The 115,343-nt window shown below is 39.0% G+C and carries 114 protein-coding genes, 1 tRNA gene, 1 rRNA gene, 7 pseudogenes and 2 riboswitches (1 of these 125 running past the window's edge); of the genes and pseudogenes, 75 read left to right on the top strand and 48 right to left on the bottom strand.

Annotation, left to right across the window (positions count from 1 at the left end; all coding sequences use genetic code 11):
* Positions 1-313: the start of a hypothetical protein gene (locus CYJ36_RS20585; RefSeq protein WP_101569136.1), read on the bottom strand. It extends 467 nt beyond the left edge of the window; only the first 313 of its 780 coding nucleotides appear in the window; the start codon lies at positions 311-313; its stop codon lies off the left edge, out of view.
* Between the two features lie 145 nt (positions 314-458).
* On the opposite strand from CYJ36_RS20585, the gene CYJ36_RS20580 reads away from it, so the two are divergent.
* From CYJ36_RS20580 to CYJ36_RS20550, 7 genes are all read left to right on the top strand, one after another.
* Positions 459-2,222, top strand: coding sequence for an ABC transporter ATP-binding protein (locus CYJ36_RS20580; protein ID WP_101569135.1), 1,764 nt, complete (start codon positions 459-461; stop codon positions 2,220-2,222).
* 1,249 nt (positions 2,223-3,471) lie between these two features.
* Positions 3,472-4,224: a DeoR/GlpR family DNA-binding transcription regulator gene (locus CYJ36_RS20575; RefSeq protein ID WP_101569134.1), complete on the top strand. Its 753-nt coding sequence runs from the start codon at positions 3,472-3,474 to the stop codon at positions 4,222-4,224.
* Complete coding sequence (gene pfkB / locus CYJ36_RS20570; RefSeq protein ID WP_101569133.1) at positions 4,221-5,132, top strand: 1-phosphofructokinase; 912 nt, start codon at positions 4,221-4,223, stop codon at positions 5,130-5,132. Before CYJ36_RS20575 ends, pfkB begins: the two co-directional genes overlap by 4 nt.
* 23 nt (positions 5,133-5,155) lie before the next feature.
* Positions 5,156-7,024, top strand: coding sequence for a PTS fructose transporter subunit IIABC (locus tag CYJ36_RS20565; RefSeq protein ID WP_101569132.1), 1,869 nt, complete (start codon positions 5,156-5,158; stop codon positions 7,022-7,024).
* 103 nt (positions 7,025-7,127) lie between these two features.
* Positions 7,128-7,433, top strand: a complete 306-nt coding sequence (locus CYJ36_RS20560) for a hypothetical protein (RefSeq protein WP_101569131.1) — start codon at positions 7,128-7,130, stop codon at positions 7,431-7,433.
* A gap of 264 nt (positions 7,434-7,697) precedes the next feature.
* A complete protein-coding gene (locus CYJ36_RS20555; RefSeq protein ID WP_101569130.1) occupies positions 7,698-8,141 on the top strand; it encodes a DUF6376 family protein in 444 nt (147 codons plus the stop codon).
* Between the two features lie 34 nt (positions 8,142-8,175).
* A complete protein-coding gene (locus tag CYJ36_RS20550; RefSeq protein ID WP_101569129.1) occupies positions 8,176-8,790 on the top strand; it encodes a serine/threonine protein kinase in 615 nt (204 codons plus the stop codon).
* Positions 8,791-8,834: 44 nt separating this feature from the next.
* Here CYJ36_RS20550 and CYJ36_RS20545 read toward each other — a convergent pair whose 3' ends face one another.
* A complete protein-coding gene (locus CYJ36_RS20545; protein WP_101569128.1) occupies positions 8,835-9,686 on the bottom strand; it encodes a TetR/AcrR family transcriptional regulator in 852 nt (283 codons plus the stop codon).
* 274 nt (positions 9,687-9,960) lie between these two features.
* On the opposite strand from CYJ36_RS20545, the gene CYJ36_RS20540 reads away from it, so the two are divergent.
* The 4 genes from CYJ36_RS20540 to CYJ36_RS20525 all read left to right on the top strand — a co-directional run bounded on the left by CYJ36_RS20540 (position 9,961) and on the right by CYJ36_RS20525 (position 15,507).
* The gene (locus CYJ36_RS20540) at positions 9,961-13,164 is read left to right on the top strand and encodes an efflux RND transporter permease subunit (RefSeq protein ID WP_101569127.1); all 3,204 of its coding nucleotides are present in this window, start codon (positions 9,961-9,963) and stop codon (positions 13,162-13,164) included.
* 357 nt (positions 13,165-13,521) lie between these two features.
* On the top strand, positions 13,522-13,659 hold the full coding sequence (locus CYJ36_RS24175) for a hypothetical protein (protein ID WP_219621142.1): 138 nt from the start codon (positions 13,522-13,524) through the stop codon (positions 13,657-13,659).
* A 90-nt stretch (positions 13,660-13,749) separates the two neighbouring features.
* The gene (locus CYJ36_RS20530) at positions 13,750-14,445 is read left to right on the top strand and encodes an MgtC/SapB family protein (protein ID WP_224768192.1); all 696 of its coding nucleotides are present in this window, start codon (positions 13,750-13,752) and stop codon (positions 14,443-14,445) included.
* Between the two features lie 75 nt (positions 14,446-14,520).
* Complete coding sequence (locus CYJ36_RS20525) at positions 14,521-15,507, top strand: Gfo/Idh/MocA family protein (RefSeq protein ID WP_101569125.1); 987 nt, start codon at positions 14,521-14,523, stop codon at positions 15,505-15,507.
* Positions 15,508-15,818: 311 nt separating this feature from the next.
* On the opposite strand, the gene CYJ36_RS20520 is transcribed toward CYJ36_RS20525, so the two are convergent.
* Entirely contained in the window at positions 15,819-16,730 is a 912-nt protein-coding gene (locus CYJ36_RS20520; protein ID WP_180850511.1) for an exonuclease domain-containing protein, read from the bottom strand.
* Positions 16,731-16,855: 125 nt separating this feature from the next.
* On the opposite strand from CYJ36_RS20520, the gene CYJ36_RS20515 reads away from it, so the two are divergent.
* Genes CYJ36_RS20515 through CYJ36_RS20505 form a run of 3 tightly spaced genes read left to right on the top strand, consistent with a single transcriptional unit; the run spans position 16,856 to position 18,571 of the window.
* Positions 16,856-17,269, top strand: a complete 414-nt coding sequence (locus CYJ36_RS20515) for a BlaI/MecI/CopY family transcriptional regulator (RefSeq protein ID WP_101569123.1) — start codon at positions 16,856-16,858, stop codon at positions 17,267-17,269.
* Position 17,270: 1 nt separating this feature from the next.
* Entirely contained in the window at positions 17,271-18,122 is an 852-nt protein-coding gene (locus tag CYJ36_RS20510) for a M56 family metallopeptidase (protein WP_101569122.1), read from the top strand.
* Between the two features lie 59 nt (positions 18,123-18,181).
* The gene (locus CYJ36_RS20505; protein WP_101569121.1) at positions 18,182-18,571 is read left to right on the top strand and encodes a DoxX family protein; all 390 of its coding nucleotides are present in this window, start codon (positions 18,182-18,184) and stop codon (positions 18,569-18,571) included.
* Between the two features lie 27 nt (positions 18,572-18,598).
* Here CYJ36_RS20505 and CYJ36_RS20500 read toward each other — a convergent pair whose 3' ends face one another.
* Positions 18,599-19,435, bottom strand: coding sequence for an STAS domain-containing protein (locus CYJ36_RS20500; RefSeq protein ID WP_101569120.1), 837 nt, complete (start codon positions 19,433-19,435; stop codon positions 18,599-18,601).
* Positions 19,436-19,587: 152 nt separating this feature from the next.
* Here CYJ36_RS20500 and CYJ36_RS20495 point away from each other — a divergent pair, with 152 nt between their 5' ends.
* Both CYJ36_RS20495 and CYJ36_RS20490 read left to right on the top strand, forming a co-directional pair.
* Entirely contained in the window at positions 19,588-20,085 is a 498-nt protein-coding gene (locus tag CYJ36_RS20495) for a CBO0543 family protein (RefSeq protein WP_101569119.1), read from the top strand.
* Positions 20,078-20,542 (top strand): CBO0543 family protein, encoded by a 465-nt coding sequence (locus CYJ36_RS20490; RefSeq protein WP_101569118.1) that lies wholly within the window; start codon positions 20,078-20,080, stop codon positions 20,540-20,542. Before CYJ36_RS20495 ends, CYJ36_RS20490 begins: the two co-directional genes overlap by 8 nt.
* Positions 20,543-21,128: 586 nt before the next feature.
* On the opposite strand, the gene CYJ36_RS20485 is transcribed toward CYJ36_RS20490, so the two are convergent.
* The 4 genes from CYJ36_RS20485 to CYJ36_RS20470 are packed head-to-tail and all read right to left on the bottom strand — an operon-like array spanning position 21,129 to position 23,862.
* The gene (locus CYJ36_RS20485) at positions 21,129-21,425 is read right to left on the bottom strand and encodes an antibiotic biosynthesis monooxygenase family protein (RefSeq protein WP_101569117.1); all 297 of its coding nucleotides are present in this window, start codon (positions 21,423-21,425) and stop codon (positions 21,129-21,131) included.
* Between the two features lie 15 nt (positions 21,426-21,440).
* Positions 21,441-21,896: a heme-degrading domain-containing protein gene (locus CYJ36_RS20480; RefSeq protein WP_101569116.1), complete on the bottom strand. Its 456-nt coding sequence runs from the start codon at positions 21,894-21,896 to the stop codon at positions 21,441-21,443.
* Between the two features lie 14 nt (positions 21,897-21,910).
* Entirely contained in the window at positions 21,911-23,098 is a 1,188-nt protein-coding gene (locus CYJ36_RS20475) for an MFS transporter (RefSeq protein WP_101569115.1), read from the bottom strand.
* A 35-nt stretch (positions 23,099-23,133) separates the two neighbouring features.
* Positions 23,134-23,862 (bottom strand): IclR family transcriptional regulator, encoded by a 729-nt coding sequence (locus CYJ36_RS20470; protein WP_101569114.1) that lies wholly within the window; start codon positions 23,860-23,862, stop codon positions 23,134-23,136.
* Positions 23,863-24,316: 454 nt separating this feature from the next.
* Between CYJ36_RS20470 and CYJ36_RS20465 the strand changes: the two are divergent.
* The 4 genes and pseudogenes from CYJ36_RS20465 to ybaK all read left to right on the top strand — a co-directional run bounded on the left by CYJ36_RS20465 (position 24,317) and on the right by ybaK (position 27,376).
* Positions 24,317-25,014: pseudogene (locus CYJ36_RS20465) on the top strand (SAM-dependent methyltransferase).
* A 549-nt stretch (positions 25,015-25,563) separates the two neighbouring features.
* On the top strand, positions 25,564-26,169 hold the full coding sequence (locus tag CYJ36_RS20460) for a group-specific protein (protein ID WP_101569113.1): 606 nt from the start codon (positions 25,564-25,566) through the stop codon (positions 26,167-26,169).
* 154 nt (positions 26,170-26,323) lie between these two features.
* Complete coding sequence (locus CYJ36_RS20455; protein ID WP_101569112.1) at positions 26,324-26,560, top strand: hypothetical protein; 237 nt, start codon at positions 26,324-26,326, stop codon at positions 26,558-26,560.
* Positions 26,561-26,899: 339 nt separating this feature from the next.
* Complete coding sequence (gene ybaK / locus CYJ36_RS20445; protein ID WP_101569110.1) at positions 26,900-27,376, top strand: Cys-tRNA(Pro) deacylase; 477 nt, start codon at positions 26,900-26,902, stop codon at positions 27,374-27,376.
* A 628-nt stretch (positions 27,377-28,004) separates the two neighbouring features.
* Here the strand turns inward: ybaK and CYJ36_RS20435 are convergent.
* Positions 28,005-28,619 (bottom strand): annotated as a pseudogene (locus tag CYJ36_RS20435) (IS110 family transposase); the annotation flags it as partial.
* Positions 28,620-29,125: 506 nt separating this feature from the next.
* On the opposite strand from CYJ36_RS20435, the gene CYJ36_RS20430 reads away from it, so the two are divergent.
* From CYJ36_RS20430 to CYJ36_RS20400, 7 genes are all read left to right on the top strand, one after another.
* Complete coding sequence (locus tag CYJ36_RS20430) at positions 29,126-29,929, top strand: extracellular solute-binding protein (RefSeq protein ID WP_101569109.1); 804 nt, start codon at positions 29,126-29,128, stop codon at positions 29,927-29,929.
* A gap of 37 nt (positions 29,930-29,966) precedes the next feature.
* The gene (locus CYJ36_RS20425) at positions 29,967-30,455 is read left to right on the top strand and encodes a hypothetical protein (protein WP_101569108.1); all 489 of its coding nucleotides are present in this window, start codon (positions 29,967-29,969) and stop codon (positions 30,453-30,455) included.
* A gap of 96 nt (positions 30,456-30,551) precedes the next feature.
* Complete coding sequence (locus CYJ36_RS20420) at positions 30,552-31,097, top strand: RNA polymerase sigma factor (RefSeq protein ID WP_101569107.1); 546 nt, start codon at positions 30,552-30,554, stop codon at positions 31,095-31,097.
* Positions 31,098-31,156: 59 nt separating this feature from the next.
* Complete coding sequence (locus tag CYJ36_RS20415) at positions 31,157-31,816, top strand: anti-sigma factor (protein ID WP_374702842.1); 660 nt, start codon at positions 31,157-31,159, stop codon at positions 31,814-31,816.
* Between the two features lie 463 nt (positions 31,817-32,279).
* Positions 32,280-32,489 (top strand): heavy-metal-associated domain-containing protein, encoded by a 210-nt coding sequence (locus tag CYJ36_RS20410; RefSeq protein ID WP_101569105.1) that lies wholly within the window; start codon positions 32,280-32,282, stop codon positions 32,487-32,489.
* A 300-nt stretch (positions 32,490-32,789) separates the two neighbouring features.
* A complete protein-coding gene (locus CYJ36_RS20405; RefSeq protein WP_101569104.1) occupies positions 32,790-33,305 on the top strand; it encodes a hypothetical protein in 516 nt (171 codons plus the stop codon).
* A gap of 273 nt (positions 33,306-33,578) precedes the next feature.
* Entirely contained in the window at positions 33,579-34,073 is a 495-nt protein-coding gene (locus tag CYJ36_RS20400) for a DinB family protein (RefSeq protein WP_101569103.1), read from the top strand.
* 130 nt (positions 34,074-34,203) lie between these two features.
* Here the strand turns inward: CYJ36_RS20400 and CYJ36_RS24170 are convergent.
* From CYJ36_RS24170 to CYJ36_RS20360, 9 genes and pseudogenes are all read right to left on the bottom strand, one after another.
* Positions 34,204-34,362: pseudogene (locus tag CYJ36_RS24170) on the bottom strand (stage II sporulation protein D); the annotation flags it as partial.
* Positions 34,363-34,398: 36 nt separating this feature from the next.
* Positions 34,399-34,923, bottom strand: a complete 525-nt coding sequence (locus CYJ36_RS20395) for a VanZ family protein (RefSeq protein WP_101569102.1) — start codon at positions 34,921-34,923, stop codon at positions 34,399-34,401.
* Between the two features lie 86 nt (positions 34,924-35,009).
* A pseudogene (locus CYJ36_RS24935) lies at positions 35,010-35,096 on the bottom strand (carboxypeptidase); the annotation flags it as partial.
* Positions 35,097-35,694: 598 nt separating this feature from the next.
* On the bottom strand, positions 35,695-37,017 hold the full coding sequence (locus CYJ36_RS20385; protein ID WP_101569101.1) for a 6-phospho-beta-glucosidase: 1,323 nt from the start codon (positions 37,015-37,017) through the stop codon (positions 35,695-35,697).
* 2 nt (positions 37,018-37,019) lie between these two features.
* On the bottom strand, positions 37,020-37,340 hold the full coding sequence (locus CYJ36_RS20380) for a PTS lactose/cellobiose transporter subunit IIA (protein ID WP_101569100.1): 321 nt from the start codon (positions 37,338-37,340) through the stop codon (positions 37,020-37,022).
* 12 nt (positions 37,341-37,352) lie between these two features.
* The gene (gene celB, locus CYJ36_RS20375; protein ID WP_101569099.1) at positions 37,353-38,669 is read right to left on the bottom strand and encodes a PTS cellobiose transporter subunit IIC; all 1,317 of its coding nucleotides are present in this window, start codon (positions 38,667-38,669) and stop codon (positions 37,353-37,355) included.
* 5 nt (positions 38,670-38,674) lie between these two features.
* Complete coding sequence (locus CYJ36_RS20370; protein ID WP_101569098.1) at positions 38,675-38,989, bottom strand: PTS sugar transporter subunit IIB; 315 nt, start codon at positions 38,987-38,989, stop codon at positions 38,675-38,677.
* Positions 38,990-39,536: 547 nt separating this feature from the next.
* A complete protein-coding gene (locus CYJ36_RS20365) occupies positions 39,537-39,944 on the bottom strand; it encodes a hypothetical protein (protein WP_224773403.1) in 408 nt (135 codons plus the stop codon).
* A 66-nt stretch (positions 39,945-40,010) separates the two neighbouring features.
* Entirely contained in the window at positions 40,011-40,256 is a 246-nt protein-coding gene (locus CYJ36_RS20360) for a hypothetical protein (protein ID WP_142382730.1), read from the bottom strand.
* 193 nt (positions 40,257-40,449) lie between these two features.
* On the opposite strand from CYJ36_RS20360, the gene CYJ36_RS20355 reads away from it, so the two are divergent.
* On the top strand, positions 40,450-40,668 hold the full coding sequence (locus tag CYJ36_RS20355) for a Rok-like winged helix domain-containing protein (protein WP_101569095.1): 219 nt from the start codon (positions 40,450-40,452) through the stop codon (positions 40,666-40,668).
* Between the two features lie 135 nt (positions 40,669-40,803).
* Here the strand turns inward: CYJ36_RS20355 and CYJ36_RS24680 are convergent, their stop codons facing one another.
* Complete coding sequence (locus tag CYJ36_RS24680) at positions 40,804-42,219, bottom strand: TerD family protein (protein ID WP_101569094.1); 1,416 nt, start codon at positions 42,217-42,219, stop codon at positions 40,804-40,806.
* A 224-nt stretch (positions 42,220-42,443) separates the two neighbouring features.
* Between CYJ36_RS24680 and fabF the strand changes: the two genes are divergently transcribed.
* A complete protein-coding gene (fabF, locus tag CYJ36_RS20345) occupies positions 42,444-43,679 on the top strand; it encodes a beta-ketoacyl-ACP synthase II (protein ID WP_101569093.1) in 1,236 nt (411 codons plus the stop codon).
* A gap of 794 nt (positions 43,680-44,473) precedes the next feature.
* On the opposite strand, the gene CYJ36_RS20335 is transcribed toward fabF, so the two are convergent.
* Positions 44,474-45,373 (bottom strand): NAD(P)/FAD-dependent oxidoreductase, encoded by a 900-nt coding sequence (locus CYJ36_RS20335; RefSeq protein ID WP_101569091.1) that lies wholly within the window; start codon positions 45,371-45,373, stop codon positions 44,474-44,476.
* 438 nt (positions 45,374-45,811) lie between these two features.
* Between CYJ36_RS20335 and CYJ36_RS20330 the strand changes: the two genes are divergently transcribed.
* Positions 45,812-46,933 carry an acyltransferase gene (locus CYJ36_RS20330; RefSeq protein WP_101569090.1) on the top strand — a complete coding sequence of 374 codons (1,122 nt, stop codon included), beginning with the start codon at positions 45,812-45,814 and terminating at the stop codon, positions 46,931-46,933.
* 96 nt (positions 46,934-47,029) lie between these two features.
* Here CYJ36_RS20330 and CYJ36_RS20325 read toward each other — a convergent pair whose 3' ends face one another.
* Positions 47,030-48,496 (bottom strand): ATP-binding protein, encoded by a 1,467-nt coding sequence (locus CYJ36_RS20325; RefSeq protein ID WP_101569089.1) that lies wholly within the window; start codon positions 48,494-48,496, stop codon positions 47,030-47,032.
* A gap of 253 nt (positions 48,497-48,749) precedes the next feature.
* Positions 48,750-49,784, bottom strand: coding sequence for an FUSC family protein (locus CYJ36_RS20320; RefSeq protein ID WP_101569088.1), 1,035 nt, complete (start codon positions 49,782-49,784; stop codon positions 48,750-48,752).
* Positions 49,785-50,052: 268 nt separating this feature from the next.
* Here CYJ36_RS20320 and CYJ36_RS20315 point away from each other — a divergent pair, with 268 nt between their 5' ends.
* On the top strand, positions 50,053-50,934 hold the full coding sequence (locus tag CYJ36_RS20315) for a sulfite exporter TauE/SafE family protein (protein WP_101569087.1): 882 nt from the start codon (positions 50,053-50,055) through the stop codon (positions 50,932-50,934).
* Positions 50,935-51,000: 66 nt separating this feature from the next.
* On the opposite strand, the gene CYJ36_RS24560 is transcribed toward CYJ36_RS20315, so the two are convergent.
* Both CYJ36_RS24560 and CYJ36_RS24555 read right to left on the bottom strand, forming a co-directional pair.
* On the bottom strand, positions 51,001-51,576 hold the full coding sequence (locus tag CYJ36_RS24560; RefSeq protein ID WP_257962578.1) for a hypothetical protein: 576 nt from the start codon (positions 51,574-51,576) through the stop codon (positions 51,001-51,003).
* Positions 51,560-51,898, bottom strand: a complete 339-nt coding sequence (locus CYJ36_RS24555) for a hypothetical protein (protein ID WP_257962576.1) — start codon at positions 51,896-51,898, stop codon at positions 51,560-51,562. Before CYJ36_RS24555 ends, CYJ36_RS24560 begins: the two co-directional genes overlap by 17 nt.
* Positions 51,899-52,888: 990 nt before the next feature.
* Between CYJ36_RS24555 and CYJ36_RS20300 the strand changes: the two genes are divergently transcribed.
* Both CYJ36_RS20300 and CYJ36_RS20295 read left to right on the top strand, forming a co-directional pair.
* Complete coding sequence (locus tag CYJ36_RS20300) at positions 52,889-53,668, top strand: 3D domain-containing protein (protein ID WP_101569086.1); 780 nt, start codon at positions 52,889-52,891, stop codon at positions 53,666-53,668.
* Positions 53,669-54,169: 501 nt separating this feature from the next.
* Complete coding sequence (locus CYJ36_RS20295) at positions 54,170-55,615, top strand: DEAD/DEAH box helicase (RefSeq protein WP_101569085.1); 1,446 nt, start codon at positions 54,170-54,172, stop codon at positions 55,613-55,615.
* Positions 55,616-55,688: 73 nt separating this feature from the next.
* Here the strand turns inward: CYJ36_RS20295 and CYJ36_RS20290 are convergent, their stop codons facing one another.
* Positions 55,689-56,120, bottom strand: a complete 432-nt coding sequence (locus CYJ36_RS20290; RefSeq protein WP_101569084.1) for a hypothetical protein — start codon at positions 56,118-56,120, stop codon at positions 55,689-55,691.
* A 226-nt stretch (positions 56,121-56,346) separates the two neighbouring features.
* The gene (locus tag CYJ36_RS20285) at positions 56,347-56,556 is read right to left on the bottom strand and encodes a hypothetical protein (RefSeq protein WP_101569083.1); all 210 of its coding nucleotides are present in this window, start codon (positions 56,554-56,556) and stop codon (positions 56,347-56,349) included.
* A 165-nt stretch (positions 56,557-56,721) separates the two neighbouring features.
* Here CYJ36_RS20285 and CYJ36_RS20280 point away from each other — a divergent pair, with 165 nt between their 5' ends.
* Positions 56,722-57,657: a TRM11 family SAM-dependent methyltransferase gene (locus CYJ36_RS20280; protein WP_374702844.1), complete on the top strand. Its 936-nt coding sequence runs from the start codon at positions 56,722-56,724 to the stop codon at positions 57,655-57,657.
* A gap of 67 nt (positions 57,658-57,724) precedes the next feature.
* The gene (locus CYJ36_RS20275) at positions 57,725-58,564 is read left to right on the top strand and encodes an MBL fold metallo-hydrolase (protein WP_101569081.1); all 840 of its coding nucleotides are present in this window, start codon (positions 57,725-57,727) and stop codon (positions 58,562-58,564) included.
* A 113-nt stretch (positions 58,565-58,677) separates the two neighbouring features.
* Here the strand turns inward: CYJ36_RS20275 and CYJ36_RS20270 are convergent, their stop codons facing one another.
* Positions 58,678-58,995 carry a hypothetical protein gene (locus CYJ36_RS20270; protein WP_101569080.1) on the bottom strand — a complete coding sequence of 106 codons (318 nt, stop codon included), beginning with the start codon at positions 58,993-58,995 and terminating at the stop codon, positions 58,678-58,680.
* Between the two features lie 256 nt (positions 58,996-59,251).
* On the opposite strand from CYJ36_RS20270, the gene CYJ36_RS20265 reads away from it, so the two are divergent.
* Positions 59,252-61,636 carry an immune inhibitor A domain-containing protein gene (locus CYJ36_RS20265; protein ID WP_101569079.1) on the top strand — a complete coding sequence of 795 codons (2,385 nt, stop codon included), beginning with the start codon at positions 59,252-59,254 and terminating at the stop codon, positions 61,634-61,636.
* A 291-nt stretch (positions 61,637-61,927) separates the two neighbouring features.
* Here CYJ36_RS20265 and cstA read toward each other — a convergent pair whose 3' ends face one another.
* The 3 genes and pseudogenes from cstA to CYJ36_RS20250 all read right to left on the bottom strand — a co-directional run bounded on the left by cstA (position 61,928) and on the right by CYJ36_RS20250 (position 66,376).
* Entirely contained in the window at positions 61,928-63,718 is a 1,791-nt protein-coding gene (cstA, locus tag CYJ36_RS20260) for a carbon starvation protein CstA (protein WP_101569078.1), read from the bottom strand.
* Between the two features lie 154 nt (positions 63,719-63,872).
* A pseudogene (locus tag CYJ36_RS20255) lies at positions 63,873-64,621 on the bottom strand (LytR/AlgR family response regulator transcription factor).
* A 7-nt stretch (positions 64,622-64,628) separates the two neighbouring features.
* A pseudogene (locus tag CYJ36_RS20250) lies at positions 64,629-66,376 on the bottom strand (LytS/YhcK type 5TM receptor domain-containing protein).
* A gap of 351 nt (positions 66,377-66,727) precedes the next feature.
* On the opposite strand from CYJ36_RS20250, the gene CYJ36_RS20245 reads away from it, so the two are divergent.
* The 4 genes from CYJ36_RS20245 (at position 66,728) to CYJ36_RS20230 (ending at position 72,665) form a co-directional block, all read left to right on the top strand.
* Entirely contained in the window at positions 66,728-67,027 is a 300-nt protein-coding gene (locus CYJ36_RS20245; protein ID WP_101569191.1) for a heterocycloanthracin/sonorensin family bacteriocin, read from the top strand.
* Positions 67,028-67,195: 168 nt separating this feature from the next.
* On the top strand, positions 67,196-69,133 hold the full coding sequence (locus tag CYJ36_RS20240; RefSeq protein WP_101569077.1) for a putative thiazole-containing bacteriocin maturation protein: 1,938 nt from the start codon (positions 67,196-67,198) through the stop codon (positions 69,131-69,133).
* On the top strand, positions 69,130-71,067 hold the full coding sequence (locus tag CYJ36_RS20235) for a TOMM precursor leader peptide-binding protein (RefSeq protein ID WP_101569076.1): 1,938 nt from the start codon (positions 69,130-69,132) through the stop codon (positions 71,065-71,067). The genes CYJ36_RS20240 and CYJ36_RS20235 overlap by 4 nt, the downstream gene beginning before the upstream one ends.
* A gap of 23 nt (positions 71,068-71,090) precedes the next feature.
* The gene (locus CYJ36_RS20230) at positions 71,091-72,665 is read left to right on the top strand and encodes a SagB family peptide dehydrogenase (RefSeq protein WP_101569075.1); all 1,575 of its coding nucleotides are present in this window, start codon (positions 71,091-71,093) and stop codon (positions 72,663-72,665) included.
* 232 nt (positions 72,666-72,897) lie between these two features.
* On the opposite strand, the gene CYJ36_RS23910 is transcribed toward CYJ36_RS20230, so the two are convergent.
* Positions 72,898-73,083: a hypothetical protein gene (locus CYJ36_RS23910; protein WP_219621140.1), complete on the bottom strand. Its 186-nt coding sequence runs from the start codon at positions 73,081-73,083 to the stop codon at positions 72,898-72,900.
* A 917-nt stretch (positions 73,084-74,000) separates the two neighbouring features.
* Between CYJ36_RS23910 and CYJ36_RS20220 the strand changes: the two genes are divergently transcribed.
* Positions 74,001-74,783 (top strand): PAS domain S-box protein, encoded by a 783-nt coding sequence (locus CYJ36_RS20220; RefSeq protein ID WP_180850507.1) that lies wholly within the window; start codon positions 74,001-74,003, stop codon positions 74,781-74,783.
* Positions 74,784-75,366: 583 nt separating this feature from the next.
* Positions 75,367-75,807 carry a cell wall hydrolase gene (locus tag CYJ36_RS20215; RefSeq protein WP_101569074.1) on the top strand — a complete coding sequence of 147 codons (441 nt, stop codon included), beginning with the start codon at positions 75,367-75,369 and terminating at the stop codon, positions 75,805-75,807.
* Positions 75,808-76,312: 505 nt separating this feature from the next.
* Here the strand turns inward: CYJ36_RS20215 and CYJ36_RS20210 are convergent.
* Positions 76,313-77,842 (bottom strand): multicopper oxidase family protein, encoded by a 1,530-nt coding sequence (locus tag CYJ36_RS20210; protein WP_101569073.1) that lies wholly within the window; start codon positions 77,840-77,842, stop codon positions 76,313-76,315.
* A gap of 384 nt (positions 77,843-78,226) precedes the next feature.
* Between CYJ36_RS20210 and CYJ36_RS20205 the strand changes: the two genes are divergently transcribed.
* Positions 78,227-79,573: an FAD-binding oxidoreductase gene (locus tag CYJ36_RS20205; RefSeq protein ID WP_101569072.1), complete on the top strand. Its 1,347-nt coding sequence runs from the start codon at positions 78,227-78,229 to the stop codon at positions 79,571-79,573.
* A 393-nt stretch (positions 79,574-79,966) separates the two neighbouring features.
* On the opposite strand, the gene CYJ36_RS20200 is transcribed toward CYJ36_RS20205, so the two are convergent.
* The 3 genes from CYJ36_RS20200 to CYJ36_RS20190 form a co-directional block, all read right to left on the bottom strand.
* Positions 79,967-80,671, bottom strand: coding sequence for an ABC transporter permease (locus tag CYJ36_RS20200; RefSeq protein ID WP_101569071.1), 705 nt, complete (start codon positions 80,669-80,671; stop codon positions 79,967-79,969).
* Entirely contained in the window at positions 80,664-81,404 is a 741-nt protein-coding gene (locus CYJ36_RS20195) for an ABC transporter ATP-binding protein (RefSeq protein WP_101569070.1), read from the bottom strand. Before CYJ36_RS20195 ends, CYJ36_RS20200 begins: the two co-directional genes overlap by 8 nt.
* Positions 81,405-81,477: 73 nt before the next feature.
* Entirely contained in the window at positions 81,478-82,137 is a 660-nt protein-coding gene (locus CYJ36_RS20190) for a TetR/AcrR family transcriptional regulator (RefSeq protein ID WP_101569069.1), read from the bottom strand.
* A 1,052-nt stretch (positions 82,138-83,189) separates the two neighbouring features.
* On the opposite strand from CYJ36_RS20190, the gene ppsA reads away from it, so the two are divergent.
* The 6 genes from ppsA (at position 83,190) to CYJ36_RS20160 (ending at position 89,904) form a co-directional block, all read left to right on the top strand.
* Positions 83,190-85,805, top strand: a complete 2,616-nt coding sequence (ppsA, locus tag CYJ36_RS20185; protein ID WP_101569068.1) for a phosphoenolpyruvate synthase — start codon at positions 83,190-83,192, stop codon at positions 85,803-85,805.
* A gap of 333 nt (positions 85,806-86,138) precedes the next feature.
* Positions 86,139-86,708: a dihydrofolate reductase family protein gene (locus CYJ36_RS20180; protein ID WP_101569067.1), complete on the top strand. Its 570-nt coding sequence runs from the start codon at positions 86,139-86,141 to the stop codon at positions 86,706-86,708.
* A 552-nt stretch (positions 86,709-87,260) separates the two neighbouring features.
* Complete coding sequence (locus CYJ36_RS20175) at positions 87,261-87,572, top strand: phBC6A51 family helix-turn-helix protein (protein WP_101569066.1); 312 nt, start codon at positions 87,261-87,263, stop codon at positions 87,570-87,572.
* Between the two features lie 747 nt (positions 87,573-88,319).
* Positions 88,320-88,880: a recombinase family protein gene (locus tag CYJ36_RS20170; protein ID WP_101569065.1), complete on the top strand. Its 561-nt coding sequence runs from the start codon at positions 88,320-88,322 to the stop codon at positions 88,878-88,880.
* An 81-nt stretch (positions 88,881-88,961) separates the two neighbouring features.
* Positions 88,962-89,249 (top strand): hypothetical protein, encoded by a 288-nt coding sequence (locus CYJ36_RS20165; protein ID WP_101569064.1) that lies wholly within the window; start codon positions 88,962-88,964, stop codon positions 89,247-89,249.
* A 115-nt stretch (positions 89,250-89,364) separates the two neighbouring features.
* On the top strand, positions 89,365-89,904 hold the full coding sequence (locus CYJ36_RS20160; RefSeq protein ID WP_101569063.1) for a hypothetical protein: 540 nt from the start codon (positions 89,365-89,367) through the stop codon (positions 89,902-89,904).
* A gap of 53 nt (positions 89,905-89,957) precedes the next feature.
* On the opposite strand, the gene CYJ36_RS20155 is transcribed toward CYJ36_RS20160, so the two are convergent.
* Entirely contained in the window at positions 89,958-90,176 is a 219-nt protein-coding gene (locus tag CYJ36_RS20155; RefSeq protein WP_101569062.1) for a hypothetical protein, read from the bottom strand.
* Between the two features lie 255 nt (positions 90,177-90,431).
* On the bottom strand, positions 90,432-90,659 hold the full coding sequence (locus CYJ36_RS20150; protein WP_101569061.1) for a helix-turn-helix transcriptional regulator: 228 nt from the start codon (positions 90,657-90,659) through the stop codon (positions 90,432-90,434).
* Positions 90,660-90,826: 167 nt separating this feature from the next.
* Between CYJ36_RS20150 and CYJ36_RS24550 the strand changes: the two genes are divergently transcribed.
* The 3 genes from CYJ36_RS24550 to CYJ36_RS20140 all read left to right on the top strand — a co-directional run bounded on the left by CYJ36_RS24550 (position 90,827) and on the right by CYJ36_RS20140 (position 92,321).
* A complete protein-coding gene (locus CYJ36_RS24550) occupies positions 90,827-90,955 on the top strand; it encodes a hypothetical protein (protein WP_257962570.1) in 129 nt (42 codons plus the stop codon).
* Between the two features lie 230 nt (positions 90,956-91,185).
* Positions 91,186-91,407 carry a hypothetical protein gene (locus CYJ36_RS20145; protein ID WP_101569060.1) on the top strand — a complete coding sequence of 74 codons (222 nt, stop codon included), beginning with the start codon at positions 91,186-91,188 and terminating at the stop codon, positions 91,405-91,407.
* A gap of 140 nt (positions 91,408-91,547) precedes the next feature.
* Entirely contained in the window at positions 91,548-92,321 is a 774-nt protein-coding gene (locus tag CYJ36_RS20140; protein WP_101569059.1) for a hypothetical protein, read from the top strand.
* 320 nt (positions 92,322-92,641) lie between these two features.
* Here the strand turns inward: CYJ36_RS20140 and CYJ36_RS20135 are convergent, their stop codons facing one another.
* Positions 92,642-93,151 (bottom strand): hypothetical protein, encoded by a 510-nt coding sequence (locus tag CYJ36_RS20135; protein ID WP_101569058.1) that lies wholly within the window; start codon positions 93,149-93,151, stop codon positions 92,642-92,644.
* Between the two features lie 219 nt (positions 93,152-93,370).
* Positions 93,371-93,607, bottom strand: a complete 237-nt coding sequence (locus tag CYJ36_RS24545) for a helix-turn-helix domain-containing protein (protein ID WP_257962583.1) — start codon at positions 93,605-93,607, stop codon at positions 93,371-93,373.
* Positions 93,608-95,140: 1,533 nt separating this feature from the next.
* Here CYJ36_RS24545 and CYJ36_RS20125 point away from each other — a divergent pair.
* The 13 genes from CYJ36_RS20125 (at position 95,141) to CYJ36_RS20080 (ending at position 101,670) form a co-directional block, all read left to right on the top strand.
* Entirely contained in the window at positions 95,141-95,638 is a 498-nt protein-coding gene (locus tag CYJ36_RS20125; RefSeq protein WP_101569057.1) for a hypothetical protein, read from the top strand.
* Between the two features lie 127 nt (positions 95,639-95,765).
* On the top strand, positions 95,766-96,014 hold the full coding sequence (locus CYJ36_RS20120) for a helix-turn-helix domain-containing protein (protein WP_101569056.1): 249 nt from the start codon (positions 95,766-95,768) through the stop codon (positions 96,012-96,014).
* A gap of 90 nt (positions 96,015-96,104) precedes the next feature.
* A complete protein-coding gene (locus CYJ36_RS23905; RefSeq protein WP_180850505.1) occupies positions 96,105-96,248 on the top strand; it encodes a hypothetical protein in 144 nt (47 codons plus the stop codon).
* A 122-nt stretch (positions 96,249-96,370) separates the two neighbouring features.
* On the top strand, positions 96,371-96,916 hold the full coding sequence (locus CYJ36_RS20115; protein ID WP_101569055.1) for an HNH endonuclease: 546 nt from the start codon (positions 96,371-96,373) through the stop codon (positions 96,914-96,916).
* A gap of 114 nt (positions 96,917-97,030) precedes the next feature.
* Complete coding sequence (locus CYJ36_RS20110; RefSeq protein ID WP_142382729.1) at positions 97,031-97,252, top strand: hypothetical protein; 222 nt, start codon at positions 97,031-97,033, stop codon at positions 97,250-97,252.
* Positions 97,249-97,605, top strand: coding sequence for a hypothetical protein (locus CYJ36_RS20105; RefSeq protein WP_101569053.1), 357 nt, complete (start codon positions 97,249-97,251; stop codon positions 97,603-97,605). Before CYJ36_RS20110 ends, CYJ36_RS20105 begins: the two co-directional genes overlap by 4 nt.
* An 18-nt stretch (positions 97,606-97,623) precedes the next feature.
* Positions 97,624-98,346 carry a hypothetical protein gene (locus CYJ36_RS20100; protein ID WP_101569052.1) on the top strand — a complete coding sequence of 241 codons (723 nt, stop codon included), beginning with the start codon at positions 97,624-97,626 and terminating at the stop codon, positions 98,344-98,346.
* 55 nt (positions 98,347-98,401) lie between these two features.
* Entirely contained in the window at positions 98,402-99,055 is a 654-nt protein-coding gene (locus CYJ36_RS20095) for a hypothetical protein (RefSeq protein ID WP_101569051.1), read from the top strand.
* Between the two features lie 152 nt (positions 99,056-99,207).
* A complete protein-coding gene (locus CYJ36_RS24165) occupies positions 99,208-99,369 on the top strand; it encodes a hypothetical protein (protein ID WP_219621139.1) in 162 nt (53 codons plus the stop codon).
* A gap of 16 nt (positions 99,370-99,385) precedes the next feature.
* Entirely contained in the window at positions 99,386-99,841 is a 456-nt protein-coding gene (locus tag CYJ36_RS20090; RefSeq protein WP_219621138.1) for a hypothetical protein, read from the top strand.
* Positions 99,842-99,984: 143 nt separating this feature from the next.
* Positions 99,985-101,154, top strand: coding sequence for an SDH family Clp fold serine proteinase (locus CYJ36_RS20085; RefSeq protein WP_101569049.1), 1,170 nt, complete (start codon positions 99,985-99,987; stop codon positions 101,152-101,154).
* A gap of 26 nt (positions 101,155-101,180) precedes the next feature.
* The gene (locus CYJ36_RS23900; protein ID WP_180850503.1) at positions 101,181-101,354 is read left to right on the top strand and encodes a hypothetical protein; all 174 of its coding nucleotides are present in this window, start codon (positions 101,181-101,183) and stop codon (positions 101,352-101,354) included.
* A 97-nt stretch (positions 101,355-101,451) separates the two neighbouring features.
* Positions 101,452-101,670, top strand: a complete 219-nt coding sequence (locus CYJ36_RS20080) for a hypothetical protein (RefSeq protein WP_101569048.1) — start codon at positions 101,452-101,454, stop codon at positions 101,668-101,670.
* 23 nt (positions 101,671-101,693) lie between these two features.
* On the opposite strand, the gene CYJ36_RS20075 is transcribed toward CYJ36_RS20080, so the two are convergent.
* The 3 genes from CYJ36_RS20075 to CYJ36_RS20065 form a co-directional block, all read right to left on the bottom strand.
* Complete coding sequence (locus tag CYJ36_RS20075) at positions 101,694-102,743, bottom strand: tyrosine-type recombinase/integrase (RefSeq protein WP_101569047.1); 1,050 nt, start codon at positions 102,741-102,743, stop codon at positions 101,694-101,696.
* A 118-nt stretch (positions 102,744-102,861) separates the two neighbouring features.
* Positions 102,862-102,934 (bottom strand) — tRNA-Ala (locus CYJ36_RS20070).
* A 270-nt stretch (positions 102,935-103,204) separates the two neighbouring features.
* Positions 103,205-103,744, bottom strand: coding sequence for a hypothetical protein (locus CYJ36_RS20065; protein ID WP_101569046.1), 540 nt, complete (start codon positions 103,742-103,744; stop codon positions 103,205-103,207).
* Between the two features lie 234 nt (positions 103,745-103,978).
* On the opposite strand from CYJ36_RS20065, the gene CYJ36_RS20060 reads away from it, so the two are divergent.
* Positions 103,979-104,341: a hypothetical protein gene (locus CYJ36_RS20060; protein ID WP_101569045.1), complete on the top strand. Its 363-nt coding sequence runs from the start codon at positions 103,979-103,981 to the stop codon at positions 104,339-104,341.
* Between the two features lie 82 nt (positions 104,342-104,423).
* Here CYJ36_RS20060 and CYJ36_RS23435 read toward each other — a convergent pair whose 3' ends face one another.
* The 3 genes and pseudogenes from CYJ36_RS23435 to CYJ36_RS20050 form a co-directional block, all read right to left on the bottom strand.
* Entirely contained in the window at positions 104,424-104,591 is a 168-nt protein-coding gene (locus CYJ36_RS23435; RefSeq protein ID WP_142382728.1) for a DUF4083 family protein, read from the bottom strand.
* Between the two features lie 95 nt (positions 104,592-104,686).
* On the bottom strand, positions 104,687-105,181 hold the full coding sequence (locus CYJ36_RS20055) for a DinB family protein (RefSeq protein ID WP_101569044.1): 495 nt from the start codon (positions 105,179-105,181) through the stop codon (positions 104,687-104,689).
* 48 nt (positions 105,182-105,229) lie between these two features.
* A pseudogene (locus tag CYJ36_RS20050) lies at positions 105,230-106,887 on the bottom strand (AMP-binding protein).
* Positions 106,888-107,027: 140 nt separating this feature from the next.
* Between CYJ36_RS20050 and CYJ36_RS20045 the strand changes: the two are divergent.
* Positions 107,028-107,930 carry a DMT family transporter gene (locus CYJ36_RS20045; protein WP_101569043.1) on the top strand — a complete coding sequence of 301 codons (903 nt, stop codon included), beginning with the start codon at positions 107,028-107,030 and terminating at the stop codon, positions 107,928-107,930.
* A 141-nt stretch (positions 107,931-108,071) separates the two neighbouring features.
* On the opposite strand, the gene CYJ36_RS20040 is transcribed toward CYJ36_RS20045, so the two are convergent.
* Positions 108,072-109,133: a hypothetical protein gene (locus CYJ36_RS20040; protein WP_101569042.1), complete on the bottom strand. Its 1,062-nt coding sequence runs from the start codon at positions 109,131-109,133 to the stop codon at positions 108,072-108,074.
* 119 nt (positions 109,134-109,252) lie between these two features.
* Between CYJ36_RS20040 and CYJ36_RS20035 the strand changes: the two genes are divergently transcribed.
* A complete protein-coding gene (locus tag CYJ36_RS20035; RefSeq protein WP_101569041.1) occupies positions 109,253-109,783 on the top strand; it encodes a GNAT family N-acetyltransferase in 531 nt (176 codons plus the stop codon).
* A gap of 24 nt (positions 109,784-109,807) precedes the next feature.
* Positions 109,808-110,695 carry an NAD-dependent epimerase/dehydratase family protein gene (locus CYJ36_RS20030; protein ID WP_180850501.1) on the top strand — a complete coding sequence of 296 codons (888 nt, stop codon included), beginning with the start codon at positions 109,808-109,810 and terminating at the stop codon, positions 110,693-110,695.
* Positions 110,696-110,715: 20 nt separating this feature from the next.
* On the opposite strand, the gene CYJ36_RS20025 is transcribed toward CYJ36_RS20030, so the two are convergent.
* Both CYJ36_RS20025 and thiT read right to left on the bottom strand, forming a co-directional pair.
* Positions 110,716-110,913 carry a hypothetical protein gene (locus CYJ36_RS20025; RefSeq protein WP_101569039.1) on the bottom strand — a complete coding sequence of 66 codons (198 nt, stop codon included), beginning with the start codon at positions 110,911-110,913 and terminating at the stop codon, positions 110,716-110,718.
* Positions 110,914-111,015: 102 nt separating this feature from the next.
* On the bottom strand, positions 111,016-111,588 hold the full coding sequence (gene thiT / locus CYJ36_RS20020; RefSeq protein ID WP_257962564.1) for an energy-coupled thiamine transporter ThiT: 573 nt from the start codon (positions 111,586-111,588) through the stop codon (positions 111,016-111,018).
* A gap of 108 nt (positions 111,589-111,696) precedes the next feature.
* A riboswitch (TPP riboswitch) is annotated at positions 111,697-111,798 on the bottom strand.
* A gap of 142 nt (positions 111,799-111,940) precedes the next feature.
* Positions 111,941-112,051, top strand: a riboswitch (TPP riboswitch).
* A gap of 104 nt (positions 112,052-112,155) precedes the next feature.
* Between thiT and CYJ36_RS20015 the strand changes: the two genes are divergently transcribed.
* The 6 genes from CYJ36_RS20015 to CYJ36_RS19995 all read left to right on the top strand — a co-directional run.
* Positions 112,156-112,449: an MTH1187 family thiamine-binding protein gene (locus tag CYJ36_RS20015; protein ID WP_101569037.1), complete on the top strand. Its 294-nt coding sequence runs from the start codon at positions 112,156-112,158 to the stop codon at positions 112,447-112,449.
* Positions 112,421-113,212, top strand: coding sequence for an ABC transporter permease (locus CYJ36_RS20010; RefSeq protein ID WP_101569036.1), 792 nt, complete (start codon positions 112,421-112,423; stop codon positions 113,210-113,212). The genes CYJ36_RS20015 and CYJ36_RS20010 overlap by 29 nt, the downstream gene beginning before the upstream one ends.
* A gap of 16 nt (positions 113,213-113,228) precedes the next feature.
* On the top strand, positions 113,229-114,221 hold the full coding sequence (locus CYJ36_RS20005; RefSeq protein ID WP_101569035.1) for an ABC transporter substrate-binding protein: 993 nt from the start codon (positions 113,229-113,231) through the stop codon (positions 114,219-114,221).
* A 4-nt stretch (positions 114,222-114,225) separates the two neighbouring features.
* Positions 114,226-114,963, top strand: coding sequence for an ABC transporter ATP-binding protein (locus CYJ36_RS20000; protein ID WP_101569034.1), 738 nt, complete (start codon positions 114,226-114,228; stop codon positions 114,961-114,963).
* A gap of 75 nt (positions 114,964-115,038) precedes the next feature.
* Positions 115,039-115,200: a hypothetical protein gene (locus tag CYJ36_RS23895; RefSeq protein ID WP_180850499.1), complete on the top strand. Its 162-nt coding sequence runs from the start codon at positions 115,039-115,041 to the stop codon at positions 115,198-115,200.
* A gap of 73 nt (positions 115,201-115,273) precedes the next feature.
* A 16S ribosomal RNA gene (locus tag CYJ36_RS19995) occupies positions 115,274-115,343 on the top strand; the annotation flags it as partial.

The following is a 115,343-nucleotide window of genomic DNA, read 5'->3' as shown; positions in this document are numbered from 1 at the left end:
TCGCGAATATGTATACAGGTATATACAATAGGATCCAACGGTAATCCAATGCGTCCCGAGCCTTATCAATCTCTCCGCAAAAAGAATAGACCATCGCGATGTTCAGATGAGACTGCATATTGATGAACACTTCCCAAGTAAACAATAGAAGGCCTCTTAAATATTTGGATAGCAGCAAGTGGCCAAATCCGGGAAAGGCTGTAGACCACCATGCAATAATATAGGGGTTTCTTAAATGAAATTGTGTTGTTCCAAACATGTTCAAATGAGCTTTATACCGTCTGTATTGATTTGTGCCCGAGTAGTTATCCATTTGGTATCCTGCAGCTTTCTTTGTTCTGATCGATATAAAACATATTATTTCCTTTTTTATGGAAAAAATGCAATGGTTTATATTTAATAATTTGTAAAGAAGATTGTATAATGTAGATAGTAAGTAAGATAGGGGCCAAAACAAGATGAGTTTACAAAAGACTGGCGGGAAATGGCGTGTTTTTTTTCAGCTGATTAAAGAAACAAAGCCTTCAAAAACAAGAATGGCAATAGCGGGCGCGCTTAGCATCTTATCAACAATTGTCGGTCTGGTCATTCCGTTATTCACAAAGAATTTAATTGATGATTTCAGCTTTGAGGATTTTGGAAGCAGTCATATTATCCTGTTGATCTCCGCGTTTATTGCACAAGCCATTACAAGCGGAGTTTCGATTTACCTGCTCAATCATGTCGGCCAGCATGTTGTAGCAAGATTGAGGGAAAGACTTTGGCTCAAACATCTGCACCTTCCCGTACGCTTTTATGATGAGCATAAAACAGGTGAAATGATCAGCCGGATGACAAATGATACAGCTATTTTAAAAGGGTTAATAACAGATCATATTACAAATTTTTTTACAGGAATCATTGCCATTATTGGCTCATTTGGTATCCTCCTGTATCTCGATTGGCAAATGACATTGATTATGCTGGCGCTGATTCCTCTATCCATTTTCATTTTGCTTCCCCTGGGAAGAAAAATGTATAAAGTATCAAGAGGGCTTCAGGATGAAACAGCCAGCTTTACTGCATTATTAAGTGAAGTTTTATCACATGTTCGCTTAGTGAAATCTTCAAATGCAGAACAAAGAGAATACAATTCAGGGAAAAGCGGGATTAGCCGCTTGTTTCAATTTGGTCTGTCAGAAGCGAAAATACATGCATTAATAGGACCGTTAATTTCACTGGTCATTATGTCATTGCTTGTTATGATCCTTGGTTATGGCGGCTTGAGGGTTCAAGAAGGAGTGTTATCCTCCGGTGATTTGGTTGCGTTCATTCTTTATCTGTTTCAAATTGTAATCCCGATGACGCAGTTCACCGCTTTTTTCACACAACTTCAAAAAGCAATGGGTGCATCAGAACGAATGATTGAAATTCTTGACGAGGACGAAGAAAGCCTCAATTCAGGCAAGGATATTGAAAATATAAATCAATCTATTCATTTCAAAGCTGTTGATTTTGGCTACAAGAAAGAGGAACCGGTTTTAACAAAAGTCGACCTTGAGATCAAACCAGGTCAAACAACTGCAATTGTCGGTCCAAGCGGGAGCGGAAAAACGACGCTCTTTTCTTTGGCTGAACGTTATTATGTCCCATCAGGAGGAGAGATTTTTCTCGGTGAAACACCTATTGGTGACTATTCACTCGCTTCCTGGAGAGAGCAAATCGGCTACGTCTCTCAGGAAAGTCCGATTACCTCAGGTACAATTAAAGAAAATATATGCTATGGATTGACAAGAGAAGTAACTGACGAAGAAATAGACAAAGCTGCTAAGATGGCTTATGCTGATCAATTTATTGGCGAATATCCTGATGGCTACGAAACACAAGTAGGAGAACGGGGTATTAAACTCTCCGGCGGACAACGCCAGCGCATTGGCATTGCAAGGGCACTGATAAGAGATCCGAACGTACTCCTCCTCGATGAAGCGACCTCAAGTCTCGATAGCCACTCTGAAATTGTCGTTCAAAAAGCCCTTAATAACTTAATGGCTGGACGGACAACGATTGTCATTGCTCACAGGTTATCCACAGTAATAGACGCAGATCAAATCATCTTTCTTGATAGAGGACGTGTGACCGGGATCGGCACTCATGCAGAGCTGCTTGAAACCCATCCGATGTACAGAGAATTCGCAGTGCAGCAATTGAAGCTGAATCATTTAAGTTTAAATCAGACTATCTGAGTATGTTCAGTTGGTCTTTTTTTGGTCTTCGACCGAATTTCATTCGATATAAGGTTTGCCGTCAGGATCATTTGACATCCATTTCAGATAATAAAACATGTGTGGGTTTATCGCACAGAAATGTGCTGAGCGAGGATTCTGACATCTAAAAATCGGGCCTGAGCACCTAGTAGTCATTGGCAGGAAACTAAAAAATGCAAGATTTTTTACTTTGTAGATGTGTTCCGCACAGTATAACGTATGGAAATCTGACAGAAATTGTCTGAACGGTCACAAACGTGGTTTAGCGGTCAGAAACTCGAATGAACGGTCATAAATTAGGAATGAGCGGTCAGAAACAGCGCCTAAGCGGTCAAACCAATGTATCAAGGCTATCACAGTTATAGAAGAAGTGATCTATTGCTAGAAAAAGAGGTATTTTTGGTTGGAATATAGTTTTCCGCACTGAATAACGTATAGAAAACTTACAGATATTGTCTGAACGGTCACAAATGTGGATGAGCGGTCAGAAACACGAATGAACGGTCACAAATTAAGGGCGAGCGGTCAGAAGCAGGGCCTGAGCGGTCAAACCAATGAATAAAGGCTATCACAGTTAAAGAAGGAGTGATCTATTGCTAGAAAAAGAGGTATTTTTGGTTGGAATATAGTTTTCCGTACTGAATAACGTATAGAAATCTTACAGATATTGTCTGAACGGTCACAAACGTGGATGAGCGGTCAGAAACACGAATGAACGGTTACAAATTAAGGGCGAGCGGTCAGAAGCAGGGCCTGAGCGGTCAAACGAATGAATCACGGCTATCCCAGTTAAAGAAGGAGTGATCTATTGCTAGAAAAAGAGGTATTTTTGGTTGGAATATAGTTTTCCGCACTGAATAACGTATAGAAATCTTACAGATATTGTCTGAACGGTCACAAACGTGGATGAGAGGTCAGAAACACGAATGAACGGTCACAAATTAAGGGCGAGCGGTCAGAAAAGGGGCCTGAGCAGTCAAACCAATGAATCAAAGCTATCACAGTTATAGAATGAAAGTGTTCAATTTTGGTGATATGAACCTGGAATCAATATCCTTACATTCAATATTAGACAGCGATCGTTTGACTGTTTTTGATTGATTTGTAGATTATATGGTTAATTTTGATTGTTTTTGAGAGTTTTTGATTGATTTTTGTAAGGGCTTACGTTAGAATGAAATCAATAAAGATTTTAGGTATAAAGAAGGATAAGCTTGGAGGTGACAGCATGATTACACCTGAACGACACCGTAAAATCATCGAGGTATTAGGTGAAAAGCAGGTTGCAACTATACAGGAATTAGTAGATGCCACATCTTCTTCTGAATCAACAATAAGAAGAGATCTGAGCCAGCTTCAAAAAGAAAAAAAATTAAAACGTGTTCATGGGGGGGCATCTCTTTTCCATCAAAAAGGAGAAGAGCTGAGTGTTATTGAAAAATCCTCAAAAAATGCCGCTGAAAAGGAGCAGATTGCAAGTTTTGCAGCAGCCTTAGTGAAAAATGGAGACAGCATATACATTGACGCAGGGACAACAACTATGCAGATGATCCCATTTTTAAAAGGCAAAGATATAACAGTTGTCACAAATGGGGTTTCGCATTTAGAGCTTCTGCTCGAGAATCATGTTCCAACCTACCTGACAGGCGGACTTGTGAAGCCAAAAACGAGAGCGCTTGTAGGAAGTGCAGCACAATCAGGATTAAATGCCTGCCGATTTGATAAATGTTTTATGGGAGTAAACGGAATTCATCTTGAAGCAGGGTATACAACTCCAGATCCTGAGGAAGCAGCGATGAAGAAGCTTGCGATCTCACTATCTCAGGAAGCTTATATTCTTGCAGATGTTACGAAATTTAATGAGATTTCATTCTCGAAGATTGCTGAACTGCGTGAGGCAGTCGTAATTACGAACGAACTTGAAGAAGATGTAGCTTATGATTTTATGGAAAAGACAGAAGTAAAGGTTGTGACAGCATGATTTACACATGTACGTTAAACCCTTCAATCGACTATGTCGTGAAGGTGAACAATTTTAAAGAAGGTCATTTGAACCGGACAGAGAGTGCCAACGTTTACCCTGGCGGAAAAGGAATCAATGTTTCGAGAGTCCTGAAACGTCTGGGAACAGAAAATACTGCACTTGGATTTGCAGGCGGATTTACCGGACAATTCATAAAAGAATTCCTTTCTTCTGAAGGTATTACACATGATTTTATCGACGTCTCAGATCTTACTAGAATTAACGTTAAGCTAAAATCTAATGAAGAAACTGAAATAAACGGACAGGGTCCAGTGATTACAGAAGAACAGAAGTCGAAACTGCTTCAAAAGATTGATTCATTGAATGCAGATGATGTACTGGTTTTAGCTGGAAGCATTCCATCAGCGCTTGAAGAAAATTTCTACGAAAAGATTGCCGCCAAGTGCCGGTCGAACGGTGTGAAAGTTGTGATCGACACATCGGGCAATTCATTGAGAAGCACCTTTTCAAGCAGACCGTTCTTAATCAAACCAAATCATCACGAATTGGGTGAACTTTTCGAAACACAAATCAGCACAGTGGAAGAAGCGGTCCATTATGGAAGAAAGCTGATTGAGGAAGGCGTGCAAAATATTATTGTATCAATGGCTGAGAAAGGCGCCGTTTTTATGAATGACAATCAAGCATACTTTGCAAATGTCCCAATCGGAAATGTGAAGAATTCTGTTGGATCCGGAGATTCAGTTGTTGCCGGCTTCATCGCAGGCTTCATGCAGCATCAGGATTATCAAAAAGCTTTTCAAAAAGGTGTGGCTTCTGGAAGTGCAACTGCTTTTTCAGAAGATCTTTGCACAAAGGAATATGCAGAACAGCTAATAAACGAAATTAATGTGATTGAGATATAGAAAAAATTGAAGGGGGAACCAAAATGAAAATTACCGATCTATTAACTAGGGATACAATCATTCTTGATTTGCATGCACGGTCAAAAGAGTCCGTGATTGATGAAATCATTGAGACACTTGATCAAGCAGGAAAATTAAGAAATAAAGAAGAGTATAAAACAGCTATTTTGGCAAGAGAACAGCAAAGTACAACTGGAATTGGAGAGGGAATCGCCATTCCCCATGCGAAAACAAGTGCAGTATCGCAGCCTGCGATCGCATTTGGCCGTTCTAAACAAGGAGTAGACTATGAATCTCTTGATGGACAAAAGGCACATCTGTTTTTCATGATTGCTGCTTCAGAGGGTGCTAACAACGAGCATTTGCAAACGCTTTCCAGATTATCCAGCTTTTTGATGGATCCAGCTTTTAAGAAGAAGCTTGAGGAGGCATCTTCAAAAGAAGAAATTCTGGCTGCCATTGATCAAAAAGAAAAAGAGATGGAAACAGAGGAAGAACCTGCAGTTTCATCCTCGAGCAAAAAGATTTTGGCAGTTACAGCGTGTCCTACTGGAATTGCCCACACATATATGGCTGCCGATGCACTAAAAGCAAAAGCGAAAGAAATGGGCGTCAGCATCAAGGTGGAAACGAACGGATCAAGCGGAATTAAAAATGGTCTGACAGCGGAAGAAATTGCTGAAGCAGATGCGATTATTGTGGCAGCTGACAAGCAAGTCGAGATGGACCGATTCGCAGGAAAGCACGTCATTCAAGTGCCGGTCGCACAAGCGATCAGAAAGCCTCAGGAATTGATTCAAAAAGCAGTTGATCAAGATGCGCCTCTATTTAAGAGCAGTGGTGCGAATAAATCTGCAGATTCACAAAAAACAGGAAGAACGGGTTTTTATAAGCACTTAATGAACGGGGTTTCGAATATGCTTCCGTTTGTGGTCGGAGGCGGGATTCTGATTGCCATTTCCTTTATTTTTGGAATTAAAGCAGCAGATCCAAACGATCCTTCCTATCACCCAATTGCAGAAGCACTTAGCACAATTGGCGGAGGTAATGCGTTTTACCTTATGATTCCTGTCCTTGCCGGATTTATCGCAATGAGTATTGCTGATCGTCCGGGCTTTGCGCCAGGTATGGTCGGAGGACTCATGGCCGCTACAGGCGGCGCTGGATTCTTAGGCGGTTTAATTGCCGGCTTCTTGGCAGGGTATTTAGTTGTCGGTCTTAAAAAGGCATTCAGCGGATTGCCGAATTCACTTGAAGGCATTAAGCCGGTCCTTCTCTATCCGTTATTCGGTATTTTGCTGACAGGTTTGATCATGATGTATATCGTCATTGAACCAGTCAAAGCGCTTAACGATGGATTAACAGTATGGCTTAAAGGCATGGGAACTGGTAACTTAGTCCTTCTAGGATTGATTTTAGGCGGAATGATGGCAGTCGATATGGGAGGTCCTATAAACAAAGCAGCATTTACATTCGGAATTGCCATGATTGATGCTGGAAACTTTGCTCCTCATGCAGCTATTATGGCTGGCGGTATGGTGCCTCCTCTTGGGCTTGCTTTATCAACGACTTTCTTCAGAAAGAAATTTACGAAAGCAGAACGAGAGGCAGGAAAAACAAATTATATTATGGGGGCATCCTTTATTACAGAAGGAGCGATTCCATTTGCAGCTGCAGACCCGGCACGTGTCATCCCGGCAGCTGTTATCGGTTCAGCAGCAGCAGGAGCTCTCACCATGATTTTTGGAATTGGTCTTCGCGCACCTCATGGCGGGGCATTCGTCATTCCAATTGTTGACGGCAACCCGCTATTATATATCGCAGCAATCTTAATTGGTTCTCTAATTACAGCTGCAATGGTTGGGTTTATGAAAAAAGAAGTGAAAGAATAATAGGAAATGGCCTATTCACATTGATGAATGGGCCTTTTTTACATGAAGCCACTATTTTTGATACAATAAGAATTATCTGCATTAAATGCTGGGAGGAACGAAATTGAAAGATCACATCTTTTACGACTTTTGGTACTTAAAATCTGAAGAAATCAATTTGGATGGTTCTGATACAGGAGCCGTTGCTTATGAAGTGGGCATTAATGTATTTGCTGATGAACAGTTTGAAAACCTTTTGGACGATGTCCGGATTTCTGGCTTAAATAAAGAAGAGATGCTTAGCTTTAACCTATCAAGTGCTCACCATTTATTTGGGAAGCTTGAAGAGGAAGGACTGCATAGTATCGTTCATGATATTAAAACAGCAGGTTATTATTTTGTTATGGGTGAAAAAATTTCAGTTGGATGATTATGCTAAAAAGCAGTAAAATTGACCACGTGCTGCCTTAATTGTATAATGGAGATAACTTAAATATCTATTCCTTTAAAGGGGAGTAGCTTTTACAGCAAAGTCGTCAATACGGGATCCTTCCCCGGCTTTGCTGGCAGCGGATGTTGTTAGCGAGACCTTTGCCGATTATTTGGTGAAGTCTCTTTCGAAAAAGACGTTATGACCAAGTAATTGGATCTAACGTCTTTTATTTTTCTTAAAATTGTATAAAGGAGCGGTATGATGAAATTTTTGAAATTGTTTGCTGTTTTGTCATTGGTCGTGCTTAGCGGATGTTCGTTGCTTGAGGGTGTGAATTCTTCTTTACAATATGCGAATGATACAAAGGACTATATTAATGAGGCAAGTTCTTTTGCCGAGGAGCTTCCAGCGCTTGCTGAGGAAGCTGTAAGCAACACAGAAGCAAGAAAAGAACTAGAGCAAAAGCTTACTGATATGAAGGAAGAGATAAAGGCATTTAATGAAATCGAGGCGCCAGGGATAGCCGAAGATGTTCATAATCAGCTTGTCAGCTACAGCGAATCTTTGGAGGCTGGAATCGACTCCGCCCTAAAGCAAATAGATAATGGAGAATGGAATATTCAAGTTTTGGAAGACTCCGGGATACTCAAAACGGTAAATGAGATGACAAGTATACTTGATCAAATTGAACAACTGGGATCTTAAGAGAAAACAGACAAAGAGAAAGGGGGTTCACAAAATGACTGAATACAAGACTTTAGCTAACAGTGTAAAGATTGGGGGCAGAGGAACACGAGCAAAGCTGCTTGACCATGACCCGACGTTATTATTTATCGGAGCTGGAAGAAGTGCCTATGTCTTTAAATTGGCAAAAGAGAAAAAAGCGCTGAAAGTATTTTTTCCTTCCTTTACTCACATCGCAAAGGAAGAAGCCGAAATTTACAGAACTCTTCAGGGAATCGAGTATTATCCAACCATTTATGAAGCTGGCGAAAACTATTTAGTCATCGATTTTATTGACGGAAGTACACTTTTTGAATGTGTAAGCAAAGGGATTTCGATTACAGATGAACATATTATTGAAATTGATAAAGCACTGATGCACGCAAAAGGAAGAGGGTTAAATCCATCGGATATTCACCTTCGCAACATTTTTATCACGAATCATGGTGAAATTAAAATGATCGACGTCGCCAGGTTTAGACAAACGAAAGATTGTACTCAATGGGACGATTTGAAAACAGCTTTCGAGAAATATTACCGCAAAGCTTATTTTCCAAAAAAAATACCCGTAGCCTTGATGAATATCATTGCCGCATTATATAAGAGAAAGCTGATTCCATTAGCATCTTAATGCAAAAAAGAGAGATTTCTATTTAATGAAATCTCTCTTTTTTTCTATGTGAGGTTAATGCGATAATAAGCTGCAATGACTTGCTGAAGCTCTGCTAAACTCGGATCCTGATTCAAGTTCGCAAGCATCCCTTGAATGACAGCGATTCTTGGAGTATCCTCTTTTATTTCTGCTTCAAGCACTTCGAGTGTTACACGAAGATCTCCCGAAAGCTGCTCTTTGGTGTGTTCAATTTTAGCTAAGAGTTCATCTCTGCTCATCCTTGCACATAGTCCGAATAATGAATCCTCTATCTCATTTGAAAGAATTGGCTTTTCATTAGAGACTTTCAATCCAGCCACAACATCATCCATCCTTTTCAAAAGAAAAGAAGCCAGGTCATCTAAATTTAATTCTGCTTTTTCTAGAATAATAAATTTCAAATACGAATGAATCATTCCTTGAAGAATCATGCTTAAATCCCAGATGTAGGTCTCAATAGACGCACCATAGATGGCAAGCAATGATTTTTTAACAAACAGATTGGACTCTGCATTCATTTTTTGAATAAAAGCGCCAATAGAAGGATTATTTGGAATCGCATTTTCCCTCATTTGCATAATAATAAAGTCTTTATGCTTATTGATTTCATTAAACTGACAGGAAAGCTGGGCGATTAAAAGATCACGCGGTTCTAAATCCTGATTCTTCACTTCTTCCATCTTTGAATGAATCAATTCAAAATGATATTTGAACGTTTCAAGCAAAAGGGCATCCTTTGATTTGAAATAAAGGTAAAAGGAACCTTTTGAGATTTCGCATTCGTTTACAATATCCTGAATGGATGTAGATGTAACGCCTTTTTTAGCGAAAAGCTTCATAGCCGCTTCAATAATCCGTTTCTCTTTTTCCTTCATCATGTAATCTCCTTATATATCGGTAAAAAATGATTGAAATTGTATGAAAGATTTCTGTTGCACTTAAGTTTATTCATTTTCTGCCTCAGTCAGAAAGTTCTTCTGCATAGGAGATTTTCTGTCCGAAGATAAGTAACTTTCTGACTGAATGTTCACATTTACAAAAAATTCATTCTTAGAATGGTTATTTATGATTGACTGTAACTGACTGGTCATTTATATTATTAATTATTATGACCAGTCAGTCAATAAAAATAAATTGCCGGAGGACAGCATGAATCAGATCATTAATTTTGTTTTGAAAAACAAGTTTGCAGTGTGGCTTCTTACCATTATCGTGACAGTTGCAGGACTATATTCAGGTTTAAATATGAAACTTGAAACAATCCCTAACATCACAACACCAATTGTAACGGTCACAACTGTTTATCCTGGAGCAACTCCAGAAGAGGTAGCAGAAAAGGTCACGGAGCCTATTGAACAGGCCGTGCAAAATTTAAATGGAGTGAACGTTGTCAGTTCAACTTCTTTCCAAAATGCATCATCCATCCAAATTGAATATGCTTTTGAAAAGGATATGGATAAAGCAGAAGAAGAAGTAAAAAGCACACTTTCCGATCTTTCTTTTCCAGAAGGAGTGAATGAGTCGGATGTTTCAAGACTTAGCTTAAATGCCTTCCCTATTTTAGCATTAAGTATATCAGATGATGAACAATCTTTAAGCGATTTGACTGCACTCACAGAGGATGAAATTGTTCCGGCATTAAAAGGACTTGAAGGTGTATCATCTGTTCAGGTATCAGGACAGCAAGTTGAAGAAGTACAATTTACATTTAAAGAAGACAAGATGAAAGAATACGGTTTAGATGAAGAAACCGTTCAAAACATGATTAAAGGCTCTGATGTAAAATTCCCACTTGGATTATATACATTCGGAGATAAGGAACAATCTGTCGTTGTCGATGGAAATATCCTAAGTATTGATGATTTAAAAAATATGGAGATTCCTTTAACTCCGTCCGGCGGTGACAGTTCTGGCCAGCAGCAGGCTGGGCAAGGGCAAAGCGGCATGCCGGGACAAACTGCTCCTGGAGCGGGTCAGGCATCTAGAACTGAACAAGTGCCAGGATCAGCACAGGCACCCCAGACATCTCAGCCTGTAGAACTTCCGACAGTTAAGCTGTCTGAACTGGCAGATATTAAAACAGTTGGAGAAGCAGAATCGATCTCAAGAACAAACGGAGAAGAAGCAATCGGCCTTCAAGTTGTTAAATCTGCGGATGCAAATACTGTAGATGTAGCAAATCTTGTAAAAGAAGAGCTTGCGGATTTTGAAAAAGAATATGACAATCTTGAAATCCTTTCAACATTGGATCAGGCTGAACCAATCGAGGAATCAGTCAGCACAATGCTAAGCAAAGCTTTATTTGGAGCTATCTTTGCGATTATCATTATTCTCTTATTCTTAAGAGATATTAAATCAACTTTGATTTCAGTTGTTTCCATTCCGCTTTCTTTATTAATTGCTGTTTTATTATTGAAGCAAATGGACATTACGCTTAATATTATGACGCTTGGCGCGATGACGGTAGCGATTGGACGCGTTGTCGACGACTCTATTGTCGTTATTGAAAATATTTACCGCAGAATGTCGCTGCAAGGTGAGAAGTTAAGCGGAATGAACTTAGTTCGGGAAGCTACGAAGGAAATGTTCGTTCCCATCATGTCTTCAACAATCGTTACAATCGCGGTTTTCTTGCCATTGGCATTAGTGAATGGAGTCATTGGAGAGCTATTCCTTCCATTTGCCTTAACCATTGTTTTTGCATTGCTTGCATCATTGGTAGTGGCAGTTACGATCGTTCCGATGCTTGCGCACAGCTTATTTAAAAAGGGGCTGTACGGAGGGGAAATTAAGAAGCATGAAGAGCATAAACCTGGCAAAATGACAGGTGCTTACAGAAACATTTTGAATTGGTCATTAAACCACAAATGGATTACATCTGGTATTGCAGTCCTGATGCTTGTAGGCAGCTTGTTCCTTGTTCCTGTTATCGGCGTCAGCTTCCTGCCTTCAGAGGAACAAAAACTAGTGTATGCAACATACAAACCTGCTCCGGGAGAAACAAAAGAGCAAGTTGAAGAAGTTGTTGCAAAAGCAGAAGACCTATTAATGGATCGTAAAGATGTATCATTAGTGCAGTTTTCATTAGGCAGCGAAAACCCGATGAATCCGGGCGATACCAATAGTGCTGTTTTCTTCATCGAGTATGAAGACGATACAGAGAATTTTGAGAAAGAAAAAGAAAAAGTCATTGAAGATCTTCAAGCAGAAACCGAGCAGGGAGAATGGGCAGCACAAGACTTCACTCAAAGCGCTGGAAGCAATCAAGTTCAATTCTTTGTTTACGGCAATTCAATAGAAGATATTGAACCTGCAGTCGCGGATATTGAAGAAATTATGAATAACAATGGAAGTTTTAAAAATGTAAGCTCAAGTCTTGCTGAATCGTACGATGAGTATACATTTGTTGCAAATCAGGAAGAACTTAGCAAGCTTGGGTTAACAGCTGGTCAAATCGGGATGGAGCTAAGCCCGCAAAGAGAACGTCCAGTCCTGACACAGATTGAAAAAGATGGTGAAGAAGTCAGCGTTTATCTGCAAACAGAGGAAGAAACGTTTGATGATATAAATGATTTAACAGATAAAACCATTACATCGCCGCTTGGCAAAGAAGTGAAAATTGGAGATGTTGTGTCAATTGAAGAAGGAAAGACGTCAGACACGGTTACAAGACGTGATGGACGTATTTATGTACAGGTTTCCGGAGAACTGACAACAGATGATGTTGCAAAAGCATCTGCTGATGTTCAAGAGAAGGTGAACGGAATTGACTTGCCATCCGGCGTTGACATTGACACGGGCGGAGTAACAGAAGATATTCAAGAATCCTTTACACAGCTTGGACTTGCAATGCTGGCAGCAATTGCAATTGTTTATCTTGTTCTTGTCATAACATTCGGCGGCGGACTTGCGCCATTCGCGATTCTGTTCTCCCTTCCATTTACCGTTATCGGTGCATTGGTTGGATTACTGATCGCAGGTGAAACCATCAGTATTAACTCAATGATTGGAGCACTGATGCTGATTGGAATCGTAGTGACAAACGCGATTGTTCTCATCGACCGGGTTATTCACAAAGAACGAGAAGGCCACACGACTAGAGAAGCATTGCTTGAAGCAGGAACGACACGTCTTCGTCCGATCCTGATGACAGCTATTGCAACAATCGGGGCTCTCATCCCGCTTGCCATTGGACTTGAAGGCGGAAGCGGCATTATCTCAAAAGGCCTTGGTGTAACAGTAATCGGCGGCTTAACAAGCTCAACGCTGCTTACATTGCTGATTGTGCCGATCGTTTATGAAATCATGAGCAAATTCAAACGTAAAAAAACGAATACCATTGAAGAAGAATAAAAATTTGAACAAAGCATCCAGCTGGGTGCTTTGTTTTTTTATGAAAATGAAAACCCCAGGCCAAAAAGCTTTCAGCGAGAACCTAAAAAAACTCTTCCGAGGTGCTAGATGTATTTGGTTTATCGGCCAATACTTAGCGCTCCAGCGAAATGGTGCCCTAGAAAACGGAAAAAGCGAAATCCATGTCCCTAATAAAGCGAAATGGTGCCCTAGAAACTGGGAAAATCGAAGTCTATGTCCCCAATAAAGCGAAATGGTACCCTAGAAACTGGGAAAATCGAAGTCTATGTCCCCAATAAAGCGAAATGGTGCCCTAGAAACTGGGAAAATCGAAATCCATGTCCCCAATAAAGCGAAATGGTGCCCTGGAAACCGGGAAAAGCGAAATCCATGTCTCCATTTAAGCAGAATGTAGGCATAGGTATGGTTGATAAAAGTAAAAATGAATCGATTAAATCTAAAGTTAGTCAGTCAAAAGGCAAAACAGGAACATGACAAAATACACATAGGAACCACTAGTACCGAATGGTATAATGATTGAAATTAAAATAGAGCAAACTAGAGATAGAGAAGAGGGTGAAGGGCTTGGAAGATATCATTGTTCAACTGGACACGATTTTAAAATTATTTTTGTCATTATTAGTCGGGATCATTATCGGAATTGAACGTGAAATCAAGAAAAAGCCGCTTGGGCTGAAAACAACAATTGTCATTGCGGTCAGCTCATGTCTTTTAACAATGATTTCAATTGAAGCTGCATACACATTTTCAAATGAATACAATCGTCCGATGGATCCTCTCAGACTTGCTGCGCAAATCGTTTCCGGAGTCGGCTTTCTGGGAGCGGGAGCAATTCTGCGCAGAAGCAATGATGTAATCAGCGGGCTTACAACGGCCGCAATGATTTGGGGAGCAGCCGGTCTAGGGATTGCGATTGGTGCAGGATTTTATCAGGAAGCGCTTATTGCCCTTATTTTCATGATCGGATCAATTGAGATCATTGCACCTTTGGTAAAAAAACTCGGACCAAAAACGCTTAGACTCAAAGAATTAAAGGTGAAACTGACAGTTCCTGTAAACGTCAATATATCTGATATCCTGCACTCGCTCCGCAAAAAAAACATGAAAATCAAGTATGTAAAGATTAAAGATATTATTGACCGCGATCTAAGAACAGTTGACTTGATTCTGCTGATTAAAAATGATCGTTATACTTCAGATGTCTATGAGGATATTAAAGAAGTAAAAGGCATTGAATCAGTTGAAGTTGAATTAATTTAAGCACACGTCAAGTAAGACGTCTGGTGCTTCCTTATGATATTGTAATAGCAAACAGGATACATAGGAGGAAACAAATTGATACGTTTTGGAATTGTAGGAACAAACTGGATTACAGACCGCTTATTAAAAGCAGCGATGCAGGTCGAGGATTTCTCGCTGAAGGCTGTTTATTCAAGATCAAGTGAAAAAGCGGAAGAATTCGCTGCAAAATATGGAGTAGACCTAACATATACAGATTTAGAAAGCATGGCAAAAAGCGATGAAATTGATGCAGTCTATATCGCAAGTCCTAACTCATTGCACGCTGAACAAGCCATTCTTTTCATGAATCATAAAAAGCATGTATTATGTGAAAAACCGCTTGCTTCCAATGTTAGTGAAATAACAAAAATGATCCAAGCCGCAAAAGAAAATCGCGTGCTGTTAATGGAAGCGATGAAATCAACGTTTCTTCCAAACTTCAAAAGCATTCAGGAAAACCTGCATAAAATAGGAACAGTCAGAAGGTATGTAGCGAGCTATTGCCAATATTCATCACGCTACGATGCATATCGTTCGGGAACCGTGCTGAATGCATTTGATCCATCTTTTTCAAATGGATCACTGATGGACATTGGAATCTATGCCTTGTATCCTTCGATTGTTCTTTTCGGAAAGCCGGAAACAATTAAAGCGAGCGGCTTGCGCCTAAGCTCAGGAGTTGACGGCGAAGGAAGCATTCTCCTTCAATATAAGGATAAAGATGCTGTGATGATGTATTCAAAAATAACAGATTCAAAGCTTCCATCTGAAATTCAGGGCGAAGAAGGCAGCATAATTATTGATCGGATCAGTACGATTGAAAAAGTGGAAATTCGTTACCGTGACGGCAGAGTAGAAGACATCTCGAGACCGCAAAAAGAAGATACGATGTATTACGAAATAAAAGAATTTATCGACTTAATACAAAATGATCTGTACGAATCAAACATTAATACGTATGAAAATTCCATCAAAGTCATGGAAGTTATGGATGAAGCAAGAAAGCAAATAGGTGTGGAGTATCCTGCTGATCATAAATAAAAGCAGTTCCGAGCCAATCCGAAATGGGTTGGTTTTTTAAAAAGGCTGTTTTCGCATTGATTTTTTTGGGGTTATTAATCGTACCCGTGGATTTCCGCTGCAGGCACTTGTATCCTCCTCTATTTCCCGCAGGAGTCAAGTGCCTTCCGCTACAATCCACTAAAGGTTTTAACCATTTTTTCTAAAACTTTATGAAAAGAGCCTTTAAAAAAATCTTGAAGAAAAATACCTTGATACCAATAGAGTAATTACGATTTAACGATGTTGGAATATCAAGGCCAAACAAAAAAGAACAGCTGTATGCTGTTCTATTAACCGTTAGTAGAATGAACCTTTACCTTTGCTGATACTTCAATCGTCATTTCAATCCTGCAGCCATGTTCTCCTTTTTCATTTTCCATCTTTTCAAGAACTTTTGCTGTAACTTTATATGATTCATTCATATAGGTATTCATTTTTTTGCTGTGAACTGCGCTTAAAAATCCTAGATATTGCTTTGAAAATGAGAAGACATGAATTCTGCCAGTTGCTTCATCTTTTTCTAAAAGAACAGGTTCGCTTATTGTAAGGTCCGGAAGAAAGTTTTGCGGGCTCATTCCGTTTTTATCTTTTTGTTTAACACCTGAGAGTGAAGCCTTAAACGATTTTTTCTGTTCCTTCGATTTGGAAGAACGTTCTGTCAAAGCAACATTTAAATAGGACTTCCCTTCATAATTTGAGCTTTTCAACAGCTGATACAGCTGGTTCACATCGTCTAAAGCACGGTGAGTCTGGATAGCTGCTAAGCCGTGGCTATGTAACAAGCTGATTAATTTCGCACTCCGATACCCGTACGTTTTCCACGGAATGTTTCTTGCAGAGCAATACCATTTCTTTGAATAAAGCTCAGGATACATCTTAGCTGTAAAGCTGCGGTCAAATGAGGCATTATGGGCAATAATAAAATCTGCTTTTTGAATTGCTGATTTTATTATTTCATCATTAAATGATTTTCCTTTCACATCTTCGAAAGGAATTGAGTGAATTCGGTAAGCAAATTCATAATTCTTTCTGGATGAGAGAGATAGCGGTTCTCTTAAGTAAGAATGCTCCTCTGTTATCTCTAAAAAAACGTCTGTGTCCGTCTGATAGCGGAACAGCACGTAACCAATTTCAATTATCTCATCCTGTATGGGAGATAAGCCTGTTGTTTCCACATCAAGAATCATTCCGGTAAGAATCATGCATTTCTCCTCCTTTTCTATTAATCTACCATCTATTGATAGGGAGAAACAACTAAATCCTTCTTTAGTCATTTGACTAGTGGCTTCATTGGCATTACAATTTGTAGTGTGAGGTGTTTAATTCTGTGAAAATCCAAAATTATAAATTCAATGAAAAAGGGTTAAATCGTTTTTTTGGCCCTTTAGAGGCTAAAATTATGAACATCCTTTGGAATTCATCTGAACTGGCGATTAAAGACGTGCAGCAGAAGCTTGAAAAAGAGAAAAAGACGAGCTTTAACACTGTAATGACGGTGATGAACCGCCTGGTGGAAAAGGAAGTTTTAACAAAACGGATGGAAGGAAGAGGCTCTCTCTACCGGCCTGTTTTAACAAAAAATGACTTTCTTGAAAGGCAATCAAAAGAATTGACGAATGGCCTAATTGATGAATTCGGGCAACTTGTTGTCAGTCATATGATTGATAGTTTAGAGGAAGCCGATGAAAGTTTGATTGCAAAATTAGAACAAAAAATAAAAGAAATGAAAAAGGAAAAATAGCATGTGGGAAAAAAGATCCAGACAATTATTTTTAACATGTGTGTCCATTTCGCTCATTTTGCTTATTCAAATGTCCATTTATCTTTTTCACAAATTTCTCGGTCTCCCGATTGAATTTAATCTGATTCAATTATGCAGCACTGCCTTGCAGTCACTAGGGTTTACATCACTGGAAATTCTGCTTGAAGTCATTGTTTATGCGACCATATGCATGACAGTATATAAAGTACTGAAGCAGCTTTTTCTTTCCCAGCAGCTTTACAAGAAAATGAGGCCTCTGACAAACGGTATGTTGACTGCTCACTATAACCAGCATTTTTCTCTGCCTAAAAATACGATTCTGGTTATAAATGATCAGTCTATCATTTCATTAACGATGGGATTTATTCGGCCGAAAATTATTCTTTCCACAGGGCTGCTGAATCTATTGGATGATAGTGAAAAGCAAGCTGTGATTCTTCATGAGATTTTTCATCAGAAAAATAGAGATCCGCTGAAGCTATTCATTTTATCTGTAAGTTCATCGGTGATGTGGTATATCCCGATTCTCAGCTGGTTTTATCTAAAATACAAAATGATTAGGGAAATCCTGGCTGACCATAATGCCATCAGCAGGCTTGAATCTTCTGCATATTTAGGAAGTGCACTCTTAAAACTTTTGAAAAACAGCCATAAAAAGAAGCGTTTATCCTTTTCATATGCACCTTTTGCTGATACAGCCATTAATCTTAGAATGCAAAAAATTATTGATCCATTAGCAGAGGCACCGCTGGATTTGCCTTTTCAAAAAGCGGCTATTTCATTGATAGTGTTTTTTATGCTGCTGGCCATGTTTTTAATAGAGCTATCTTAAAAATTTTTAAGGAATTACACTACGTTTTGTAGTATTAATTGATAAAGGGGAAGATACATATGACAAAAACGACAGAAATAGGTGTACTGATTTTACGAGTATCATTAGGATTTATCTTTTTTGCTCATGGATTGATGAAATTTCAGGGAGGAGTAGGCAATACAGCAGGTTTTTTTGACAGTATCGGTGTGCCGGGATTCCTAGCTTATCCGATTGCCATAATTGAAGCTGCTGGGGGAATTCTCTTAATTCTTGGGCTTGGAACAAGAGTGATTGCGGCACTATTTGGACTGATTATGCTGGGCGCCATTTTTACTGCAAAGCTTGGAGCCGAATTTATTGGAGGGTTTGAACTAGATGTCGCATTACTTGCAATATCCACCTTCCTTGTCCTTTGCGGAAGCAGGTTTCTTGCACTGGATCCAGTGATTTTTAAGAATAAGGAATAAACAAAAAAGACGTGATTCACGTCTTTTTTAATTGCTTTGATCTCTAAATAAATATCTCAGCGCGTGCTTCAGCTGTCCAAATGTTGCAAGGTTTCCAAAATCAATACCTAATTGAGTGGCGGTTTGTGCAATTTCAGGACGAATTCCCGTTATCGTTACGTCTATGCCTAGAAGCTTTAGCATCTGAATCATTTTAAATAGCTGTCCTGCAACCATCGTGTCAATCAATAAAACACCTGAAATATCAACCACAATATAATTTAATTTAAGCTCTTCCGCTTTTTTGATGGCGGTTTCTGATATAAGCTGTGCGCGATGCGTATCTATATCGCCAACAATCGGCAGGATACCAATTTCATCTGAAATAGGAATAATAGGGGTAGTCAATTTATAGATGATTGTTTTTTGAGCTTCAATTCGTGCATCTGAAACCTGGTAATAATACCGGGTAAATAATTCGATTGCATGATCAAAGGCAGAATGAATGCTTTTACTCCAGTAAAGAATATCTGCTGAAGTGATCCCATCTTTATGAATCGATATATACTTTTCGACATATTCCCAAAAAATGAACCGAAAACGTGTAAATTGATGAATCGTACGGTAAAGCGGGGTTTCTGACAGCGCTCTTTCGGTAGCAATTTCCTGTGCCCAGCTGCTAAGGCGGTCATTTAGAGGATCTTCCAGCAAGTTAACAAGGGTCATAATAAAGAGCTTATTTTGCTCTTTAAGTTCTTTTGTCATATGGTCAGGTGTATCACTCGAATAAACGGAATTAGGTTCATATGTTCTTGAATGAAGCCACTCTGCTGTCATACTGTCTGCATGCTCTCTTAGAAAATCGTGTAAAGCCTTTGTTTTCATGAAAGTCTCTCCCGTCTAAAAAAATAAACGATCTATGTACAACTACTGTATCATAAAAAAATTATTCATCCCATATCTGCCATTCAGTCTTTCTGCATAATTTCCTTTTTTGAAGTAAATAGTAATAAAAAAACGGAAATGGGAAGAGTACAATGCTAAATGGCAGATTAATTATTGCAGCATCAATTATTATTGGTATTTTATTAATTTGGAAGCTGGTTCCGAAAGAGCGGGCAAGGGAAGCATGGATTCCATTTCTTTCTCTTGGATCCTTATCGTGGGCAGCGGGTTTATTTGTCGTAGAAATGGGATGGATTAGTTATCCTATTCAGCTTTTAAGCAAGGAAAATCAGATAAATGAATCTAGCTTTACATTTGAATTTTTCCTCTTTCCTATTTTAGCCATCCTTTTTAGTTTATATTATCCATCCGAAAAAGGGACTATGATTAAGTGGCTGTATGCTTTTGTATTTTCGGCGGTTTTTACGGCTGCAGAAGTCATTCTGGAAAAATATACAAATGTTGTGAAATATGACGAGTGGAAGTGGTATTGGACATTCTTTTCCGTTGTGCTTGTGTTAATGCTCAATCACCAGTATGTTAAGTGGTTCAAAAAAGGTCTGAGGCCATCTGGAGAAAACCATGCGTGAATTGATCGTGCTAGTTCTGATATGGGCTGCTGCCATTCTTTTGCTTGTTTTCAAAGTGCCAAGAGAGAAACGCAGGGATGCCAACATTGTTTTTTTGTTTTCACAATCCCTAGCATGGCTTTACGTTTACATTCAGACATTTACAGGTAATATGGAGTTTCCTTTTCGAGAGTTTCATGAATCTACGAAAATGAGCTTTTCGTTATATTATATTTTTTATCCTGCGATTTCTGTTTTTTTTATCTTGTATTACCCAAAAAAAGGTTTCCTGAAAAAATGTGTCTACTTTGGAATGTATGCTTATGGGATACAAGGATTTGCTTATTTGCTTGCACAATATACTGAGTTAATAACCTATAATAATTATAGCCTTCTGATGCAGTTTTTCATAAATTGCGGCATTCTTATCATCGTCAGAGGTTTTTATTACTGGTTTCAAAAAGGATTCGTCAAATAGAAAGAAACCGGCCAAATTAAACTAAGGGGTTCCGCTTACGGGGGGAAAACAGTAAATAGCACTAAAAACAGCAGGATAATTCGCATATGAATTAGACCTGCTATTTTTGTTGATATTACAAGGTTTTTAACCGTTTTCGAGCAGAAATAGTTTCCTATTTAGCAGCATATTTAGCAATAACGATTGTCCATTATAAAATTAGTGTGCGAATTAGTGTGCTAATTGGCTTATAGATTCTCGAATTATTTTATAACAGGATGATGACTACTGAGCCACATTAAAATGGAATTTTAATGATATTATTATAAATAATGGATATTTCATTAAAGGGCAGTTTAATTGAAGAATGACTTCAACCTTTTTGTTCAACAATCGGGCCAGATTGTTGAATATTTTAGTTTTAAAAAGTTTTTTTGTTTATATTATTTAAATCATTGGTCACGGTGGAAAAAGTTTAAGAGCATTCAGCTACTGTTTAAAACTTTTTGACATACAAAACAAATGAGGCATGAGTCCGATTGAATACCGAACTCATGCCTCATAAAGGCAGTCTTTTATAACTGTATACTTGACAGGTACATGTTGATTAATCATATTTTAGTTCTGTATAGTGCAAGATTTTCGGATAACTATCAAAGAAGTATCTGAGCATAGAGTCCCATTTCTTGAATTTAGCACTCCCTACAAAGCCATCAATATGGTCTTTTAAACTATTCCAATTAACAAAGAGTATAAAATGAGTTGGATTCTCTTTATTTTGAAGCAGTTTGTGAGATAAGTACCCCTCAGAACTGCTTAAAATAGGGAATGCTTCGTTAATTGTCTGTTTAAACTCCTCCACTAACTCTTCTTTGATGATTAACATGGCATATTCGACAACCATTTGTTCATAAACTCCTTATTTTTTTAAGAAACGTTTTACTCCCTCGACAGCATAATCGTGATCAAGTTGAGGTGTAAGCCCTGCTACTGTTACACTCCCAATTACGCCTATGTCTTTATTACGTATAGGGAAAGAGCCTCCTATAGCTTGATAATCAGATGATTGAAGAAGAGAGCTTTCATCATGGGTCGTTCCTTGCTTTTCGAATCTCGCTCCAATAAAATGTGAGCTTCTGTTGTAATGATCCACTACGCGTTTTTTTCGATATAGCCAAAATACATTTTCTTCAGAAGTACCATCCATTAGATAGGTGAATAAAGGTACTCGATTACGCTCAATATGAATAGCTACTGCTTTGTTATTTTCTTTTGCATAATTAATTAATGTCATACCAAGATTTAGAGCATCTTCATTTGTAAATGTTTCAAATTGTAATTCCTTTTCTACGTTTTCTAGTTGTTGTAAGTTCATAAATAAACTCTCCCTTAAAATAGTTTTTGTTTTTTATCTAATTTATAATTCAGTACGGATAGAAGAAATGCGAATGCCACCATAATCGCACCAATCCATGCCGTATCTAAATACGTTAAATAGTCTACTGCTAATCCACCTAAGGTAGATCCTGCAGCGATCCCTACATTAAAGGCTGATATATTTAGTGCAGATGCAATATCTTTTGCAGAAGGAACCAATTTTTCAGCAAGCGTTACAATGTACGCTTGAACTCCTGGAGACATCATAAATGCAAATAAACCTAACAAAATAATAGATAAAATACTTAATCCTTTACTAGGTAGTAGTATCATTTGTAATAAAAGTACGGTACCTTGGATTAAAAAGACGAAGCGTAATGATTTAACTGGATGCTGATTGGCCATTTTCCCACCTACTATATTTCCAATGGCAACGGCAACTCCATAAACTAAAAGCAGCAATGAAATAGATCCAGCTGAGTACCCACTGATTTTTTCCAGTATAGGAGCGAGGTAGGTAAATAACGAAAAAGTTCCACCAAAACCTAATGCGGTCATTAATAGTGCCAGTAGAATTCGTTGATTTTTCACAAGTTGCCCTACATCTTTAAGAGTAGGAGGATTTGTTTGTCTGTTCACTTTATCAACGGCAAATACATTTACGATTAGCCCAATAATGCCGAGTACAGCTACCGCACCGAATGTAGCGCGCCAACCAAACTGTTGTCCAATATAAGTCCCCATTGGAACACCAGCTATGGTTGCTACTGTTAATCCGGTAAACATAATTGAAATAGCAGTTCCTTTTTTGTTTTCTGGTACGATATCGGCAGCGACTGTAGCTGCAATTGCAAAAAATACACCATGTGCGATAGCAGTAATAAATCGTGAGATCATTAATACTTCATAAGTTTCTGCAATAGCCGAAATTGCGTTACCTAAAATGAAAACCATCATTAAGATGAGTAAAAATCCTTTTTTTGGAATACGCCCTGTAATAGCTGTTACAATTGGAGTTCCAACAGCTATTGCTACTGCATAACCAGAAATTAAAGTGCCAGCTTTTGTCACCGAAATAGATAGATCATCAGCAACTGTTTGAAGTAAACCTACAATGACGAACTCGGTTGTTCCAATGGCAAAAGCACTAATAGCCAAAGAAAATAATGCAATGTATACTTTTGTTGACATCTCTTTCATCTATTCTCCCTCCTCAAATTTTAGGATGTTTTCCATCAAAGCATTTTCGATATACGTAAACTACATTGAATAAGTTTTTTACTAAAAGTTTTATCTAATTTTTTATTCAACCGAAGGGCTGGACCAGCTATCGCAACTGCTGAAATCATATTTCCCTCAAAGATGACAGGAGCAGCAATACAGCGTAAGCCTATTTCTGTCTCTTCGTCATCTACTGCGTATCCTTGCTTACGAATGACCTTTAGGTGTTCTTTTAATAAGTGTAAGTCTACAAATGTATTTTTTGTATTTTGCACTAATGTTAATTCTTTAAGGATTCCTTCGAGCTTGGTTTTGTCTAAAAAAGCTAATATGACTTTTCCTAGAGCACTTAAATGTACTGGAGCCCGGTCACCAACCTCTGAGTGTGCCCTCATTGAATGAGTGCCATCAACAACTTGTGCGGTGACTACTTCCGTACCATAAAGGATTCCAACATAAGCTGTTTCTCCAACTTCTCTACTCAATTCATATAAAGGTGGAACCGATAACCAATTTGCTTTTGAGTTAAAGGAAGACAAAGATCCCATCTTATTTGTAAGACTATAGGAATTATCAATTTTTTTAACATAGCCCATTATTTCAAGGGTATATAACAAACGAAAAGCTGTTGATTTATTAAATGAGAATGTTTGTATAACTTCACGAAGTGTCATATCTTTTTCTTGCAAAGCATCTAAAATTAGAAGTCCTTTTTTCAGTGTAGCTACTTCGTATTGCTTCAATGGATTCACCTCTCTTTCGTACGTTGTTCATAATAAGATATTGAGAAATAAGATTCAAAAAAAGAGAAAAAGTTTCTATAGTTGAAACAAAACCTTTGAATAACGATAGTATTAAGTAACATTTTTCTTCATTAGATTTAGCATTCAAAATATAAAATGAATTATTCACCCTTGATGGAATATGAATAGTGGGAGTTTCGGTAGATATTGGATATATTATATAGAGTTCGACAAGGAAGTAAAAAGGAGAATAACGAGAATGGAAGATAACTGAAGATAATGGTTAATATATTGCCTTATTCCACAATCGGGCGCTTGAATTGAAGATCATAATGAGTTGCTTTGGCAGCTCATTTTTTATGCCTAATTCAACTAAAGAGCAGGTTATTTCAAAAAGAAAGTCAAAAAAAGGTTAATATTACCACTTTGTTCGTGGTAATATGAATTAGAAGAGGTGAGTTTAGTTGAGCAGAGTACAAAGTTAGATTTAGAGCGAATTGTTTTTATTGGGAGAACCTTTGACGAGTATTTGGATATGTTCTCGCTTTCAGAAGAAGAACTACAAGGGAAGAAAATACTCGATTGTCCAGCTGGAGCTTGTTCATTTACTGCTGTTGGTAACAAATCAGGTTTAGAAGTAACAGCTTGCGATATTGCTTATTATTATTCCGGTGAAGACCTAAAGAATAAGGGCTTACAGGATATTGATCACGCGATGGAGCATATGCAAAAAGCCCAAAATAATTATAAATGGGATTATTTCAAAGATATAAAAGGTCTTAGAAACCATCGTTTAAATGCCTTACAAGATTGTACCAAAGATATAAAGGAATCTAGCGAAAGATACATTCCCGTTACATTACCTTCTTTAAGAATGAAGAATTTGATATTCTTCTCTCTGCACATTTTCTATTTATGTATGCGGATAGATTAGATTATCACTTTCACATAGAAACGATAGATGAGTTATTGAGAGTAACGAAAGAGGAAGTTCGTATTTTCCCTTTAGTTGATTTAGAGGGAAAAAGATATGAGCATTTAGATAAATTAATAAGTTATCTGGCTGACAAAGGCTGTACAGTTAAAGAAGTGAAAGTTCCATATGAATTTCAAGCGAATGCTAACTCGATGTTAAAAATAAAAAAAGGCTAATAAAGAAAGGGGAGACGTAAAGACGTTGCCCCTTTTATTGCATTATCTGGGTTTTAATCAAAGAAGAGGGTTAGCCTCTTTTTTGTAGAATGCTTTTTTTCATCGGAGACTTAAAAGAACACGAGAAAGTGCAATTTGGTCCATTTGGAAGGGGGATGAAAATGAAGAAAAATCTAGAAGAACAATATAAAAATTCATCAAATTTAAATACTCGTATCAATATATGATGATTGCCTGTTCAAGTAAGCTTCTTCACTGGATTTATTATATCTTAAAACGGAAAGAGACTTTCAGGGCTTGAACCATTAATTAACCAAAAATGTAAAAATAACCCTGTATTTTATAGAGGGTTATTTAGTATGATTAATTTTAGTATAACATGATTTTTTAAAGGAATTTCAAGAAAAACTTGACCTTTAATTAGCTGGTATTGTGGAAAAGTATGATCGCTCCATATATATAGGTGTTTTGGATGGTTTGTAATTCCTTTTTTTGTTTATCCAGCTAAATATATTTATGTTTAAAAACTATTTGTAAGGTGTGGTTTTCTTGAAAAATAAAGATGACAATAATTCATTTGTTTTAGAATTGAATGCACCATATTCGTTAAATTATTTAATTTTTATGCAGAACATTACATTAAATAATTCTAACGATGATAAACCTTTATTTCCTTATTTGGACAGTACAAACTGGGGATTAAAAAAAGATGAAGAATTCGCAGGTACATTTCGAGAAGTATGGAATACAGCAGTTCAAAAAAATAGTAGTAACAGAAAATACGATCATAATGGGATATTGAAATACGATGTTACGCTATACCAAAGCTTCTTTGAAAATAATGAAAAAGGAACTCAAGGTTTTAATGAAAGCATAAAATCATTTTTGGCTTGGTGGGATAGGGTATATGGGAAATTAGCTGTCCAAAGTGTGGTCGAGCCATATGGATTAGATGATATATATATAGAGTTATCTAAATCAATAAAGACATCAAGTGAAAAACGTCTATATATCGATTTAATTTATGATAAACCTGCTATTGCACAATATATTGCAAACTCGTGGCATTGTGTGTTGCCAGTTGAAGAAATCTTACATACAAAATACAGAGTAAGGTTATTAGCCAAGCTACTAAAATGTTGTGACAATGATTAATAATTGTATCTTACATTAATTCAGCAATCGGGGGCTTTTCTGGAATATACTTGCAGCGTGGATGTTCTAGGATGATCTTCAATAATCGGGCAGTTTAGTTGAATAAGAAATGATATAATAATGTAAAAAAAGAGGGAGTCATATAGGAGTCAACATGACTATTTTAATGATTATTTTTGATATTTTTTCATTTTTAAGTTTGATATTTTTTTCATTTAAAAATAAAGAGTTTTATCAAAATGAAACTATAAATGCAGATCCTGGAGATGTTTTAGGGGAAATATTTTTATATATTATTAATTTATTACCGTGGTATTTAAAAAAACTATTTATGATGCTACTTTGTTTGGGTTTATGCATTTTATGTTTGAGTTATTTTATTTATGAGTAACGGATTGTTTTAGGGTGTTATATTAGAAAAGATTACTCATTCTTCTTGAACTAACGCATGCGTTAGTTCAAGAAGAATTGTGAGTTGAGCAATTTTAGGACTGAGGCCATATTGTAGTTATTCCATTAAAGGGGGCGTTTCTTGAATAACCTTGCAACGTGGATGTTCCAGAACGATCTTCCACAATCGGGCGCTATCATGGAACAAGGATCATTGGCTGTTAATATATGGTTAGTAAGAACCTCGAAACAAAATTGTAGAGGAATAAGACGGATTGGTATAAGACTTTGGCTGCATTCGCTAAGAGCTAATATTAAGTGTTCAAAGAAGGTGTAAAAGATGAAAAAAGTTAAAACCAATGCAATGCGGATATTAGACAAAGAAAAAATAGAATATAAAATAATGACGTATAGGGCAGATGACGGAAAAATTGATGGCTTATCTGTGGCCAAAAAAATTGGAAAAGAAAAAGGGATAGTGTATAAAACCCTTATTTCCCAAGGTTCTAGCAAGGGATATTATGTTTTTGTTATTCCGGTTGAAGACGAGCTCGATTTGAAAAAGGCTGCTAAGGTTGTTGGAGAGAAGAAAGTTGAAATGATTCCAGTTAAGGATATAACGAAACTGTCTGGATATGTGCGGGGTGGCTGTTCTCCAATAGGAATGAAAAGTTTGTTTCCTACTTTTATTGATGAAAAAGCTCTATTAGTTGGTACAATCATTGTCAGTGGGGGAAATATCGGTGTACAGATTGAAACTAAGGTAGAGGATTTAGCAAAGGCAATAAAAGTTCAATTCGCAAATTTATCTAAATAGCTTTTTAAAATGTTTATGGAAAAGTGAGGTGAACATGATCTCTAAGGAGAGCTTAGAAAGATAAATTCAGAAAACTTTCGGGAAGCTCTTGGGCTTTCCGTGTTTGATGATCTACTAAAATTTGTGGCAAGTGTTTCGCCACCTGTTGCTATTGCTCTTGCTAAAGCTTACATCAGACAGATGGAAGAACAGTAGATCCATATGGGATCTATTATCAAAATGAAATGGTCGGTTTCTTTAATCTGCATTACACGCCTGCTAGTAAATAAGACTATTGGTTATTCCATTTTTTCATAGATAAAAGATTTCAAAGAAGTGGGCTGGGTTCTGACTCGATTAAAGATGTTATTAAAGTACCATAAACATTCCACCCTACTTGTAACCGATTTCATTTAACTGTGAATCTAGAAAACGATTCAGGTAAGTTGTTTTATATTAAACTTGGATTTAATGATGACAATACTCTTACGTTTGGCGAACCAACTTATTCGTTATCCATTTAGATCAAATTTTCTTCTTCCGCAAAACCAGCTAATAGCTTGTCAAGAATTATCAATAAAAAAGGTAAATAAAATATGATAGACTAAAATTTTTGGAAGATTCTGTATGATGAGGTTTGGTTTAGATTTTACTCAATATCTTGGAAAGCCACTTTATTGGTTAACATCGCAAATATCCATCTTAAAAGCTTGTTGACACAGGCAATGATGGCTACTTTGTATGGTTTGCCTTCTTCTCGTTTCTTGTCGTAGAACGCTCGTAACCTCTTGTTGCTAGGGATGATTTCATCACTCGTTTTCTGTCTGCAGCAATCACGAATGGCACATTTTACAGCCATAAACAAAGCCTGGCGAAGTCTGCTGGATCCTCTTTTGGTTATGCGGTTCATAGTGGCTCTGAATTTGCCAGATTCAAAGACACTTGGGTCAACTCCAGCGAACGCTACAAGTTTTTTTGGGTGACTAAATCGTTCAATCTCCCCGATTTCTGAGATAATCGTTGCCGCGATTTTTTCTCCGATTCCTGGGATGGATTGAATGATTTCATATTCTTCAATTTCTTTTGCGAGAGCGTCTATTTCAGCTGCCAACTTTGATAGATGCTCTTTGTATTGAAGAAGCATATCAATATACATATGCAGGCTTAAAATGTGACTGTGATATAAGGTTTTCTGAAATGGATTGCGAGTTGCTGCCTCCTTAAGTTGTGCAGCTTTTTCTTTTGCCCACTTTTTAGACCGGCTATATTGGCAGCTTTAAGCGACTTTTCAAGATTCTTTATATACGCATTGTCATTGATGGTATGGTAATGCAGCGTTTCAATTACCTTTAGATCAATGCCTGAATAATCGAACCGATGGATATGATAGGTTGCTGCGGCAACCTTTTTTGAGTTGCATTGGACTAATATATATCGAAGGTGAATTTTACGGAAAAAAGAAACCTGAATACCTAGATAATGTCGAATAAGTTAAGATTTTTTTCCATTTTGATATTAGACACAAATTAACCGACTAAATTTAGAACGGGGTTATGCTTGTTTGAGGTTTTAAAATTAAATAACTTTATTGTCACTTTAAAATTCGAGATTGTGAGGTATTTCGTGAAATGGGAGGTCAATTAGATAATGGCTTCAATATATTTATGGAACTTTATTACTATTTTTCAATTATAATCAAACCGTTTACAGCCTCCCTTCGTTTCCTTTAATAGTACCGGTAAAAAACATGTATGAAATGGAGGAAGAATCATGAAGAAGACCGTGTTCCTATCAGCTCTGCTTCTCTTTGTCATTGCGGCTGCCGGATTGTCAGCCTATGCAAAAATGGACCATAATCCGGCGTCCCAGGCGACACCAAATTCCAGCCAAAGTGATCATGTCATCCGGGTGTACGGACCGGGCGGACCACTTGGACCGATCAAGGAAGCTGCTGAACATTTTTCAGCTGAAACGGGAATCAAGGTGGAAGTAACAGCCGGACCAGAGGGTAATTGGATCGGCCAGGCAAAGCAAGGTGCAGATATTATTTTCGGTGGCTCCGAGTATATGCTGCAGGACTTCATCTTTAACCACCCCGAACTGATCGACACTAAATCACGTACGGAGCTTTACCCGCGTGCTGCAGGAATATTGGTAAGGAAAGGAAATCCTAAGAAGATTGAAAGTCTGGAGGATTTAACGAAAAAGGGAGTAAAAATAATCGATGTAAATGGGGCTGGCCAGCTTGGCCTGTGGGAAGACATGGCAGGCAGAAAAGGGCTGATCGAAGGCATTTCCCAAAATATTAACCTTTCTGTAAAGTCGAGTGCCGAAGCCATTGAACGATGGAAATCGAATTCCAGCCTAGATGCCTGGATTACCTATGAATCGTGGCATTACCGGCTCCAGGATGTGACCGACCTGGTCGAACTGCCTAAAGAAGAAAAGCTCTATCGTGGAACCCCGATCGCTCTGACGAAAATCACCGATCAGAAAAAAGAGGCACAGCAATTTATTGATTATTTAAGAACGGAAGAATCTCACCAAATCTTTCAAAAATGGGGCTGGAAGTAAGGACGAGCCTTAAATCTAAAAAACTGGAGGAACATACATGAAAAAAGGAATTTTTACCCTCGCGATACTTTCGTTTATTTTTGCTTTGGCTGCCTGCGGAAAAAGCACTGAGGAAACAACAAAGACGGATCAACCCGATCAAGCCCAAACGGAACAAACTAAATCGGAACAAGCCCCAGCTGACAGCCTCCAGCTTTTGAAGAATGAGATAGCTGGAGAGTACCTGGCGGATCCACAGGGAAGGACCCTGTATTACTTTAAAAAGGACAAAGCAGGAAAAAGCAATTGCAGCGGAGACTGCCTGGCAAACTGGCCGGCATTTACCCAGGAGGATTTCACCGTCCCGGAAGGTTTTGACAAAAAGGATTTCGATATGATCACAAGAGAAGACAACGGGGAGGAGCAGGTCACGTACAAAGGCTTTCCTCTCTATTATTTTGCAAAAGACCAGCAAGAAGGGGATGTAAACGGACAAGGAGTAAAAGATGTATGGTTTGTCGTAAACAGCCAAACAGAATTTGAATAAGCTTGCCCAGGGAACGATCAGTCGTGGTCGTTCCCATCCTTACTTTTAAAATAGTATAATGGCAATATATTTTTATCCAATAACAGGGAGTGCCACATGAAAGAAAAACACGATGCGGAATTAATGAGATTGATAAACGAAAAACACGGTCACGCATTGGAGGAGCTTTATGATCGATATATAAAGCTTGTTTACAGCTTCGTTATGAAGTTTTGCAATGGGAATGAGGATAAGACGAAAGAGATTATTCAATTGGTCTTTTTGAGGCTATGGACAACAAACAGCCATTACGATCCCGCTCTAGGCAGCTTTGTAAATTGGCTCCTCACGATTACCCGCAATATTTGCATTGATTACCTCCGTAAAGAGAAGAGGCATACGCAACACCATCAAGAGGAACATGAAGAGATCACCGACCCTGCCAATGCATTCGAGCAACAAGTAAATACGAATGATATTGCGATAGCGAAAAACAAATTGCCGACAGCGCAAAGAAAATTAATCGATTTGCTTTATTGGAGAGGGTATTCTCTTTCAGAGATCGCCAAGCTGGAACAAGAGCCGCTCGGCACGATTAAAAGCAGGCTTCACCAGGCTCTTAAACGGTTGAGGAAGCATCTGGAACTGGAGGATATAAAATGAGAAGGGATTGTGATCATTTAATTCCATATATATCAAATGAGCTCGAGGAGAGCGAACACATGGCCTTTGTTGAACATTTAAAGAATTGTAGGGAGTGTAAGAAAGAATATCAGGAATTGTCCCAGGCATGGCATGCTTTGCCGTTTGATTATACCGAAATCGAGGTGCCTGAATCGCTAAAAGGCGAGGTGCTGGGGTTTGTTTTTGATCACAAAAGGAAAGGTAGTACGGAAACATTCATGGCTAAGATGAGCAAGCTTGCTATGATGCTCAAAAGCCAGTTCACTCCAGTTTCAGCCAGTATCGTGGCCGTCTTATTGCTCGCGATTATTGGCCTTGGAATAGCGAATGTACAGGAAAAAAATTACCATGCCGAAAATATACCCATTGAAATTTTAACGGCCATTCCCTTAAAAGCAGCTAATCAAAGCCACCCGGGAACAAACGGCATGGCCTATATTGTCCAACAGGAATCAGAGAAAGATTTGGTGGTGCAGCTTCACGAATTGCCCGGTGTCGAAGGTTCACAGGTTTACCAGGTTTGGCTGCTGAAAAACGGCAAGAGGGAAAATGGCGGCATATTCAAGCCGAACGAAAACGGATCCGGAATATTGACCTACCAGCTCGCAGAAGGGCAGACTTTTGATCAAATCGGCATCACCGTCGAACCGGACGCCAACAGCATCCAGCCAAGGGGAGAAAAAATAGCCGGGTCATAGATAGTAACAGAAAGGGACAGATACATTTTAAATATCTGGCTAAACTTATATTACGAACAGGTGCTAATGTTCAAGAAACTTACCAAAAAATGATCAAACTTTTTTATAAAAATTCCATCTGTATTCTAAACTGTAGAATCCATTTTTGATCGATCTTTTTTCAAAATGGATTCTTTGAATTTGCCGCAAAAATGCAGGTTCATGTATTATTTTTGATCAAACTTTATTATAAAGTTTGATTAAAATTCCTGTATTGCAGGAATTTTTTGTTCATCGGTCCATTTAATGGAATAAGTGGTTGTATACCCCCACTTTTTTATACAACCATCAAGCCTACTTGAGCATGTACGAAGATTGCTTTATTAACTATATATAAATACTTCTTCAAATAAAGGGTAACATAAAACAAGAATATTTTAGTCATTAAAATCAAAGAAAAAACGTTTGGGAGGAAGGGACAAAATTGCAAGAAATAACAATTTTTATTAAAGAAGCAACAAATGAGCAACCGATTAAAACTTTAGAAACTATTCTTATGCAAATGAATGGCATTGATAGAGCTTTGGTAGACGTCGATGATGGTGAAGTAAAGATTATATACGATGAAACTCAAGTTGGTCATGAAAAAATCAAAAATAGGATTCAACAACATGGTCTACATCTTCTTGAATAAATCATTGCGACGTTCGACCCCGACTATTGATATATTAAGACCTAATGATAAAAGGTCAACCAGAAGCTAACCTCATATTACAAACGGGTTCCCTTTAGTTGAAGAACTGCTGCCATTTTAGGTGGCTTTTTTCTTATTGTACTAACGTGGCAGAATAGTTGAAGAGAAGACGTAAAAGAACAACTATATTCAAAACATAGACAAAAAAAGCAGCTAGAAAAGCTGCTTTTTAGAATTACCGTAATTATTGATTAGCCTCCAAATTATGAAAGTAATGATAAACACCGTTTTAAATGGCTAATGATTTCTTTACATGGAGCTTTATATAGTTTTGGAATATGTAACATAAAGGGCACAAATCCAATTGGAAGAATATTCAAGACTATTAGGAAAAAGGAATTAGAAAGGATTATTGAAAGAGTTAAGAGAAATTATACAGATTTTATTTATGGTGATCAAAGTGACGAATCCTTTTTACAGTATGGAACATTTATGAGTGGAAAAATTCTAGATATAAATAGTGTATTATCAAGATGTGAATCAGAAGCGTATATGATGCAATTTACACATAGTAAAACGTTAAAAATTGGGACCGAACAAAGATTGGCTATTGACAAGTTAATAAGTTATCGAAATGACTTTGCACACTTTAAACCAATGGCATATGGGATTATGGGGAAATACGAAAATGATATTGTACTTCCAGTTTTAAAAGTAATTGAATTTTTAGCCCTGGAAACAAATAATATATTATATCTTCAAGTAGAGAGTTGCGAGAGAGTTAAGCATGCTATCAAACACTTTTCTTTAAATTAGTGATTAATCCCGACACTAACAAACAGGGTTGGTCCAGGACGATTTTCAACAATCGGGCGCTTATCTGTAATAAGGTAAGTGTCCTTTTTAGTGGAATAAAAATGTTGAGTTAATCACCTGATTTTGAAATAATTGGTATTAAGCAATCGGGCAGTTTAATTGAACAAGGAATTGGCATAACACCTTAATTAGTGACCTCTCTACAATAAGCTGCAAATGAATTTTGACCAACGGGATTATCTAGTAAAGGGATTAAATTGGAGGGAATAGAAAATGGATGTAAAAACACTTTTGTTACAGCAATGGGCAAGCTGCTTAGATGAAGAAGACTGGTTTCCACCACTTGAAAAAGTGCTAGAGGATATCACTTTTGAACAGGCAATTTGGAAACCAGCTGATGGGGCAATGAATTCCATTTGGGAATTAGTTTGTCATTTACTTTTCTATGAAAAGAGATTTCTGATGCGATTTCTTGGTGAAACAGCGAATGAACCACAGGCAGAAAATAATGAATCTACATTTCGATTACCAACTGAGACGTTAGAAAATTGGAAGGAAACAAAACAAGAATACTTTTTTGTTCATCGTGAACTTGGAAAAATACTAGCAAAATCAGAACATGAAGATTTGTATAGACAGATCCCAGGAGAAGATAATTCATTAGTGCTTGAACTGAAGAGTTTAGCAATGCACGACGCATATCATATTGGGCAAATTGTATTCCTTAGTAAAATGCAAGGAGCTTGGGCAGGGAAACGCAGCTTTTAAAAAAGCTTCATTAGCTTTAGGGGGCTTTAATGGAAAATGGCAACCTATGTGAGGTTGCCGTTTTCTTTGGATGCTAAAGCAGCGTCTTCTACTCGTGACAAAATAGAAGAGGTTATTCTCCTTTTCTTTTTTAATTGCGAACTACAACTTCTTTGTCTATTTCATTTATAAAGGTATCTATTCTTCCTAAGTCAACATCCTTGTAGTAGTAACTCAGAATGTCAGTATATTTTCTTCCTTCAATCGCCATTCCGTTAGCTCCATACTGACTCATTCCAACCACGTGACCTTTTGCCTATTTTCATGAACAGCAATTCTCCAATTACTAAAATTTAAACCTAATAACACCACTAATTAATACCAGCACTAATGCAACAAGGAATATCACTCCGATTGAAGTTAAAACATTAAGGATTTTATTTGCTTTTGTACTAAACAGCTTACAAAATACAATATAAACTCCAACTCCAATAATTCCACCTAATGTATTTCCCATAAAGTCAGTTATATCGCTAGCTCCTATAGCAAAGATGAATTGCAATACTTCAAATAACAAACTAACTCCTGCTATTACTGCAATCTTTTTCAAGAAAGACCAATTTGGTTTTAGCATACTGATATAAATTCCAAATGGGATAAATGCAAGTACATTAAAGATTATTTCATTAAAATCTAATTGATTATTAACATTAGCTGAACCAGCAAAAGGGATTAAGTTGATTTCCCTAAAATTCGGCAAGCCTTGAAATGAAAATTGCATTTTAAAGACTATAATCCATGTTAATGCAAATAAATATACGGCCAACAAGCCAACAGTTATTTTATTTTGATTATTTTTTGATTTTTCCATATAAATCCTCAATTCCTAATTCTTTTTCAAACTTATAATCTAAGCTTTTATCTTACTTTACACTATGCTATCATCTCCGAAAATTTTTCAGCTATTTCTTCTGATATCGGTAATATATTAAAAATAAAAACTAGAAATAATGCAAAAACCAATAAAAATCCCCACTTTTTCATTTTTAGGTAACTTGTTTATAGGATAGGATAAACTTTTAAAATAAAAAGTGGGGTAAATATTAAATTTTTCTTAAATTTTTACTTGGATTTTATTATTAATTTTCTTAGGAATCCGCCATTGGTAATTTTGTCTATAAAATAAAATTGCGATGTTTGTAAGAAAGATGCGAAGTTTTGAATAAAGTTGTGATACTTTATCTTTTCAATCAAGGATTTCTAAATGAGTTTTGATTAAACTTTTTTAGAAAACGGAGAGTCCATTCAAAATGGTTTCCTTTTATTAGCTATAGCTTGTGGGTTTACAGAAAATTTTTAATCAAACTTTATTCAAAACCAACAGCTCCTTAATGTTCTTATTCAACAATCGGGCGCTTTTCTTCGATAAGACAGCATAAATGATATTCCACAATCGGGGGCTATAATGAAATAACTAATTAACTCAGTTCAAAACTTAGTTTTTGTATGACAAAAAAACACCGCTAAAAGCGGTGCGAATTAGTTTACTAATCCAAATGCTATTCCCGGTGCTAAATACCGTGTGATTTCAGGTTTTTCCTCCCAAAATGGAACTCCTTAAAATTAAACGGCCGGTTTTTTTCTATTTGAAAAATTGCGGTAAATGTACTTTATGTGCTTCGAGCATTTCATCTAAGATTTTTTTCCCTGTTGTATCAGATGCTACAAGAGGATTGATCGTCATCGCAAGCAAGGCAGTATTGTAATCGCCAGTTACAGCTGCCTCGGCAGCAACACGTTCAAACGATTTGATCTGCTGAACGAGGCCGCGCACTGCTACAGGCAAGTCACCGATCGCAAGCGGCTTTGGCCCATCCTTCGTAATGACTGAGCTTATTTCAATCGCAGAATCATATGGCAGACTCGCAATCGCTCCATTATTCATTGTATTAACCGGCTGAATATCACGTCTGTCTGTATAAATGGAGTGAATCAGACGTACGGCAGCATCACTGTAATAAGCGCCGCCTCTTTTTTCAAGCTGGGGAGGTTTTATTGCAAGCTCTTCATTTTGATATAGCTCAAATAATTCATCCTCCAGCTTTTTCACTACCTCAGCACGAGTCCCAATGGTTTCGGCATTTTTAATCTCTTTTTCTACCATTTGTCTTGTTTTGTAATAATACTGGTGGTAAGGGCATGGGAAGACATTTAAAGCTTTTAAAAATTCAGGCTCCCATCCGAGTGCAACAATATTTTGCATCGTTACGGATTGTTCGGGATTTGTAATGAGATCAATCACTTGTTGTTTAACACTCTTGCCATCTAAATACACATCCAGACCATATACCATATGATTTAAGCCTGCAAAATCAATTCGGATTCTGGAATATTCTACGTTTAATATCTTCGCAGCACCCATTTCCATGCCAATCGGCACATTGCAAAGACCAACAACCTTCCGAATGCTGCTGTATCTGAGAACAGCCTCCGTTACCATGCCGGCAGGATTCGTAAAATTAATCAGCCAGGCATCAGGACAATATGTCTCCATTTCTCTGCAAATATCCAGAATAACTGGGATGGTGCGCAGGCCTTTAAACAAGCCGCCAGGTCCGTTAGTTTCTTGCCCAAGTACACCGTATTTAAGCGGGATTCGTTCGTCTTTTGCACGTGCATCCAAAAGGCCGACACGAAATTGCGTTGTTACAAAATCTGCATGTTCCAATGCTTCATGCCTATTAAGAGTCAGGTGAATAGTGATCGGCACATTTGCTTTTTCCACCATTCGTTTTGCGAGACTGCCGACGATCTCTAATTTTCGTTTTCCTTCAGGTACATCCACAAGCCATATTTCTGAAACAGGGAGCTCATCATAGCGCTTAATAAAACCTTCAATCAGCTCAGGAGTATAAGAAGAGCCGCCGCCAATCGTTGCGATTTTCAAACCTTTTTTATTCGTCAAGCCTACACCTTCTTTGTCCGCTGATAAATTTCAACGATTTCTAATGCAAGATCTTTTACAGTCATCGCAGTCATTAAGTGGTCCTGTGCATGAATGAGTATAATAGGGATATCGTACTTTTCACCGCTGGCTTCTTTTTGAATCAGCTCAGTTTGAAACCGGTGGGCTTTTATGAATTCCGCATCCGCTTCCTCAAGTTTTTCAAAAGCCTGGTCAAAGTTTCCTTTTTTACATTCTTGTATCGCTTCCATCGCCAGACTTCTGGCATTGCCGCTATGGGCGATTAAGTGAAAGGAAAGTTCATATAACTGTTCTTTGTTCATAGATTCCCTCCATTATGAAGCTGATTGATTTTCTTCATTGAATTTTTGTTTATCCCACATCCGGAAGAAAGGATAGTAGATAAAAAAGGCGATCACCATATTAATAAGCTGCATAATGAGCCCGGATATTTTTCCTCCTGTGGCCAAGTATCCGCCAAAGAGAGGAGGCATTGTCCATGGAACACCGATTCCTGCCGGTTTAGCGACAATTCCAGTTTTCATACAGATGTAGGTTGTAATTGTAATAGCAATTGGAGTCAAGATAAATGGAATGATGAGGAGCGGATTCATGACAATTGGCATTCCAAATGTGACCGGCTCATTAATATTGAACACACCTGGACCGATAGACAGCCTCCCCAGCTGCTTCATCTGCTGGCTTTTTGCAAGGAAAAGCATACAGAAAACAAGGGATAGCGTTGCACCAGATCCTCCGATATAGATGAAAAGATCAAAGAATTGCTGTGTAAAGATATTCGGAAGGGCCTCTCCGGCTTGAAATGCTACCCTATTTTCATCCATTGAGGTCAGCCAGATTGGACCCATGACGCCCCCGACAATGCTTGCCCCGTGAAGTCCTGTTGACCAGAGAAGCTGTATCAGGATAACGGCTATAAGACTTCCAATTAAGCTTCCGCCAAGTACGCCAAGCGGTTTTCCTAAAAGGATACTGACGACATTATGAAGACTTTCAAACGACGTATTTTCTATCAGTAAACGCAAGAGCCAAACAGAAGTAAGAATGAAAAATCCAGGTATAAGCGCGATAAACGAACGGCTTACTGCCGGCGGAACACCATCTGGCATTTTGATGACCAGATTTTTTTGGATGACGAATCTGAAGATTTCAGTAGATAGAATCGCAAGGATCATGGCAACGAACAATCCTTTGCTTCCCATTAGAGCAGCGGGAATAGCGCCGCCGACCATGACAGCTTCTTTTGCGCCTTCTGCAAGAAACGGAACTTGATAAGGAGTCGCAAGGAGAAAGGCTGCAACAGAGATCGCCCCAGCTGTGAGCGCATCGACACCGTATTTCTCAGCAAGGCGGTAAGCAATCCCGAATGCTGCAATGAGAGCCATTATGTCAAACGTAGCGCCAACAGGATAAAGGAGCTTTGTCAGCCACTGATCACCAAACACGCTTGCCATAAACTCCGGATATCCTTCTATTGGAAGGAAACCAAGAATTAAGAAGATAGATCCGATAATAATCAGAGGCATTGTAAGGATAATTCCATCACGCAGCGCCTGAAGATGCCGCTGTCCTGCCACTTTGGCAGCAGCCACCATAAATTTTTCCTCAAAGAAGCGATTGACCTTTCCCATTCTAGTCACCCCTTGGTTGAATTAATAAGTCCATACGCAAATTTAAGAACTTCCTTTCCATTGCATGTTCCGTAATGCAGCATATTGATCGAATCAACCGGAATCCCGCGTTCCTGACCCTTTGTTTTTAATTGCGGCAGCAAATAACGGACTTGCGGTCCTACTAGCAGAACATCTGCCTGATCAATATGTTTGTTTACTTCACTTGCTCCAACTGCCCAAATCCTGCAGTCCAATCCTTGCTCCTTCGCACTCGCCTCCATCTTTGAAACGAGAAGACTTGTCGACATTCCTGCAGCACAGCATAGTAAAATATTCACACAAAAACTCCTTTCTTTTGTAAACGGTTACATAATCAGTTAAAAAAATATATGAACTTAGTAATAGGTATGGGGATTTTTTTGAAATATGTATAAGCTGTTGACGAGAAAAAATATAAATATTTTGGGACAGGCTTAGGAAAATAGGTGGATTGCACGGAATCATTGAGAGTTGTGCTGATACAGGTGAAGAATGTTCTGTCTAGGTAAAATGGACAGTTTTTATATAGATTGATTTTACTTTCCGAAATTGGAAATATTTTCTTAACAATCTGCGATTCACTTTCTTTTTTCCACTTATCTCCTTAACCCGTTCTTATTAATAAGATAAGACCCAATTTTATGGTTTTCCCTCGACGCCATTGGGTATTTTGTCTTTTTTTGAAACGAAGGGAAAAATTGTTAACTGACAAACTTGCTATTTTAAACTGATAAATCTTGAAAAGGGAACTGATAAAATTCGTCAGTTACACTGATAAAAGCAGGAAATCAATTGATAAACCAATACTCTATTAAAAAACAAATGAGCCCTCTAAGAGAGCTCATTCTACATCTCAATATCATCATTTTTGTTTCTGAATCTCTTAAAAATACTTCTGAAAATCAAGAAAATGACAATTAGCCCAATATAGATAAGGAAAAGGAAGATAAATCCCCAAAGACCTATAACGGCATCTATAAATTCCATATTTCCGCGATTCGTCAGGGCCTGCTGGATTTCAATTCCGAATACGATCACAAACATAAAAGTAAGCGTATAAAGGAAAGACAAAGCAGTAATGCCAAATGGGAGCTTTGACAGCCATTTAGAAAAAATATATATAAATATAAAAACTGCCATCCCGATGAAGCCCATAATCCAGAAATGCAGATCTTTATCTGTTAAGTTCAGCCCAAGCGATTGGTAGACAAACGCATTGATCAAATCATGAATATTGTTTACGGCCTCAGCCATTAATTTAATTATTTCTTTCAGAATCTGTCACTCATTTCTATAAGGTTATAACTCTATTATACCTTACTAAGTCAATGCTGCCCTTTTTAGCAAACGATTAATAGAACGATTAGCCTCTGATAATATGAATTCTTTATTCATTGTTTTCATGACCCCTTTTTCCATTACGATTTTCCCGTTTATGATTGTAGTTATAACATCGCTTCGTCCTGCAGAATAGACAATTGAGATAGGATCGGTCTCTCCGGATGGATAGGCATGAAATTGATGAAGGTTTAAGATGACTAGATCTGCTTTTTTTTTCAGCCTCAAGAATGCAATTTCTTTTTCCAGGCCAACCATTTTTTTGAAAGAGAATTTGAAAAAATAAATGGAGGAAAGATAATATAGGAAAATAATAAATAAACCAATCAACGCTTTAACGTTTTAAAACGTTGTAGATTTAAACGGAGTTTCCAAGTAAAATAAATGAAATAGGATTTTTATCAGAAAGGGATGGAGAACTGTGAGATATACGAAAAAAGAGTCAAACGAATTGATTGCAGCTGCTTTTCACCTATTAAGGAGCCGAAAAGTAGCCACTCCGAAACAAATTGCAGATGAGCTGGAGGTTCAAACAGGCAAGCGGGTATCCTCTCCTTCTGCATTTATGGTAAAGGTTATTGAGCGCTATCCTACTGTCGTAAAACCAAGACGAGGAGTGTATATGATCAAAGAAGGGTAAATTTTTTTTAGAATTTTCTCTTATTCTACTATAGAAAAAATCTAAGAACATTAAATGTGTAAGAAAAAGTGACAAACTAATTTTCAGGAAAAAAATACTAACCCCAGAATAATTGGAGTTAGTATTTTTATCATTTTAAGAAAGGAACTCATGCGGGTTAAGGCCAAGTTCATTGCAGATATCTGCTACAACTCTTTGTTCATTTTGATCGAAGTGCCCGTCTGCATACCCGATTGCAATACAGTAGCGTGCAACTAGTCTTGCGATTTCAGGCTTTGATCTAACTTTACCAAGTGCTTTAAACGCCTCAGCACGGCCAATCATTTGATCTCTTTCAATTCGCTGTACATAGATATTAAATTGCTGAATGACTTTATTTGTATCAAAAACGCGCAGTTCTTCACTTTGGTTTACAAATTCAGTCATTTTTTGACGTTCAGACGGATCTAATCTGCCATCTGCCATGCCGACAAGTGCACATGCAGCAACAACTGCTTCCATGACATCCTGGCTTTTGTATTTTTGGAACAATTCCATAGCTTTTCTTTTTTGCTGATTGGCCCATTCTGCATAATCGGTCTGGTTAGGAGACCACGAATTTCCACAGCTGTTACATGTGAACTTCAGCTTTTTTTTACCGATAAATCCTCCAAGCAAACCGACTGGACCTAAAATCAGTCCTCCTATAGCTGCTTTTCCAAGTCCAAACCCTTTTTCGCCAGTTCGTACATTTGTAGAGTGACAGCGGGTACAGCTGATGTTTTCTCCATAATTCTGTGAGCTTTGAGCCGGCGGCTGTGAATAAGGCTGGTTCGTCTGACCGTATGAAGGCTGACCAAAAGATGGATTTTGCTGATTAGATGACTGATAAGACGGCATCGGTTGAGCAGAATAGGAATTTTGAGCATTATTCTGCTGAAACTGCCCATTTTGCTGGAAGCCTTGTGTATGTATGCCTGCTGCAGGAGCAGGTTCATCATCAACGGATACTCCAAAATTGCGGCATAATGCAGCAAGACCGCCTTGGAAACCGCTTGCAATCGCATTGAATTTCCATTCGCCGTTATGACGGTAAAGTTCTGCTGCTACAATTGCTGTTTCAACGGTAAAGTCTCTGCCAAGATTGAATCGCAAAAGCTCTTCATTGTTTAGTGGATTGAAAATTCTTACATATGCATTTTGTACTTGTCCAAAATTCTGCTGCTTCATTTGGGCATCATGGATTGTAATCGTAAATGCAATTCGATGGATTGTCTGTGGAACAGCTGTTAAATTAATTTGAATTTGCTCATCATCCTGGTGGCCTGCACCTGTCCTGTTATCACCTGTATAGAGGATCGAGCCATTTCCGCCAGAAGGATTATTATAAAATACGAAATCCAGATCACTATTTACTTTGCCGGAAGGGCCCAGTAAAAATGAAGAAGCATCGAGATCGTAATTTGATCCTTGCTGGCTCACATCCCACCCTAATCCCACAATGACATTCTGCAAACCAGGGTTTGATTTTGTTAAATCGACTTTTTGACCTTTGCTGAGAGTAACACCCATTCTATTGTTCACTCCTTAGGTTGTATTCTTTTTTATGAGAAGCTCTTCAAAAATATGTAAAATTAGTAAATTTTCTTGCTACTTAAATAGTAAGTCTTTTAAACTATTTTTTCAATGATTAGCTGTGGTTTCTTTGCCGGAGGAAGATAGGGTGGAAAGAACTTGAAACTTGATGATAAAATACTCATTAACAGATTCATATATTCCCGAAGGAGGCGAAAGATATGAAAAAGAGAGTTGTCGTTACAGGTCTTGGAGCCGTAACACCGCTTGGACTGACCGCAGACGAAAGCTTTGACAAGATTAAGAAGGGCATAAGCGGCATAGGACCCTTATCGCATATCGATTCTAGTATTTATAATGTAAAGGTCGCAGCAGAAGTAAATGATTTTAAACCAGAAGATTATATGGACGTCAAAGAAGCAAGAAGAATGGGCAGGTTTACACAGCTTGCCGTAGCTGCAAGTAAAATGGCTGTAAAGGATGCGGAGCTTTCAATCGATGAAAACAATGCAAATCGCGTGGGAGTTTGGATTGGCTCTGGCATCGGGGGTTTAGGCGAATTTGAAGAGCAGCACATTAAGTTTCTGGAAAAAGGGGTAAGAAGAGTCAGCCCCTTTATCATTCCAATGCTGATCCCTGATTTGGCAGCAGGCAGAGTTTCCATTGAGCTAGGTGCGAAAGGAATAAATTCTTGCACGGTAACTGCATGTGCAAGCGGGGCAAACTCAATTGGCGACGCCTTTAAAGTCATTCAGCGCGGAGATGCTGACGTCATGATAACCGGCGGAACAGAAGCTGCCATTACCCCAATGACAGTGGCAGGATTTTCAAACATGACGGCGCTGACTGCAAATCCCGATCCAAAAATGGCTTCAAGACCATTTGATAAAAACAGGAATGGTTTTGTTATTGGAGAAGGAGCAGGCATTTTAGTATTGGAAGAGCTTGAGCATGCATTAGCACGGAATGCCGTGATCTATGGAGAAATTACCGGGTATGGTGCGACCGGTGATGCCTTCCACATCACAACCCCTGCCCCGGAAGGAGAAGGGGGCCAGCGCTCCATGATAATGGCACTTCAGGACGCTGAACTTGAGCCGGAAGCTGTTGATTATATCAATGCACATGGAACAAGTACTCATTATAATGATCTTTATGAAACACAAGCAATTAAAGCTGTATTCGGAAGTCATGCCTATGAACTCCCGATATCCTCTACAAAATCAATGACTGGTCACTTGCTCGGTGCAGCAGGTGCAATAGAGGCTATTTTTTCTGTATTAGCCATTAGAGACGGAGTAATCCCGCCGACCATCAATTATGAAACAGCTGATCCTGAACTTGATTTAGATTATGTACCGAACGAAGCGAGAAAAGGGGAGTTGAATGTAGTATTAAGCAACTCACTTGGTTTTGGCGGTCATAATGCGACTCTTGTGTTTAAAAAATACGAATAGTAAAAAGCCGGCTGCGAATGTAGCCGGCTTTTAATGTGGGGTAATGCAGTTGGAGCCCATAGTTAATAGACGATTGGCAGAATGGGAGAAAAGCGGGATGGAAGAGCTTAAATAGAGATTGAATCTGCCGCATTGAGGCCGTGATACGGTGAAAAAACGAAAAGGCTCGCATTGAGGGGTCAATACGGCCAACAAAAGTCTCAATGTGCTGCAATGAGTTCGTTATATGGCACAAAAACGAAAAAGTGGTCCTCAATCAGCTGCAATGAGGCCATAATCTGGCACAAAATCGAAAAGAGGTCCTCAATCTGATGCATTGAGGCCCTAATAGGGCACAAAAACGAAAAGTGGGTCTCAATGTGCTGCAATGAGTTCGTTATATGGCACAAAATAGAAAAAGATTCCATTAATGATCACAAATTGATAGTAGGCGAGCAAATGTTGTCCAGTGTGAATACAAATAGGTAATTACGGCTTCAAATGAAACCATGTTCTAATCGGTAAAAGATGCTTTCAACAATTTGAAATTAACGTCAACAAGTTAAACCAGATTCCAACGATCCGAAATCAGATCCGAAAGATCCAAAACCAGATTCCAACGAGCCGAAACCAGATTCCAACGATCCATAACCAGATCCCAATGAGCCGAAACCAGATTCCAACAAGCCGAAACCAGATCCCAATGAGCCGAAACCAGATTCCAACAAGCCGAAACCAGATCCAACGAGCCGAAACCAGATCCAAACGATCCAAAACCAATCCCATCAAGCCAGACCAATGCCAACTAATCAAAATTATAACAAACTCTTATGAATCCAAATCGCTGCCTGACAGCCCTCGCCCATTGCAATGGTCACTTGTTCAGAGTGTGCGACAAGGTCTCCTGCCGCCCAGACATTTGCTGCACTTGTCTCCTTTGTCCTTGGATCCACCAGCACATGCTTATTCTCCAATCTTTCAGCTCCAAGCATACTGGCCAATTCTGAATGGACTTTATTTCCGCCAAATGCGATAAAAGCTCTTTCTCCATATATTTCTTTTCCATTAGTAAGCTGAACGCCTTTAAATTGAGAAGTATCATCTGCTAAAACAGAAACAATTCTTTCTTCTAAATATCGAATGCCCTTCTCCTGAAGTTTTATTTTCATATCATCCGGTAATTTCTCTTTTTCATGATTGATATATGTAAGATTTCTTGTCCAGTATGTCAGCGTAAGGGCCATGTTTGCTCCTGCCATTCCTGAACCAAGCACTAGCGTCTTTTTTTTCTGAACCTCATATCCGTCACAATCAGGGCAAACATAAATGCTAATTCCAAGACACGGTTTCAGATTTGGAATGTCAGGGATACGATCTGTTAGACCGGTCGTAAGCAAAATCCGTGCAGCACTAAATATGTCTCCAGCGGCCGTCTCTACACTAAAAAAAGAACCATCTTTTCTAATACTTATCACCTGATTATTTAAAAAACAAATACCTGAACGTTCTGCCTGTTTTTTTCCAAGGTCACGCAGAAATTCACCGCTAACCCCATCAGGCCATCCTAAAATATTATGGTAGCTTCTGCATAAAGTAGACCGGCCAGAACCCGAATCAATCACAAGCACTTTACGATTATAACGACCAAGCTGGATTGCAGCTTGAAGTCCTGCTATACCTGCACCTACGATAATGCATTCGTATGGATCTTTCATTTTGTAACACACCTTTTCCTGTAAAGATAGTGTTAGGATGTGTTAATTTTTGAACTTGATTCTCAGATAAATTAGAACAACATAGAGGCATATGTCCTTACTATTGACTCCCTTCTAGTACTTTATAGGACATACTATAATGAACATCATCCTTTTCATAAGCCTTCTGCTCCAATAGGTATTGTCATTAAATCCTCATAGAAGAAACCTTTACCAAAAACCAATGACCTTTCAACCAACTTTTCCTATCGATTATTTCTTAGGTACAAAACCTTACAAACCGCAACAACGGATAAAGCGTTTACAAGTTCTGCAGGTGAATCATTCGTCCCCATTTTCAATTTGCTACTAAAGACCACTCTTTGCAAAAAGCCAACATTTGTATGCTGATTCCCATTAAAATGAGAATGGATTTTAGATTAGAGGGAGGGAAAATGAATGTCTGCTCAATCAACAGATGCATCAAGTCAAAAAAACAAAAAATACATTTTTGAGATTCATTTTTTAAGGGCATTTGCCTGCCTGGCGGTTGTGGGAGTGCATGTTTCAGCGACACATTACGGAATGAATGATGAAACATGGCACCCGTTTACTTATTTTCTTAACCAAGTTGGACGGTTTGGGACAACCATATTCGCTGTCATCAGCGGTTTTCTCCTCTTTTATCAGGTGAAGAGAAAAGGGTTTGAAATGGGAAGCTTTTTCAAGTCGCGCTTTTCTAAGATTTTGATGCCATTCCTGATCTGGAGCTTGGCTTACCGCTTTCTTTTATACTATTATGACAAACAAGCCTTCGGAGATCCTGGAGCGGAATTGAAAAAGATTTTAATGGGAGATTCCTTTTATCATCTATATTTTGTTGCTATTGTTGTTCAATTTTATTTTATTTTTCCTTTTCTTCAAAAATTATTCCGTACACAGACGCTGATGCTCGTGTTTGCGTTTGTTTCGTTGATTATCAGCTATAATCTTTATGGATTTAACCCAGGTATAGAAGGGGCATTTGGAGAATTTTTGGCTAGTAAATCATTTATGCCAATTTGGATATTCTACTTTGCATTTGGTGGCTTTCTTGCTTATTTTTGGGATGAAATAGTAGGCTTTGCCACGAAGCGTCCTTGGAAGATGCTCGCATTAGTCTTGATTGTTTTGGGATGCGGAGTGTTCGAGTATCAGACTGTTGGCTATATATCAAACAGAGGACTTTCAAACTTAATATATATTCCATTGCTTTGTATTGCTACGATTGGCATTTATCCACTGCTGGCAAAGTGGAATGTAATTAAAAAACCATTAACGCTGATTGGCCAGTATTCAATGGGGATCTATCTTATTCACCCGATGATTTTGTATTTATTTGCGAGACACCTCCCAGATCAATATTGGTCAGTGAATTATGTCCCGCTTATGTTTTTGGCAGTGATGCTAATAGCAGTCATTTTTATCCGAATTCTGCAGTTTATTCCGCTTAGCGGCTTTATTATACCGGTGCCGAAAATCAGAAAAACGAAGCAGGCAGTTCAACCGGAAGCTGTGGAAAAAAAAGTTCAGTCTGCATAGGTGCAGTCCAGAAAGTCCAGTCCAGAAAGTCCAGTCGATGACTGGGCTTTTTTTTGTACGGCAAAAAATGCGTCCCATCCCTTAGGCCGTATTCATTCAATTCGGAAATGTAATGGTAAAGCAAGTTCCCTCATTAACTTGGCTGCTCACTTCAATCTGACCTCTATGATTATGAACAATTTTATAGCTTACCATCAATCCCAGACCATTACCGTCTGATTTGGTTGTATAAAAAGGGACTCCTAGTTTTTGGATATGTTCCTCTGACATTCCGACCCCGGTATCTTTAATGGAAACCTTGATTTCTTTGCTTGTTTCTTCAATTGAAATATGAATTTCGCCGCCTGAGGGCATCGCTTCAATTGCATTTTTTATAATATTTAAAAAGACCTGTTTTAATTGATTACTCTCACCAAATATGAAAACCTCTTCTGCTGGAATGACCGGATGTATGATCACATTTTTCAATAGTGCTTCTGGCTCTAGCAGCTTAATGACACTAAAAACAATTTCAGGCATGCTGCACTTGCTGAAATAAGTTGCATGAGGCTTTGCAAAAACCATAAATTCGCTGACGATAAAATTAATGCGTTCGATTTCGCTTAAAATCGTATCTCCATATTTGATTCCATTTTCTGTTTCAGTTAATAATTGAACAAAACCTTTAATGGCAGTCATAGGATTGCGGATTTCATGAGCAATACCGGCAGCCAATTCCCCAACCATAGATAATTTTTCCGCTTTTCGCAGCATGTCTTCCGTTTTTTTCGTTTCGGTAATGTCATGCTGAATGGAAATATGCTGATACGTCTCTCCTTGCTCATCAATAAAAGGGACAATTGTCGTATCAACCCAATATTCTGATTCATCCTTCGCCCGGTTCAGAATTTCACCTTTCCATACTTCACCGCGCTTAATGGTTTGTAATATATCATCAAAAAATTCGCTCGTATGAAAGTGTGAATTTAAAATATAATGACTTCGGCCAATGAGCTCTTCTTTTTTATATTTTGAAATCTCGCAAAATCTATCATTCACATAAATAATTTCATCGTTTTTGTCCGTAATTGCAAAAATGGCTGCTTCATTCAAAGCATTTTTAAGATCAGCAAGCTCCTTAAGAGTGATTTGCAGATCTTTATTCGATTCATCAAGTGCAAACTTTGTCACTAATAGATTCTCACTGTAATGGGTAATCATTGTCCCTGACATCATCTGCAGGAGGGGATCGAGTTTTCTGATCGTTTCAAACAATACTGAGATTGGAATGGTTTCTGATTGCTCTTCAAGAAAATCGATTAGAACCGCCCGGATGTGGGCCATGCTTTTAAGAGATTTTTCAAGTGCAGATGGAGACTCGGTTAATCTTGGGGCAATTAGTTTCGCGCATGTCCTGAATACATGCTCAAATTCCTGGTTTTCTTCATGCAAATAGTCCCCGATCAGCTGATAAAAGGTATTCAGGATTGCTGCATGATTTTTAAACTCTTGAGATCTTTCAATGGTTTTAGCCGTCAAGTCTACGCTGAAAGCTTTGATTTTTATGCTTAGATCAGTTTCCATCGTGTCATCCCTCACAACTTTTGATACATGTTAAATTAGACATAAAGACTGAATATCCTTCAAAGTTTAAAAGTATAACAAATGGAATTCAGTTAATATAGATGGTTTTTGTCTTCAATCATCGTGTTTAAATGGGAAATATCATATATGATATGTGAATTTTACATGATTATATTTTACTAGAATAAAGAGGCTATGAGATTTCAGCATATGCTTCATAATATGCAAAAAAAAAGCCCGAGTTTGGGCTTTATTATCCTTCATTATCTGCTCTTTTCACAAACCGATCTACGAGCTGATCAAGCCTCTTCAGCTGGAAAGCATATTCATAAACAGCCGATGCAACAACAGTTAAGCGCTGGTTTTCAAGCTTTTCGGAATCTGATTCCATCATTTGGATAAGGAAGATTCTGCTTTCGCGAAGAAAGGTATCATCTTCAAAACGGTCATTTGTCTTGATTTTCCCTTCGTACTTAAAGAGGAGATATTCATGCCATTTTATTAATTGTTCAATCTGGGAATCAAACAATTGATCATCCACGATCGTACTTCTGCTTTGAAAATAATGCTCTTCAATGACCTTTAAAACGTCTGCAGCCTGCTGAATGGTTTTTAGCATTTGCTTAAAAACCACTAGTTCCCGCACATTCAGCGGATTTACCTTCGCCATTTTTTCCCGTTCTTCATCAAAGATTTCGTATAAGTCCTCAAGCTTTTGCAGCTCGCTTCTAAATTCTTTTTGCTTTTCCTGATAATACTTTTCTGTCAGTTCATCTGAAATAGCAGTCCGCATTAATAGTGACATTGTTTCAAAAACAGATTGAACTTTAGCGTAGTAATTTTCTTTATATTTTGGTGGGAGGATCAGCAAATTCACAAGAAAAGCAGAAGCAATTCCTATTAATATAATTAAAAAACGATTCCAGACAAATAAGAAGTCCTCATTTCCAGGAGCACTCATAATCGCTAAAACCGTCACCAAGGTCAGCGAAATGGTAGCATCCATTTTTAACCTTAAACTGATGATAATGACCGATATGACAACAACCCCAATGACAATTGGATTACTGCCGAAAAAGAAGATGGCAAAGAGGGCAAGCGCTGCTCCAAGTGTATTTGCCTGAACTTGATCCATCACTTGCTTCCATGTCCGGTAAATGGAGGGCTGTATGGTGAAGATAGCAGCAACACCTGCAAACACGGACGGCTCTAATTGAAAAATTGAGCAAATAAAAAGGGCAAGTGAAACCGATAATCCAGTTTTTAAAACTCTAGGGCCTAGTATCAAAAGGAAGTGACACTCCGTTTCTATTTAATGTTTAGAGTTTTATTTTAGCAGATATTCAAAACGAATAGAAAAGACTGATATATATGGAGATGTACAAGTCTTAAATTTTTTTATAAAAATAAAGAATGAAATTAAACCTTGTAAGCTTATAGGAATTATGTATAATAAAATTACATAGAATATTTATAATAATCAGACTGATTGGAAAACCAAAGGTCCTTAACTTATTGTTAAGGACCTTTTTCATTTCCGAAGGGGAGGAATTGTTGTGCGTAAATTGATTATTTTTGCTTTCATTGGTTTTTTGGCTCAGCTTATTGACGGTTCATTAGGGATGGCTTATGGCGTTACTTCAACGACAATGCTGCTTACATTTGGAATTGCTCCAGCCGTAGCATCAGCCTCTGTTCATTTAGCGGAGGTCGTTACAACTGCGGCATCGGGAGCATCCCATATTAAATTCGGCAATGTTGATAAGAATGCTGTGTACAAATTAATCATTCCGGGATCCATTGGGGCGTTTGCAGGAGCGTGTTTTCTTAGTAATTTGCCAGGAGACCTTGCAAAGCCATTTATAGCGGTCTTCCTTTTAGCATTAGGACTTTACGTTCTCGTTCGATTTCTATTTCACTTCGAAACTCGGCAGCAAAATGAATCACTTGCTTTAACCCGAAAAAAATCGATTCCGCTTGGTTTAATTGCAGGCTTCGCAGATGCAACTGGCGGCGGGGGCTGGGGGCCAATTGCAACTCCAGTTCTTTTATCACAAAGAGGGACTTCTGCCCGAAAGGTTGTCGGGACAGTCGACACAAGTGAATTTGCCATCGCTGTTTCTGCCACACTTGGCTTTTTCATTTCGCTCGGCTGGGAGCAAGTAAACTGGTATTGGGTTTTTGCCCTAATGATCGGCGGCATCGTTGCAGCTCCGCTGGCAGCTTGGCTCGTCAAAAAACTTCCTGCTTATCTGCTTGGTGTATTAGTGGGAGGATTTATTGTTCTTACAAATTCAAGAACGCTGCTTACAACATGGGAAGCAGACGCTGCTGTTGTTCCTTTTATTTACGGATTTATAATTATTGGATGGGCACTTGCGGTAGGATATGCGGTTAGAAGGAATCGGGTGAAATCGGAAGAAATAATCAGTGTTTAAATCAATGAAGTAACCCTCCCTTGATTATTCAAGGGGGGTTCTTTTGTGCGAAAGGAGGAGTTTAAATTACTCATAATCATAAAAACTTCTTTTTCCCTCTAACAAGGATTCAGCCAGTTTTAATGCTTTTGTTGTTTCGTTTTGTTTGATGTAGTACTGAAACAGTTTCTTTTCATAATGATCAACCAGGATGTTATAGCCGCTGTTACGAAAATGCTCTAAGGCTGTCGTTTCGATATATTGATAATAATGGCTTTCTTGGTTGTTCAATAGGTAAAGCTGCAGCTGAAAATAGACGAGTCTTTTATCATTTCTTTTTTTACAAAGATTCATGCCTTCTTTGGCAAGAGAAATCAGCTCTTCTTCCGGCAAAAGTTTTCCTTTGTGACAAGCTGAAAGATAGCTTTCAAGTGTCGTTAAGTATTGAGAGTTGTCTGTGCTTATTAATTTCATTGCCTTCTTGTAAATATCCGAAGCTTCTTTAAACTTTTTACGTCTGGAGTGTTCAAACGCCAGGTTATGCAGGAGTTTCGCTTTTCGATCTTTTGCCGTACAAGCATCGCAAAGTTTCAGGAGGGAATCATACTTTTGCTTCGTATCTTCGAAATCGTGAAGTTCCTTCGCGTTAAGCTGTGCAATCATTGTTGTTTCTGTATCTATGATTCTTAGAATGTTTAATGTTCTGCGGAAATAGTTCAAGGGCTTTTTCATATTTAGAAAGCAATAGCCGATAAATAGTTAAATAATCAGGTAAATCCTTTAATGTTTCTTGTTCGATTTCAGCCTTCAGACTTTCCACTTCGCGTGTTCTTTGCATGATCATCGCTTCGTGCCAATCAGATAGCTTTTCATTTAGACTGTTATAGCGGGCTACCTCCGATTTAAGATCAATCTTCAGTTGTTTGGAAAGTAAATACGTTATTTCATCAGAGTATTCCGTAATACCTCGCTCAATTTTACTCAAATGGGTGACGGAGCAAATGCCCTGAGACAAGCTGACCTTGTGTAAGTCCTTCTTTTTCGCGATAAAATTTAATGAGTTTTCCCTCGATCATATCCCTCACCCCAGCTGCTTGAACTTTTCTATTATTATAGAAAAGTTTCAATGGCGAATCTAGCGCCTTGGAAGAAAATAAATTTTGATTGAAGTACTAGTAAAGCAATAAAAAAACGTCTGTACACATGAATAGACGTTTACGAGATAAATTGTATAAAGAAAGCGATTAGGATTGCGCCTGAAAGTCCGAGAAACAGGTCTTGTTTTGTCATTTCCATTTCATTTAACCGTTTTAACATTTATAAATCTCCCCCTTTATTTTCTTATACTAGTAAGACGAGCTGCGTATTAAATTTGTTTCAAAAAATATAGAAAAAGAACAGCAAAATTTTGCTGTCCTTCTAAGGCTTAATAATCAATTATCTTTAGGTGACAAACCAATCTGTTTTAAGAATTCAACTAATCCTTTTTTTCCAATTTTCTCTTTCGGTTTGGCGTTGGATGCTGCTTCAGGACCAACTTTTAGGAAGTTCGATTCGATGAAACGAACGTCGGTTTCATTGACAGCACCGTCTTGATTGATATCAAGATTCGGATTGCTTGGATTTGTTTTTCCATAATGATTGACTGCAAGCTGAAGGTCAAAACAGATGCTGGTTTGAAATTTTATTCTGTAAATGATTTTTCACTCTAGAAATAAATTCTTTAGGTCAAGCCTGCTAATCTCGGATGATAATAATGAAGACTTGCAGAGAAACGATGAAAAACTACCTAATTTAGGAAGAAGGTTTTACAGGAAAACAAGGAATAAAGAGGGAATTTTCAGTTTTTCAGTAAGGTTATTGTTATGGTTCTGTTACAATTGTAACTCATTTATTATCTCGCTGTTTTTTACAAGCCTCTTTTTTGTGATAACATGGTCTACATTCGTTATTGCTGACTAGGAGGAGGAACAATATGAAAAAAACTATCTTTTCATTAGCGGCTGTAGCCGCACTAACAACTACAGCAGGAATAAACGCACAAGCAGAAGAGGTTGTCGTAAACAAAGGAGACACTCTCTGGAGCCTATCACAAGAGCACAAGGTTTCAGTGGATGATATGAAAAAATGGAACGACTTATCATCAGACATAATTATTGCAGACAATACATTAAAAATTTCAAATGAAGAAGTGTACACAGTAGTTGCAGGTGATACGCTTTGGAGCATTGGAGAAAAATTTGATGCGAGTCCAGATCATATCTCAGATAAAAACGAATTATCAGGAGATGTGATTCATCCTGGACAAGAGCTTGTTATATACAATGAAGCAGACGATCAAACAAAAGAAGCACCAAAAGCAGAAGCAGTTAAAGCAGAACCAAAGGACCAAAATCCTTCAGTGAATGAAGCAGCTGCCAGTGCAACGTCTGAAAACGATGCCGTCAATGAAGGTGAAGATGTAGCAAAAGAGATTACTGTATCAGCAACAGCTTATACAGCAAATTGTGAAGGCTGCTCAGGAACAACGGCAACAGGTGTTGACTTAAAAGCAAATCCTGACAAAAAAGTGATTGCGGTTGATCCAAATGTTATTCCATTAGGATCGAAAGTATTTGTTGAAGGCTATGGTTATGCGACTGCTGAAGACACAGGCGGTGCCATAAAAGGAAATCGCATTGATGTATTTATTCCATCAGAAGATGCAGCAGCGTCTTGGGGTAATAGAGAAGTAAATGTTAAAGTATTAAATTAATAGATTAGCAGTTAGAAAGTGCAGCGGATTTCTCATTAAGAGGATTGGCTGCACTTTTTTGTACGAACTTGTGGCAAGCAGGTGTTTGGTCGGATAATAAATACTTCATATCGGATCACAAAACACGGTTTTTGGATAATAAGATGACATGTGCGGATAGTTAAAAAAACTTTTCAGATAATAAATCTAGAAACCATTCTTCTAGGATGTTGCCGTACGTAAAAAGGGCTCACTTCTCCTAATGTGATGTGATGAAATGTCAAAGGCAGCTGAATTTTTGGGTTTTTGGAATTTCAGTATGAATTCTGTGCGTTTTTGGACTGAAAATGCAAGTAGCAGTACCCAGACAGTAAAGTGCAAAACTAAATATAGCAGAGACCTCTATCAAGAACATGGGCTAACAAAACCCAATATTTATTCCGCTCCTGCCTGCAATTCAAGTATAATGAGGATTCGTACGTTAAATACTTGAAAAAGACACAAGAAAAATGAGGTTGCTAAATGAGTCATAATCGTTTTCATGAATATAAATTAAGCGCGGAAATTGTCAGAGCTCTTGAAAGCTTGAATTATACAGAGCCAACAGAAGTACAAAAGAAAGTCTTGCCGATTGCGTTAGAAAAAAAGGATCTTGTCGTGAAATCCCAAACTGGAAGCGGCAAAACAGCTTCCTTTGGAATTCCGCTTTGCGAGATGGTTGAGTGGGAAGAAAACAAGCCCCAAGCGCTGATCCTTACACCAACAAGGGAGCTTGCAGCGCAAGTAAAGGAAGATATCACAAACATCGGCCGATTTAAGCGGATAAAAGCAGCGGCCATATATGGAAAACAGCCATTTGACAGACAAAAAATCGAGCTTAAGCAAAAGACCCATGTCGTTGTAGGAACACCTGGAAGAGTGCTGGATCATATTGAAAAAGGAACGCTTCCCCTAGAGCGGCTTCAGTATTTAATCATTGATGAAGCAGACGAAATGCTGAATATGGGCTTCATCGATCAAGTAGAAGCGATCATCAATGAGCTGCCTACAGATAGAGTGACAATGCTTTTTTCAGCCACATTACCGAAAGATGTTGAAAATCTATGCCATAAATATATGAAAAATCCAACAGAGATCGAGATCAAGGCAGCAGGACTTACAACTGCAGCAATTGAACATTCCATAATAACGGTTAGAGAAGACGATAAGTTTTCGCTCCTTAAAAATGTAACGATTGTTGAAAATCCGGATAGCTGCATCATCTTTTGCAGAACGCAAGAGCAAGTTGATTCTGTGTACAGCCAATTGAACCGGGCTAATTACCCATGTGATAAAATTCATGGCGGTCTTTATCAGGAAGATCGATTCGCCGTTATGAATGATTTTAAAAGAGGTAAGTTCCGCTATTTAGTCGCGACAGATGTAGCCGCAAGAGGAATTGACATTGATAACATCACCCATGTCATCAACTATGATCTTCCTCTTGAAAAAGAAAGCTATGTTCATCGCACAGGAAGAACCGGAAGGGCTGGAAAAACAGGTAAAGCCATCACGTTTGTCACACCTTATGAAGAAAAATTCTTAGCTGAAATTGAAGAATACATCGGTTTTGAAATACCTAGAAGAGAGGCTCCTGCCAGTAATGAAATTTCTAGTGGAAAAGCTGCTTTTGATGAAAAAATAACTGCACGCCCTGTCATAAAAAAAGACAAAAGTGCCCAGCTGAATAAAGGAATAATGAAGCTTTATTTTAACGGAGGCAAGAAAAAGAAAATCCGTGCAGTCGATTTTGTGGGAACAATTGCAAAAATACCTGGAATAACAGCAGATGACATTGGCATTATCACCATCCAAGACAACGTATCATATGTTGAAATCTTGAATGAGAAAGGCCCAATTGTTCTGAAGGCAATGAAAAATACGACGATTAAGGGCAAGCTTTTAAAGGTACATGAAGCTATAAAATAAGTGTTTTTACAAGATAAAAGCGAAAGCCCTGTTTCCTTGCAGGTCCTTCGCTTTTTTAGGTTCAGCGGAAGTATTATTTCTTTTTATCCGCCAGTTTCCCTTCGATTGCGGCCAACTCTTTCTTCTTTGCTTCAATCGTTGTATTTAATTCGGCAAGTTGAGCATTCATTTTTCCCAAGTTTTCTTTAGCCTCTATTGTTTGATTCTCAAACTTCTCTTTATCCGAAATAATTGCGATTACTGCATCAAAATCTTTTTGTTCATCTTCTATTTCCTCACTTACATCTTCAAGTTCTTTTTTCAGAAAGGTAAGTTCGGATCGTTTTTCAGCTATAACCGTTTGGATATTATCATACGTAAGTTTTTCACCTGAAATATCTGCAGTAGCTACTTTTTTGCCAATGGAGAAAGAAATGAATAATAAAAGAACGACAATAATCGGAATGAATATCCTCAGAATGATTGCTTTCATTTTGTGATTTGTTTCTGTTTCTGGAGCAGACAATGTTTTTTCCCTCCTTTATAATGCTAAATGGAATAGAAGAGTTTTGGCAGAAGTGGTTTCTAATTGCAGAATCACGCAAAGAACCGAATAGGATGAAAAAGAGCCCATTTTCCTGAATTGAAGTATAAATTATAGTATGCTGCTGAGGAAAAAGCGCTTCATATAACGAGGCGTTTTTAGTTATTTTTATTAATAAAAGCGATGCAAACGCACCGCTTTTCAAAACTTATTCATCATCACGTACAGTATCATCCACAATCGCAAAAAGCTGCCGATCAAATAAGTCATCACTGCATAAAAAATGTTCATCAGGCTTTTGATTCACAATCGTTTTTAATTCCCCTTCGTCACCTTTCGCATTAATAACCTCAAAGATCTGATTAAGGCCCTCAGACGTTTGAGTGTCATCCGCACTTTTTGTTTCCTTATCCTTCATCGATATCAGCCTCCTTTAATGGATAGCTTTCGCCGTAGTAGGATAAATTACACACTTCAATAATTCACAAGACAATTGCATTTCTCGTCAAATACCGATATGGTTTGAAAGGAAGAATAATTTGAAGCGCAAAAGGATGGGAATAGATTGGATAAACATAGCCGAATGCCGGCATTTATATATACTTATGCGTGCACAGAAGAGGAACTCTCACTTTGTCACCTTGAGATGAGGTCTTTTTTTGGCTTTCAGCCAGAAGGGTTTAGTTTGAAAAGCGAAATTTATATAGAGCCAAGCCGCAGTCCATTTATGAAAGAACGAATTGAAGTGATGTATGAGGGAGACGAGCTGTCTGATATTGTGAAGCAGGTTGAGCAAATTGACATAGGCAATGATACGTTTAAGATTATTTTTCTGAAAATCAATGATCTTGAAAAGTCTGCACAAATTGGATACGACGAACGCAGGAAAATCGAGCGGCAAGTAGGCTGGCCTTTTAAGGCTGAAGCAGATGTCCGCAACCCGGATCATACATTTGGAATAACAACTCTCGGGGGCCGCTGGTATTTCGGAAAATACTGCAAAAGCGAACCTGTATGGCTCCACCATTTAAAGAAACCGCGTGAATATTCCACGGCATTGAGCACACGTGTAGCAAGAGCAGCAGCGAATATTGCCGTTCCGAATCCTGATGGAATCAAGGCTATTGATCCTTGCTGCGGAATTGGAACAGTATTAGTGGAGGCACTCTCCATGGGCATAAACATCGTCGGCCGTGATATTAACCCGCTCGTCACAGACGGATCAAGAGAAAACATTGCTCATTTTGGCTATGAGTGTGATGTTATAACAGGACCAATATCAGAAGTCACAGAAAAGTATGATGTTGCGATCATTGATATGCCGTACAATCTCTATACGCATGCAACACCGGCAGAGCAGCTCTCGATACTAAAACATGCCCGCCGGATTGCTGATAAGGTGGTTGTGGTCACGAGTGAAACGATGGATCACATGATAGAAGAGGCAGGTTTTAAAATAGCGGACCGCTGTGTTGTCAAGAAGCAAATGTTTATGCGGCAGGTTCTTGTATGTGAGTAGGGAAAGTATAATTTAATCCTGATTGAAGATACTAAATCTTTGAAGCTAAATCAGGAGGTATTATCCAATGAGTGACCAAATGGAAAGTTCATTTGAAAATAAAAGAATGCCGATGACATCTGTTGCAAGCGGCTTGGAATTCGATGTCCTGCCAGGCTTGTATTGTTATACGAATCAGATTGTGAATGTTGTTTTCCTGAAAAGCGGAGAAGATTGGTATTTGGTTGACGCAGGCATGCCCCATTCTGGGGATACCATCAAATCAGCTTTTGAAGCTCATGCCGGTGTAGATGTTCCGCCTAAGGCCATATTACTAACGCACGGACACTTTGATCATGTCGGAGGTATCATTAAACTAGTTGAGGAGTGGCAGGTTCCAGTCTATGCCCATGAACTGGAAATGCCTTATTTGACCGGTGAAAAAGATTATCCAGAACCTGATGGAAGTGTGGAAGGCGGCTTAGTGGCCAAGATTTCATCTCTTTTTCCTAATGATGCCATTGATTTAACAGATCACGTACATACATTTGGTGCAAACGGAGAAATTCCGGGGCTTCCTGGATGGAAATGGATCCATACTCCAGGGCATACGCCAGGGCATGTCTCATTCTATCGGGAAGAAGATCAAACTCTCATTGCAGGAGACGCATTTGTAACAGTGAGACAAGATTCATTATATAAAGTTTTAACTCAAAAGCAGGAAATCTCAGGTCCTCCCCGGTACTTCACAACGGATTGGCAGGCTGCCTGGAATTCAGTGAAAAAGCTGGAGGCTTTACAACCATCAACCGTTATAGCAGGTCATGGACTACCAATGTCAGGAGAAGAGCTAAGAGAAGGGCTTGCAGTATTATGCACAGACTTTGAAAAGCTTGCAATTCCGGATCACGGGAAATATCTGCAATAATTACAAAACACCGGCAAAAGTTGCCGGTGTTTTTCTTCGTTTAGGAAATTAAAAATGGATATTTTGGATAATAAAATAAAGTTATCTGCGTCCGCTCCTGCGTTTAGGGAGAGTTAACTCTCTTCCGCATCACTAACCTTTTCGATCTTCTCCACAAACATTTGAAACACTCTTCGTTTTTCTTCCAGTTCTTTTATATACAATTTCAGTTCATTGAATTTTTCTTCAAATGGTTTTTGATAGGTTGTTTTGATTGTGTTGATAATTTCATCATTTATAGTAGATTGAATGACTTGTTTAGTAATGCCAAATTTATAGGAATATAGCTGAAGTTCACTTTTAACCTTTTCATATTCTTCATCAATTTCATTTTTCTGCTTTAGCATATCTTCTTTCCATTCATGCAGAGAATCCTTTACATATGACTCCATATTTTCCCTCCTCAGCCCGTATTCATCTATGTATCTCAATACACTATTTATCATTGTTTGCTATTTTATGGGGGTAATTGAACATTTCAGTGTGAATTTGTCGATTTCCATAAATTTATAAGGAACTATTTTCCTAGTAAAAAAATTCCTATTATAGGTTGAAAGTCTAATTCTACTTTAAACGCAGTATGCTATCTTTAAATAGGTAGAATAGACAGAAAATTCTACATGTTCATACAAATTAGGAGGGGTAGTAGTGGGGAAATGGACTAAGAAATTCGGAACATCGCTTTTAGCTACTAGTTTAGCAGCAAGTTTATTTACACCTGCTGTACTAGCAAAAGAACCTGTTCCGGCAGACGTTCAAACAGCTTTGTCAGCACCAATCGATTTAAACATTATCAATGAAGACCGATTGGCAAATGCGTTAAAAAAGCAGGGACTTATTCCGCAAAAAGCGAGTGATAAGGAAGTAGCTGCAGCTGTTCAGAAATATATAGATAAAAAGCAAGGGGAAAAACCGGCAGTGAATCTCCATGAAGAGAATCATGAAGATGACAGCATGGATAAAAAAACAAAAGCGTTCTTAACGAAACAAAAAGAACAACTGACAAAACAATTGAAAAAGGGACATAAAGAATTAAATAAAGGCAAAAAAGACGGCTTTGTAAATGTGGAACCAGCTCAGCAAGCTAAGTATAAGGGTGGAGTAAGAGAAGATAATGTCCTTATTTTACTTGTCGAATTTGAGGATTTTAAGCATAACAATATTATCCAGGAAGACGGATATATGTACTCCAAGGATTTCAGCAAGCAGCATTATGAAAACATGCTTTTTGGGGACAAGCCTTTCAAGCTATTGAGCGGAAAACAGGTTCCTACGTTTAAACAATATTACGAAGAGCAATCTGGCGGAAGCTATACAGTAGACGGTACCGTGTCTGAATGGCTGACGGTTCCTGGTAAAGCAGCTGATTATGGGGATGACAGTCCGAATGGCGGTCATGATAATCAGGGGCCGCTCGGACCTCGTGACCTTGTTAAAGAATCTTTAAAATCAGCGGCCGCATCTGGAATGGATTTGTCTGAATATGACAGTTTTGATTTATATGATCTAGATGGAGATGGAAATCAGAATGAACCAGACGGACTTGTTGATCATCTTATGATTGTCCATGCAGGTACAGGGCAAGAAGCTGGCGGCGGTCAATTAGGCGATGATGCGGTCTGGTCTCACCGCTGGACATTGGATGGAGTATTCCGTGTTCCAGGTACAGTGGCTGATGTCAATTATTGGGGCGGAAACATGGCAGCTTACGATTATACAATACAGCCTGAAGATGGAGCTGTTGGTGTATTTGCTCATGAATTCGGACATGACTTAGGTCTTCCTGACGAGTATGATACACAATACACTGGAAACGGTGAACCTGTTGCATCATGGTCGATCATGAGCGGAGGAAGCTGGAACGGTGAAACAGCAGGTACAGAACCGACAAGCTTCTCACCTCAAAACAAAGAGTACTTCCAAACTGTAATGGGCGGAAACTGGGCAAATATTCAGGAAATTGATTACAAAGATATTACGGCTGAAGGAACCGCAACCTTTATCGATCAAAGTATCACAAAATCGAATAACCCTGGCATCGTAAAAGTAAACTTGCCAGAAAAACAAGTTCAAAGTTCCATCCAGCCTGAATTCGGTGAAAAATACTACCACAGTACAAAAGGCGATGATCTTCATACGGTCTTGGAAACACCGGAATTTGATTTGACTGGAAAAACAAGCGCAACATTCACTTATAAAGCAAACTATGAAATTGAATATGGCTGCGCATGTGACTATTTAACAGTAAAAGCAGAAACAGCAGAAGGAAGCAAAGTTCTAGAAATCCTTGGCGGCGATGTCACAGACGGCGATGCTACTAAAGGAACAACAAATGGAGCATGGATCGACAAATCCTATGACCTAAGCGAATTTGCCGGCAAAAAAGTGAAACTGGTTTTTGAATACTTAACAGACGGCGGTTTAGCACCAGAAGGATTTGCATTGGATAACGCAGTACTTACTGCTGACGGACAGCAAGTGTTCAGTGACGATGCAGAAGGTACAGCAAAATTCACTCTGGATGGATTCAAATCATTTAACGGAACATACTTTGCAAAACACCATTACTACTTGGAGTGGAGAAACTACGCAGGATCTGACAAAGCATTAGCTTTCTCACGCGGACCTAAATACAACACAGGTATGGTCGTATGGTATGCAGACGACAGCTTCACAGACAACTGGGTAGGCGACCATCCTGGCCAAGGATTCCTTGGAGTTGTAGACTCTCATCCACAGCCATTATACGGCCTGCTTGACGGCAAACTGACTACAACTCAATCAACACGCTACCAAGTCGCAGATGCAGCATTCTCATATGACAAATCTGCATCATGGTATGTAGACAGCCCGACTCGCGGCGAATACAGCTACAACGGTCTAAAAGGAGTCACAATGTTTGATGACTCAAGAACTTACATGAACGATGTTATCCCTGACGCTGGCCGCATAGTGCCAAACTACGGCTTGAAATTCCAGGTTGTAGGGGAAGCGAAGGATAACTCAGCTGGGGCGGTTTGGATTCGGAAGTAAGTACGAAAGAATTTAAGTTGGAAAGCAGCATCTCCTTAAAGGGAATGCTGTTTTTTCTATGTAAATTTCACTTCTATCTAACTATAATAAAAGGCTCTTTTCGTAAAGTTTTAGAAAAAATGGTTAAAACCTTTAGTGGATTGCAGCGGAAAGCATGTGCCTGAGCGGAAATCCACGGGTATAATTAATAACCAAAAACAACAATCAATGCTAAACTAATAAAAAAACAAACCACCCTTAAATCAAGGGTGGCAAGATAAAGCAAACATTTATGTGTGTGTATCTCAAGCATTAAGCCGATTTTGCTAATTGTACCCGTGGGTTATTCCAATTTGCAATCCATTTTCTAACGGCCGCAGCCATAATCACAATTCCTAAAATCAGCATGATAATGGATAATGTTGCATTTAATACGCTGTATCCAGCTGCTTCTGTATTCAGGTACACATTTTTAATCATCCAATAACCCGCATAGTTAACAGTTACATACAAGTAGGCGAGAGGTATTAAACAGGTGAGCATGTATCTGCGTTTATCTGCAATTTTTAAGATGACCGTTGCTCCAATAATCAATCCGATCGAGGCCATCAATTGGTTAGAAACACCGAACAGCGCCCAAACGGAACCAATGTCTCCTGTGAAAAGAAGGCTTCCCCATAAGAAGCAGGCTAATGCACTTGCAAAAATAGCACCTGGTATCCAATCTACTCTTTTTAATGGTTTATAAAAGACACCCATGAAATCTTGAATGAGGTACCGGGAAACACGAGTACCAGAATCAATCGCTGTTAAAATAAAGAGCGCTTCGAACATGATGACAAATTGGAAGAAATAAGATGAAAGCTTGCTAAACCAAGGAATCTCAGTGAAAATGTACGTCATCCCAACTGCTAATGTAACCGCTCCGCCTGTTCTTCCTTCTAAATCTAAGCCAATTGCTTCGCTTAACTTCGGCAAGTTTACAACATCCATACCTAATGTTCTAAACACTTCGGGCGTAGAGTTGATTGCAAAATAATCACCAGGCTGCAAGGCAGTAGCAGCAATCAATGCCATAATCCCTACTAAACATTCTACAAGCATAGCACCGAAGCCTACGACCTTAATATCACTCCAACGATCGATCATTTTAGGTGTTGTACCAGATCCTACAAAAGCATGAAAACCTGAAATGGCACCACAAGCAATCGTTATTGAAATGAATGGCCAAACCGGCCCTGCCAAGATTGGACCTCCACCATTCACAAACTCTGTTACAGCGGGAAATGGGATATCGGGATTAACAACGAATACTCCTAGGATAAGTGCGATAAAAACACCGATTTTCATAAAACTGCTTAGATAATCCCGGGGTGCAAGCAATAGCCACACTGGCAAAGCTGCTGCAAAGAAAGCATAGATCGGCAAAATAATAGAAAGGGTTTTCGAATCAAGGGTCAGCCAGTCACCAATGATCGTATTCTGAATGTATGGGCCGGTAAATACGGCAACTAAAATCAAAATAAAACCTGCAATAGAAGCACCTTTTAAATTTCCAGTTTTTTTGTGATACAAACCTACTCCCATTGCAATTGGAATCGTAATTCCGACTGAAAAAGTTCCCCAAGGATTTCTTTCCAAAGCATGTAAAACAACCATGGAAAGGCCTGCCATTGTGATCGTGATAATAAATAACATCGCGAGGCCTGTACAAAAACCTGCAACAGGACCTAATTCTTCTTTAGCAACTTCAGCTAATGATTGACCATTTTTTCTCATCGATGCAAACAGGACAACCGCATCATGAACGGCTCCACCGATTACTGCTCCAATTAATAACCACAGTAATCCAGGTAAATAACCAAATTGAGCCGCTAAAATAGGACCTACAAGAGGACCTGCTGCTGCAATGGCAGCGAAGTGATGGCCAAATGTAACCCAGCGGTTCGTCGGCACATAATCTTTTCCATCCTCAAGTTCATGAGCTGGAGTCTTTTTACGATCATCTAATTTTAAGACTTTTACAGCCATAAATGTTCCGTATAAACGATACGCTATCATTAGTATACACATGGATCCTACTACAATTGTAATCGCATTCATTTTTAAAGACCTCCTAAAACCTTATTCGTATAGTCATCATACTAAATGAAAGCGAATTCATATGATTTTCATGATAACCTGTCGAATTACGGGAATGAGGTGCAAAAAATAAAGGTTGAAATACAATAGAATGTAAGCGGTTTATTAAGGGGGATTAAAATCCGAGTCGCTGTTTCAGCTCTTTTACATATGTACGGCTAACTGGGATTTTAGATCCGTCTTTCATAATGAGATTATAAGTTGAATTAAACCATGGTTCAATTTCTGAGATGTGATGCATATTTACAAGAAAGCTGCGATGGACACGCAAAAAAGCATCAGGATTCAGTTTTTTCTCGACTGTAACTAATGGGTCTCCGGTCTTGTATTCCAGCTCAATTGTTTTAATTATTGTTTTTCCTTCTGCTGAACCCACGTAAACAATGGTTGGAATATCAACTAAAACGATTCGTTCTTCTACCAGCAAAGCAATTTTCCCTGTTTGCTCACCTGCCATTTTATAAGAGCGTGAAATTGATTGGGCATCGATTCCGCCAATGGATTTCAAACTGGATATTTTATCAAGGGTTTGTTGGATCCGCATTTCATCAAAAGGTTTTAAAATATAATCAACTGCATTCAGTTCAAATGCTTTTAGAGCATATTCATCATATGCAGTAGCAAAAATGATTGCAGGCGCAGGTTCTAATGCGCGAATTTGCTCGGCCAGCTGCAAGCCGCTGTCTTCTGCAAGCTCTATATCCAAAAACACAAGATGCGGCTTGCGATCAGGAATTTGCTGGATGGCATCTTCTATGCAGTCAGCTTCTCCCCAACAATTTCTACTCTCTTGCTCCTAAGCAAGAGATATTTTAATTCATCTCTTGCCAACGGTTCATCATCTACTATAAAAGCTTTTAACATTGTTTTTTTATACTCCTTTTTTATCAAGAGGTATCGCTACAAGAACTTTTGTGCCTATACCTTCTTCACTGTGAATATGGATGCTGGCTTTCATATTGTATATCCCTTCCAGTCGCTCCCGTATATTTACAAGTGCAGTCCCAGTGCCCTCTTTAGACTTTACAGCTTGTTTTCCTAAGGTTTCTATCTGACCTTTTGGTATTCCTTTTCCGTCATCCTCAACCAATACATACATTTTTTCATCTTTTGAATATGCGTGAATTAATACATGACCTTTCCTTTTAACATGTGAAAAAGCATGACGGATGGCATTTTCCACTAGCGGCTGTAATGTAAATGGAGGGAGTGTAACCTTATCAAGGCCTTCTTCAATTCTTAATGTGATCCTATATTTAGTTGGAAAACGGGCTTGTTCCAATGATAAATAAGCTTTAACATGTTCCAACTCTTTTTCAAGCGTAATGACAGTTTGACGGGCTCCCTGTAAATTACTGCGGAAAAATACACTAAGCTCCAATAATAGCTTTCTTGCTTTTTCAGCATCTGTTCGGCATAGAGCTGAAATCGTATTGATCGCATTAAACAAAAAATGAGGATGAACCTGAGCCTGTAATGCTTTGATTTCCGCATCTTTCAACAATTTACTTTGCTGTTCTGCTTCAGCTAATTCCAATTGAGTTGAAAAAAGATTCGCTAATCCTTCCGCCAGTTCTTGTTCTACTTCGTTCATTTGATTTGAATGCTTAAAATACAGTTTTAGAGTTCCTGCCGTTTTATCATGAACCTGTAAGGGCAAAACGACTGCGGCTTGTAATGGACAACTTTCTTTATAACAGAATATATCTTCCTTTTTTCTCGCCGTTATGATTTTACCTTCATTCAGCACTTTTTTTGTTAATCCGGTCGCAAGTCCATTCAAAGGCAGATGATGGTCAGAAGCTGCGCCAACATGAGCTAATACTTGCTTAGAATCGGTAATTGCAACAGCATCTGCATTTGTAAGCCTTAACAAAATTTGCGCTACTTCTTTGCATGAGTCAGGATTTAAACCCTGGCGAAAGAAAGGGAGGGTTTGATCGGCAATGTGGAAAGCTTTATTTGTTTGTACAGCACGTGTTCGTTCTTCTTCGCGAAAGATCGATTGAATAATAAACATAAACAAAAGCGTTCCAAACCCATTAATCACAATCATCGGAATCCCGATAACCTCAATAAGATTCCATGCCATTTCAAAAGGTCTGGTTACCAGCAAGATAATACCCATTTGAATGATTTCCATCAATACACCTACACTTACAGCAAACAAAGGTGTAATGCTGAATCTTTTGCGGTATTGTTCACCTATATATCCTGCTGCCAGACCTGCTGAAATAGCAGATATAGCACAAGCCGCAGCTGTAAATCCACCAAGAGTAAACCGGTGCAGTCCCGCAATCAAACCAATCCCCAATCAACAAAAGGCCCGCCAAGCAAGGCACCGATGCCAATACCCAATATTCTTGTATTGGCAATTGCACTATCAGGTTCAACCTCCAAAAGCCATGTATGTTCTGCTGCCGCATTAGGATTAATTTCGATTCCAGTATAGTTGCTCATAACTCCGAAAATTCCAAAAACAGCGATTAATAAAATTTTCCCAGATATGCGCTGATCATTATTAATAATTCTGCGAAAAGATTTAACTCTGGAGAGCAAGAATGCAACAATAAAAATAATGCCCATTCTTTCTAACATTAACGGCAATAAATGTATCATGAGGATTCATCCCTTAAATTTATCATTTCATCTATCTTACAATAGAGTATAAATCGTTGTCGAACCTTGTTCTTAGTATCAAAATAAGCAAGGTACCTATGGAGACTCAGTTCCCTCTCTTGATTTATCCAACAAACTAAAGCTTCCTCCTTGCACCCGAGGTCATTCCCAATATTAAAACTGAAAAATAAAAATAGGCATTTGAATCAGTAACAATACCCAAGCAGGGTTCATATTTTGTTGATGAGAGTATTCGAAGTATTGATTGAGTCTCTTTTCACAGTTGTTTACGTTCGGATCCCCTTTATGCTGTTGGCACACCTAGTGAGTAAAAAATACGGAGGTATGAAAATGAATAATTTCCAAAATGAACTTCAAATGTTGAATGTTGGTGATTTCCAGGCGAACGAGGCCGTTTCTTGGGATCCAAACCAATACTATATGGATTCGTCCCGGCAACTCGGTTTCGGTATCGGTGGTTTCGGTTTCGGTGGTTGTTTCGGTAGTTGTTTTGGTTGTTTTAGCTGCTTTAATTGCTTCAATTGTTTCCGTTGCTCTAATTGCTTTCGCTGCGGTGGTCGATGCGGTGGCAATTGTGGCGGTCGCTGTGGAGGAGGACGTTGCGGCGGAGGACGCTGCGGCGGTCGATAATTTTCGTATGAATTATCTAAGGAGAATAGCCCCTGCTAAAATTGCAGGGGTTTTTCACTTTAAAGAATAGACATAAGAGACAAATTACGGTACATAGGCTTATAGTGGAATGGAAAATGATGCTATTAGATTTGAGGACAGCTCACGGATAAGGAGGAGCGGAATGCAATGACAAATATGAACCCTTCTATGCGTCTGAAAGTGAAAAGGGACACTTTTTTTCTCCCTGATCCAAACAGAGGAGTGTATTTTCGAAATAATGTAAGTTCATTCCATATGAAAGGAAGTGCGATCGATCAATGGGTTAACAAGCTAATGCCAATGTTCAATGGAGAATACACATTGGGGAATTTGACACACGGATTGCCGGACCAATATCGAGATCGTGTATTTGAAATTGCAGAGGTGCTGTATCAAAATGGATTTGTTCGGGATGTAAGTCTAGACCGTCCTCATCAATTGGCGGATCAGGTTCAAAAAAAATATGCTTCTCAAATTGAATTTTTAGAAAGCTTCGGCGATTCAGGTGCGTCCCGTTTTCAAGCATATCGTCAGGCCAAAGTATTGGCGATCGGCTCAGGCCCTTTTTTTGTATCGTTAGTTTCTTCGTTGATTGAATCTGGATTGCCCAATTTCCAAATGCTGATAACGAACTCAGTACCGACTAATCGGCTGCGATTAGAAGAATTGGTGGTACATGCCCGTAAAACGGATCCGGAAGTAGCAATAGAAGAGGTCATCCTGAACAAGGAAGCTGAACGTTCTTGGCGGGACATTCTGCAGTCGTTTGATTCGATATTGTATGTATCGCAGGAAGGTGAAGTTGAGGAACTGCGAGCTCTTCATAAAATTTGCAGAGAAGAGAAAAAGCTGTTTCTCCCTGCTCTATTTCTGCACCAAGTAGGTCTGGCAGGTCCTCTGGTACATCCAGACTCTGAAGGTTGCTGGGAGTCTGCGTGGCGCAGCATACATGTATCAGTTTTTGGTAAAGACGAGCAATTACACAGCTTCAGTTCGACAGCGGGAGCAATGTTGGCCAATGTGATCGTGTTTGAACTTTTTAAAAACGTTACGAGAGTTACTGAATCAGAACAGAGGAATCAATTCTTCCTGCTTGATCTGGATACGCTGGAAGGAAATTGGCATTTGTTCATGCCTCATCCGCTTGTGACCGGACGCATTACAGCTGAATGGGTTCAAGATTTTGATTTGAGGCTTAAACAGAGTTCGGTCAAAGAGGAACTGGGCGGGCTGCTTCTGTATTTAAGCCATTTGACATCAGCGGAATCAGGTATTTTTCATATTTTAGAAGAGGAGGATTTGAAGCAGTTACCGTTAGCACAGTGCCGCGTTCAGGCAGTTGACCCGTTGTCTGCAGGACCTGCAGAGCTGCTGCCAAGCATTGTCTGTACAGAAATGACACATGAGAAGGCACGGAGAGAAGCGGGTCTATCTGGAATTGAAGCGTATGTTTCTAAAATGGTCGACTTGCTTCTTACCACTCTTCCTCTTCGACAAAAAGTAGAATCAGAGGAATTTGTTGGTGTTGGAGCGGGAGAAACAATTACAGAAGGCGTTTGCCGTGGATTGCAAAAGTGTTTAACAAAGGAACTGAGCAAACAGCTTGCCGATCAGAAGAATGTTGTCACCAGAGTGCAGTTAACCGAGGTAGAAGATGAACGCTGCAAGTATTATTTACAGGCACTGTCCACCATACAGGGTGCGCCGATCATAGGCTTGGGAAAGGAAGTGTACGGATTCCCTGTGGTATGGGTCGGTACGAATAATCGCTGGCATGGCAGTGTAGGCTTGAATACAACAATGGCGCTGCAAAAAGCATTAAAACAGGCGCTTATGAATGGGGAAAATCAAGAGACACAAGAGTTGGCGGATTCGTCTGTGTTTCTGACAGAAAAGGTACCACAAAGCCTTGTAATCCGTAAGAGTGAAGAAGTACCACATTCCGAGGTCTTACAGTGCGCAATGCAAGTCTTGGAACGGAACCGCAAGCAACTCTTGGTTTTTGAATTAGTATTGGAACCATTTTTGAACAAGGAACTTGTAGGTGTGTATGGGATGTTGCTGCGAGAGGAGGAATCCCGGTGAGTGCAGTCGTAGTGATTGTCGGAGAAGGATTGCTAGCTGACCGCGTGAGTGAAGAATTGTCAGCTCAATACCAGATCGTTCGTCATAATGATTTCGAGACAGGAGTATCTAAAGCTGATTTAGTTCTTGTGCTGCACGATGCCTGGAATCCTTCAGTTCATCAAAAAGCGGAAGAAGTGTTACGTCCAGCTGGCATTCCTTGGCTGCGAGGCTTCGTTTCATTTGGAGAAGGTGTGGTCGGGCCGCTGGTTCGCTCGGATACACAGGGTTGCTTCCAATGTGTGGACGTAAGGCGCCTCATGGCAGGACGCGACCGTAAAGAGATGTGGGATATTCGGCAAAGGCTGGCTGCAGATGGAGGAATGTCGCGTGATGCATGGGCATCGGGAACGGGGCTTTTGCAGATCGCCTACATGCTTGGGGCCGAGGTACAGAGGATCTTGCAAGGTGATAAGGTTCACTCTGAAGGACGGGTGTATTTAATCAATCTGAAAACACTAAAGAGTTCATGGCATTCTTTTCTGCCCGATCCGTTATGTCCGGTTTGCGGTCAATTACCTGACGATTCACCGGATGCGGCCCGAATTTTACTAAAACCAAGCCCAAAGATTGAAGGAAGCTACCGCTGCTTATCGATGGATGATCTAAATAAAGTTTTAGTTAAAGACTATTTGGATCACAGAACGGGCATTTTCAATGGGAAAATGTATGACCTTGTACCGCCTTTTGCTGATGTAGGTGTAAATTTGCCGTTATTCTCAGGGGACGAGGGAGTAGCAGGCCGGACTCATTCCTACGCAATAAGCGAGTTAACTGCCATTTTGGAGGGATTGGAGCGGTCCTGCGGTACGACACCCCGTGGAAAACAGACAGTGGTCTATGATAGTTACCGTAATCTGAAAGATCAAGCGCTCAATCCTATTAAAGTAGGAGTGCATGCGAAGGAACAGTATGCACGGCCTGATTTTCCATTTGAACAGTTTAACCCTGATCGTCCGATAAATTGGGTATGGGGCTATTCGTTACTGCAAGAGCGTCCAATTTTGGTTCCAGAGCTTCTTGCCTATTACAGCTTGGGATGCGGACATGGATTCGTCTATGAAACTTCCAACGGATGCGCATTAGGAGGAAGTTTGGAGGAAGCCATTTTCTACGGAATTTTGGAAGTGGTGGAACGCGATTCGTTTCTTATGACTTGGTACGCAGAGCTGACTCTACCGCGTCTGGACCCTTATTCGGTTAACGATCAAGAATTGCATCTGATGATCGATCGTGTGCGGTCAGTTGGGGGATATGATCTCCATTTTTATAACTCAACCATGGAGCACGGAATTCCAAGCGTTTGGGCGATGGCAAAAAACAGGAAGCAAAAGGGATTGAATATCATCTGTGCCGCCGGAGCACATCTGGATCCAGTACGGGCGGTGAAAAGCACGATTCACGAGCTGGCTGCCATGATGCTGACCCTTGACGAGAAATTAGAGACGAACCAAGAGAAATTTGTGAGAATGCTGCAAGATCCTTCCTTGGTGGAGAAGATGGATGATCATGGCATGCTGTACGGTTTGCCGCAAGCGCAAGAGCGCTTGCAGTTTTTGCTTGACGATAATCGTCCTTTGCGGTCGTTTGATGAGGAATTCAAGTGGAAGTCTGCTCATGCAGATCTGACTGATGATCTGCGGGACATTCTACAGAAGTTTCGTGAATTAAACCTCGATGTGATTGTAGTGGATCAGTCAACATCGGAAACGAAACGAAACGGACTGTATTGCGTGAAAGTGCTGATTCCGGGGATGCTTCCAATGACATTCGGACATCACCTTACGAGAGTAACAGGGCTGGAGAGGGTGCTGCGGGTACCAATGGAACTTGGATATACAAAGCAGCCGCTGACATTTGAACAGCTCAATCCGCATCCGCATCCGTTTCCATAAGCGGTAACTAGGAGGGCAGAAGGATGGGTCCAGATACATTTCTGCACAATCTGCATTTTGACATTAACAAGGCAAGCCCAACGGACTGGGAAGTGGATTGGGAAGATGCGCCGCTTCCGTATAAGCTCTACCGTGGCTTGCCTGTTTTTCCATTATCTCAGGAAGTACCGCTGACGCTTGAAGAATGGGATGCACCAGAACAGCCTAACCTTCGGAGAATCAGTCATTTTCTCTGGTATGTATTCGGCCTTACTCAATTTTCCCAGTCAGCCTTTCCCGTCGCAGGTCAAGCGCCGGAACTAATGCAGTCTTATCGGCGATTTGTTCCTTCTGGCGGGGCATTGTATCCAAACGAATTATACATTTATCTGAAGATGGAGGATTTGCCTATTGGGGTGTACCATTATGATGTGGCACACCATCGCTTGGTATTGTTGAGAGAAGGTAATTTCGAATCATATATAGCACGGGCTCTTGGTAATCGCTGTGACGTGTCCGCTTGTTTTGGTACGGTTTTTGTGTCGACAATGTTTTGGAAAAACTTCTATAAATACAATAACTTTGCCTACCGTCTGCAAGGGTTAGATGCCGGTGTGCTGATTGGACAGTTACTGGAAGTAGCAAAAAGGTTTGGTTTTGCTTCAGGGGTGTACTTCCAATATTTAGATCGGGCGATCAACCATCTGCTTGGACTATCCGAAGAAGAGGAGAGTGTGTATGCTGTTATCCCGCTAACAGTGGAACCTACAAGTTGGCTTACTAGTGGGGGCGGCGGCAGAGATGAGCTTGTTTCAGCTGCCGAACTGTGCCGAGAGCTGCAGGAGATTCGTAATATTCACTACGTCCGATCACAGAGGATCAAAACGTTTCCGATGTTAACGAAGATGAATGAAGCATCCATGCTAGAATCAACACAATCGTTTCGGCAAATAAAGGCGAGGGAAAATTTGAATTTTGAGAGTCAAGTAGTAACTCTCCCTCACATGAACCGGTTTTCGTATGATCTGGCATCGGTATGTCAAAAGAGATTTTCCCCGGACATGGACTTCATTTTTGGAAAGGTCAGTCAATCACAGTTGGCAACTCTTCTGCAGGAAGCAACGTCCGCGTACTTGTATCGAAATGATTTGGATGAAGCACATAAGAAGTTCGAGCCGCGTGTATCACTATATGGCTGTCTGAATCATGTTGAAGGCATTCCGGACGGTGCTTATCAATATGATAGCGCTGATCATGCTTTACGGCAGGTAGATCTCGGCGATCAACGAATCAACTTACAATACGGAATGTCAGCAGGGAATGTGAATTTGTTCCAAGTGCCGCTCTGCTTTCATGTGGCAGGCGATAAAGATCACTTCATATCGGAACTGGGGTACAGGGGATATCGCATCCAGCAAATGGAAGCGGGCATGCTCGTGCAGAGATTACTATTAGCGGCGTCAGCCCTTGAGATGGGAGGGCATCCACTACTAGGATTTGATGCGAGCCTGTGTGATGAGATATACAAAATGGATCGACAAGGAAAAACCAGCCTAATCCAAATCCCGATCGGTCCCTATCGACCTCGTCCTTGGTTGAGGGGAAGTTTGCATAGTTAAATATAATCAGATCCTGATTTGCTAAATCCTGTTTAAAACAACCCCTGAGGAATAATTCTAAATCTAGAATATACAATCTTATTATGAAAAGCTTGACGAAGGATTAGAAACAGCTAACTTAAATGTAATGAGTAAGGCTAATGAAATTTCGCAGGAACTATCAGAAGATGCAAATGAGGCCCTTGTTCTAGTGGAAAGCGTAATAAAACCCCGATTTAATTCGAGGGTTTTTTTATACTTTCGGCTCCATGCCGTCAAGCATACTTATTACTTCCACTAAACCTTTTATTGCGTCATCCTTTTTGTAGTTATTATCATTAGCCAATCTGCAAGTAATCGATAAAATACGCTGTTTAATATCAACTATTTCCGATTTTCTTTCGAGTTTATCTTTCAAATGCATTCCCTCACTTTCCATTCAATTTTTTCGATAACCTTCGGCAGTGATTTGCTTTACCATCATATTCTACGGCAATATGGCAGGAAGGGTTGTTTATTCGGTAAGGACCGCAGGTGTCCTGGTTCAATTTTGAAAGTTATATTTATTCATTTCTCCGCCGTCAAGATTTGCTTTTTATTATTGGTTTTTTCCTTTTAGTGCACCTCAGGAGTTTTTACTATTTTTATCCATATTGTGTCTTTTATAACCAGGAGCAGCAAATAAAAGCAATTAAATACTTTGTATAACTGAAAGGGAGTGCTATAGAGGTTAATGAAATCGTTTCATCGTTTCTAAGTCTATGAAAAGTTCACCTTTTGGTAAGCTCTATTAGTTAGTTTATTTTTTCACCTCAGCCAAAAACCTATTGATGGCTTAAGCAAATCCAATAGCAACTTTCCAGCTTGATCGGGTAGTTAATTAGGTCCTAATAGATTGAGGTGATATAAAATGATAGTTGTGAGTTCTTGTTTAGCAGGGTTAGAGGTGAGGTTTAACGGTACGCATAGTCTAGATAACAAGAGAGGAATTATTTATGTATATAACAATTTCAGATTTTAGTTAATGAGCGCGAGCGCTTACCCCAGAACAAGGATAGCGTCTTATTTATTGTAATAAAGTATTGAGAAAATCATTAAATCTTGAAATAATTTGTAAAGCATGGGGGCTTTCCTAGAATATCCATGTCTAATTGATGTTCCAGGGCGATCTTAAGCAAACGTTCACGATCATTGAGGAATGGTCTGGATGAAAGCATAAAGATAAATATAAGCCGCAGTGCTTCTTTTTTTGCTGCAATACAAGCCCTCCATTCCCAGAAGAAGAAGGTTTTTTCGTTCGATTGTCGAATTTATACCATTATAGATTATGAGTTTATATGGTTGGGAGTGGGAAATATGAACAAAAGTGTATCAGATAACACATATAAACCCGTTCTGGAAAAGGAAATGATGTATAGTCAAATCATTGAGTACTCTGTAGAAACGATCGTTATTCACGCCAATTACAAAATCCTGTACATCAATGAATCAGGTGCAAATAATTTAAAGGGTAAAAAAGCAGACATCATAGGTTCATGTTTATTAGATCGCTATCGCGAGGACAGTAAACAGGCGATAAAAGAAAGAATACAAAAGTCGATGAGTCTAAATGTGCCTGGCGAATTAATTGAAGAAAAGATTTTTAGACTGGATGGGTCGATGCTTGATGTAGAATTGTACTGTCATCCTGTTTTATTTGGAGATAAGAGAGCCATTCAAACAACTCTTAGAGATATCACAAAGCGTAAAGAAGCAGAGAAACAGTACAAGAGAGAAATTAATGCAGTATCGTCTCCTATCGTACCTGTTTTTGATGGAATTTCCGTTCTTCCCCTTGTCGGTTCTATTGACTCTGATAGATCCAAACAATTACTGGAAAGTATTCCTTTAGAAATCCAAAAGCAAAATGTGCAGGTTATCATTATTGATTTTTCTGGGATATATAACTTCGACGAAGTCGTAGCCGATTATTTACTAAAGATTAATACTGTAATGAAATTGCTTGGTGTTTCACCTATTATGACAGGAATAAAACCAGAGTTTGCCCAGGTGGCGATCCAGCTTGGGGTGAATCTTTCCGGCACACAAACAATGGCAACTGTCAAACAAGCTTTATTAAGTCTGGGAGTTAAAAAATAAGGATTATTGTTCTTAACGAAAAAGAAGTCCTTCGGCTTCTTTTTTTGCTGTAAAACAAAGGGTTAAATTATATTATGAACTATTAAAAATGGAGCTGCTGCAGCAACTCCTATTTTAAATCCCTAAGATTGTGGCTGCTTTTTGGCATTCTTAATTTCATTCTTTCTTTTTGGCTGTTTTCGCATTGATTGTTGTTTTTGGTTATTAATGTACCCGTGGATTTCCGCTGCAGGCACTTGCTTTCCGCGGGGAGGGATGGAGCCTCCTCGGCTATGCCTGTGGGGTCTCCCATTCCCCTCTATTTCCCGCAGGAGTCAAGTGCCTTCCGCTACAATCCACTAAAGGTTTTAACCATTTTTCTAAAAGCAACAAACTTTACGAGAAGAGCATTCTTTTTTTATGGCTCTGTTAAAGGATGCTGTTTATTTTCTTGTTCAACAAACGGAGTTTAGTTGTATAAAAAAGAATGCCATAGTTTTCATCTTACTTAAAAACTGTAAGCTTTAAAAACTTAGCATTCTTATTTTATAAACAATGACATCAATGTAGGCTTTTTTTCATACTATATTTTTGGGGTGAAAAAATGCCAAGAGTAAATTACCGAAGTTCAGACGTTAACTTAATGGCAAGGATGATGAGAGCAGAAGCCGAAGGTGAAGGAAAACAAGGAATGTTATATGTAGGCAATGTAATTGTTAATCGTCGTGTAGCAAATTGTTTAGACTTTAAAAATTTAAGAACAATTCCACAAGTCATTTTTCATGTACAAGGAGGAAATTATTCTTTTGAAGCTGTTCAAAAAGGTAATGTATTTTACAATAGAGCGAGAACTGTTGAAAAAAGATTAGCAAAACAGAATTTGGATTATTGGAGAGAGCACCCAGGGAAATATGCTCTTTGGTATTTTAATCCATATGCTCCATGCCCTCCAACATGGTACGGTCAACCTTTTGCTGGTCAATTTAAACAACATTGTTATTATGAACCAAAACCTGGAACATGTGATAGTGTTTATAGTGGTTAGGTAGAGTTTTATTGTAATTTGCCTTTTTTGTGCTGCGAATACAAAATTTTTAATCGTAGGTGCTGGTAGCCATCCATATTCATTCAATGTAACTCCTGTGGTTATGTAAAAGTTGTCGGATGAAAAAAGTTTGAAAACCCTAACCGCAGCCTATTTTTTTAATCGTTGTTTTGGTGTATTTTTATCTCGCGAAATAAAAAGGGAACTTCCTGGTTAGCAGGTGTTCCCCTTTTTATATATCAAACATTTATTTATAGTAATTTATCCAAGAAAATAGGATTGTTAAATATTGTAAATTGTGTGTTAGTTTAAGATGACACACTAAAGAGGAGGGCCGCATTAAGTGGTCTCTTTTTTTGTTCAAAATCAACATTAATGTTTAACAAAGCCTTTTTTATAAAATCCATTACAAAACAAAAAAATGAAAACAGCTAATTCGAAAGGCTCCATCACAAGAAAGGGATCGGCAAAACCTCCCTGCTTTAAAGGAGGCTCTTTACGAGTGTTATCTGATAACTATAAACGGTCTCATCATTTCATAATCCTCGTGTTCCAAGATGTGACAGTGCCAAACATACAATCCTGTATAAGGTCCAAACTTCATGATAATTCGGGTTACCTGTTTAGGATTGGCTCTTACTGTATCCTTCCATCCTCGTTCTTGTGGTTCTGGAGGCATCGGTGGACCAGTATAATGGATTACTTTCTCCCTTTTATATCTTTCTGCATCGAAGGCTCTTCTGTCTATTATCTGGAAATCAATTAAGTGAATATGAATAGGGTGTGAATCATCAGTTAAGTTGATGAGCTCCCATATTTCAGTGGACCCCAATTTTGGGTTTTCTGTTATGGGGTCAGCCCACTGTTTATTATCTAATAACATGAATTCCCGTCCGTACTGATCCATATTATCATTTAATGTTAAGGATCTTTCCTTTGAAACAGACTGTTCACTCAGCTTTGAAAAAGGTTCCATATACTGCGGAATAACACTGGTATCAATATTTGTAAGAGGAAGTGAGACTCTAAATTCCATCACTGTGCCTACCGCATTTGCAGGATCCCCATCTGGAAAAGGTGCGGGAGCGTCATTTGTCACGATAATTCTCTTTCCCTCAAGATTGGTAAAATCAATGATGACATCTGCTCTTTCTGCTGGAGACAGTATGATTTCTTTGATCCCGATCGGATATTCCATTAAGCCTCCATCCGTTCCGATTTGATAAATGAGTTGTCCTGAATCAAGCTTGATTCTATAAAAACGGGAATTAGATCCATTTAACAGCCGGAATCGGTATTTTCGCGGTTCCACTTTTAAATAAGGCCATACTTTGCCATTAACAAGAATGGTGTTGGCAAAAAATTCAGGAACGACGGATGTTTCTAATCCCTTTATTGGTTTATCTGGCTGGTTTGGATAATACAGGGATCCGTTTTTATGAAAGGATCTGTCTTGGATAATAAGAGGGATTTCATATTTTCCGCTGGGTAAATTCAATAAACGTTCCCTTTGATCTCTTATAAGATAAAAACCTGCCAGTCCAGCATATATATTTAGTCTGGTGATCCCTATTGCATGGTCATGGTACCATAGAGTAACAGATTTCTGGTTATTATCGTATTGATATACTGCCTTATTAAATTTTGAACCGACTTTTACAAATCCATTGGTAAACCACGCATCAGGATAGCCATCGCTTTCCGGTTCAACACTAGCGCCATGAACGTGTACTACCGTTCGTACTTCCGGTACATCCGCATGGGCACCATGCACCGTATAGTCTACCGGGAAAAGATGCTTATCTGGAAGATTATTAATCCATTTAATAAATACTTTTTCTCCGCTCTCTACTTCAATTGTAGGACCTGGATAACTGCCTTCATATCCCCATACAGTTGTATCATTTAACTCACTATGGAGTGACTGCTTAAATTCAGTCATATTCACTTCATAATAAGTATGAAATCGATCTTTCCATCGAGGTTTTAAAATAGGGGGAATGGGGAGTTCATTTACAAATTTAGAGAGAATCATATTGTCCGCTCCTTTATAACCTCCAATAATAATTGCCTTCTTCCTAAAGGTTATAAATATTACAAGCACTGTATGACAAATTCAAATGTTTTTTTGCGGTTGATATATAGTGCGATTGTGCAAGGAAATTAAAGAAAACAATAGAGAAATTCTTAAGTGTACCCTATTCTGAACCATTGGAAATTGGTGCTTGTTCAACTCCCTCAGTTAGGTGATAATCTAAATCTCAGTCTGGCTGCATATTTTATTATTTACATTACATATGATGTATTGATACATTTTTTGAAATTTATAAACGAAGAAAGAAAAATAGGAAAATCGGAAAATAATTATTTCATAGTTTAGCCCGAATACTAAATAATATTAAGGGTTGGAGTTGAATAGATGGGATCAAAAATACGACTGACAGGACGAGTCATCTTTAAAGGAGATCCAGGATATGAACAGGCACGCCTAAACTGGAACCCGTACGTTGATACCTTTCCCCTTGTATTTGTCTTTGCTCAAAGCACGAAGGATGTTGCAAATGCTATAAAATGGGCACGAAAGAACAATGTGCTGATACGGGTACGGAGCGGACGACATGCATTGGACAAAAATCTTTCAATGGTAAAAGACGGGATTGTTATCGATGTGAGTGATATGAAAAAGGTGCGGTTAATTAGGGAGAAAGAATTAGCTATCGTCCAAACTGGCATCAATGTAGGTCCACTTGTAAAGAAAGTAGCACAGGAAGGCTTCATGGTCCCATTCGGAGATAGCCCAACCGTTGGAATTGGCGGAATCACCATGGGTGGAGGGATGGGGGTAGTTCAGCGGTCAATTGGCTTGATCAGTGACAATCTCATTGGATTGGAAATGGTTGACGCCAATGGAACAGTCTTATACGCAAGCAAAAACAGCAATTCAGATCTCCTATGGGCTTCTCGCGGTGGAGGCGGCGGTAATTTCGGCATTAATACTGAATATAGTTTCAAGTTACACCATGCCCCCGCTGAAGCAACAGTATTCGAAATTATTTGGCCATGGAACCAACTAGAGAAAGTTTTCAAGGCGTGGCAAAAATGGGCTCCTTTTGTTGACAGCCGACTAGGTTCTACGTTGGAAATTTTCTCTAAAAATAATGGGCTGCTTCATACAACAGGACTATTTCTGGGTTCAAAACCGAAACTAACTAGCTTGTTAGAGCCTTTAATAAGCGTAGGTACTCCAACAAAGGTGTTTATCCAAAACTTGTCCTATCCGAATGTTGTTGAATATTTGTTACCAGATGAACCAATACCTGGAAGATCAGACCAGAATAATAAATTTTCATCGGCTTGGGCGACATCTCTGTTTCCGGATGAAGCAATCAAGATCATACGCAGTTTCCTAGAAGAATCGGCCGGAACCGAATCCAGTTTCCTTTTTCTGAACTGTGGCGGCGCTTTAAGGAGAATCTCATATGAGGCGACTGCTTTTTTTTGGCGCAGTCCGAAGTTTTATTTGGAGTGGAATACAACTTGGACTCAAGACTCTGAGGCATCAAGGAATCTTGCATTGGTTGCAAGAACACACCAGCTGTTGAATCCTTTCGTAGAAGGGGCTTACGTAAATTCTCCAGATCAGAATATTCGGAATTTCGGACCGGCTTATTATGGAACCAACTTTGATAGATTACAAAGAATAAAAGCCAAGTATGATCCCGAAAATGTATTCTATTTTCCTCAAAGTATACCTCCTAAATTTTGAGTATATCTTTTGCATTTATCATTTTTTTTGTATTCAGGTAATAGTTACTGCAACGATTGACTTCAATAGATATTTATAAAAACACTGGAAGATAATGAAATATAGAAAATTGAAGACCTTTAAAAAAATGCAGAAAAAGAAGGAGAATCCTCCTTCTTTTTCTTTTTAATTAATCTTTATATTACCCACAAGGAAGTTATATTTAATTCCTTATCTCCATTGTATCTATTAATGACTTTCTTCCCTGGGGGAAGTTGTTCTACATTATTCACCATAAATATAATACCTACTAAAGCTACAAGGATACCTAAATAATATTACCGGATAAAAGTTGGGGACCATAACTACCCAAGAGATTATCTATATATTTTTCAATAGTTTGATCCATATCAGTTAGACCTCCATAAGGTTAATTTTTTTCATTACATTTCTTGCAACAAAGATTGCAGCTATTATTGCTATTGACATAAAAATAGTAGAAAGTGTAATGGATCTTAAAGCGCCAGAGATATTACTAAATAAGGAACAAAATAAAATCGCTGATACGATAGTTGTAGGTACTGATTTATTTATAAATCCGATTCCCATTGAAATGATACTTAAACCAACTGCAGTCGCAGCCATAATAATGGTTGTCATAATCGATTTAGCTATAACTTCAAATGTAATACTGTCATTTACTAAAGGTAAAAAGGTTTCACTCACACCAAAAATAAAATAAATGATGATATTACTAATCGACATTGAGATTATTGTAAATATAGAAACAATCATCACTTTTGAAAGGAAGATTTTACTTCTGCTTATTGGATAAGAGAAGAGAAGTACTGCACGATTCCCTTTATATTCTTCAATCACAAATCGAGAATACATAACCGAAGCTAATATACAAAAGACAGTCATATTGAGTATGCCAAATAAGGTAATGATGTTTTTGTATCCAGAAAATATGTGTATATTTGGATCGTTTGTCTCAACTCGTGGTATAAAAGCAATCATATAAATTAATCCCAACAAGATAATTGAAATCACAATCGTTGAATTTATATATGTACGAATATTAATTTTTTTAAGTTCAAGTTTTATTAAATCAAGCAATTACCTTCCCTCCTTTCCCACTCATAATATCGAAGAAATAGTCTTCTAATCCATCTGGGAATTGATCTTTGATAGATGATAAGGATACTTCCTCCACAATCCTTCCATCTACAATAACTCCAATGGTATCTGCAATATGTTCAATCTCACTTAAAATGTGGCTAGAAATTAATATTGTCATATTATGATTTTTTACAAGATTGAGGAATAGTTCCCTCATTTCACGTATGCCCATTGGGTCCAATCCGTTAATAGGTTCATCAAGAATCAATATCTCAGGTTTGTGAATGATGGCTCTTGCAATTCCAAGTCTTTGCCTCATACCAAGTGAAAATTTAGAAACTGGCAGCTTGTCTGTATTTTTAAGCCCTACCATTTCTAAGGTATAGTCAATGTGAGGATTTGCAATGCCCATATAGGACAGGTGAAGCTCCAAATTTTCGCTTGCAGTTAAATGGTCATAAAACACTGGAATCTCGATAATACTACCTATACTTTTTAGGATTTTATTTTTATTTTCAATACTATCAAGACCTAAGATTTCAATATTCCCAGCATTAGGTATAAGCAATCCCATCAACATTTTAAAAACAGTTGTTTTCCCTGAACCATTAGCTCCTAAGAAACCATAAATCGTTCCTTTTCGAACAGTCAAGTTACAATTCTTTATAACTTCTTTGCCTTCAAAGGTTTTGACTAGGCTTGTTGCTTTTACAGCAAACTCATTTGTCATTAATGTCTTCCTCCAAATGATTAAATTTCAACATACATATATATGTATGTATATATTCAAAAAATAAACTGCCTTATGACAGCCTATTTAAATTGAAGTTTTCTCTGTGAAACGTTTCAAGAGAGGTTAGTAATTGGTCGTCAATAATTGGCAAACCAATACCGTTAAATAGTTCTTGCAAGTGTTTTGCCTTTTGCATATATTCTTCTGTATTTACTGAAAAAATAATCGGACTCAACCAAATGTTCGATAGTAACACAAGAGTTTCAGCAGTTTGTTTTGGATAGTGAACGGAAATAGAACCATCCTCTACACCTTCCTCAATAACTTGTTGTATACTTGGTGCTCCAATTCTGACACATTCCATTAATTGATTGGCAATAAGTGTAGGACTTTTTAAAATTGATGGAATAGACTTGATCGCATCAACCTGTTCGTTATTATTATTAAAGGAAAGATGAAAAGCAGTTTTTAGTTTCTCTAAACCATTTAAACCATCCATTTTCTTTGCTTGTTCAAAAGGATTATTTTCCGAAGCCAATCGTTTGAGAACTGCATCTATAATATCTTCCCTAGATTTAAAATGATGGTAGAACGCACCTCTGGTTAAATCTCCCAATTCATCAATAATGTCTTGGATTGTGGTCTGGTCCCATCCTTTTTCAAGGAAAAGTCTCGTTGCAGCATCTAATATTCTCTGTACCGTTATTTCAGGATATTTATTACGTGCCAAAATATCACCTCCATCAATACATACATTCATATGTATGTATTGATTCTATCTTGTAATTATTTGTATGTCAATAGATAGTTCCTTATTAAACTGATATGAACGAAACAGTCAACCCACCACACCCAAATGTTTTAAAATGGCGTTTCAATCATCAATGAATAGAGTTATTCTTTGGTCAACTTGAAGTAATAGACTTAAAGTAAAGGGGGCTTGATTTGGAGTGTTTTTATACTGTTCAATGCTCAAAAGAAGGTATCCGTAAGAATCCCTTTCTTGCAAGGCTGCGAATCCTTTTAGCTTCGGTTTTAGATATATATATAGTCGCTGCTTTCATCAACAACGAGTCTTTATTTACATAATAATGCTTTTTACGGTCTGAAGGTTTCATGAACTCCATAATCCCAGCTGGCGAACCATCCTCAAAAGAAAGGAGCACGCCAAATTTACTTTTAATGTCCTCATTTTTTGATAATTAATAACCTTTAATCAATCATTAGATCGTGTGCTGGAGAATACTTAGAATCCTTTCTTTTCAAGACAATGACTTCAAGACCTTGTTCTTTTAGGGGTGTCGCCAGCAAAACGCGGATTTATAACGTTAAGCAACTAAAAAACGAAAAAAGCCCAATTTCTAAATATTAATACTAAGAAAATGGGCTTTTTAATATTGGAATTTTTTAACGTTGTGAAACCATATTTTCCTGACGCTACACTAAATGATTGGATATTTGAATATCATTTAGTGTGAGTCAATTGTCTTGTAAAATGGGGTTTTTCTTCCTTTGGATGGTCGTGTGAATACATTGATAAAAATGAGAAACTGTGGTAAATTTATATAGATACACCGATAATTGATTTTATGTATAAATTATCCCCTATTTTAATTATACATCAAAAAATCCTTATCAGTCAACACCTATTTTTTTAAAAGGAGTGTTTGTTATGAACATGTCCAGGAGCAAGAACGAGTGGACAGCGTAATGGGTTAATCATATGAACAATTTTTGTCATATGATTCGTCTTGGTATTGAGCGATAAATGGGAGGGAAAAAATGAAACCATATGTACTAGAGTTTCGGGAGATCGATAACACGAGACAAATGGCGGTCGGCGGCAAAGGGATGAATTTGGGCGAATGTTCGAGGATTGAAGGAATATTTGTACCAGAGGGATTTTGTGTTACCACTGAGGCATATAAAAGAGTCATTTGGAAAAATGAGGAGCTTCATCAATTACTGGATCAACTAGCAGTTCAAAAAGTGGACGAACGAGAAAGAATTAGTGAAATTAGCAGGAAGATCCGTGAGCTGATTGAGGGGATTGAGATCGAGAAGGGGATCGAAGAAGATATCGATCGATGTCTCTTAACTTTTGGCTTCGAGCATGCATATGCTGTTCGTTCAAGTGCTACAGCCGAGGATCTTCCATATGCCTCCTTTGCTGGTCAACAGGATACCTATCTAAACATCAAAGGAAAAGATGCAATTTTACAACATATTAGTAAGTGCTGGGCTTCATTATTTACTGATCGCGCAGTAATTTATCGCATGCAAAACGGATTTGACCATCGAAAGGTTTATCTGTCTGTTGTTATTCAAAGGATGATTTTTCCACAAGCTTCCGGAATACTATTTACAGCTGATCCAGTTACCTCAAACCGAAAGATGCTGTCGATCGATGCTGGCTTTGGACTTGGTGAGGCGCTTGTCTCTGGCTTAGTGTCTGCGGACAATTATAAAGTGCAGGAAGGCAGGATTGTGGAGAAGACGATTTCCACCCAAAAGTTGGCTATATATGCACGAAAAGAAGGCGGAACGGAGGAAAAGGAAATTGAGCCGGGTCAGCAGAATCTATCTACACTTTCAGATGAGCAAGTGTTAAAGCTTGAAAGGATCGGTAGAAAGCTTGAAGCGTATTTTGGCTATCCGCAAGATATCGAATGGTGTTTGGTTGATGATACATTTTATATTGTCCAGAGTCGTCCAATCACTACTTTATACCCCATCCCTGAAGCGAATGATCAAGAAAATCACGTCTATGTATCTGTTGGTCATCAACAAATGATGACCGATCCCATGAAACCACTGGGATTGTCTTTTTTCCTGTTAACGACTCCTGCACCCATGCGTAAAGCCGGTGGAAGGTTGTTTGTTGATGTTACACCTATGCTGGCTTCACCTGACAGCAGAAAAATGTTATTAGATGCCATGGGACAACACGATCCGCTCATGAAAGACGCACTTTTGACCATAATTGAGCGGGGAGATTTCATAAAATCTTTACCAAATGATAAGCAAGAACCGAGTTCCGGTAAAAGCAATAAAAGTGTGTCGTCTGCAGGTTCTAGGGCACAAATCGAAAACGACCCGACAATCGTTTCTGATTTGATTAAGAGTAGTCAAACATCAATAGAAGAGTTAAAACAAAACATCCAAACGAAATTAGGATCGGATTTATTTGATTTTATTCTGGAAGATATCCAGATATTAAAGAAGATTTTATTTGACCCACAAAGTTCAGCTGTGTTTATGGCTGCTATAGATGCTTCATCCTGGATCAATAAAAATATGAACGAGTGGTTAGGTGAAAAAAACGCAGCCGACATACTTTCTCAATCTGTACCAAACAATATTACTTCGGAAATGGGTCTGGCGCTATTGGAAGTCGCAGATGTGATTCGTCCTTATCCAGAAGTAATTGATTATTTACAACATGTAAAAGATGATAACTTTTTGGATGAACTGGTTAAGTTTGAAGGTGGACAGGAAACCCAAGACGCTATCTATGATTATCTCAGTAAATACGGAATGCGATGTACCGGAGAAATCGATCTTACTAAAACTCGCTGGAGCGAAAAACCAACTACACTTGTCCCCGTTATTCTTAGTAATATCAAAAACTTTGAGCCTAATGCCAGCAATCGGAAATTTGAGCAAGGGCGACAGGAAGCTTTGAAAAAAGAACAAGAGTTATTAGATCGATTGAAGCAATTACCGGATGGTGAACAAAAAGCCAAAGAAACAAAACGAATGATCGACCTAATCAGAAATTTCATCGGTTATCGGGAATATCCAAAATACGGCATGGTTAATCGCTACTTCATTTATAAGCAGGCTTTACTGAAAGAAGCCGAACAACTCGTACAAGCGGGCGTTATTCATGAAAAAGAAGATATATACTATCTCACTTTTGAAGAACTTCGCGAAGTCGTACTCACAAATAAATTGGATTACCAGATCATCAGCAAACGAAAAGACGAGTACGAATTATATGAAAAACTAACTCCGCCACGTGTTATCACGTCTGATGGTGAAATCATTGTAGGTAAACACAAACGAGAAAATCTCCCAGCCGAAGCTATTGTAGGTCTACCTGTTTCTTCCGGTGTTATCGAAGGAAGAGCACGTGTCATCTTAAATATGGAAAATGCGAATTTAGAAGAGGGAGATATATTGGTTACAGCCTTTACCGACCCTAGCTGGACACCGCTGTTTGTATCTATCAAAGGCTTGGTTACGGAAGTAGGCGGTTTGATGACCCATGGTTCTGTCATTGCCCGAGAATACGGTCTTCCAGCAGTTGTAGGTGTGGAGAATGCTACGAAGCTGATCAAGGATGGACAAAGGATCAGGGTGAATGGAGCAGAAGGGTATATAGAAATCCTATAATTCATTACATTTAAATCATAAAAGAAGAGCATTCGAATTAGGAGAATCATTGACATCATGGTGCTTTGCGGTCTATGGTAAGAACCCTGTGACTAGGATATATAAGGGTGCAGTAACTGAAGATCGATATTAATGTCTGTTAAGATTATCTTGAAATCGAGTCTTCTGTTTAAGGGGGCGATTGCTTATCAAAGAGTCGCCTCTTCTTATTAAAGTAAAGGACAGATTTAGTTGAATAACATCACATTATTCAGAAATACATGCTGTATATAATTAAATATAAAAAATTTGGTTGGGGAAACAATTTCTAGTTGATTACAGGGAGGAAGAAGTATGTCCAAAAACGTAGGACCAAGAAGAATAATTTTAGATTTAGCAGTTACTTTAGATGGTTTTATTGAAGGGGAAAATGGGGAAGTTGATTGGTGTATAATGGACTCTGAGATGGGGTTTATTAATTTCTTAAATCAAATTGATACCATATTATATGGAAGAAAAAGCTACGATTTATGGGGACAATTTACTCCAGAAATTGAAGATACTGATACTGAAAAGGAAATATGGGAATTAGTTCATAGTAAAGAAAAATATGTGTTTTCCAGAACGCAAAAAGGGACTGATAATAAAGCAATATTCATAAATGATAATATTCTTGAAGAAGTAAATAGATTAAAGCGTAAGCCTGGTAAAGACATCTGGCTATATGGCGGAGCAAGTTTTATTACTACTTTTATCAATTTGGGGCTTGTTGATGAATTTAGATTATCTGTTCACCCTGTTATTTTAGGCAAAGGAAAACCGTTATTTATTGATATAAAACAGAGGTTGAATTTAAAAATGGTAAATACCAGAACATTCTCCTCCGGCGTTGTGCAACTAATTTATCATTTGAATAGGAATTAAATTACACATTCCAAAGATAAAATACAATAAATAACGATCATTTTAAAAATCTGCACCCTGCAATACGGTTGTTCTAATCCACATAAGTCCATTACTCTAAAAAATGGTTGGAAGAGTGATATGTAGCAAAATGAAAAAAGAGTGATTTCAATTTTCGTCAAGAACGACTTAATTCGTAAAGGTTTACTAATATATAAAATAAGAAAAACCCTTGCTGCACAAGGGTTTTCGGATATGGAGCATAACGGGATCGAACCGATGACCTCTACGCTGCCAGCGTCCGATATATCTTCTCCGAAATGTCATTCGCCAAGAATGGCGTGCGCACACGGTTTTACAACGACCTCTTATACGATATATCGACATTATACAACATAGCACCGTTACGCTACAATGTTTCATACCGGTACGCTGTCGACTTTTTTCGCATAAGAGGAGGTGTACATATATGAATAAACCGTCAGAAGAAGCGCTAAAGAACTTCTATCTAGCGATCCGTCCAGCGTTAATAAGGATAGCGTTAGAGAATAAATCGAAAGGGGATAAACGAAAATGAAAAAACGCAGCAAACAACCTTCGCAAGTTCCTCCGTTGGATGAGCGCCATTATCTCGCGATAGAACTTCTCATGAGCGTTAATGGGAAACGTCTGACTCGCGCTAAGATAGCGGAGAAATGCGCAATATCACGTATGCAGCTTTACCGGTGGGAGCAACGTAAGGATTTTCAGCAAGCGTACGACAAGCGCATGAAAGCGCTGATTAACCGTAAATATCCGCGTAAAGATGACCTCGCTCAGATGGCGTTAGCTGGCGATGTAAACGCAGCAATCCGTATACTTAATGCGGCTGACCTACTGATATGATTGCGCAAGGGTAGTTACAATAGTGAACAAAACGTTACATTTTGCCGGCTGTAATGTCCGGACGTGGACTCTCGCTGAAACTTTTCTTTCCGATAATTGCCGATTATGAGCGTTATTCCAGGGCGATAGAGGCTACCGCATTACCTAACGTATACCCCCTACCTGTATATAATAGAAGGAACGCGGTATAATAACGTATGCCTGACGTTATCCTGCGTAATGTATGGCGCAATCCTACCGGCTGTGCGAGGCTGGATCGGACGCACACTCCGAACTCATAGGGTTAGCGCTGCGATCGCCCAATGTCCGGCAATGAGAAGCGCATGCACAGTACGTTAAACGAATGTTATTCGAACGATTGATAAGTGCGCTCGAACGAACGATAATGAATGCTTAAACAGTTCACAAAGTCGTCCGTTTATCAAAGTGCAGTTTGATTGTTGTGTTAACCTTTTCCGAACGAATCCTGCGCAAAAATGAAACACCCGGCGGGGTAGGCAAAACGAAAAAGTCGCGATCTTGTACCGGAACTTTACTCACAGGATTTGAAATGTCAGATGGTAAAAAACGGAAATAGAGGCACGCCTTCTTTTTTCGGCACCCAAACGTCATCCTCGAAAAAATTTCCGCAGAATTATTAAAATTCCGAAAAACGTAAAATAATCATCGTTCGTTTATTGACATCCTCAACCATTTAGCGTACTATTAAGGTAACGATAAAAAACAACGGTAAAGGGGTCGGTAATGATGATATTTGGATATGCGCGAGTAAGTACGGAGGATCAATCGCTAGACATGCAGCTTGATGCGTTCGGTAAATACGGAGTCGACGAAGTTTTCGAAGAGAAATTATCCGGAACTAAGAAAGACCGTCCGCAGCTCGAGCGCTTACTTGATAAATTGCGCAAGGGTGATAAAGTAGTCGTATATAAACTCGATCGTATCTCGCGTTCAACGAAGCATCTTATTGAACTTGCGGAGTTATTCGAAGCTAAAGGCGTCGAGTTCGTATCTATCCAGGACAGCATCGATACTTCTACCGCGATGGGACGCTTTTTCTTTCGTACAATGGCTTCTATTGCGGAGCTAGAGCGCGATATCATCTCCGATCGTACGAAAGCCGGACTAGAAGCGGCAAGAGCTCGCGGACGACATGGCGGCAGACCTTCCGCGAAGAAATCAAAAGTAGAGCAGGCGCTTTTAATGTACGATAGCAAGAAATACACTGTACCGCAGATAACGGAAGAAACTGGCGTCAGCAAAACAACGCTATATAAATACATTAAAGAACGTGAGGGCGCCAAATGAGCGCTCTTTTTATATTTTTAGGAATTAATTAAAGTCCAAGCATCATATATTTAATGTACTTATTGAAAAGAGGTGGGTTTGGTGATTTTTAAGGATAATAAGTTTGTGATTGAGGGTGCAACGGACGAAGATGAGGATTTTTCTCCTATTAAATTTCAAAGTAAGGAACCTCCAAAAAGTCTTTTTAGCACTTATGATTTAAAAGAAGATTTAGAGGCGCAGATTAGCCCATTTCTAAGGGAATTTTTTATCAATAAAATGGAGTTAATTGTGAATTCTAAAGAAGACAAAGATGTTAAGTACCAATCTTTTATTAATCTCAATAGCTATTATCAAGATGTGGTTAAGAAAGGTTTTAAACTTACCTAAGCCTAAAAATCCCGGATGTCGAAAAAACACTTAGAAAACATGTAGTTATATAAATGGAGTAAATATATAATTATGGTTAATTTAGGATTTCGATACATAGGGGGGATAACTATAGGTGGTAAAACCTAATGAAAAAATATTCCATCGTTGGTGGTTTTGGCTTATTGTCGTTATTATCACAGGAATTATCGTAACTGGCTGCGGAAGTACGGACGTTGAGGAACCGATAGAAGCGGAAAATAAGAAGTCGGAAGAAACAACCGCTAAGCCAACGGAAGAAAAGAAGGAGTCCGTTAAAAAAGCGGAATCTAAGCCGAAAGATAATAAAATTGAAATCACGCAGTTTGCTATCGATATGGCCATTGATACCGTGAAAGGTAACAGCGGAGTTGAAGACGCGGCAGTCTCCGTCAAAGGCGATGAAATAAGTATGGCGTTAGTTGTAAATAGCGCAACTACTGGCGAAGCGGCAAAAGAAGCGCTCGATAACTTTGCACGCAGCCTGACAATCAGACTTGACGGTAAAGGACCAACGAAAGACTATTACGGAGAAGTTTACGATCAATACTCCGTTATTTTAACTGCGGTAGATTCGCAGGACAATGAAAAAGCATTCGGTGCAATGGCGAAAGGGACTCATCGCATCTCCTGGTAAATAAATAAGCGCCCTGACCTTCGCCGGTTGGGGCGTTTTTCTTCGTTTATGAGCTATTTAGATTGTTCTTCTAATTCTCGGTGTAATCGCGCCACATTAACGAAGGCTTTGTTAATGGTCTTCCATTTATCTCTTCCTCGGGCTATGTATGAGCATCTACCTACTTTTCCGATAACCTCGAATGAATCCGGATACTCAAAGATGTCGAGGCGAACTTTTCCTATTTTCATAAACTCTAAAACATTTCGATTTGCGCTATTCGTATCTCCCATATAATTACCTCCAAAATGAATATAAGGAAATTATAACTTGGTAATTTTAATCTATTGTAAATTTCTAGAAATATCTTTGTAAATGACAACACATCTCCACCGGTATATAAGTAATATAGTCCCGAACTTTTTGCCATATATTTGCGCAATCCTAGCCCGGTAGAGAGCGATTTGTGATGGCGCAATAGATGACTAGGGCCGCCATTTAATTAGCGCTTACTTACGCCAGAAGTCTCTCCAACAAAAGCGCCACATCTAAACGTCAAAGAAATCGTCAGTCTTTGCGCCAGGATCCACTTGTCTTATCGCGGACATTAACTTCTTAATCGTTCCCAATGACGGTTCATATTCGTTAGTGCCTGACGCTAGCTTACTGATCGTATTCCGGCTTACTTTTGACTTCTTCATTAACCATTCCTGCGAAATTCCACGCTTGTCGAGCCATTTCCCTAAACGTGACCGCTGCTTTCCAAATCCAAACATATCATGCACTCCTCGATACCTTTTTACGTTCAGTTATCGCCAGGACGCGCTATCTTTAATCATTACTTGTGAAAGTTTTCAAAAATACTTGTGAATAATGGACAAGCGGTGCTGCGTAAACTCTCTTAAGACGTCAAACGAGGCGTCAATACGAGGAGGTTTTCACCATGACTAAAGAAATCGCGATTATCCTATTAACGGAGCAAGACGTCTATTTGACGGAACAGGGACGTCAAGTACTCGAAGCTATCTTAATGGAGGAAGACGTCAATGTACCGGCCTACAATACGCTGTGATGGCGCATATAAGAAATATATCGATGGGCTCTTTAGCGCAACGACTTTGGACCGGAATCAGTTGATAAGATTAGCGCTTTTTACTGCTGGCCACTCGGAGGAATACTTTCAGATCCTCAATCGCTATAAAAAGAAAGACGTCTCTCTTCCCTCGCCCACTTGGAGCGCCAATCAGCACGGATATTGGCTAGAACAGACCTATATCGGAGTAGAAAGGGGCGAGGACGTCAATGCAGCAGAGGACACGCGACGAAAAGGGGCGATTTGCCTCAACGAAACAATCCGATTCACCGACTGCGGAGGAATTCGAATCACGCTGGGGTAAAATCGAAATTACTAAAGTGAAAGATACTTACGCGAGTTATGTAGTAAGGCAACGACTATTTACGGAAATAGAAAGAGATATTGTGGTTATTGTAGGGATAACGTTAGTTGCTGCGATTTTCATATAAAATAAGGCTCTGTTAAAGGATGTTGTTGATTTTCTTGTTCAACTTTTAATTGTCGTTATTTATATTTAACAGAGCGCCTGTTTAACCATTGACATGGTTTGTTTTATATATCATTATCAAAAGGAAGGATGTGGTAATAAGTGAGAAAAAATAGATGTACATTTATCCTTTTGGTACTCCTAATGTTGGGGAGCGCATCACAAGTTTATGCGGATGTTTATGTTAAAGGATATTTTAGAAATAATGGCACCTATGTACAACCACACTATCGCAGTAATCCTGATGGTTTGTTTTCTAACAATTTTTCAACGTTCGGAAACACTAATCCCTACACAGGTCAGTTAGGTACAAAACGATATCCCGAATACAATTACAATTCTTCTAGCTATTCTAATTATCTTAATCCATTTTCATACTGGGATACAGAAAACAACTTCAATGATAGTTCTGATTTTACAGTAGTTGACTATTCTGTAGATGATGCAACTGTAACAAACAATTCCACAGATGATGAGATTGCAACCTATTCTTTTAAACAGTCCGAAGATATTAACGTAGCGGAGAATTATATTACAACTTTTGATACAACCGAAGAAATAGAAGCCAAAACTTTGATTGTTCAATATTTTAACTACGTCAATACACGTGCATACAGACTAGCTTATGAATGTTGGGGTACTGATTGGCAATCTAGACAGCCTTATGGAGCCTTTGAGGACGGATACGTAGATGTGATAAATCAAATTAAGTATATCAACGCAACGTCTAACGAGAAAGGAATAACGTTAGAAGTAACCATTATAGCGAAAGAGGGCTGGGAACAAATAAAACACCAATATCATATCGTTTATAATGTTCAAAAAATAGAGGATAAATGGAAAATAATAAATGGTAAAGGTAAACTTGTTTGGTAACTCTATAAAAATCGCATAATTGCTTAAGGTGACTTTCTTTGTGAACTAACGGGTGCAAGAGTATAAGATCCAGCTGCCGTCAAAAAAAGGCAGCTTTTCTCATTGAACTAACGGGTGCCATTCTTTAATAAAGAAGGTCGCTTTTTACTTATTCAAGTAACGGGGCAGTTTAGTTGAATAAGGAATGGTATATTGGGCTGTTAGGAGACAGCCTATATTGTTATACAATTAAATTCGCAAGATAGTTCAGTGAAAGAGGCAAGACCGGATTGTCTCTACTTATCTGCTACTTGCAAAATATAAATACCATTTTCGAACTTTTATGCTCCTGAGTTTATACAGATATGGTAGGCAAGACAACTTAAGGATGGTGTCGGCGCTATTATTATAAAATCGGGGCACCCTGGCAAAATATATGCAAGAGTAGGTATTCCATTATTCGTAGTCCAAACTAACACAGGGCAACCGGGTTGTAGAATTTCAGTTACAGTCTCTCTTACAAACGGGTTATCAAACTCTTCAACCGTTGCTAAATGAAAACCAGCCCCAAATGCACCTTCACAACTATTAGGATTTGAATTGTCTGTTGTATCATTAAAATTCATCAACTCGTTAACGAAACCAATTTGCCATCCATTATCTGCATTAAAGACGTCTCCACTAACATCTTGTCTACGTTGTTCACATTCAGGTGATTCCTTGCGTGTTGTGGCAGGTGGACACACATCACACTTACACTTACACTTAAATTTACACTTCCACTTCCACTTCCACTTAAATTTACATTTAAGCTTCCTTAATAAATCCTTTAAGCTATTCATTAATCCCATTGCGTCAACTCCTCTAATTTATTTTATTTCAATACATTATATGTCCAAATCTTTATGTTGATTGGACATGTTACTTAGTATTAAAGAGATTTAGGTTATTGTTTAACTAACGGGTGCGTTAGTCAACGAAGACGCACTAAAGAAGAGCACATTAAGTGGTCTCTTTTTTTGTTCAAATCAACATTCATGTTTAAAACAGCCAAAAATTAAAAGGCGCCTTTATTGGACGTCTTCTTTTGTGATATAAAATAAATCCTCTATAGAAATCTCCAAAGCCCTACTAACCGCAACCAAAGTGGCAATGTCAAAACAATCCTGCTTTTTAAAACGGCTTATTGTCGCTTCTGTTAATCCGGTCATTCCAGCCATATTCTTCTGACTTAAACCCCGTTCCTCTAAAATTTCCGAAATTCTCACGGTTACTTTGTGCTCTTTAGGCGAAGGCGTGAGCTCCACCAAGTCGCTGCTTTTGGCGGAATTCTTTCTCGCGGCAACGAGTGAGACATGCGTTAAGAGCGGCTAGACGCGGGCTTATTTTGTAAATTGACGGCGGCAAGCGCCTTTTTGAACTTAGTACTAGGTGCTAATTGTATTATCATTTAAAATGTTATAATTGATAATTAAGTTCTGTTTGAGTCGACGTTGGCTCGTTTCCGGATTATTTATTTTCCTCCGAGAATTATCGGCAAAATCGAAATCAAAACGCCTGACCCTAACATTGCCCCTCGGAAATGATTGCGATTCTTTTTTCGTACGGTCTTCGTTGCATAAAACGACCTTAAAATCAACACTGTGCCGTATATGCCCCTCAGAAGCCCTCAGAGGCGTTTTAAGGGCTTTCGGCTGTCTTTACCCTCGGACGCCCCAAAGACGGCTAATTTGACGCTTTAAACGCGCCACAGCCACACGTACGGAGTTAGGATAGCGTTCTGACTGCGTAGGAGAGCCGTAGAGACGTTTTAAGGGCTCTTGGCTGTCTTAGTATTCCTTTACGCTTAAAACCGCCATACGGGCGCTCTGAGGACGTCAGAGGCGTATGTTAGCGCCTGGGGTTCGGTGTGAGCGGTGATTTTAAGTTCTAAAGGACGACGATCGGGGTTTTCACATTCGTTCAAAGCCCCTTTATGTTAGTTGCTGCGAATTTTCTGTCCTGCAGTCCAACTTTTTAACCCTTCAGCGGGGTGAAAGGGTGTAAAAAGCCGGCCTTCCAGCCAGAAATTCTCCGCGGCTATGATATGAGATACCCCTTGAAAGCTAGAAATGACGCCGTTAAATCAGATTTTCGGAAGTTTTAGCGAAAAATAATATAAATAATTTTTAAAAAGAGTATTGACTTTCGTAATTACTTGTGATACCCTTAAAAGATTTTGAACTTTCTTTTAAAAGAAAAAGATTTAAAGATTAAGATCTAAAGATTGCGCTTCACAAAGTTCGTGAATCGCGATAACTAAGTCAAAAACCCTTATTACTCTTAATTTCTTGCGCAAAGGAAGTAATAAAAGATATAGGCGCGGCTCTTGAACGAATGTGAAAGAGACGCAAGGGTTTAAATCTTTTGAATAAAAAACGGTTTAATAACGGTCTAGTTAACGATATAGCACGCAAGGATAGCAGCGAATAGTACCCGAAAGCGTAACGATAGCTTAACGGTCGTTCTAGCGCGTCTGACGATGATTCTGAGACGATTACCGCATACTTTTCCGCGTTGTTCTCTTAGTCTAGCGTGTACACGGCGCTGTAAGCGCGTAGGAGGCTCGTACAGGCGTTTTAATCGCGAGGGAATACTAAGACAGCCGACAGGGCTTAAAACGGCTCTACGGCTTTAAAAACGCAGGAATTTCACGTAGGGGTAAATTAGCGCATTTTTGACGCTGGCGATAATGTGCCGAATCAATCTGCTGCGAACTATCCTTATTTATAATAATTACAATGTAGATAATTAGTAGTAGGTACTAAATTATGAATGATGGATGATGGGGGAAATGAGAGATGGAATTTAAGCAACCGGGGGAAGGCGCTGTACTTTTTGCGCAACAATTTACGGATGGACTAACGATAGACGAAGCGTTACCTATTATCGGCAGCCTGTTAAATGGCGAGCTACATGACGTAAGTGATAAGCGTATCAAGCGCTGTGGTCACTGTAATTACTTTTACCGCGATCAGACTAAGCCGAATAACAGCCGGACATGTTCTCGCGCTTGTAAAATCGACCAAGACACGGAGAAACGACGCATGAAAAAGGCAGATGAAGCGCTATTGAGTCCGAAAAAGAAGACTAAACGCGAGGAAAATTACGTTTACTGGCTTGAATATCCGTTCTGGCTAGATGAGTACGAGATGCTAAAGCAATCATGGAAGCCGGAAGTATCTTATTGCGCTGAGAAAATCGAAGTAATTTCCGCAGCAAAGCAACGCGATGAAATTCTAGGGGGCAAACGGAAGCCTAAACGAGTAGTTCCGTACAATGGAAGAGAGGCAGTTTAGCCGCAGTAAAAAGGTATAAGGGGAACAAGGAAATTAAATGGCTTGCTTCGATCTGTATGCCTAGCGGATTGAAGTGAGCTTATTTGTATTTATGTAATAAATTATTACGAGTAAAGGAGATTACGCTATGCGGATCCAAGCCGATGAAGTTAGGGAAATACGTCGTTTCTTCAATAACATGACACAAGCAAGACTAGCGGAGGCAACGCGCCTGTCACAGCCGATAATTGCCGCGGTTGAAACAGGAAGCCGTCCTATCACTACGAATTTTCAGAGGAAATTAATCGAAGGACTTAAATTACAACCGGAGATAATCGAATCTATACGAAAAGCTACTCAAATATACGAAGAATCCAAGCGACAATTTAACGATTAAATCAAGCCTATCCGTAATGGAAGGCTATTTTTTATGTCTCGATGATGCTCCGATGCGGAGGGACGCTACATAAAAACGGAAGGGGGATGGATGAGGATGGAGGAGAAAAACCGCACAGAACAGCTTATTGACTTTCTACGCGTGCTTGGAGAGTTAAAGGCTGCAGACTATTACGCGAACGTCGAGATTAAAAAAGTAATCAAGCAGATTCAAACAGAGCTAGGGTTGAACTAAACAAAAATGATGGGGGATGGATGAGGGATGAAGGAGACAGTCAGCGAGCTTGACTTATTATTACAACAAATTAAAAGCATTAACACTAAAGTGGATGTCATTTTAAAAGGCGGTGAGAAACGATGATGTCAACTTGCCGCGTATGTAAAAAAGAAAAGCCACGGTATGAGTTCGAAAAGGACTCACGCGTTAAAAGTGAAGACGGTCGCACTAATCGTTGTCGGGAGTGCAAATCGGCCGCAAATAATAAAGCATATAAAGCTTTCGGCAGATTAAAAGAAAAATATCCGAAATACGGAATAGAAATCGAGATTACTAAAGAAGAAGTCGCTCAATTATTCGATGCGGTTGAAGGTAGTTGCTATTATTGCGGCGTGGAAGAGTCGGAAGAGACTGGAACATTACAATTGGAACACATACGACCACTATCTCAAGGCGGACGTAATCACATTTCAAATCTTCTTATTAGTTGCCGGTCGTGCAACGCTAAAAAACGCGATAAACCGATCGTAGCGTTTTACCATGAATACGGAAGATTTGATTATTACTACTTGCCAAGCGTGATTAAACACATCGCGTATTTCACTAAGAGAACAACCGAAGAGGTTGAAGCGGAGTTAGTCGCTGAGTACCACGAATATATGGCAGAAAAGAAGAGAACCGGATGATTTACGTAGATAAAGCTTACGACATACACAGACTCGAACATTCGCCAGGATATTCAGTTATTGCGGAAGTTTATAAAGAAAACGGAAAACGTATAGCCGTATTATTTCAAGGGGATGAAGCCGATGGGACACAAAAAGAATCAGCAGTTAAGACCGGACCGCGACTTAATTAGGCGTAAGAGGCCAGCGGACGGCATCGGCTGGGCAAGACACCTTTTCGAATCACTCAATTTAACGCAAGAAGAAATCGAAGCTGAAGCGGAGGCAAAACGTATGAAAAAACGTAAAGCTAGTACTGGTAACGGTGCCAAAAGGTTAACCGGAGACAGCCTATGATTAGATTTCGCGTAGGTGTTTACCGTAAAGACGGCATAACAGGCGTGGGAATTGAGAGACTTAACGATGATGGCGAAGTAACTTTTATCGGTTCTTATAATTGCGGAAATTGGAGCAGGCGCGATGTCTGCGTTTTTTACGTGTTTAAGATTCGGGAGATGTTAAATGACGGTGAGATTGCGAGAATAAAAGTCGCTGATCGAAGTGTCGGGGGTAGGAAATCATGGTACCGGCATTACACCAACATAGAAATATATGCGGCCAGTGGTTCAAGTTGTAAAGGCGCGAGAGGGTTGGCACAAGACGCGTGGAAACGCGGAGAACATACGGATATTGAAGAAAACTTACTATAAAAAAGGGAGAGATTTATTATGAGAGAAAACATTCAAAAGGCACATGACATTTTAGGCGGATCTACGGCAAAGTATTCAGAGTTATTGAAAGCGATGGAAAAAGAAATTGCGAGCATCAGAAATGACAAAAAATATTCAGATGATGGAAAAGCATTACTCATTAGAGAAGCGAAAAAAGATTTTCAAGAAGACCTTATGAAGTTATCAAAACAGATTAAAGTTGAGTATCAATTAGAACTCGCAAAGGCGAAAGAAGCAGCCGCAAAGATAATGGATGCTCCGGTAAAAGCCCCAGATGAGAAGTCGATTGCAAAATACAAAGAGCAAGTCGAGGATTTAAGAACGAAAGTCATGCTCAGTATGAAGCCGGAATCAGCGAAAGACCTCGTAAAAGGATTTGCCGACAGCCTATCTGATCCATATTTCGCGAATCAATTTAAGCAGGATTTTGCAGGCATCATATCACCACTCATTTCGAGTGTTCAAGGTACTCAGGGCGCAGCGATTAAACACGAATTATCCGGAACTTACGAAAAACTTAGCGAAGGATTCTTATCGGATGCGCAGAAGGAAGCTCGCCAGGTCTTAGAATCAGCCGAGAACATGTCAAATTCACGCGTGTTTAACTATACCGTATTAGAGTCAGTAAAACAGAACTTTGGCCGCGAAGTATCCGCGCAGGCAAATGATCCGGATGCTTTTTTCGCAGCGCAAGAAGCAGAATCAGAGGACGCTAACTAACTAGCGTCTTTTTTATATAAAACAAAAAAACAAACAAAAAGGGGATTATTAAACAATGACTATTAAAAAATCAACTCAACTAACGAAACTAATCAACGACACTAAAGCGGAGGCAGTTAAAGTACATGAGCAAACCGCACGTATTGAGCAACTAAAAGAAAAAATCGAATCAGAAATCGCGCAAGGTAAGGGAGAACTTCACGAACTGGTCGGAGCGCTTATTGCAGACCCGTCGGATGTGAATAGAGCTGCGGAAGTTAAGCTACGTACGAAAATCGAGGGGTTAGAGAAGGAGTTAGAATCTATGGCCGATCGTCAAAAATATATCTCTGAGGAATTTTCGAAGAACTCAACAAAGCTATTGCGTGAATCCGTTGATAAAGCAATCCAGGAAGCACAATCACACATTAACGAAAACGTTGACGCTGCAGCGAAGCGAGTAGAAGAAGCTAAATACGAATACTTACTTTCGTTGGTTGCGTATCATGAAGTCGGAAACGAAGCACATAAGCTAGTTACCGGTGTTCAGAACGAATTAAATACGATGTATGGTACAGATAAATTACCATACGCGCCTGAGATTAATCTTTTCTATACTGCCGGAGATAAACAGCTTCACGGCATTTTCCAGAAAGAAGCGCTTGATGCGATGAAATTCGGTATTATTGAAAAAACGTCCGTAGCAGAAGGAAGACATATTTTAAAATAATAAATAATAACCTTCGATGCGATGCGGGTTCCTAGCCAGTTCCCGTAACATCGATAAACCCATTGCGAGCTTCCCATTTCGGAGGCTCTTTTATAAATTTGTATAAAAACTATTAAATAACAGAAGATAATTTTAACAAATTAAAGATTGGTGTGGAATTAATGCATCTAATTTTAGCTCCGATTTTATTGTCTGTTATCTTGTTTATATTAGGAATAATCATAGCGGTATTTATCACCAAAAGGGTTTTAGATAAAAAGAATAAAGATATTGATCCTAATGAAATTGTCGTAAAGAATCAAGATGAATTATGAAAATCCATCCTGATATATGTACTTAGCAATAACAATCGGAGCTCTCATCGCGAGGGCTCTTTTTAATTTTAAATACGGAGGTGTACACGTGTTAACAAAAGACGATATCGCATTAATGAAAAGTGATCGAACAGAAATAAAGCAGAATCGCACGGAAACAGTAACGCTTGTTACGACAATCCCTGGCGAACCGGATCCGTGGACAGGCGAACCTGGAACACCGGTAATTATCCGGACGCCTGCTGATGTCATTTGGAAAGAGTTTTCTTCCGTATCTAACGGAGACCGTTCCGTAATTGGCGGAGTAGAACTGCAGCAAGATGACGTAAAAATGAAGGTTGATTCCGAAGTAGATATATCCGCGGTAACTTCTATAGAACGTAAAGGAAAGCTTTACACGATTATCGCGATTGACGAAAAAGGGATTGGCGAGACTAACCGTTATGAATGCGTAATTAGGACAACGGTTTAAGAGGGAAAACGTCTGGCTTCGGCTGGGCTTTGATATTAATAGGCAAGAAGTTATAACTTTATTAGTAATTTTTTCTAAAAAATATGAAAAAAGAAGGAGAATGTAAATGGGTATAGAAATATTTACCTGAAGGAGGGTATAATATGGGTATATATTCAGAATATTTAGATAGTACTTTCGCTAACTTTAACCAGTTAACAATTGAAAGAAAGAATCAATTAAGAAGAATTTCTCAGTTAAGAGGTAACAGGGATGTCCTAGTTTATGCAGCAGATTACAATAAAGGTGATGCACAAATATCAATATCATTTGATGATCTTCTCGCAATAAATGATCAACTTTCTAATTTAAATGGAGATGCATTAGACATTATTATAGAGACTCCCGGTGGGTCTGGAGAAGTCGCAGAAGATATTGTAAAATTGTTGCGGGCAAAATACGATGATATCTCTGTAATTGTACCTGGATGGACTAAAAGTGCCGGTACTATTATTGCTATGTCATGTAATGAAATTTTAATGGAGCCTGCTTCGGCGTTGGGGCCAATCGATGCACAGCTATCTAGGGAAGGAAGAGTTTATTCCGCAGATGCATTTCTAAAAGGAATGGATGAAATTAAAACTGAAGTAGAGAGAACCGGTGTGTTAAACAAAGCATACATACCGATACTGCAGGGTGTTTCTCCTGGTGATCTCCAAAGTGCCAAAAATGCAATGAATTTTGCTAAAGATTTGGTAAAAGAGTGGTTAGTTGAATATAAATTTAAAAACTGGAATAAGCATAGTACAACAGGATTACCAGTGACAGATGATGAAAAATTACAAAGAGCTGAGGAAATTGCCTTACAATTAGGTAATCATAGTCGCTGGCTAACGCACGGTAGATCATTAAAAATTAACGATTTAGAGGATATGAAGTTAAAGATTAACGATTATTCAAAGAATAATGAATTAGCTGATGCGATTAGAAGGTATTATACTTTATTGAAAATGTCATTAGATACAAATATCTATAAAATTTTTGAGACAAAGGACTCGCAAATATATAAATCAATTAATAATAATACTGCTGAGCCTCAGCCTCCTAATAATGTACCAAAAGATTTCAATACAGCTTCATTTGATGTTCAGTGCCCACAATGTAAAACAATGTATCTTATTCAAGCAAACTTAGAAGCGCCTCAACCTTTAGAACCTGGAGCAACCCTGTTCCCACAAAATGATGTATTATTATGTCAAAAATGTGACAACAGAATACCTTTATCTAAGGCTAGGGTTGATATCGAAGCACAAACGGGTAAACGTATTGTATAATAAATGATAATATGGGAGGAATGGACATGATTGAAAAAGAATTTGAAATCGTTTTTAAAAAGTTAGAGGAAACTTTATCCCAATACAATTACCAAGAAGAATTCGCATATAATTTCGAGGAATCAAAAAATATTAACGAACTACGTGAGTTTTCATCACAAATACAAAATCCTCAACCATCAACTTACTCTTTTACTTAAATTGAATTGAGAAGCTTGTCTAATAAGATGAGCTTTTTTTTATTTCTTGTATACCGAACGTGCGTTCATTTATTATGGTTATACGGAGGTGATTGCGTTGAGTTTCGCGATAATGTTGACGCAAAAGAAATCGGACATTCACGGTAATTTAGATATCGTTGTACAGGCGATGGATTTTTCGCGGGGAGGAATGTGGCAGGTTCCGTTAAAACGATTAGACGATGAGACTTTCCCGGAAGAACTGCGCCAGCTGATAACGGATAATCTCGAGAAGATTAAGTCGGGTAAGTGGGATTATACGGGAAGATATAAATAAAGACGCCCGAAGACGTCCATATGTTATCGCTTTGTTTTCCGCGGTTTATTTAGATTTCCGATTACTTGATTTAGCGGAGAGTATTGATTGTGATTGTCCGCGATAGATGCTCGAGAAATATGCGTATATCGTGAAGTCATTCGCTGATCCGTGTGCCCTAAAAGCGCCTGAAGATATCGTAAGTTACCGCCTGCTTCTAAGTAGAGAGTCGCTGCAGTATGGCGCAATAGATGTGGATGAACACGTTTCTTAATGCCGGCTTTCTTCGCATGCTCTAACAACCTTTTGCGAAAATTATTAGTCGTTAATGGCTCGCCGTAATTAGCGAGAAAGATATAATCGCTCTCAAACTCGGATACTTCCTCCATTAGTTCGCTTATCAATCGCGCAGTTCTTGGTTGTATCGGTAAGATGCGACCTTTGCGCGTTTTAGTGTTCTGCGATTGAATTACGACTTCTTTCCGTGAAATATCGACGTCCGATATTCGCAAAGACAGGATCTCTCCGACGCGGCATAACGTATCTAAAATAACGTTTATAACTACATAATCACGAAATGAAGCATAATCTCTGCGGTCAATTGCGCCTAATAACCGTTTCAATTCATCTACCGAAAGTACCTCGATTAATTTCTCTGGCTGCTTTACCGCTTTAACCTTTTCAAACGGATTCCCTGTGATTAATTCATCCGCTACAAGCACGCTGAATGATGTTTTCAACGTCTTAATAATATCGTTTGCATATCGAGGAGACACTCCGTTGGTTTTTGCTGATTCCGGCTTAAACTTGTGGCCGTCATTTTTAACGCGCTCCTCCAGGAGCCAAGTAACGAATTCGCGGCAAAGGTCTAGCGATAAATCACGGACATCACTAACGTCATTTTGCGATAAGAACTCCAATAATAGCGCATGAGAATGTTTATATCTGAATAGCGTTCCTTCCGCCAATCCTTCCGCCTTTTTCGCGTGATAAGCCTTGTCTAATAACGAAGATATCGAATATATATTCTTCCGCGTACCTTTAACTACGCGATCAGTTTTAACGCGCTTTCCGCGCCTGTTTTCCGAATGCAAAATAAAAACGCCCTCCTATACGATAATGTCACCGTACAAGAGGGCGCTGCGCTGTCGGAATTAGTACCGTAACGCTGCCGAACATATTACGTTGTAAAAACGTTGATTTAACGCGAGATGGAGCATAACGGGATCGAACCGATGACCTCTACGCTGCCAGCGTAGCGCTCTCCCAGCTGAGCTAATGCCCCGGAATAAAGTTAATATGGCAATTAAACAGCTTTTTCAATTGCGATATTTTAAATTATACTTCCTCAAGCCTTTACATGCAATAGGATTTATCAGGCAAAAGCAAAAAATATAGAGAAATGATTTTACTATGTAAATTAAAAAACCAATCCTAAAAGAATTGGCCCATTTTATCTGTACCTAAGCTCCTAGCGAATGGAATTGCTATGCTCTTTACAATCTGATTACAATTCCATACCCTTAATCTCTGCCAATTCTCTATTTTTCTGCCATCACTTACTCTCCACTACCCCAAAAAAGTCCTCATGGACATACCCATTTATCACGATATCCAGATCATGAAAATAGCGATGAAGGGTTTGAACAGTTTCCCCATTTCCATTTATAACACTTTCCGAATGACGGATAATGACTTGAAGGTCATTCTTGAGAGCTTGTTCTTCAACAAGCGGGATGAAGTATTCGGCATATCCTTTGGCAGCGGAAGCGCGGGCTTCTTGATCGGCCATGTTTAAGTTTTCGATTCGGTCCCAGCCGGTAGTGTCGTTGTAGAATTTGTGAAAGTCTTTGATAAACTCTCCTGCGTTTTGATATTCCGGTTTTTCGATATTGCCGTAGTCTTTAACAGTTACCGCAGCGGCTGTATCAGCAGCAGTCTCTGTTACAGCTGGTTCGTTGTCTTCTTGTTTTTTCTCTTCTGTGTAATCTTTTTCTAAAAAGAACATGGTTCCGAACGCAATCGTAAGTCCGATCATACCGACTGCCGCCAAGCCTGCGAGTGTGATGCCGATGATATTTAGCCATCGTTTCATTTTTTGACCACCTTGTCAGTTATTGATTTCGATTGCCCTCATTATGGCCAATTGATTCTATCTTCTATAAAATTATAACATTATTGGGTTGTATTTCCTACTAACATATGGAAATCGGATATAGTCAAACAGGACCATGCAGTCTTGAGGAAAATACTCCTAAGTCGTTCTCAATAGAAAATATTTTGTGCTATAATGAGAACGTTAGTAATTCACTATAAAGGAGGTGAATTTTTGAAGAAAATTAAAAGTCTTGCCATCATAGGTTTGCTTATCACTTTACTTACTGTCCCTACTTCGGCGCTTGCAACATCAGGATATAACTACTCTCAGCAAAATTCGTTTGATTCGTTTCTAGACTCTCTTTTTTCTTTTTTCTTTGGCAACAACGATCATAATTATGATTCGGGCAATTATCAGACGAATACTTATCAAACCAATACCATTAAATATGACGGTAAATATTACTGGTGCTGGACGAAATTTTGGTGGGGATGGGGATGGAAGAAGTACAGCAAAAAAGATTGGGAAGATTACATTGAAAATCATATACCAAAAGAATCGTGGGATATTTGGAAAAAATGGTATTGCTGGTAGATTATTTTTATAAAATTGGCTGATTTACATAGTGGTCAGCACATCAAAAAAGAAAGCGCAGGGAATCATTCCTTCGCTTTCTCTACCTCTCATTCCGCTGCTCTAAGATCTGATCCATTTTCTCCTCCAGCCGTTTCGATCGTTTGCTTTGACTAGCCACCGCTTTTACAACAAGAAATCCTCCAACTACCAGGAATAAAACAAATGCAAACATGAAGATTTGAAAGATCACATCTCCTGTATTGAACATAAACGTCTCCCTCCTAAAATCTTACTTATTTACATCAGTATACTGCATATTTTCTAGCTGAAAATGAAAAAGCGAGAGGAACACCCTCTCACTTCTTAATAAGTTGCGCTTTTCACTTCTGTTATTTGCAGCAAGTGTCTTTTTTCGTGATAGCCGATGAATTCAACCCATTGCTTTAAGGAAAGGTCGCCAAGGTGGGGATGCTTCATTGCTTGTTCGTTTAACATATGTTCTGGCGCTGTTTCTGCAAAGTTGATGAGTTCTCGGCGTGATTCTTCCAGTTTTGATAGGAGTGTTTCTTTTTGAAAAGGTCCATCTCCGGGCTTCAGGTTTTCAGGTGCAGGGACTTTCCGGGAACGGTCAATCACCAGTTCCAGCGGTTTTTCTGTTGCCTCCCGTTTTTCCCCTGACATGAGGACTTGTTTGATTCCTCCTATAATGACACGTTCCATTAAGTAGAGGTGTTGAAGGATTTGGGCGGGGCTCCATACGTCCTGAGAAGGTTTCTGATTGAGCTGCTCATCTGTCATGTTTTGTACTTCGTTTACTAATTCTGCGCGTACTGCTTGTGAATGTACTAGCATCTTCATCGCTCCCTTCTTTTTTATTCTATCAAAGTGGCTGATAAAGTTCTCTTATTAGCTTTTGCCTGTGATCTCTTGTGTTAAATGGGTTTTGACTTGTTCTCTAAGCTTATATTTTTGTATTTTACCGGATGCCGTCATCGGGTAATCTTTTACGAAATAATAATATTCAGGAATTTTATAGTGGGAAAGCTGTCCTTTGCAGAACGCTTTAATGTCTTCCGCTGTTAAGGTGACGCCTTCTTTTGGAACAATGCAGGCAGCTACTTTTTCACCGTATCTTTCATCTGGAACGCCAATAACTTGTACGTCCATGATCTCTTCATGGCGATAGAGGAATTCTTCAATTTCGCGCGGATAGACGTTTTCGCCGCCTCGGATGATCATGTCTTTCAGGCGTCCGGTAATGATGACATAGCCATGCTCATCCATTGTGGCCAAGTCTCCGGTATGCAGCCAGCCCTCTTTATCAATCGCTTCCTCTGTTGCTTCAGGCATTTTGTAATAGCCTTTCATGACAAGGTAGCCTCTTGTGCAAAGTTCACCTTGAACACCAGGTGCTGCTTCTTCTCCTGTCAGCGGATCAATGATTTTCACCTCAACGTGAGGATGGGCTTTGCCGACGGTTTGGTTTCTACCTTGCGTTCAATCGAGTCTGTCACTGTGGTTTGTGTGATGACAGGGGACGATTCAGTTTGGCCGTAAGCAATGGTTACCTCTGACATTCCCATTTCATTGATCACTTTTTTCATGACTTCAATCGGACAGGTTGATCCAGCCATGATTCCCGTTCTTAATGTGGATAGATCATAGTTTTTAAAGTTTGGAGAGTTCAGCTCGGCAATAAACATCGTCGGAACTCCGTGCAGTCCGGTGCATTTTTCTTTTTCGACTGTTTGGAGAACAAGGTCTGGATCGAACTCGATGATTGGAACCATCGCAGCCCCGACAGATACGCACGCCATAACTCCAAGTACGCATCCGAAGCAATGAAAGAACGGAACAGGGATGCATAATCGATCCTGATTGGTTAAATTCATAGAGCTTGCAACAAGGAAACCGTTGTTGACAATGTTATGGTGAGTCAGCATAACACCCTTAGGAAAACCTGTTGTGCCTGAGGTGTACTGCATATTGATGACCCCCTCAGGCGTTAAGAGGCTCTCTCTTTCAGCAAGCTCTTCATCTGTAATTTTTGATCCGTGATTCAACAGCTCATTCCAGGTGTACATCTCTTCGGGTGCATTCTGATTTCCTATGTAAATGAGGTTTTTTAAGTGGGGCAAAGCTTCAGTTTGTATGTATTTTTCAGCAGATGCTGAATTCGTGATAGAGCGGACAATGTCGACATAGGATGTTCCTTTAAAGCCATCGATTAAAAAAAGAGTGGTGGAATCTGATTGCTTCAGCAAATACTCAAGTTCACTGCTTTGATAGCTTGTGTTGACAGTGACGAGCACAGCGCCTATGCGTGCTGATGCAAATTGCAGCAGCAGCCATTCTGGAACATTAGTAGCCCATATAGCCAGGTTTTCTCCCTTTTTCACGCCAAGACCCATTAACGCTTTTGCGAGCTTTGTTGTTTCGTCATAAAATTCATCATACGAAAAGCGGATGTTTTCCTTTGAATACACCACTGCATCCTGACTTCCGTATTTTGAAACCGTTTCTTTCAATAAGTTGCCGATTGTTACATTTTTTAATGGCTGCATAGGACCTCCCTGTACAAAAAGATTGGTTACGCTTTCATTATAAACTATTATTAGAAAATTTGAAAAACTATTATTCTCTAAAATATGCGGATGAAGTTGCAGTATAATAGAGAAGACACATATTTAGAAGGGGAACCATCATGAACAAAACTAATTTTTATCCATATCTTGCACTTGCCATTGGAGTCGCTGCGGTATCGACGTCTGCCATCTTCGTAAAATTGACCTCTGCACCTGCGCCGGTCATTGCTTTTTATCGCTTATTTTTCTCGACACTGATTGTTATGCCTCTTTTTTTGGCAAAATCATTGCCGCACTTAAAAACATTAACGAGAAAAGACTGGAGCTTTTCGATAGTAGCTGGTGTGCTGCTTGCGTTTCATTTTATTCTCTGGTTTGAATCGCTTAACTACACCTCTGTAGCGAGCTCTGTAGTCCTGGTTACATTGCAGCCATTGTTCGCATTTATAGGGACCTACTTCTTTTTCAAAGAAAAGGTTTCACTGCGGGCTATCCTCAGCGCATTGCTCGCCATCGCCGGCAGTGTTGTAATCAGCTGGGGAGATTTCCAGATCAGCGGACTTGCGTTGTTCGGAGACTTTCTTGCGCTTGCTGCCTGTGGCATGGTTACCGCTTATTTGCTTTTTGGCCAAGGGGTAAGAAAACGCCATACTCTGACACTTTATACATTTATCGTTTATGCAGCCAGCTCTGTGACGCTATTCTTGTACTGTGTTTTCTTAAACTATCCGCTCACCGGTTATCCAGGGCAGGATTGGCTCTACTTCCTGCTGCTTGCAATTGTTCCGACTTTGCTTGGTCACTCGCTGTTTAACTGGTCCTTGAAGTGGATTTCAACGAACGTGATTTCAGTCGCCATTTTATTTGAGCCAGTTGGATCAATTATTCTTGCTTATTATTTTCTGGAGGAAACGGTCATCCTGACACAAATGATAGGCGGTGCCATCATTATCGCAGGAGTGCTGCTCTTTCTTTTTGAAAAGAAAGAAGTTGCTGAGATTTCTAGTGAACAGGCATTATAAAAAAGTATAAAATTTTGCACAATGATTGCGAGCGGAATCGCCCAGCTCCTCGTCCAGAAAAAATCCGCTGGAAAAGTCAAAACCGGCTTTTCTGCCGGATTCTTTTTTGTCATGCCTGCGCTAAACGGGCATTGCGCTTTTCTAATGTTTCTCCATGATTTTCCGCTCTAGAGCTTTGTATGTGTAGTCAGTTTTCTTTATTAAAGCCTCCTCGAAGCTGCCTGTTTTCTTTGTTTCTTTCAGCAGATCCATAATGATTCCTTCCCCGAATTCATCTGTCAGAATCTGAACAGCATAGTAGCTTTGGGTATACACATCAGCGTTATCTTCCAATGCCTTCGTCCAGTTGGGAGAAATTTTTAATTTGTCAAAAGGAGTAATCTCTGTTAAAGGAATCTGCGGAACGTAGCCATTATAGCCCGCATATTCAGCCACACCTTCATTGAACCAGATCGGAATCTTTATGATGTCTATTTTTTCTTTTGCTAAAGCCTGATCAAAAAAGTAATGGGCATATTCATGGTAGAACGTCTGTACCATAAGCGGAGACGAGATATCAGCATCTTCTGGAATAATGACTCCCATTGTTTCTTTGATTGGATCATAAAACCCCAAGTAATCAACATAGTCTAAATCCTTAAGCGAGTCCGGGGATTCATTAAGCAAAATTAAGTCAATCGGTTTATCCTCAATCTCTCCAAACAAACGCTCGCTTATTTGCCGGGCTTCTTCAAATTCATTCTCTACAAGCTTTATATCCCTTTTTTGTTCTGGGGAATAAAAGACATTTAAATGATCAATCTCTTTCCTTTCAGCGGTTTTTTTATGCTCCGCATAAGGGTCAACTGGGAGATATGCATTAACCTGAAGTTCAAATTTTTCAAGGGGACCTAATGTCTGATCGTTGAAATGAGTGATCATCACATTCATAAGCCCTACAAAAAATAAAGAAATGAACAGACAGATGCTTGTGATCGACAAAAAAATCGAACCTGAAAGACCTTTTAAGAAAAGAAGATTCCTTTGTCTGCGATTGATAATTTGATAAATGGAATAGACAAACATAGCGATCAGCAAAATGGTAATGATGGCACCCGCAATAAAGCTGTCGCGAATATTTAAAAAGAGGAATAGACCGAAAAACATGCCGGTAAAAAGGATGATATATAAAATCGTTAAAAAAAGATGCAGAAGTATTTTCAAGTGTGAGCCTCCGAATGTTAAGTAGTCTTTTAAGATATTCTTCTTATTGAATAGAAAGTCCTTTTAAGAGTAGGAATTATATCGTTTCTGTCGAATTTTCATGTAGGAGAGTGAAAAATATGGAATATTCGATCAGGATAGCAGCACAAGAGGACGCGAAACAAATCGCGGTTGTTCATGTGGATAGCTGGAGAACGACGTATAAAGGAATTGTAGCGGAATCTTTTTTAGAAAAAATGACATATGAAAGCAGAGAAAGGCTCTGGGCTTCTGCAAGTCCAGATTCAGTAGTTGTTGCAGAAGATACAAATGGCAGGATTGTAGGGTTTGTCAGCTTCGGACCAGAACGGACGAAGGAATTTGATTTTGATGGAGAATTATATGCAATTTACCTTTTAAAAGAAGTACAGGGATCAGGCATCGGACGGAAGCTTGTGCTGGCTGCTGCAGAAGGGCTCATTAAGCAGAACCATCAATCTATGCTGCTATGGGTAATGAATGCAAATCCTTCGAAAGGCTTTTACGAACGTTTTTTACCAGAAAAGGTGGCAGAAGATGTTTATACGATAGAAGGGGAGGATCATCAGGAAACAGCTTTAGGATGGAGGGATCTGCAGAAGCTTGCTGCTGTTTTAAAGGAAAAGGTCTGAATTCAAATTGAAAGAGGGATCACTGTGAAGAGTGCATTAATTCTTGGAGGAACTCAATTTTTCGGAAAACGGCTTGTTCAAAAACTGCTGGAACATGGCGTGGAAGTTACGATTGCAACAAGAGGCGTAACGCCCGATGACTTTGGTGATAAGGTCCTGCGCCTGATCATTGATCGCGAAAATAAAGAATCAATGCAGACTGCATTTCATGAAAAAGAGTGGGATGCCGTCTATGATCAATCCTGCTTTTCACCGCTTGAGGCTAAATCTTCATATGAAGCGCTGCATGGTAAAATAAAGCACTATATCTTTACATCTACAATGGCCGTTTATGAATTTGGGAGAGGGCGAACGGAAGAGGATTTTGATCCATTTTCGTATGAACCTTCTTTTAACGAGCGCAAGGACTATAAAGGTATGGCAGGATACCAGGAAGCAAAGCGCAGTGCGGAAGCTTATCTTTTTCAGAATGCTGATGTGCCGATTACTGCGGTAAGGCCAGCTTTAGTTATAGGAACCGATGATTATACCGAACGATTTTTATTTCATGTGAAAAAAGTGAAAAATGGGGAGCAGATTGGAATCAAAGAACCTGGCTATTTTTATAGCTATACGTCATCGGAGGACGCAGCAGGATTTCTGTATGCGGCTGGAAGAAACGCATTAACAGGTGCATACAATGTGGCTTTTGAAAAAAGTCTCTCATTAAATCAATTGCTTGGCAAAATCGAAGATGCAGTCGGGAAAAATGTGATTTTGACACAAGAGATTACGAAGGAAAATGCTTCACCTTATGGATTGCCTGGTGATTGGACGCTCGATGTGTCAAAGGCTGCTGAAGCAGGATACTCTTTTCAGGAATTGGATCCGTATGTAAATCGTTTAATAGAAGTAATGAAAAAAGAAACGTGACTGTGTCGCGTTTCTTTATTTTAATGAGGCAGAATCTGCTGATGAAACATCGTAGCAAAGTAAGCGAAAACAAATCCGAGCGGAAATGAAAAAATCACAGACCAGCCGTTGACAGGACCGTCTTCATTGCTAATTCTGATCGCTTCAATATAACCGTAAATAAAGTGAATGAGCGACAATAAAAGTGTAACTAGCATTAATAAGTAGGATAGATTCATAATATGTCCTCCATAAGTGAACTCTACTACTCCTATTACATGCTGGAAAATGAGAGATTATGATAAAAAATACCGAAAAAGAACGGTGTATTAAAATAGAATCTATTTTCTTTTTAAAATTAATGATTTAGAAGTAGTCAGCATGAGTACAAGTATAATGGAACAAATAATAAAAGTAGGAACCATGTAAGAAGCATTATAAGCCGCAGAGTAGATGAGCACAGGCTTATCTCCGGCAAATTCGGCAAAGAAAACTGCTCCAGCTATTGTATGAGCTGCGAATCTCAGCAAGCTTCCGAGAAAGGCCGCTGCTGCAACATATGCAATCAAGCGTCCTTTGTTAAGAGGATTGATTGCGTTCTGTACTTGTTTATAAAATATGCCGCCGGCACCCACAACTGTAAATGCAACAAAGTAGTCAAGGAAACCTTGTACAGGGTGAACGATTGTCGTATAGCCCATAATTGTCTGAAGGAGTCCGAGTAAGAATCCTGTCAGCAATCCGCCTTTTATTCCATGACGGAAACCCATAATCAAGACAGGAACCATCGCAAGCGAAATGGATCCGCCCTGCGGCATTTTTCCAATGTAGCTTGTTAGTAAATCAAGCAAAAATGCAATTGCACCAAGGATAGCAACCTCTACTAAAAAGACAAGCCGCGTATTTGTTTGCATCATGTATACCCCTTTTCCAGCATCTGACCGGGGCTGTTTTTTCCATAATAAAAAGCAATGCGGGGAATGTCGGATGGTTTCCACGCACTGCTTTGGTTGGGTTATCACTTGAATCCATCGCCACATCCCTACGTCAGCTCTAACTAAACAGGTTCTATGGGTCTGAACAATACGTTCACTCTCAGCCGAATGGCTCCCCAAGTGGTCAAATGCAATATATGATTTAGAGACTACTATACAGGATGTTGCAAAATTCGACAAGGATAAATTCATATTTTTTTCAGAAAATAATGGAAATGCTAATCCGCCATCTTTACAAGCTTGTTAAATGTTGCTATAGTCACAATGAATCGAATATATGCAGGGGAGCTGAGTGAACTTGGCTGAGAGGATACTGATTCTTGTATCGACCCTTTAACCTGATCTGGGTAATGCCAGCGGAGGGATTGAGGAAAAAGCGTTATTTTTCCAGAACTTTGCGAATGCGTTAAGGCTGCCCTAGTGGCAGCCTTTTTTGTCGTTAGATCAGTAATTCATATATTAGAAGATAAAAGAGGGGGATAACAAATGGCCAGTGTAAATCTAGCATTTCAAGTGCTGCCTAAATCATCACGAGGCAATACATATGAGATTGTAGACAAAGCGATTGAAGTGGTTCAGCAGTCAGGTGTCAAATACGAGGTTGGCGCAATGGAGACTGTGATGGAAGGGGAGCTTGATGAACTGATTGAAATCGTGAAGAAAGCGCAGGATGCCTGCATTTCAGCTGGTGCTACAGAGGTGATGACACATATGAAGATCCATTACCGTCCAAATGAAGGAGTCACGATGGATGAAAAACTTAAAAAATACCGTGATTAAATCTGTTTCTGGAGTGGCACTGCCGGGATTTGTGCTGCTGGCATTCCTTTTTTTGTGGGAAATTGCTGTTATCGTCACAAAGATAGAAAAGTGGATCCTGCCGCGCCCTTCAGCTATTTTTATGACGCTCGCAGAGATGAGAGGAACGATAGCAGGGCATACCATGCAGACGATGACAGAAGCGGTGCTCGGTTTGCTTATAGCTATAACGGCAGGCGTACTGATTGCTATTTTAATAGACGCATCTGACTTGGTGCGAAAATCAATTGAACCGCTGCTTGTTCTTTCGCAAACTATCCCAATTATTGCGCTGGCTCCGTTGCTTATTATTTGGTTTGGTTTCGGAATTTTTCCTAAAGTGATTGTCGTAGCACTTGTCTGTTTCTTTCCGATAGCCATCAATCTTTCTGACGGTTTCCGTTTAGTCGACAGGGATATGGTAAAGCTCATGAAAACACTTGGAGCGAGCCGCAGACAAATGTTTTTGAAATTAAAGCTTCCAGCTGCAACACCTTTCTTTTTTTCTGGGTTAAAAATAGCGGGAACATACAGTGTCATGGGAGCGGTTATCGGAGAATGGCTGGGTGCGAGTCAGGGTCTTGGCATTCTTTTAACGCGATCTTCCCAGTCCTTTTTAACAGAAAAAGTATTTGCAACAATCATCTTAATTGTAGGACTAAGTTTAATCATATTCGCAATCATTGAATTACTGGCAAGAGTCATGATGCCATGGAAATATAAACAGGATAAGTATTCTAATTAGCACGGGGGAAGAAAAAATGAAGAAACTTGTATTCACTCTATTTAGCTTAATGTTCATCATTTCAGGGTGCAGCTCTGCGGAAAATACATCTAAAGATGAATTGAAAAAAGTGAAAATCATGCTTGATTGGTTTCCTAACACAAATCACACAGGTATTTATGCAGCAAAAGAGAAAGGCTTCTATGAAGAAGAAGGTCTTGATGTCGAAATCGTAGAACCAGGCGAGGGAGTCAGTGCCGATCAAATCGTTGCTGCAGGGGAAGCTGATTTCGCCATCAGCTACCAGGAGAATATTACACACGCTAGATCAACAGGTGTTCCAATTGTGTCGATAGCTGCAATCATTCAGGAAAATACATCTGCATTCGCTTCTTTAAAAGAAGAAAACATAATGTCTCCAAAAGATTTTGAAGGAAAAAGATATGGAGGATGGGGTTCCCCAACAGAAGAAGCTGTTATCAAAGCTGTGATGGATAAATCAGATGCTGATTTTGAAAAAGTGGATTATATCACGCTTGGTGCAACAGACTTCTTTAAATCGATCGGACGCGATACAGATTTCCAATGGATATTTCAGGGCTGGGATGGTATTGAAGCCGAACGGCAGGGAATCGAATTAAATTACATTTATTTAAAAGATCTTGATCCAGCTTTAAACTATTACACACCAGTTATTGCGACAAGCGAATCGAAAATCGCAAAAGAAAAGGAAACGGTCCAATCCTTCATGACAGCAACTTCAAAAGGTTATCAATTTGCGATTGAAGAACCAGAGGAAGCAGCGGAAATCCTGATTACAAATGTGCCTGAGATTAATGCTGAATTAGTAAAGAAAAGCCAAGTATGGCTCAGCGATAAATATCAGGGAGATGCTAAGCAATGGGGTGTACAAGAAGAAGAAGTCTGGAAAAGATATGCTGATTGGATGCATGAGCGAAAGCTGATTGAAGAGAACATTACCCCGAGTGAAGCTTTTACAAATGAGTTTCTCCCTGAAGATAAGGAATAACAGGATGCTTATTCTTTCTCAACTCAGCAAAACTTATTCAGATAATCTGAAAGTTGTGCTTCCGACAGACCTGACTGTTAGAAAAGGGGAATTCGTAAGCATTATTGGTCCAAGCGGCTGCGGTAAAAGCACGCTATTAGACATTATTGCAGGAATTAATAAACCTTCCGGAGGATCAGTGCATTATAACGGAGAAGACATTACAAATAAAACAGGTCTTGTCGGCTATATGCCCCAAAGTGATGTTTTATTTCCATGGAGAACTGTTTTGGATAATGTTATTCTTCCATTAGAGGTACAAGGGAACGGTAAAGCGGATGCGCGTGAAAAAGCACGCGGCCTCTTCCTTAAGTTCGGCCTTGCTGGGTTTGAAGATCATTATCCTTTTATGCTATCTGGCGGTATGAGACAGAGGGCTAATTTTCTTAGGGCTTTTTTGAATAATAAAGAACTCCTCTTATTAGATGAACCGTTTGGCAAGCTGGATGCAATGACCCGGCTTGAGCTGCAAAAGTGGTTTATTCGCATCTGCGAGGAAACGGAGCAGACAGTTGTTTTCATTACTCATGATATAGATGAAGCGATTTTTCTGTCTGATAAGATCTATATTTTTTCACCAAGGCCGGGACGTATTATAGAAGTAGTTAATGTTGAATTTAGCCGGCCGCGCTCAGATGAGCTTTTTACATCATCTGAATTTGCTTTACTTAAACGGAATTTACTTGATGTTCTTCATACTTAATCTATATAAAATGACGTGCTGGATTTCAGATGAATTCAGCACGTTTTTCTTGTTCAAAATGTTTTTTAATAAAATATGAAAAAAGCTATTGCAAAGGGCATTTCAGCGTGGTATATTATTATTCGTTGCCGCGAAAAAGCAACACAGCCTGAAAAAAGAAAAGTGAAAATAACGCTTGACTTTAAAACGGCGATTTGTTATATTAATAAAGCTTCGCTTGAAGCAAATGATCTTTGAAAACTAAACAAAACCAAAAGCGTACCAAACGTTTTAAATTTTTGAAGTCAGCAACAAATTGAGTCACAAATTTTCTTCGGAGAGTTTGATCCTGGCTCAGGACGAACGCTGGCGGCGTGCCTAATACATGCAAGTCGAGCGGA

This window comes from Bacillus sp. UMB0893, from assembly GCF_002858905.1.
GTDB lineage: Bacteria > Bacillota > Bacilli > Bacillales > Bacillaceae > Bacillus_P.
Note: the sequence above shows the minus strand (reverse complement) of the source record. Positions and strands in the feature narration are given on the sequence as shown.

Bases quoted from the DNA above. Each gene is read 5' to 3' on its own strand.
- CYJ36_RS20210 (WP_101569073.1), bottom strand. From the start codon at position 77,842: ATGATTCTCTCTAAATTTGTAAATGAACTCCCCATTCCCCCTATTTTA.
- CYJ36_RS20205 (WP_101569072.1), top strand. From the start codon at position 78,227: ATGGGATCAAAAATACGACTGACAGGACGAGTCATCTTTAAAGGAGAT.
- CYJ36_RS20300 (WP_101569086.1), top strand. From the start codon at position 52,889: ATGAAAAAAACTATCTTTTCATTAGCGGCTGTAGCCGCACTAACAACT.
- CYJ36_RS20055 (WP_101569044.1), bottom strand. From the start codon at position 105,181: ATGAAGATGCTAGTACATTCACAAGCAGTACGCGCAGAATTAGTAAAC.
- thiT (WP_257962564.1), bottom strand. From the start codon at position 111,588: ATGCAAACAAATACGCGGCTTGTCTTTTTAGTAGAGGTTGCTATCCTT.
- CYJ36_RS24560 (WP_257962578.1), bottom strand. From the start codon at position 51,576: ATGATTGCACAGCTTAACGCGAAGGAACTTCACGATTTCGAAGATACG.
- CYJ36_RS20105 (WP_101569053.1), top strand. From the start codon at position 97,249: ATGATTAGATTTCGCGTAGGTGTTTACCGTAAAGACGGCATAACAGGC.
- CYJ36_RS20500 (WP_101569120.1), bottom strand. From the start codon at position 19,435: ATGAAAACAAAGGCTTTACACGATTTTCTAAGAGAGCATGCAGACAGT.
- CYJ36_RS20425 (WP_101569108.1), top strand. From the start codon at position 29,967: ATGAAAAAAGGAATTTTTACCCTCGCGATACTTTCGTTTATTTTTGCT.
- CYJ36_RS20115 (WP_101569055.1), top strand. From the start codon at position 96,371: ATGATGTCAACTTGCCGCGTATGTAAAAAAGAAAAGCCACGGTATGAG.
- CYJ36_RS20415 (WP_374702842.1), top strand. From the start codon at position 31,157: ATGGCCTTTGTTGAACATTTAAAGAATTGTAGGGAGTGTAAGAAAGAA.
- CYJ36_RS20455 (WP_101569112.1), top strand. From the start codon at position 26,324: ATGACTATTTTAATGATTATTTTTGATATTTTTTCATTTTTAAGTTTG.
- CYJ36_RS23435 (WP_142382728.1), bottom strand. From the start codon at position 104,591: ATGTTCAATACAGGAGATGTGATCTTTCAAATCTTCATGTTTGCATTT.
- CYJ36_RS20175 (WP_101569066.1), top strand. From the start codon at position 87,261: ATGAAAAAACGCAGCAAACAACCTTCGCAAGTTCCTCCGTTGGATGAG.
- CYJ36_RS20065 (WP_101569046.1), bottom strand. From the start codon at position 103,744: ATGAAACGATGGCTAAATATCATCGGCATCACACTCGCAGGCTTGGCG.
- CYJ36_RS20170 (WP_101569065.1), top strand. From the start codon at position 88,320: ATGATATTTGGATATGCGCGAGTAAGTACGGAGGATCAATCGCTAGAC.
- CYJ36_RS20405 (WP_101569104.1), top strand. From the start codon at position 32,790: ATGATTTCTTTACATGGAGCTTTATATAGTTTTGGAATATGTAACATA.
- CYJ36_RS24175 (WP_219621142.1), top strand. From the start codon at position 13,522: ATGGTGCCCTGGAAACCGGGAAAAGCGAAATCCATGTCTCCATTTAAG.
- CYJ36_RS20100 (WP_101569052.1), top strand. From the start codon at position 97,624: ATGAGAGAAAACATTCAAAAGGCACATGACATTTTAGGCGGATCTACG.
- CYJ36_RS20245 (WP_101569191.1), top strand. From the start codon at position 66,728: ATGAATAATTTCCAAAATGAACTTCAAATGTTGAATGTTGGTGATTTC.
- CYJ36_RS23905 (WP_180850505.1), top strand. From the start codon at position 96,105: ATGAGGATGGAGGAGAAAAACCGCACAGAACAGCTTATTGACTTTCTA.
- CYJ36_RS20180 (WP_101569067.1), top strand. From the start codon at position 86,139: ATGTCCAAAAACGTAGGACCAAGAAGAATAATTTTAGATTTAGCAGTT.
- CYJ36_RS20155 (WP_101569062.1), bottom strand. From the start codon at position 90,176: ATGGGAGATACGAATAGCGCAAATCGAAATGTTTTAGAGTTTATGAAA.
- CYJ36_RS20480 (WP_101569116.1), bottom strand. From the start codon at position 21,896: ATGAACTTACAACAACTAGAAAACGTAGAAAAGGAATTACAATTTGAA.
- CYJ36_RS20125 (WP_101569057.1), top strand. From the start codon at position 95,141: ATGGAATTTAAGCAACCGGGGGAAGGCGCTGTACTTTTTGCGCAACAA.
- ppsA (WP_101569068.1), top strand. From the start codon at position 83,190: ATGAAACCATATGTACTAGAGTTTCGGGAGATCGATAACACGAGACAA.
- CYJ36_RS20510 (WP_101569122.1), top strand. From the start codon at position 17,271: ATGTGGGAAAAAAGATCCAGACAATTATTTTTAACATGTGTGTCCATT.
- CYJ36_RS23895 (WP_180850499.1), top strand. From the start codon at position 115,039: ATGAAAAAAGCTATTGCAAAGGGCATTTCAGCGTGGTATATTATTATT.
- CYJ36_RS20430 (WP_101569109.1), top strand. From the start codon at position 29,126: ATGAAGAAGACCGTGTTCCTATCAGCTCTGCTTCTCTTTGTCATTGCG.
- CYJ36_RS20520 (WP_180850511.1), bottom strand. From the start codon at position 16,730: ATGATTCTTACCGGAATGATTCTTGATGTGGAAACAACAGGCTTATCT.
- ybaK (WP_101569110.1), top strand. From the start codon at position 26,900: ATGAAAAAAGTTAAAACCAATGCAATGCGGATATTAGACAAAGAAAAA.
- CYJ36_RS20145 (WP_101569060.1), top strand. From the start codon at position 91,186: ATGCAGCAGAGGACACGCGACGAAAAGGGGCGATTTGCCTCAACGAAA.
- CYJ36_RS20010 (WP_101569036.1), top strand. From the start codon at position 112,421: ATGAAAAACTTAAAAAATACCGTGATTAAATCTGTTTCTGGAGTGGCA.
- CYJ36_RS20120 (WP_101569056.1), top strand. From the start codon at position 95,766: ATGCGGATCCAAGCCGATGAAGTTAGGGAAATACGTCGTTTCTTCAAT.
- CYJ36_RS20565 (WP_101569132.1), top strand. From the start codon at position 5,156: ATGAAAATTACCGATCTATTAACTAGGGATACAATCATTCTTGATTTG.
- CYJ36_RS20380 (WP_101569100.1), bottom strand. From the start codon at position 37,340: ATGAACAAAGAACAGTTATATGAACTTTCCTTTCACTTAATCGCCCAT.
- CYJ36_RS20240 (WP_101569077.1), top strand. From the start codon at position 67,196: ATGACAAATATGAACCCTTCTATGCGTCTGAAAGTGAAAAGGGACACT.
- CYJ36_RS20280 (WP_374702844.1), top strand. From the start codon at position 56,722: ATGCCGGCATTTATATATACTTATGCGTGCACAGAAGAGGAACTCTCA.
- cstA (WP_101569078.1), bottom strand. From the start codon at position 63,718: ATGAATGCGATTACAATTGTAGTAGGATCCATGTGTATACTAATGATA.
- CYJ36_RS20545 (WP_101569128.1), bottom strand. From the start codon at position 9,686: ATGAAGGAAAAAGAGAAACGGATTATTGAAGCGGCTATGAAGCTTTTC.
- CYJ36_RS20475 (WP_101569115.1), bottom strand. From the start codon at position 23,098: ATGAAAGAGATGTCAACAAAAGTATACATTGCATTATTTTCTTTGGCT.
- CYJ36_RS20555 (WP_101569130.1), top strand. From the start codon at position 7,698: ATGAAATTTTTGAAATTGTTTGCTGTTTTGTCATTGGTCGTGCTTAGC.
- pfkB (WP_101569133.1), top strand. From the start codon at position 4,221: ATGATTTACACATGTACGTTAAACCCTTCAATCGACTATGTCGTGAAG.
- CYJ36_RS20085 (WP_101569049.1), top strand. From the start codon at position 99,985: ATGGGTATATATTCAGAATATTTAGATAGTACTTTCGCTAACTTTAAC.
- CYJ36_RS20580 (WP_101569135.1), top strand. From the start codon at position 459: ATGAGTTTACAAAAGACTGGCGGGAAATGGCGTGTTTTTTTTCAGCTG.
- CYJ36_RS20550 (WP_101569129.1), top strand. From the start codon at position 8,176: ATGACTGAATACAAGACTTTAGCTAACAGTGTAAAGATTGGGGGCAGA.
- CYJ36_RS20295 (WP_101569085.1), top strand. From the start codon at position 54,170: ATGAGTCATAATCGTTTTCATGAATATAAATTAAGCGCGGAAATTGTC.
- CYJ36_RS20285 (WP_101569083.1), bottom strand. From the start codon at position 56,556: ATGAAGGATAAGGAAACAAAAAGTGCGGATGACACTCAAACGTCTGAG.
- CYJ36_RS20090 (WP_219621138.1), top strand. From the start codon at position 99,386: ATGTACTTAGCAATAACAATCGGAGCTCTCATCGCGAGGGCTCTTTTT.
- CYJ36_RS20045 (WP_101569043.1), top strand. From the start codon at position 107,028: ATGAACAAAACTAATTTTTATCCATATCTTGCACTTGCCATTGGAGTC.
- celB (WP_101569099.1), bottom strand. From the start codon at position 38,669: ATGGGAAAGGTCAATCGCTTCTTTGAGGAAAAATTTATGGTGGCTGCT.
- CYJ36_RS20135 (WP_101569058.1), bottom strand. From the start codon at position 93,151: ATGGGATTAATGAATAGCTTAAAGGATTTATTAAGGAAGCTTAAATGT.
- CYJ36_RS20335 (WP_101569091.1), bottom strand. From the start codon at position 45,373: ATGAAAGATCCATACGAATGCATTATCGTAGGTGCAGGTATAGCAGGA.
- CYJ36_RS20275 (WP_101569081.1), top strand. From the start codon at position 57,725: ATGAGTGACCAAATGGAAAGTTCATTTGAAAATAAAAGAATGCCGATG.
- CYJ36_RS20195 (WP_101569070.1), bottom strand. From the start codon at position 81,404: ATGACAAATGAGTTTGCTGTAAAAGCAACAAGCCTAGTCAAAACCTTT.
- CYJ36_RS20150 (WP_101569061.1), bottom strand. From the start codon at position 90,659: ATGTTTGGATTTGGAAAGCAGCGGTCACGTTTAGGGAAATGGCTCGAC.
- CYJ36_RS23910 (WP_219621140.1), bottom strand. From the start codon at position 73,083: ATGGAAAGTGAGGGAATGCATTTGAAAGATAAACTCGAAAGAAAATCG.
- CYJ36_RS20095 (WP_101569051.1), top strand. From the start codon at position 98,402: ATGACTATTAAAAAATCAACTCAACTAACGAAACTAATCAACGACACT.
- CYJ36_RS23900 (WP_180850503.1), top strand. From the start codon at position 101,181: ATGATTGAAAAAGAATTTGAAATCGTTTTTAAAAAGTTAGAGGAAACT.
- CYJ36_RS24550 (WP_257962570.1), top strand. From the start codon at position 90,827: ATGACTAAAGAAATCGCGATTATCCTATTAACGGAGCAAGACGTCTAT.
- CYJ36_RS20110 (WP_142382729.1), top strand. From the start codon at position 97,031: ATGAAGCCGATGGGACACAAAAAGAATCAGCAGTTAAGACCGGACCGC.
- CYJ36_RS20420 (WP_101569107.1), top strand. From the start codon at position 30,552: ATGAAAGAAAAACACGATGCGGAATTAATGAGATTGATAAACGAAAAA.
- CYJ36_RS20035 (WP_101569041.1), top strand. From the start codon at position 109,253: ATGGAATATTCGATCAGGATAGCAGCACAAGAGGACGCGAAACAAATC.
- CYJ36_RS20270 (WP_101569080.1), bottom strand. From the start codon at position 58,995: ATGGAGTCATATGTAAAGGATTCTCTGCATGAATGGAAAGAAGATATG.
- CYJ36_RS20540 (WP_101569127.1), top strand. From the start codon at position 9,961: ATGAATCAGATCATTAATTTTGTTTTGAAAAACAAGTTTGCAGTGTGG.
- CYJ36_RS20230 (WP_101569075.1), top strand. From the start codon at position 71,091: ATGGGTCCAGATACATTTCTGCACAATCTGCATTTTGACATTAACAAG.
- CYJ36_RS20575 (WP_101569134.1), top strand. From the start codon at position 3,472: ATGATTACACCTGAACGACACCGTAAAATCATCGAGGTATTAGGTGAA.
- fabF (WP_101569093.1), top strand. From the start codon at position 42,444: ATGAAAAAGAGAGTTGTCGTTACAGGTCTTGGAGCCGTAACACCGCTT.
- CYJ36_RS20325 (WP_101569089.1), bottom strand. From the start codon at position 48,496: ATGGAAACTGATCTAAGCATAAAAATCAAAGCTTTCAGCGTAGACTTG.
- CYJ36_RS20215 (WP_101569074.1), top strand. From the start codon at position 75,367: ATGCCAAGAGTAAATTACCGAAGTTCAGACGTTAACTTAATGGCAAGG.
- CYJ36_RS20485 (WP_101569117.1), bottom strand. From the start codon at position 21,425: ATGGTTGTCGAATATGCCATGTTAATCATCAAAGAAGAGTTAGTGGAG.
- CYJ36_RS20330 (WP_101569090.1), top strand. From the start codon at position 45,812: ATGTCTGCTCAATCAACAGATGCATCAAGTCAAAAAAACAAAAAATAC.
- CYJ36_RS20005 (WP_101569035.1), top strand. From the start codon at position 113,229: ATGAAGAAACTTGTATTCACTCTATTTAGCTTAATGTTCATCATTTCA.
- CYJ36_RS20400 (WP_101569103.1), top strand. From the start codon at position 33,579: ATGGATGTAAAAACACTTTTGTTACAGCAATGGGCAAGCTGCTTAGAT.
- CYJ36_RS20365 (WP_224773403.1), bottom strand. From the start codon at position 39,944: ATGGCTGAGGCCGTAAACAATATTCATGATTTGATCAATGCGTTTGTC.
- CYJ36_RS20495 (WP_101569119.1), top strand. From the start codon at position 19,588: ATGCTAAATGGCAGATTAATTATTGCAGCATCAATTATTATTGGTATT.
- CYJ36_RS20025 (WP_101569039.1), bottom strand. From the start codon at position 110,913: ATGAATCTATCCTACTTATTAATGCTAGTTACACTTTTATTGTCGCTC.
- CYJ36_RS20220 (WP_180850507.1), top strand. From the start codon at position 74,001: ATGAACAAAAGTGTATCAGATAACACATATAAACCCGTTCTGGAAAAG.
- CYJ36_RS20015 (WP_101569037.1), top strand. From the start codon at position 112,156: ATGGCCAGTGTAAATCTAGCATTTCAAGTGCTGCCTAAATCATCACGA.
- CYJ36_RS20505 (WP_101569121.1), top strand. From the start codon at position 18,182: ATGACAAAAACGACAGAAATAGGTGTACTGATTTTACGAGTATCATTA.
- CYJ36_RS20490 (WP_101569118.1), top strand. From the start codon at position 20,078: ATGCGTGAATTGATCGTGCTAGTTCTGATATGGGCTGCTGCCATTCTT.
- CYJ36_RS24680 (WP_101569094.1), bottom strand. From the start codon at position 42,219: ATGGGTGTTACTCTCAGCAAAGGTCAAAAAGTCGATTTAACAAAATCA.
- CYJ36_RS20000 (WP_101569034.1), top strand. From the start codon at position 114,226: ATGCTTATTCTTTCTCAACTCAGCAAAACTTATTCAGATAATCTGAAA.
- CYJ36_RS20395 (WP_101569102.1), bottom strand. From the start codon at position 34,923: ATGGAAAAATCAAAAAATAATCAAAATAAAATAACTGTTGGCTTGTTG.